Source organism: Sphingomonas sp. (assembly GCF_965200105.1).
In the GTDB taxonomy this organism is placed as follows: Bacteria; Pseudomonadota; Alphaproteobacteria; order Sphingomonadales; family Sphingomonadaceae; genus Solisphingomonas.
The window spans coordinates 718243-827331 of record NZ_CBDATN010000003.1 but is presented as its reverse complement, the minus strand read 5'-3'; the positions used below and the strand labels follow the sequence as shown (position 1 = coordinate 827331).

111 protein-coding genes, 3 tRNA genes and 2 pseudogenes (2 of these 116 cut by a window edge) are annotated in these 109089 nt (G+C 69.8%); 62 read left to right on the top strand and 54 right to left on the bottom strand.

Going from position 1 to position 109089, the window contains the following annotated elements:
- The 3 genes in view from ACOFKX_RS16985 to xth are tightly spaced (each overlapping or abutting the next) and all read left to right on the top strand, a layout consistent with a single transcriptional unit that may run on beyond the window.
- Window positions 1-416 carry the end of an MFS transporter gene (locus tag ACOFKX_RS16985; RefSeq protein WP_419828226.1) on the top strand. The gene continues 940 nt to the left of window position 1, outside the view, so the window shows 416 of its 1356 coding nt (coding positions 941-1356); its start codon lies beyond the left edge, outside the window; the stop codon is at window positions 414-416.
- A complete protein-coding gene (locus tag ACOFKX_RS16980; protein WP_419828225.1) occupies window positions 413-1606 on the top strand; it encodes an MFS transporter in 1194 nt (397 codons plus the stop codon). Before ACOFKX_RS16985 ends, ACOFKX_RS16980 begins: the two co-directional genes overlap by 4 nt.
- Window positions 1603-2379: an exodeoxyribonuclease III gene (xth, locus tag ACOFKX_RS16975; protein WP_419828224.1), complete on the top strand. Its 777-nt coding sequence runs from the start codon at window positions 1603-1605 to the stop codon at window positions 2377-2379. Before ACOFKX_RS16980 ends, xth begins: the two co-directional genes overlap by 4 nt.
- Window positions 2380-2401: 22 nt before the next feature.
- Here xth and ACOFKX_RS16970 read toward each other — a convergent pair whose 3' ends face one another.
- From ACOFKX_RS16970 to hrcA, 5 genes are all read right to left on the bottom strand, one after another.
- Window positions 2402-3379, bottom strand: a complete 978-nt coding sequence (locus ACOFKX_RS16970) for a TIM44-like domain-containing protein (RefSeq protein WP_419828223.1) — start codon at window positions 3377-3379, stop codon at window positions 2402-2404.
- Window positions 3380-3528: 149 nt separating this feature from the next.
- On the bottom strand, window positions 3529-3777 hold the full coding sequence (locus tag ACOFKX_RS16965) for a hypothetical protein (protein WP_419828222.1): 249 nt from the start codon (window positions 3775-3777) through the stop codon (window positions 3529-3531).
- A gap of 175 nt (window positions 3778-3952) precedes the next feature.
- Window positions 3953-4966, bottom strand: coding sequence for an ATP-dependent DNA ligase (locus ACOFKX_RS16960; protein ID WP_419828221.1), 1014 nt, complete (start codon window positions 4964-4966; stop codon window positions 3953-3955).
- A gap of 59 nt (window positions 4967-5025) precedes the next feature.
- Window positions 5026-5598 carry a nucleotide exchange factor GrpE gene (grpE, locus tag ACOFKX_RS16955; RefSeq protein WP_419828220.1) on the bottom strand — a complete coding sequence of 191 codons (573 nt, stop codon included), beginning with the start codon at window positions 5596-5598 and terminating at the stop codon, window positions 5026-5028.
- Window positions 5595-6635 (bottom strand): heat-inducible transcriptional repressor HrcA, encoded by a 1041-nt coding sequence (hrcA, locus tag ACOFKX_RS16950; protein ID WP_419828219.1) that lies wholly within the window; start codon window positions 6633-6635, stop codon window positions 5595-5597. The genes grpE and hrcA overlap by 4 nt, the downstream gene beginning before the upstream one ends.
- Before the next feature lie 75 nt (window positions 6636-6710).
- Here hrcA and rph point away from each other — a divergent pair, with 75 nt between their 5' ends.
- Together rph and rdgB are read left to right on the top strand one after the other, a co-directional pair.
- Complete coding sequence (gene rph / locus ACOFKX_RS16945; protein ID WP_419828218.1) at window positions 6711-7427, top strand: ribonuclease PH; 717 nt, start codon at window positions 6711-6713, stop codon at window positions 7425-7427.
- Window positions 7424-8032 (top strand): RdgB/HAM1 family non-canonical purine NTP pyrophosphatase, encoded by a 609-nt coding sequence (gene rdgB, locus ACOFKX_RS16940; protein WP_419828217.1) that lies wholly within the window; start codon window positions 7424-7426, stop codon window positions 8030-8032. The genes rph and rdgB overlap by 4 nt, the downstream gene beginning before the upstream one ends.
- Window positions 8033-8183: 151 nt before the next feature.
- Here rdgB and ACOFKX_RS16935 read toward each other — a convergent pair whose 3' ends face one another.
- The 3 genes from ACOFKX_RS16935 to ACOFKX_RS16925 form a co-directional block, all read right to left on the bottom strand.
- Window positions 8184-8438, bottom strand: a complete 255-nt coding sequence (locus ACOFKX_RS16935; RefSeq protein ID WP_419828216.1) for a DUF6894 family protein — start codon at window positions 8436-8438, stop codon at window positions 8184-8186.
- Between the two features lie 365 nt (window positions 8439-8803).
- Complete coding sequence (locus tag ACOFKX_RS16930; RefSeq protein ID WP_419828215.1) at window positions 8804-9115, bottom strand: hypothetical protein; 312 nt, start codon at window positions 9113-9115, stop codon at window positions 8804-8806.
- A 41-nt stretch (window positions 9116-9156) separates the two neighbouring features.
- Window positions 9157-9714 carry a CAP domain-containing protein gene (locus tag ACOFKX_RS16925; protein ID WP_419828214.1) on the bottom strand — a complete coding sequence of 186 codons (558 nt, stop codon included), beginning with the start codon at window positions 9712-9714 and terminating at the stop codon, window positions 9157-9159.
- A gap of 36 nt (window positions 9715-9750) precedes the next feature.
- Between ACOFKX_RS16925 and hemW the strand changes: the two genes are divergently transcribed.
- The gene (gene hemW, locus ACOFKX_RS16920; RefSeq protein ID WP_419828213.1) at window positions 9751-10911 is read left to right on the top strand and encodes a radical SAM family heme chaperone HemW; all 1161 of its coding nucleotides are present in this window, start codon (window positions 9751-9753) and stop codon (window positions 10909-10911) included.
- Between the two features lie 48 nt (window positions 10912-10959).
- Here the strand turns inward: hemW and ACOFKX_RS16915 are convergent, their stop codons facing one another.
- Window positions 10960-11211, bottom strand: coding sequence for a hypothetical protein (locus tag ACOFKX_RS16915; protein ID WP_419828212.1), 252 nt, complete (start codon window positions 11209-11211; stop codon window positions 10960-10962).
- Window positions 11212-11671: 460 nt separating this feature from the next.
- Here ACOFKX_RS16915 and ettA point away from each other — a divergent pair, with 460 nt between their 5' ends.
- Window positions 11672-13354, top strand: coding sequence for an energy-dependent translational throttle protein EttA (ettA, locus tag ACOFKX_RS16910; protein WP_419828211.1), 1683 nt, complete (start codon window positions 11672-11674; stop codon window positions 13352-13354).
- A gap of 7 nt (window positions 13355-13361) precedes the next feature.
- On the opposite strand, the gene ACOFKX_RS16905 is transcribed toward ettA, so the two are convergent.
- Genes ACOFKX_RS16905 through ACOFKX_RS16895 form a run of 3 tightly spaced genes read right to left on the bottom strand, consistent with a single transcriptional unit; the run spans window position 13362 to window position 15123 of the window.
- Window positions 13362-13964, bottom strand: a complete 603-nt coding sequence (locus tag ACOFKX_RS16905) for a Uma2 family endonuclease (protein ID WP_419828210.1) — start codon at window positions 13962-13964, stop codon at window positions 13362-13364.
- Between the two features lie 36 nt (window positions 13965-14000).
- Window positions 14001-14432: a hypothetical protein gene (locus tag ACOFKX_RS16900; RefSeq protein WP_419828209.1), complete on the bottom strand. Its 432-nt coding sequence runs from the start codon at window positions 14430-14432 to the stop codon at window positions 14001-14003.
- Between the two features lie 58 nt (window positions 14433-14490).
- The gene (locus tag ACOFKX_RS16895; RefSeq protein WP_419828208.1) at window positions 14491-15123 is read right to left on the bottom strand and encodes a carbonic anhydrase; all 633 of its coding nucleotides are present in this window, start codon (window positions 15121-15123) and stop codon (window positions 14491-14493) included.
- 61 nt (window positions 15124-15184) lie between these two features.
- Here ACOFKX_RS16895 and lipA point away from each other — a divergent pair, with 61 nt between their 5' ends.
- On the top strand, window positions 15185-16114 hold the full coding sequence (gene lipA / locus ACOFKX_RS16890; protein ID WP_419828207.1) for a lipoyl synthase: 930 nt from the start codon (window positions 15185-15187) through the stop codon (window positions 16112-16114).
- 47 nt (window positions 16115-16161) lie between these two features.
- Window positions 16162-16659 (top strand): type II toxin-antitoxin system RatA family toxin, encoded by a 498-nt coding sequence (locus ACOFKX_RS16885; RefSeq protein ID WP_419828206.1) that lies wholly within the window; start codon window positions 16162-16164, stop codon window positions 16657-16659.
- Here the strand turns inward: ACOFKX_RS16885 and ACOFKX_RS16880 are convergent.
- From ACOFKX_RS16880 to ACOFKX_RS16870, 3 genes are read right to left on the bottom strand one after another with little or no spacing between them, the layout of a single operon-like run.
- Complete coding sequence (locus tag ACOFKX_RS16880; RefSeq protein WP_419828205.1) at window positions 16584-17123, bottom strand: CinA family protein; 540 nt, start codon at window positions 17121-17123, stop codon at window positions 16584-16586. The two genes, ACOFKX_RS16885 and ACOFKX_RS16880, sit on opposite strands and share 76 nt — an antisense overlap.
- Complete coding sequence (locus tag ACOFKX_RS16875; protein WP_419828204.1) at window positions 17120-17635, bottom strand: hypothetical protein; 516 nt, start codon at window positions 17633-17635, stop codon at window positions 17120-17122. The genes ACOFKX_RS16880 and ACOFKX_RS16875 overlap by 4 nt, the downstream gene beginning before the upstream one ends.
- Complete coding sequence (locus ACOFKX_RS16870) at window positions 17626-18774, bottom strand: bifunctional 2-C-methyl-D-erythritol 4-phosphate cytidylyltransferase/2-C-methyl-D-erythritol 2,4-cyclodiphosphate synthase (protein ID WP_419828203.1); 1149 nt, start codon at window positions 18772-18774, stop codon at window positions 17626-17628. Before ACOFKX_RS16870 ends, ACOFKX_RS16875 begins: the two co-directional genes overlap by 10 nt.
- A 106-nt stretch (window positions 18775-18880) precedes the next feature.
- On the opposite strand from ACOFKX_RS16870, the gene dusB reads away from it, so the two are divergent.
- The 7 genes from dusB to hflX all read left to right on the top strand — a co-directional run bounded on the left by dusB (window position 18881) and on the right by hflX (window position 28152).
- Entirely contained in the window at window positions 18881-19888 is a 1008-nt protein-coding gene (gene dusB, locus ACOFKX_RS16865) for a tRNA dihydrouridine synthase DusB (protein WP_419828202.1), read from the top strand.
- Entirely contained in the window at window positions 19864-20961 is a 1098-nt protein-coding gene (locus ACOFKX_RS16860) for a two-component system sensor histidine kinase NtrB (RefSeq protein ID WP_419828201.1), read from the top strand. The genes dusB and ACOFKX_RS16860 overlap by 25 nt, the downstream gene beginning before the upstream one ends.
- Window positions 20958-22391, top strand: coding sequence for a nitrogen regulation protein NR(I) (gene ntrC, locus ACOFKX_RS16855; RefSeq protein ID WP_419828200.1), 1434 nt, complete (start codon window positions 20958-20960; stop codon window positions 22389-22391). The genes ACOFKX_RS16860 and ntrC overlap by 4 nt, the downstream gene beginning before the upstream one ends.
- 200 nt (window positions 22392-22591) lie before the next feature.
- On the top strand, window positions 22592-24862 hold the full coding sequence (locus tag ACOFKX_RS16850; RefSeq protein ID WP_419828199.1) for an ATP-binding protein: 2271 nt from the start codon (window positions 22592-22594) through the stop codon (window positions 24860-24862).
- A 1-nt stretch (window position 24863) separates the two neighbouring features.
- Window positions 24864-26249: a sigma-54-dependent transcriptional regulator gene (locus ACOFKX_RS16845; protein ID WP_419828198.1), complete on the top strand. Its 1386-nt coding sequence runs from the start codon at window positions 24864-24866 to the stop codon at window positions 26247-26249.
- 86 nt (window positions 26250-26335) lie between these two features.
- Window positions 26336-26866 (top strand): RNA chaperone Hfq, encoded by a 531-nt coding sequence (gene hfq, locus ACOFKX_RS16840; protein WP_419828197.1) that lies wholly within the window; start codon window positions 26336-26338, stop codon window positions 26864-26866.
- Window positions 26863-28152 (top strand): GTPase HflX, encoded by a 1290-nt coding sequence (gene hflX, locus ACOFKX_RS16835; protein ID WP_419828196.1) that lies wholly within the window; start codon window positions 26863-26865, stop codon window positions 28150-28152. The genes hfq and hflX overlap by 4 nt, the downstream gene beginning before the upstream one ends.
- On the opposite strand, the gene ACOFKX_RS16830 is transcribed toward hflX, so the two are convergent.
- The 5 genes from ACOFKX_RS16830 to ACOFKX_RS16810 all read right to left on the bottom strand — a co-directional run bounded on the left by ACOFKX_RS16830 (window position 28149) and on the right by ACOFKX_RS16810 (window position 32811).
- Complete coding sequence (locus tag ACOFKX_RS16830; protein WP_419828195.1) at window positions 28149-29042, bottom strand: DMT family transporter; 894 nt, start codon at window positions 29040-29042, stop codon at window positions 28149-28151. The genes hflX and ACOFKX_RS16830 overlap by 4 nt on opposite strands.
- 96 nt (window positions 29043-29138) lie before the next feature.
- Window positions 29139-30443, bottom strand: coding sequence for an ATP-dependent protease ATPase subunit HslU (gene hslU / locus ACOFKX_RS16825; protein WP_419828194.1), 1305 nt, complete (start codon window positions 30441-30443; stop codon window positions 29139-29141).
- Window positions 30444-30458: 15 nt separating this feature from the next.
- Window positions 30459-31025: an ATP-dependent protease subunit HslV gene (gene hslV / locus ACOFKX_RS16820; protein WP_419828193.1), complete on the bottom strand. Its 567-nt coding sequence runs from the start codon at window positions 31023-31025 to the stop codon at window positions 30459-30461.
- An 80-nt stretch (window positions 31026-31105) separates the two neighbouring features.
- Window positions 31106-31777, bottom strand: coding sequence for an RlmE family RNA methyltransferase (locus ACOFKX_RS16815; RefSeq protein ID WP_419828192.1), 672 nt, complete (start codon window positions 31775-31777; stop codon window positions 31106-31108).
- On the bottom strand, window positions 31774-32811 hold the full coding sequence (locus tag ACOFKX_RS16810) for a Ppx/GppA phosphatase family protein (RefSeq protein WP_419828191.1): 1038 nt from the start codon (window positions 32809-32811) through the stop codon (window positions 31774-31776). The genes ACOFKX_RS16815 and ACOFKX_RS16810 overlap by 4 nt, the downstream gene beginning before the upstream one ends.
- Before the next feature lie 135 nt (window positions 32812-32946).
- On the opposite strand from ACOFKX_RS16810, the gene ACOFKX_RS16805 reads away from it, so the two are divergent.
- A tRNA-Gln gene (locus tag ACOFKX_RS16805) sits at window positions 32947-33020 on the top strand.
- 12 nt (window positions 33021-33032) lie between these two features.
- Here ACOFKX_RS16805 and ACOFKX_RS16800 read toward each other — a convergent pair.
- Entirely contained in the window at window positions 33033-33860 is an 828-nt protein-coding gene (locus ACOFKX_RS16800) for a tyrosine-type recombinase/integrase (protein ID WP_419828190.1), read from the bottom strand.
- A 66-nt stretch (window positions 33861-33926) separates the two neighbouring features.
- Here ACOFKX_RS16800 and ACOFKX_RS16795 point away from each other — a divergent pair, with 66 nt between their 5' ends.
- Window positions 33927-34208, top strand: a complete 282-nt coding sequence (locus ACOFKX_RS16795; protein ID WP_419828189.1) for a hypothetical protein — start codon at window positions 33927-33929, stop codon at window positions 34206-34208.
- 100 nt (window positions 34209-34308) lie between these two features.
- Here ACOFKX_RS16795 and ACOFKX_RS16790 read toward each other — a convergent pair whose 3' ends face one another.
- From ACOFKX_RS16790 to ACOFKX_RS16780, 3 genes are all read right to left on the bottom strand, one after another.
- On the bottom strand, window positions 34309-34899 hold the full coding sequence (locus ACOFKX_RS16790; RefSeq protein WP_419828188.1) for a hypothetical protein: 591 nt from the start codon (window positions 34897-34899) through the stop codon (window positions 34309-34311).
- A gap of 77 nt (window positions 34900-34976) precedes the next feature.
- A complete protein-coding gene (locus ACOFKX_RS16785) occupies window positions 34977-35288 on the bottom strand; it encodes a hypothetical protein (protein ID WP_419828187.1) in 312 nt (103 codons plus the stop codon).
- A complete protein-coding gene (locus tag ACOFKX_RS16780; protein ID WP_419828186.1) occupies window positions 35288-35536 on the bottom strand; it encodes a hypothetical protein in 249 nt (82 codons plus the stop codon). Before ACOFKX_RS16780 ends, ACOFKX_RS16785 begins: the two co-directional genes overlap by 1 nt.
- A gap of 279 nt (window positions 35537-35815) precedes the next feature.
- Here ACOFKX_RS16780 and ACOFKX_RS16775 point away from each other — a divergent pair, with 279 nt between their 5' ends.
- On the top strand, window positions 35816-36568 hold the full coding sequence (locus ACOFKX_RS16775; RefSeq protein ID WP_419828185.1) for a hypothetical protein: 753 nt from the start codon (window positions 35816-35818) through the stop codon (window positions 36566-36568).
- Here the strand turns inward: ACOFKX_RS16775 and ACOFKX_RS16770 are convergent.
- The 8 genes and pseudogenes from ACOFKX_RS16770 to ACOFKX_RS16735 all read right to left on the bottom strand — a co-directional run.
- Entirely contained in the window at window positions 36565-37383 is an 819-nt protein-coding gene (locus ACOFKX_RS16770) for a terminase TerL endonuclease subunit (RefSeq protein WP_419828300.1), read from the bottom strand. The two genes, ACOFKX_RS16775 and ACOFKX_RS16770, sit on opposite strands and share 4 nt — an antisense overlap.
- Before the next feature lie 167 nt (window positions 37384-37550).
- Window positions 37551-37982: pseudogene (locus ACOFKX_RS16765) on the bottom strand (terminase large subunit domain-containing protein); the annotation flags it as partial.
- Window positions 37983-38142: 160 nt separating this feature from the next.
- A complete protein-coding gene (locus ACOFKX_RS16760; protein ID WP_419828299.1) occupies window positions 38143-38493 on the bottom strand; it encodes an HNH endonuclease in 351 nt (116 codons plus the stop codon).
- A 61-nt stretch (window positions 38494-38554) separates the two neighbouring features.
- Complete coding sequence (locus ACOFKX_RS16755; RefSeq protein ID WP_419828184.1) at window positions 38555-38707, bottom strand: hypothetical protein; 153 nt, start codon at window positions 38705-38707, stop codon at window positions 38555-38557.
- Complete coding sequence (locus ACOFKX_RS16750; protein WP_419828183.1) at window positions 38704-39069, bottom strand: hypothetical protein; 366 nt, start codon at window positions 39067-39069, stop codon at window positions 38704-38706. The genes ACOFKX_RS16755 and ACOFKX_RS16750 overlap by 4 nt, the downstream gene beginning before the upstream one ends.
- Window positions 39029-39829 (bottom strand): helix-turn-helix domain-containing protein, encoded by an 801-nt coding sequence (locus tag ACOFKX_RS16745; protein ID WP_419828182.1) that lies wholly within the window; start codon window positions 39827-39829, stop codon window positions 39029-39031. The genes ACOFKX_RS16750 and ACOFKX_RS16745 overlap by 41 nt, the downstream gene beginning before the upstream one ends.
- Window positions 39826-39996 (bottom strand): hypothetical protein, encoded by a 171-nt coding sequence (locus ACOFKX_RS16740; RefSeq protein ID WP_419828181.1) that lies wholly within the window; start codon window positions 39994-39996, stop codon window positions 39826-39828. The genes ACOFKX_RS16745 and ACOFKX_RS16740 overlap by 4 nt, the downstream gene beginning before the upstream one ends.
- Window positions 39997-40337: 341 nt before the next feature.
- Window positions 40338-40640, bottom strand: a pseudogene (locus ACOFKX_RS16735) (transposase); the annotation flags it as partial.
- Between the two features lie 235 nt (window positions 40641-40875).
- On the opposite strand from ACOFKX_RS16735, the gene ACOFKX_RS16730 reads away from it, so the two are divergent.
- Window positions 40876-42183, top strand: coding sequence for an IS701 family transposase (locus ACOFKX_RS16730; RefSeq protein WP_419827379.1), 1308 nt, complete (start codon window positions 40876-40878; stop codon window positions 42181-42183).
- Between the two features lie 118 nt (window positions 42184-42301).
- Complete coding sequence (locus ACOFKX_RS16725) at window positions 42302-42580, top strand: transposase (RefSeq protein ID WP_419828180.1); 279 nt, start codon at window positions 42302-42304, stop codon at window positions 42578-42580.
- Window positions 42581-42909: 329 nt separating this feature from the next.
- Here the strand turns inward: ACOFKX_RS16725 and ACOFKX_RS16720 are convergent, their stop codons facing one another.
- The gene (locus ACOFKX_RS16720) at window positions 42910-43056 is read right to left on the bottom strand and encodes a hypothetical protein (protein ID WP_419828179.1); all 147 of its coding nucleotides are present in this window, start codon (window positions 43054-43056) and stop codon (window positions 42910-42912) included.
- Between the two features lie 506 nt (window positions 43057-43562).
- On the opposite strand from ACOFKX_RS16720, the gene ACOFKX_RS16715 reads away from it, so the two are divergent.
- The 7 genes from ACOFKX_RS16715 to ACOFKX_RS16685 all read left to right on the top strand — a co-directional run bounded on the left by ACOFKX_RS16715 (window position 43563) and on the right by ACOFKX_RS16685 (window position 49439).
- A complete protein-coding gene (locus tag ACOFKX_RS16715) occupies window positions 43563-43943 on the top strand; it encodes a nuclear transport factor 2 family protein (RefSeq protein WP_419828178.1) in 381 nt (126 codons plus the stop codon).
- A 911-nt stretch (window positions 43944-44854) separates the two neighbouring features.
- Entirely contained in the window at window positions 44855-45247 is a 393-nt protein-coding gene (locus ACOFKX_RS16710; RefSeq protein WP_419828177.1) for a DUF2382 domain-containing protein, read from the top strand.
- Window positions 45247-45888 carry an OmpA family protein gene (locus ACOFKX_RS16705; protein WP_419828176.1) on the top strand — a complete coding sequence of 214 codons (642 nt, stop codon included), beginning with the start codon at window positions 45247-45249 and terminating at the stop codon, window positions 45886-45888. The genes ACOFKX_RS16710 and ACOFKX_RS16705 overlap by 1 nt, the downstream gene beginning before the upstream one ends.
- A 26-nt stretch (window positions 45889-45914) precedes the next feature.
- A complete protein-coding gene (locus ACOFKX_RS16700; protein ID WP_419828175.1) occupies window positions 45915-46751 on the top strand; it encodes a YsnF/AvaK domain-containing protein in 837 nt (278 codons plus the stop codon).
- A gap of 735 nt (window positions 46752-47486) precedes the next feature.
- Window positions 47487-48026 (top strand): hypothetical protein, encoded by a 540-nt coding sequence (locus tag ACOFKX_RS16695; RefSeq protein WP_419828174.1) that lies wholly within the window; start codon window positions 47487-47489, stop codon window positions 48024-48026.
- The gene (locus tag ACOFKX_RS16690; protein WP_419828173.1) at window positions 48013-48408 is read left to right on the top strand and encodes a phage holin family protein; all 396 of its coding nucleotides are present in this window, start codon (window positions 48013-48015) and stop codon (window positions 48406-48408) included. The genes ACOFKX_RS16695 and ACOFKX_RS16690 overlap by 14 nt, the downstream gene beginning before the upstream one ends.
- A complete protein-coding gene (locus ACOFKX_RS16685; protein ID WP_419828172.1) occupies window positions 48408-49439 on the top strand; it encodes a DUF3618 domain-containing protein in 1032 nt (343 codons plus the stop codon). The genes ACOFKX_RS16690 and ACOFKX_RS16685 overlap by 1 nt, the downstream gene beginning before the upstream one ends.
- A 134-nt stretch (window positions 49440-49573) precedes the next feature.
- On the opposite strand, the gene ACOFKX_RS16680 is transcribed toward ACOFKX_RS16685, so the two are convergent.
- From ACOFKX_RS16680 to ACOFKX_RS16665, 4 genes are all read right to left on the bottom strand, one after another.
- A tRNA-Thr gene (locus tag ACOFKX_RS16680) sits at window positions 49574-49649 on the bottom strand.
- A gap of 18 nt (window positions 49650-49667) precedes the next feature.
- Complete coding sequence (locus ACOFKX_RS16675) at window positions 49668-50537, bottom strand: hypothetical protein (protein ID WP_419828171.1); 870 nt, start codon at window positions 50535-50537, stop codon at window positions 49668-49670.
- A gap of 111 nt (window positions 50538-50648) precedes the next feature.
- Window positions 50649-50867: a hypothetical protein gene (locus ACOFKX_RS16670; protein WP_419828170.1), complete on the bottom strand. Its 219-nt coding sequence runs from the start codon at window positions 50865-50867 to the stop codon at window positions 50649-50651.
- Window positions 50864-52180, bottom strand: coding sequence for a replication-associated recombination protein A (locus ACOFKX_RS16665; RefSeq protein WP_419828169.1), 1317 nt, complete (start codon window positions 52178-52180; stop codon window positions 50864-50866). Before ACOFKX_RS16665 ends, ACOFKX_RS16670 begins: the two co-directional genes overlap by 4 nt.
- 113 nt (window positions 52181-52293) lie before the next feature.
- Between ACOFKX_RS16665 and ACOFKX_RS16660 the strand changes: the two genes are divergently transcribed.
- The 3 genes from ACOFKX_RS16660 (at window position 52294) to ACOFKX_RS16650 (ending at window position 54300) form a co-directional block, all read left to right on the top strand.
- On the top strand, window positions 52294-52890 hold the full coding sequence (locus ACOFKX_RS16660) for a PadR family transcriptional regulator (protein WP_419828168.1): 597 nt from the start codon (window positions 52294-52296) through the stop codon (window positions 52888-52890).
- Window positions 52887-53231 carry a DUF2218 domain-containing protein gene (locus ACOFKX_RS16655; RefSeq protein WP_419828167.1) on the top strand — a complete coding sequence of 115 codons (345 nt, stop codon included), beginning with the start codon at window positions 52887-52889 and terminating at the stop codon, window positions 53229-53231. Before ACOFKX_RS16660 ends, ACOFKX_RS16655 begins: the two co-directional genes overlap by 4 nt.
- A 64-nt stretch (window positions 53232-53295) precedes the next feature.
- Window positions 53296-54300, top strand: coding sequence for an SDR family oxidoreductase (locus ACOFKX_RS16650; protein WP_419828166.1), 1005 nt, complete (start codon window positions 53296-53298; stop codon window positions 54298-54300).
- 31 nt (window positions 54301-54331) lie between these two features.
- On the opposite strand, the gene ACOFKX_RS16645 is transcribed toward ACOFKX_RS16650, so the two are convergent.
- Genes ACOFKX_RS16645 through ACOFKX_RS16635 form a run of 3 tightly spaced genes read right to left on the bottom strand, consistent with a single transcriptional unit; the run spans window position 54332 to window position 56537 of the window.
- Window positions 54332-55546 (bottom strand): glycosyltransferase family 4 protein, encoded by a 1215-nt coding sequence (locus ACOFKX_RS16645; protein ID WP_419828165.1) that lies wholly within the window; start codon window positions 55544-55546, stop codon window positions 54332-54334.
- A 55-nt stretch (window positions 55547-55601) separates the two neighbouring features.
- On the bottom strand, window positions 55602-56078 hold the full coding sequence (locus ACOFKX_RS16640; protein WP_419828164.1) for a DUF2721 domain-containing protein: 477 nt from the start codon (window positions 56076-56078) through the stop codon (window positions 55602-55604).
- Window positions 56079-56093: 15 nt separating this feature from the next.
- Window positions 56094-56537: an OsmC family protein gene (locus ACOFKX_RS16635; RefSeq protein ID WP_419828163.1), complete on the bottom strand. Its 444-nt coding sequence runs from the start codon at window positions 56535-56537 to the stop codon at window positions 56094-56096.
- 110 nt (window positions 56538-56647) lie between these two features.
- On the opposite strand from ACOFKX_RS16635, the gene ACOFKX_RS16630 reads away from it, so the two are divergent.
- Window positions 56648-57025 (top strand): hypothetical protein, encoded by a 378-nt coding sequence (locus ACOFKX_RS16630; protein WP_419828162.1) that lies wholly within the window; start codon window positions 56648-56650, stop codon window positions 57023-57025.
- Here the strand turns inward: ACOFKX_RS16630 and ACOFKX_RS16625 are convergent.
- A complete protein-coding gene (locus ACOFKX_RS16625) occupies window positions 57022-57636 on the bottom strand; it encodes a TetR/AcrR family transcriptional regulator (RefSeq protein ID WP_419828161.1) in 615 nt (204 codons plus the stop codon). The two genes, ACOFKX_RS16630 and ACOFKX_RS16625, sit on opposite strands and share 4 nt — an antisense overlap.
- Before the next feature lie 86 nt (window positions 57637-57722).
- Here ACOFKX_RS16625 and ACOFKX_RS16620 point away from each other — a divergent pair, with 86 nt between their 5' ends.
- Window positions 57723-58112: a hypothetical protein gene (locus ACOFKX_RS16620; RefSeq protein WP_419828160.1), complete on the top strand. Its 390-nt coding sequence runs from the start codon at window positions 57723-57725 to the stop codon at window positions 58110-58112.
- A gap of 3 nt (window positions 58113-58115) precedes the next feature.
- Here ACOFKX_RS16620 and ACOFKX_RS16615 read toward each other — a convergent pair whose 3' ends face one another.
- The gene (locus ACOFKX_RS16615) at window positions 58116-59501 is read right to left on the bottom strand and encodes a helix-turn-helix domain-containing protein (protein ID WP_419828298.1); all 1386 of its coding nucleotides are present in this window, start codon (window positions 59499-59501) and stop codon (window positions 58116-58118) included.
- Window positions 59502-59629: 128 nt separating this feature from the next.
- Here ACOFKX_RS16615 and ACOFKX_RS16610 point away from each other — a divergent pair, with 128 nt between their 5' ends.
- The 11 genes from ACOFKX_RS16610 to ACOFKX_RS16560 all read left to right on the top strand — a co-directional run bounded on the left by ACOFKX_RS16610 (window position 59630) and on the right by ACOFKX_RS16560 (window position 73952).
- Complete coding sequence (locus tag ACOFKX_RS16610) at window positions 59630-61162, top strand: acyl-CoA carboxylase subunit beta (protein WP_419828159.1); 1533 nt, start codon at window positions 59630-59632, stop codon at window positions 61160-61162.
- A gap of 39 nt (window positions 61163-61201) precedes the next feature.
- Window positions 61202-62395, top strand: coding sequence for an acetyl-CoA C-acyltransferase (locus tag ACOFKX_RS16605; protein ID WP_419828158.1), 1194 nt, complete (start codon window positions 61202-61204; stop codon window positions 62393-62395).
- Window positions 62392-62820 carry a methylmalonyl-CoA epimerase gene (mce, locus tag ACOFKX_RS16600; RefSeq protein ID WP_419828157.1) on the top strand — a complete coding sequence of 143 codons (429 nt, stop codon included), beginning with the start codon at window positions 62392-62394 and terminating at the stop codon, window positions 62818-62820. Before ACOFKX_RS16605 ends, mce begins: the two co-directional genes overlap by 4 nt.
- An 85-nt stretch (window positions 62821-62905) precedes the next feature.
- Window positions 62906-65026: a methylmalonyl-CoA mutase gene (scpA, locus tag ACOFKX_RS16595; protein WP_419828297.1), complete on the top strand. Its 2121-nt coding sequence runs from the start codon at window positions 62906-62908 to the stop codon at window positions 65024-65026.
- Entirely contained in the window at window positions 65026-66021 is a 996-nt protein-coding gene (gene bioB, locus ACOFKX_RS16590) for a biotin synthase BioB (RefSeq protein ID WP_419828156.1), read from the top strand. Before scpA ends, bioB begins: the two co-directional genes overlap by 1 nt.
- Complete coding sequence (locus ACOFKX_RS16585) at window positions 66012-66401, top strand: lysozyme inhibitor LprI family protein (protein ID WP_419828155.1); 390 nt, start codon at window positions 66012-66014, stop codon at window positions 66399-66401. Before bioB ends, ACOFKX_RS16585 begins: the two co-directional genes overlap by 10 nt.
- Complete coding sequence (locus tag ACOFKX_RS16580; protein ID WP_419828154.1) at window positions 66401-68395, top strand: biotin carboxylase N-terminal domain-containing protein; 1995 nt, start codon at window positions 66401-66403, stop codon at window positions 68393-68395. Before ACOFKX_RS16585 ends, ACOFKX_RS16580 begins: the two co-directional genes overlap by 1 nt.
- 42 nt (window positions 68396-68437) lie before the next feature.
- The gene (wecB, locus tag ACOFKX_RS16575; protein ID WP_419828153.1) at window positions 68438-69526 is read left to right on the top strand and encodes a non-hydrolyzing UDP-N-acetylglucosamine 2-epimerase; all 1089 of its coding nucleotides are present in this window, start codon (window positions 68438-68440) and stop codon (window positions 69524-69526) included.
- Window positions 69523-70560 (top strand): enoyl-CoA hydratase/isomerase family protein, encoded by a 1038-nt coding sequence (locus tag ACOFKX_RS16570; RefSeq protein WP_419828152.1) that lies wholly within the window; start codon window positions 69523-69525, stop codon window positions 70558-70560. Before wecB ends, ACOFKX_RS16570 begins: the two co-directional genes overlap by 4 nt.
- A gap of 41 nt (window positions 70561-70601) precedes the next feature.
- A complete protein-coding gene (locus tag ACOFKX_RS16565; protein ID WP_419828151.1) occupies window positions 70602-72815 on the top strand; it encodes a ribonuclease R family protein in 2214 nt (737 codons plus the stop codon).
- A 39-nt stretch (window positions 72816-72854) separates the two neighbouring features.
- Window positions 72855-73952 (top strand): AI-2E family transporter, encoded by a 1098-nt coding sequence (locus tag ACOFKX_RS16560; protein ID WP_419828150.1) that lies wholly within the window; start codon window positions 72855-72857, stop codon window positions 73950-73952.
- Here the strand turns inward: ACOFKX_RS16560 and ACOFKX_RS16555 are convergent.
- Together ACOFKX_RS16555 and ACOFKX_RS16550 are read right to left on the bottom strand one after the other, a co-directional pair.
- Window positions 73908-75734 (bottom strand): DUF885 domain-containing protein, encoded by a 1827-nt coding sequence (locus tag ACOFKX_RS16555; RefSeq protein ID WP_419828149.1) that lies wholly within the window; start codon window positions 75732-75734, stop codon window positions 73908-73910. The genes ACOFKX_RS16560 and ACOFKX_RS16555 overlap by 45 nt on opposite strands.
- 46 nt (window positions 75735-75780) lie before the next feature.
- On the bottom strand, window positions 75781-77010 hold the full coding sequence (locus ACOFKX_RS16550; protein ID WP_419828148.1) for an NAD(P)/FAD-dependent oxidoreductase: 1230 nt from the start codon (window positions 77008-77010) through the stop codon (window positions 75781-75783).
- A gap of 123 nt (window positions 77011-77133) precedes the next feature.
- Here ACOFKX_RS16550 and ACOFKX_RS16545 point away from each other — a divergent pair, with 123 nt between their 5' ends.
- Window positions 77134-79014 carry a gamma-glutamyltransferase family protein gene (locus ACOFKX_RS16545; protein WP_419828147.1) on the top strand — a complete coding sequence of 627 codons (1881 nt, stop codon included), beginning with the start codon at window positions 77134-77136 and terminating at the stop codon, window positions 79012-79014.
- Window positions 79015-79018: 4 nt separating this feature from the next.
- On the opposite strand, the gene ACOFKX_RS16540 is transcribed toward ACOFKX_RS16545, so the two are convergent.
- Entirely contained in the window at window positions 79019-79483 is a 465-nt protein-coding gene (locus ACOFKX_RS16540) for a hypothetical protein (RefSeq protein WP_419828146.1), read from the bottom strand.
- Window positions 79484-79646: 163 nt separating this feature from the next.
- On the opposite strand from ACOFKX_RS16540, the gene ACOFKX_RS16535 reads away from it, so the two are divergent.
- The 3 genes from ACOFKX_RS16535 (at window position 79647) to ACOFKX_RS16525 (ending at window position 82653) form a co-directional block, all read left to right on the top strand.
- Window positions 79647-80924: an extracellular solute-binding protein gene (locus ACOFKX_RS16535; RefSeq protein ID WP_419828145.1), complete on the top strand. Its 1278-nt coding sequence runs from the start codon at window positions 79647-79649 to the stop codon at window positions 80922-80924.
- On the top strand, window positions 80921-81796 hold the full coding sequence (locus ACOFKX_RS16530) for a carbohydrate ABC transporter permease (protein WP_419828144.1): 876 nt from the start codon (window positions 80921-80923) through the stop codon (window positions 81794-81796). Before ACOFKX_RS16535 ends, ACOFKX_RS16530 begins: the two co-directional genes overlap by 4 nt.
- Before the next feature lie 89 nt (window positions 81797-81885).
- Window positions 81886-82653 carry a carbohydrate ABC transporter permease gene (locus tag ACOFKX_RS16525; protein ID WP_419828296.1) on the top strand — a complete coding sequence of 256 codons (768 nt, stop codon included), beginning with the start codon at window positions 81886-81888 and terminating at the stop codon, window positions 82651-82653.
- Here ACOFKX_RS16525 and ACOFKX_RS16520 read toward each other — a convergent pair.
- Together ACOFKX_RS16520 and ACOFKX_RS16515 are read right to left on the bottom strand one after the other, a co-directional pair.
- Window positions 82643-83722 (bottom strand): ABC transporter ATP-binding protein, encoded by a 1080-nt coding sequence (locus ACOFKX_RS16520; protein WP_419828143.1) that lies wholly within the window; start codon window positions 83720-83722, stop codon window positions 82643-82645. The genes ACOFKX_RS16525 and ACOFKX_RS16520 overlap by 11 nt on opposite strands.
- 10 nt (window positions 83723-83732) lie before the next feature.
- Window positions 83733-86699 (bottom strand): TonB-dependent receptor plug domain-containing protein, encoded by a 2967-nt coding sequence (locus ACOFKX_RS16515; RefSeq protein ID WP_419828142.1) that lies wholly within the window; start codon window positions 86697-86699, stop codon window positions 83733-83735.
- A gap of 167 nt (window positions 86700-86866) precedes the next feature.
- Here ACOFKX_RS16515 and ACOFKX_RS16510 point away from each other — a divergent pair, with 167 nt between their 5' ends.
- Entirely contained in the window at window positions 86867-87067 is a 201-nt protein-coding gene (locus tag ACOFKX_RS16510; protein ID WP_419828141.1) for a hypothetical protein, read from the top strand.
- Between the two features lie 70 nt (window positions 87068-87137).
- Here the strand turns inward: ACOFKX_RS16510 and ACOFKX_RS16505 are convergent.
- A tRNA-Cys gene (locus ACOFKX_RS16505) sits at window positions 87138-87211 on the bottom strand.
- Window positions 87212-87338: 127 nt separating this feature from the next.
- Here ACOFKX_RS16505 and ACOFKX_RS16500 point away from each other — a divergent pair.
- From ACOFKX_RS16500 to ACOFKX_RS16480, 5 genes are all read left to right on the top strand, one after another.
- Window positions 87339-87779 carry a PilZ domain-containing protein gene (locus ACOFKX_RS16500; protein ID WP_419828140.1) on the top strand — a complete coding sequence of 147 codons (441 nt, stop codon included), beginning with the start codon at window positions 87339-87341 and terminating at the stop codon, window positions 87777-87779.
- A 95-nt stretch (window positions 87780-87874) separates the two neighbouring features.
- Window positions 87875-88528, top strand: a complete 654-nt coding sequence (locus tag ACOFKX_RS16495) for a protein-L-isoaspartate O-methyltransferase family protein (RefSeq protein WP_419828139.1) — start codon at window positions 87875-87877, stop codon at window positions 88526-88528.
- Window positions 88529-88569: 41 nt separating this feature from the next.
- Entirely contained in the window at window positions 88570-90003 is a 1434-nt protein-coding gene (locus ACOFKX_RS16490) for a TolC family outer membrane protein (RefSeq protein ID WP_419828138.1), read from the top strand.
- A 42-nt stretch (window positions 90004-90045) separates the two neighbouring features.
- Window positions 90046-90546 (top strand): DUF2497 domain-containing protein, encoded by a 501-nt coding sequence (locus ACOFKX_RS16485; RefSeq protein WP_419828137.1) that lies wholly within the window; start codon window positions 90046-90048, stop codon window positions 90544-90546.
- A gap of 43 nt (window positions 90547-90589) precedes the next feature.
- Window positions 90590-93214 carry a valine--tRNA ligase gene (locus ACOFKX_RS16480; protein ID WP_419828136.1) on the top strand — a complete coding sequence of 875 codons (2625 nt, stop codon included), beginning with the start codon at window positions 90590-90592 and terminating at the stop codon, window positions 93212-93214.
- Window positions 93215-93221: 7 nt separating this feature from the next.
- Here the strand turns inward: ACOFKX_RS16480 and ACOFKX_RS16475 are convergent, their stop codons facing one another.
- From ACOFKX_RS16475 to ACOFKX_RS16460, 4 genes are read right to left on the bottom strand one after another with little or no spacing between them, the layout of a single operon-like run.
- Entirely contained in the window at window positions 93222-93581 is a 360-nt protein-coding gene (locus ACOFKX_RS16475) for a hypothetical protein (RefSeq protein WP_419828135.1), read from the bottom strand.
- 60 nt (window positions 93582-93641) lie between these two features.
- The gene (locus ACOFKX_RS16470; RefSeq protein ID WP_419828134.1) at window positions 93642-95042 is read right to left on the bottom strand and encodes an efflux transporter outer membrane subunit; all 1401 of its coding nucleotides are present in this window, start codon (window positions 95040-95042) and stop codon (window positions 93642-93644) included.
- Window positions 95029-96288 (bottom strand): efflux RND transporter periplasmic adaptor subunit, encoded by a 1260-nt coding sequence (locus ACOFKX_RS16465; protein ID WP_419828133.1) that lies wholly within the window; start codon window positions 96286-96288, stop codon window positions 95029-95031. The genes ACOFKX_RS16470 and ACOFKX_RS16465 overlap by 14 nt, the downstream gene beginning before the upstream one ends.
- A complete protein-coding gene (locus ACOFKX_RS16460) occupies window positions 96281-99460 on the bottom strand; it encodes an efflux RND transporter permease subunit (RefSeq protein ID WP_419828132.1) in 3180 nt (1059 codons plus the stop codon). The genes ACOFKX_RS16465 and ACOFKX_RS16460 overlap by 8 nt, the downstream gene beginning before the upstream one ends.
- A 269-nt stretch (window positions 99461-99729) precedes the next feature.
- On the opposite strand from ACOFKX_RS16460, the gene ACOFKX_RS16455 reads away from it, so the two are divergent.
- Window positions 99730-100614 (top strand): HpcH/HpaI aldolase/citrate lyase family protein, encoded by an 885-nt coding sequence (locus ACOFKX_RS16455; protein WP_419828131.1) that lies wholly within the window; start codon window positions 99730-99732, stop codon window positions 100612-100614.
- Window positions 100615-101039: 425 nt separating this feature from the next.
- Here the strand turns inward: ACOFKX_RS16455 and ACOFKX_RS16450 are convergent, their stop codons facing one another.
- Together ACOFKX_RS16450 and ACOFKX_RS16445 are read right to left on the bottom strand one after the other, a co-directional pair.
- Window positions 101040-102116, bottom strand: a complete 1077-nt coding sequence (locus tag ACOFKX_RS16450; protein WP_419828130.1) for a PA0069 family radical SAM protein — start codon at window positions 102114-102116, stop codon at window positions 101040-101042.
- Window positions 102117-102651: 535 nt separating this feature from the next.
- Complete coding sequence (locus ACOFKX_RS16445; protein ID WP_419828129.1) at window positions 102652-103161, bottom strand: methylated-DNA--[protein]-cysteine S-methyltransferase; 510 nt, start codon at window positions 103159-103161, stop codon at window positions 102652-102654.
- Between the two features lie 45 nt (window positions 103162-103206).
- On the opposite strand from ACOFKX_RS16445, the gene ACOFKX_RS16440 reads away from it, so the two are divergent.
- The 7 genes from ACOFKX_RS16440 to ACOFKX_RS16410 all read left to right on the top strand — a co-directional run.
- Entirely contained in the window at window positions 103207-103554 is a 348-nt protein-coding gene (locus tag ACOFKX_RS16440) for an ArsC family reductase (protein ID WP_419828128.1), read from the top strand.
- A 146-nt stretch (window positions 103555-103700) separates the two neighbouring features.
- Entirely contained in the window at window positions 103701-104300 is a 600-nt protein-coding gene (locus ACOFKX_RS16435) for a hypothetical protein (protein WP_419828127.1), read from the top strand.
- Window positions 104301-104403: 103 nt separating this feature from the next.
- Window positions 104404-105282 carry a 3-methyl-2-oxobutanoate hydroxymethyltransferase gene (panB, locus tag ACOFKX_RS16430; RefSeq protein ID WP_419828126.1) on the top strand — a complete coding sequence of 293 codons (879 nt, stop codon included), beginning with the start codon at window positions 104404-104406 and terminating at the stop codon, window positions 105280-105282.
- 79 nt (window positions 105283-105361) lie between these two features.
- Complete coding sequence (locus ACOFKX_RS16425) at window positions 105362-106060, top strand: tetratricopeptide repeat protein (protein ID WP_419828125.1); 699 nt, start codon at window positions 105362-105364, stop codon at window positions 106058-106060.
- 46 nt (window positions 106061-106106) lie between these two features.
- Complete coding sequence (locus tag ACOFKX_RS16420; protein WP_419828295.1) at window positions 106107-107498, top strand: PQQ-binding-like beta-propeller repeat protein; 1392 nt, start codon at window positions 106107-106109, stop codon at window positions 107496-107498.
- 39 nt (window positions 107499-107537) lie between these two features.
- Window positions 107538-108908 carry a ribosome biogenesis GTPase Der gene (gene der / locus ACOFKX_RS16415; RefSeq protein ID WP_419828124.1) on the top strand — a complete coding sequence of 457 codons (1371 nt, stop codon included), beginning with the start codon at window positions 107538-107540 and terminating at the stop codon, window positions 108906-108908.
- Window positions 108905-109089: the 5' portion of a sulfurtransferase TusA family protein gene (locus ACOFKX_RS16410; RefSeq protein ID WP_419828123.1), read on the top strand. The gene runs 34 nt beyond the window's last position; only the first 185 of its 219 coding nucleotides appear in the window; its start codon is at window positions 108905-108907; its stop codon lies off the right edge, out of view. Before der ends, ACOFKX_RS16410 begins: the two co-directional genes overlap by 4 nt.

The window sequence follows — 109089 nt, the reverse complement described above, 5'->3', positions numbered from 1 at the left end:
TCGGCGTGGCGGTGGCGGCGCCGATCGCGGGGCGGCTGGTCGAGCGCGTGGCGGCGGGGCTGCTCGGCGCCGTCGGCCTCGCGCTGCTCGCCTGCGGCTACGGCGTCGTCGCGGTGCTGACGCCGGGCGCGGGCACGGCGGCGCTGGTGGCGGCGATCGCGTCGTGTGGCATGGGCTTCGGCCTGTTCCAGACGCCCAACAACCGCACGATGATGGGGGCGGCACCCGCCCGGCGCAGCGGGGCGGCGGCGGGGATGCTGGCGACCTCGCGGCTGGTCGGCCAGACGCTGGGCGCGGTGGGCGTGGCGGCCGTCTTCCGGATGGGCGACACGAGGAGCGTCATCCCCTTCCTCATCGCCGCCGTCCTCGCCGTCGTCGCGGCCGTGCTCAGCGCGCGTCGGCTGGGCGCGGCATGACCGCGGGAGACGCGGCCCCCGGCATCGGCCCCGGCCTCACCGCGATCTTCGCGATCGCGTGCGGTGCGATGGTGGCGAACCTCTACTACGCGCAGGCGCTGATCGGCGCCGTGGCGCCGGCGCTCGGTCTGCACGGAGGTGCTGCCGGACTGATCGTGACGCTGACGCAACTCGGCTACGGCGTGGGCCTGTTCCTCGTCGTCTCGCTCGCCGACCTCGTCGAGAACCGCCGGCTCATCCTCTGGCTGACGGCGGGCGCGTGCGTGGGACAGCTCGGCATCTGGCTTTCGGCCGGGGCGGCGACGTTCCTGCTCTTCTCCTTCGTAAGCGGGTTCTGCTCGGTGGGCGCGCAGATCATGGTGCCGCTCGCCGCGCACCTGGCGCCCGATGAGCGGCGCGGACGCGTCGTCGGCAACATCATGGGCGGGCTGATCGCCGGCATCATGCTCGCGCGTCCGCTCGCCAACGGGCTCGCCGCCGTCGCGGGGTGGCGCGCCATCTTCGGCGCCTCGGCGCTGGCCATGGCCGCCCTGGGCCTCGTCCTCGCCCGAGCCGTCCCCGAGCGGCGACCCACGCCCGGGCTGCGCTACGGCCCACTGCTCGCCTCCAGCCTCTCCCTGCTGGCACGGACACCCGTCATCCGCCGACGCGCCGCCTACCAAGCGACGATCTTCGCGGCGTTCAACCTGTTCTGGACGGCGGTGCCGCTGTTGCTCGCACAGCGCTTCGGGCTCGGCCAGCCGGGCATCGCGCTGTTCGCGCTGGCCGGTGCCGGCGGCGCGCTGGCGGCGCCGATCGCGGGACGCCTGGGCGATCGCGGGCATGTGCGGGTGGGGACGGCGGCGGCGCTGGCCTCCGCGGTGGCCGCCTTCGCGATCGCCGGGTGGGCGGCGACGGCGCACGCGCTCGCCATCCTCGCGGGCGCGGCGGTGGTGCTCGACGCGGCGACCCAGACGAACCAGGTGCTCGGGCAGCGCCTGCTCTACTCGATCGCGGCCGACGCGCGCGGACGGATCAACGCCGTCTACATGACGCTGGTGTTCCTGGGTGGAGCGATCGGCTCGACGCTCGCGTCGGTGAGCTACGCCGCCCATGGGTGGACCGCGACCTGCCTGATCGGCGCGGGGCTGGGCCTCGCGGCCTTCCTGCTGTTCCTCACCGAGCGGTCACCTGCCAGGGTGGGCGGATGAGGATCGCGACCTTCAACGTCAACGGCGTCAACGGCCGCTTGCCGGTGCTGCTGCGCTGGCTGGCGGAATCCTCGCCCGACATCGTCTGCCTGCAAGAGCTGAAGGCGCCCGACGAGCGCTTCCCTGCGGCCGCCATAGAGGCCGCCGGCTATGAGGCGATCTGGCACGGGCAGAAGAGCTGGAACGGCGTCGCCATCCTCAGCCGCGTCGGCACGCCGATCGAGACGCGGCGTGGGCTGCCGGGCGGCGACGACGACGCGCAGAGCCGCTACATCGAGGCGGCGGTGAACGGCGTGCTGGTCGCCGGCCTCTATTTGCCCAACGGGAATCCCCGGCCGGGCCCCAAGTTCGACTACAAGCTCGCCTGGTTCGAGCGGCTGATCGCCCACGCCGCGTCGCTGATCGAGAGCGGACTGCCCGTGGCGCTCGCCGGCGACTTCAACGTCATGCCGACGCCGCGCGACGTCTACAAGCCCGAGCGCTGGACGGAGGACGCGCTGTTCGCGCCCGAGGTCCGCGCCGCCTTCGCGCGCCTGCTCGAACAGGGCTGGGCCGACGCGCTGCGCACGCTCCACCCGCAAGAGACGATCTACACCTTCTGGGACTATTTCCGGAACGCCTATGCGCGGAACGCCGGGCTGCGCATCGATCACCTGCTGCTCAGCCCCGCCCTCGCCGGCCGTCTCGCCGACGCCGGCGTCGACGCGCACGTGCGCGGCTGGGAGAAGGCGAGCGACCACGCGCCGACGTGGATCGCGCTGACGGACGGCTGACGGTGGCGCGGCTAACCGGCGGTCACGCCTCCTGGATGGCGGATACCTTCCAATCGCGGGCGCCCGCCTGGCGGACGAAGGTCCACAACTCGGTCGTCTCGCTCGGCCGACGCTCGTCGCCCGACAGCACGGCGTTGCTCGTCCGGTCGCGCATCACGTCGATGCCCTCGTAGCGCATCGCGATCGTCGCATAGTCGGCATCGCCCTCGCGCCAGGCCTCGGACACCTCGCCGTCGAGCAGCCGCGTCGCGGAGACCTCGTTGCGGCGGCCGTGGGTGGCGTTGTCGCTAAGCTCCTCGGCCAGGAACGACATGATCTCGGGCGTCGTGATCGCACGCAGCCGGCCATAATCCTCGCGCCCGAAAGCGTCCTGCAACTCGATCAGCAGCCGCTCGAACATGGCCTGGTCGCCGGCGTCGAGCGCGATGTTCTCGCCCACCGGGCCGGCGGCATAGCCGGACGGCGGCGCATAGGCCGGTGGCGCCTCGCGATACGCAGGCTGCGCCCGGTCATCCGGCGCCGTCGCGGCGCGGCTGCCGCGAAACAGGCGAAGCGCCAGCCAGGCGACGCCGCCGATCAGCGCGAGCTGGATCAGGAACGCGAGCAGCCCGCCGCCTCCGCCGCCGTAGCCGCCATAGCCGCCGCCGAAGCCGTGCCCGAGCAGGCCGCCGATCAGCCCGCCCGCCAGCACGCCGGTGAGCAGGCCGCCGCCGAAGCCGCCGAACCGGCCACCTCGCGCACCCTGATACGGCGCCGGCGCATAGGACGGCCGCGGCGCGTAGGCCGAGCCGCCGTCGTAGGACGAGCGCGGCGTCATCGATCGCTCCAGCCCCGGCGTGTACCCCGGCGCGAGCCGCGTCGAGCGCGGCGCGGAGTAGGTCCGCGAGCCTCGGCTCCCGAAACTGCCGCCACGCCGGGCATCGGCAGGCGCCGCCGCGAACGCCGCGGCTAGGCCGAGCGCCAACGCAACCCTGGCTATGCCGCCCCTCGATCTCACCATCTCGTCGTCCTCGAAAGCCGGCCCAGCCGGCATATGGGGTCGTCGGATGCTCCTGCTCAAGATGCGACGCCACAGGACCGTCGGCGCCCGGCGAGATATCCGTCCAACAGGGCGGACACCGGCCAGCCGACCGACGCCCGCCCTGTCGCCTACTGCGGTGTCGTCGTGGACGTCGTGGTGGACGTCTGCGTCGCGGTGCCGTTCGGCGTGGCGACGGTGGACCGATGAACGACCTTGTGGACCCTGGGGTGGCGCTTGCCGTCGCGATGGGTGACGGTGCGCGTGTGGACGGCCGTCGTGTGCGCCGTCGCCATCGGAGCCGCCGGCGCGGGGTCGGTCTGGGCCATGGCGGCGGACGATGCGATCGCGGCGAGCGCGGTCAGGGCGAGCATCCTCATCATTCTTCTCCTCCCGGACTGTTCCGGAGCGCGGATCATAGGCCGTCGCGCGGTTGACCGGCAATGAACCGCGCCGATGGCAGCGTCAGGCGCAGGGCCGCGCGTGGAACTGGAACGGGACACGGGGAAGGACCGGCTCGATGTCGGGCACGCCTTGGGCGTGCCGGCGGGCAGATCACCGCGCGAGCGTCGCCAGCTCGGCGGGGCGCAGTTCGTGAACGAGCTGGTCCATCGTGCACTGCGCGGGCGCCTTGTCGGGGCGCCAGCGCAGGAGGCGGGTGCCGTGGCGAAAACGGCTGGCCGTCACCTGATCGTAGAGCACCTCGACGACGAGTTCGCCGCGCAGCGGCTCCCACGCGCTCTCCTCGCCCCTGTTCCAGCGGCGCGGTCCGCCGGGCGCCTTGCCGGTGAAACCCGGCGCCTCGATCAGCGGCCCGAGCTTCGCGGCGAGCGCACCACGATCCGCCGCCGCGATCCCGGAGGTGAAGCCGACATGGTGCAGCCGACCCGCCTCGTCGAAAAGCCCGAGCAGCAACGACGCGACGCCGTCGCCATCCCTGGCGCGCCGGAACCCGCCGACGACGCAATCCGCGGTCCGGTGCTGCTTGACCTTGCGCATCGCGCGCTCGCCGGGGCGGTACGGCTCGTCGAGCCGCTTGGCGACGACGCCGTCGAGAGCGCCGCCGCTCCGCGCCAGCCACGCCCGCGCGGCCGCCAAGTCGCCGCGGGGCGACAGCAGCAGCGACGGCCCGGCATGGCGGGCATGGAACGCCTCCAGCGCGTCGCGCCGCTCCGCGAGCGGTCGGCCGAGCAGTTCGGTCTCGCCGTCGCGCAGACAGTCGAACAGCATGAGCTGCGCGGGCGTCTGGCGCGACAGCTTCGCGATCCGGCTCTCCGCCGGATGGAGCCGCGCCTGCAGCGCGCCGAACGACACTATGTCGCCGACGGGCAGGATCAGCTCGCCGTCGAGCACGAACCGCGCTTGCGAGATCGCGCCGACGAGCGCCACGATCTCGGGGAAGTAACGGGCGAGCGACTTGCCCGACTTCGACAGGATCTCGACCTCGTCCGCGTCGCGGAACACCAGCGCACGGAAGCCGTCCCATTTGGGCTCGAACTGCCAGCCGGGCTCGTCCGGCAGCTCCGGGACGAGCTTCGCCTCCATCGGCGCCAGCGTCGGGGTGATCATGACGTCGTGGTGGCTCGCCGCATCCGGTTCCGGCCGAGCCCCATCGCCACGATCCGGGTTCAGGCCTGAACGTCCACCTTCGCGCCTTCGCCCGCCTTGGCCACGCCGACCATCGCGGGGCGGAGCAGGCGATCCTTGATCATCCAACCGGTCTGCATCTCGGAGACGACGGTGCCGGGCTGCTGGCCCTCGCCCGCGTCCAGCTCCATGATCGCCTGATGCCGGTTGGGATCGAGCGGCTGGCCCATCGCCTCGATCCGCGTCACGCCGTTCCGCTGGAAGACGCTGTCGAGCTCCTTGGCGGTCATCTCGATGCCGGTGACGAGCGGCTTCAGCTTCTCGTCGGAGCGCAGCTCGGCGGGGATCGCGGTCAGCGCACGCGCGAGGTTGTCGGCGATCGACAGCATGTCGCGCGCGAAGCCGGTGGTGGCGTAGGAACGCGCGTCGGCCAGCTCCTTCTCGGTGCGGCGGCGCAGATTCTGCATCTCGGCCTGCACGTAGAGCTTCTCGTTGCGCGCCGTCTCCAGCTCCTCGCGGAGCTTCGCGGTGGCGTCATGATCCGCGACCTCGGGAGCGGCGGCGGTGTCGGCGCGCAGGTCGTCGGCGGCGGGAGGAGTGGTCTCGTCGATCATGCCATGAGTCTCGAAAGCGTTTGGGCGGTGAAGTCAACTATCGGCACGACGCGCGCGTAGTTCAACCGCGTCGGCCCGATCACGCCGACGACGCCGACCACGCGCCCCTGCGCGCCGCGATAGGGCGCGGCCACGATCGACGAACCCGACAGCGCGAACAGCTTGTTCTCCGCGCCGATGAAGATCTTGGTGGCGGAGCCGTCGCGCGCGGAGCCGAGCAGGCGCGCGATCTCCTCCTTGCCCTCTAGCTCGTCGAGGAGCTGGCGCACGCGCTCCAGGTCCTCCGCCGCCACGCGATCGATGAGGTTGGCCTGGCCGCGCACGATCAGCACCGGCCTGTCCGCGCCGTCTGTGGACCATAAAGCGAGCCCGCGCCCGACCAGGTCGCGGCTGGCGCGATCGATCGCCGCGCGCCCGCGCCCGATCTCGGCGGCGATCCGCGCCTGCGCCTCGCCCAGCGTCAGCCCGGACAGCTCCGCGGAGATATAGTTGCCCGCCTCCGCCAGCATCGCGGGCGTGGTGCCCGGCGGCAGCGCCACCACCCGGTTCTCCACCTGCCCGTCGTCGCCCACCAGTACCGCCAGCGCCTGATCGCGGGACAGCGCCACGAAGCCGAACTGGCGCAGCACCGGCTCCTGCTTGGGCACCATCACCAGCCCGGCGCAGGCGGAGAGGCCGGACAGCACCGATCCGGCGGCAGCCAGCGCGTCCTCGATCGGGCCGCCGCGCCCGATCCCGCGCTCGATCAGGTCGCGCTCCTCGGTGCTGGGCTCGGCGGCCTGCATCATGCCGTCGACGAACAGGCGCAGCCCCGTCTCGGTCGGCATCCGCCCCGCCGAGGTGTGCGGGGCGGCGAGCAGCCCCGCGCCCTCCAGATCCTGCATCACGCCCCGGATTGAGGCGGGCGAGAGGTTGAGCCCCGCTGCCTGCGCGATCGTCCGGCTGCCCACCGGCACGCCGGATTGCAGGTAGCTCTCCACGACGACGCGGAAGATCGCGCGCGCGCGGTCCGAAAGCTCGGGGATGGCGGGCGACATGCCGCGAATACTAGTGGTTCCGCCCGCTCCGCTCAATCGCTACAGCCGCCCGACCCACGATCATAGGAGCAGCCCATGCGTCCCTCCGGCCGCGCGCCAGACCAGATGCGCGCCATCACCATCGAGCCGAACGCGACGCGCCACGCGGAGGGGAGCTGCCTGATCGGCTTCGGCGACACCCGCGTGCTCGTCACCGCGTCGGTCGAGGAGCGCGTGCCGCCGTTCCTGCGCGGCAAGGGCCAGGGCTGGGTGACGGCCGAGTACGGGATGCTGCCGCGCGCCACGCACACGCGCGGCTCGCGCGAGGCGGCGAAGGGCAAGCAATCCGGCCGTACGCAGGAAATCCAGCGGCTGATCGGGCGCAGCTTGCGCGCGGTGTGCGACATGGCCGTGCTCGGCGAGCGCCAGATCACGATCGACTGCGACGTCATCCAGGCCGACGGCGGCACGCGCACCGCCGCGATCTCGGGCGGCTGGGTGGCGCTCCGGCTCGCGATCGACGGCCTGCTCGCCTCGGGCAAGCTGACGGCCGATCCGCTGGTGAAGCAGGTCGCCGCCGTGTCCTGCGGCATCCACGAGGGCACGCCGGTGCTCGACCTCGATTACCCAGAGGACAGCACCGCCCACGCCGACGGCAATTTCGTGCTGCTGTCCGACGGCTCGATCGCCGAGGTGCAGGCGACGGCCGAGGGCGCGACCTATGACGAGGAGGCGCTGCTCCGCCTGCTCCGCCTCGCGCGCATGGGTTGCACCGAGATCTTCGCCGCACAGCTCCGCGCGGTCGGCAAATGAGGAAGCTGGCGCGCGGCCGCCTCGTCATCGCCAGCCACAACAAGGGCAAGATCCCGGAGATTGCGGCGCTGCTCGCCCCCTACGGCGTCGATCCGGTGTCGGCCGCCGACATGGACGTGCCCGAGCCCGAGGAGACCGGCACCAGCTTCGCCGCCAACGCCGAGCTGAAGGCGCGCTTCTCCGCCGACCTGACCGGCCTGCCCGCGCTCGCCGACGACAGCGGGCTGTGCGTCGACGCGCTGCGCGGCGATCCCGGCATCTTCTCGGCGCGCTGGGCGGTGCAGCCGGACGGCAGCCGCGATTTCGCGCGCGCGATGGAGCGCGTCGAGCAGGCGCTCGGCCGCGCCGCGCCCGAGGCGGGGCGGGACGCGCACTTCGTCTGCGCGCTGTCGCTGTGCTGGCCCGACGGCCATGTCGTGACGGTGGAGGGCCGCGTCGACGGCCATCTCGTCTGGCCGCCTCGCGGCGATCGGGGCTTCGGCTACGACGCGATGTTCCTGCCGCATGGCCGCCACGAGACCTTCGGCGAGATCGACCCGGACGAGAAGCACCGCGTCAGCCACCGCGCCGACGCTTTCGCCAAGCTCGTCGCCGCCATCTTCTGATGGGCGCGGGGCACTAGCGGACGGGCCGAATGGAGCGCGAGCCCCGTCGGCCACGATCTCACCATTCACCGCGACGGTCCCGAGGCCGCCGCGCACGCCGCGGATGCGCGGGACGGGCCGAATCGCGGGCGGGTCGGGCGGCTGAGCCGCGCTAGGTGCTCGAACGGCGGGGCCGCGCCGGGGCGTCCACCGCCAGGGTGATGACGGTGAACAGCAGTTGGTGCTCCTGATCGGTCACTTCCACGCGCCACTGGCCGTGGTCCCACAGCTCGCTGCCGCCGTAGCGCAGCACCTCGCCGGCATAGCCGACCGCCGCGTTCCGGGCGGCCTCGTCGTCGGCGAGTTCGACGCCCTCCTCGTCGTAGCTGCGTTCGCCGTCTGCGGAGTGGAAGAAGTAGCGCGGCATGGCCTATCCCTTGGGAGAGCTGGTTCATAGCGACAGCCCATCCGCCTCGTCGTTTACGCAGGTTAACTCGGGTCGCGGCGTCGGCCCTTGCCTCGGGCGAGCCCGGGTCGCTGGTTCGCCCGCCGATCGCCGGGTCGCCACCCGGCGCGGCGCAGGTGTAGGTAGCCGGACTCGAAGCGGGCGGCGCGCTTGAGCGCGGCGGCGGCGAGTACGGCGACGTCGTATGACGATGCTGGATGAGGCCGTCGGCGCGCGGCGATTGCATGATGCGGTTGACCTGAACGGAGGTGAGCCTCGTCAGCTCCTCCTGCGTCAGCGTCAGCAGATAGCTGTCGTCGTCCGCCATCCCACCATGCGGTGGAGGATCAGCAGCTCGTAGAGAGGTGCGCCAGCCGCTCGCGTGCGTCGCGGCGGTCGTGATCGACGGTGCGCTCGCGCGGCACCGCCGTGCCGGTCATCATGCTCCACCACAGCGCCTGGGTGAGGCCCTGCATCTCGATCAGCAACGCGCGCATCGTGTCGGCCGCAATGAACGCGACCTCGGTCTGGGTGATCGCGTCGGTGCCATGATCCATCCTGTCGAGCACGAACACCTCGACGTCGCAGAGGTCGCCGGAAATGAAGAAGGCCATGATCTGCCGCCCGCCGTCCGCCATGCCCTTGTGGCGGGTCGCCATGCCCGAGAGCACGACGAGGACATCGCTGGCGTCGCGCGCAACTAGTAGGCCGGCTCCCCCTCGACATTGCCGGCCGGCCAGTAGCGGCACACCAGCACGTCGTCGCGCGCGTTGCTGGCGACGGCGCAGCCCAGCCGCCGCGTGTCCCGCCAGACGATCTGCGTGTAGTGGCCGACATCGTGCCAGCCGACGGCCCCGCGGCGCGGCGCGGCGAGCCGTCGGCGCTCGCCCACCCAGTAACCCGCCATATCGGCGTAGCTGAACGCGCCGCGCGTCCCCATCCACAGGTTCTCGCCCTCCGCCTCCTGCGCGGCGTGGCGGAAGGCGTGCGCGCGGGCGAGCGCGTCCGCCCAGCGTTGCGCGTCGCTGGCGAGCGCCTCGTCCCACGCGAGCGCGGGCAGCCCCACCTGCGCGCGCGCGCCGGCATGGACGGACATCATCGCCTGGCGCAGCGTGGCGCGAGCCGGTGTGGGAGGCGCCGGAGCGGGCGCGATCGGCCGCGCGGGCGGTATGGCGGCGCGCGGCACGCAGCCGGCGAGCGGCAGGCACAGCGCGAGGACGGTGCGCGCACGCTGGCGCCGGCGGACGGGCATGGCCATAGGAAGCGAATGTTCGCTGCCGATCATGACCGGAGGATGTACGCCGCGCCCTCCCCGGCCTCGGCCGATCTCGCGCTTTACGTCCACTGGCCGTTCTGCGTCGCCAAATGCCCTTATTGCGACTTCAACAGCCATGTCCGCGCGCACGTGGACGAGCAGGCGTGGGCGCGCGCGCTCGACGCCGATCTCGCCCACGAGGCGGCGCTGACGCCCGACCGGCGGCTCGGCTCGGTCTTCTTCGGCGGTGGCACGCCCTCGCTGATGGCGCCCGAGACGGTGGCCGGCGTGCTGGCCGCGGCCGAGCGGCACTGGGGCTTCGCGCCCGGCATCGAGATCACGCTGGAGGCCAACCCCTCGTCGGTGGAGGCGGCGAACTTCCACGCGCTGGCGGCGGCCGGCGTCAACCGCGTATCGCTGGGCCTCCAGGCGCTCGACGACGCGGCGCTCGCCTTCCTCGGCCGCGTCCACACGCTGGGCGAGAGCCTCGCCGCGCTCGACGTCGCGCAGGCCGCGTTTCGCCGCGTCTCGATCGACCTCATCTACGCGCGCCCCGGACAGGACGAGGCGGCGTGGGAGGCGGAACTCGCCCGCGCGCTCGCCTTCGGCACCGAGCATCTCTCGCTCTACCAGCTCACCATCGAGCCCGGCACGCGCTTCGCCGCGATGGCGGCGCGCGGCGCGCTCGCGCATCCCGATCCCGATCTCGGCGCCGCATTGTTCGAGGCGACGCGCGCGGCCACGGCGGCGGCGGGGCGCCCGGCCTACGAGGTCTCCAACCACGCCGCACCCGGCGCGGAGAGCCGGCACAACCTCGCCTACTGGCGCTATCGCGACTATCTCGGCGTCGGCCCCGGCGCGCACGGCCGGCGCGGGCGCGCCGCCACCACGCGCCACAGGAAACCCGAGAACTGGCTCGCGGCGGTGGCGCGCAACGGCCACGGCCTCGCCGGCGAGGAGCCGCTCGACGCTGCGACCCGCACGCGCGAGGCGCTGCTGATGGGGCTCAGGCTCACGGACGGCGTCGATCTCGCCGCCATCGCGGACGAGGCCGACGCGCGCGTCGTCGACATCGTCGACGAGGCCGCCGTCGCGCGGCTGGCGGGGCACGGCCTCGTCGCGCGCACGGGCGACCGGCTGGTCGTTAGCGAGGGCGGCATCCTCCTCCTCGACGCGATCCTGGCCGCACTGGTTCGTTAGGAGACGGCCTTCCGCATCGCGACGTTTCGGCCTTGCATCGAAGCCCGGCTAGGGGACGGAGCGGCCGCCATGCCGCAGAGCCTCACTCAATTGCTTGATCCTCGACAGCGCCACCGGTTCCGCAGTCGTCGCCACCCACCTCGCCGGTCGGCGACGCGGTGAAGCGCGGGCGCCGAGCTGATCCCCGGCTGAAGCGAGGCCCAGCGTGACGCCTTCCAGCCGCTGCGCGGCGTCGGGCAGCGCCCGGTTGGCCTTGGACTTGGCGAAATCCGGATGGAACAGAAGGATCGTGGCGCGCACGGTCGGTCTCTCCTCCGCGGGAGACGACAACGGACCGGCCTCCTTCCGACGCATGACCCAGATCAGCTTCATTCGCCCATGAATGCGCGACGTGAACCCTGCCCTCTCGACGAGTGGACCGTACTGCCGAGGATGGGGGGCAAGCCGCCTCACGTGTCGGATACGAGCCTATAGCTGATCCGTCCCCGCTGCCGCCGGAGACCGCTCAGGGCCCCGATCTTGCCGAACACGTCGCGATCCGCCGCGCTTCCGCGTGCACGGATCGCGTCGGAGCACAGAGCCCGTCGGATGCCCGCGAAGGGCAGGGAGGAGCGGACCGGGGGGTGACGTTGTGTCGACTTCGTCGATTTCGGCGCCGCGAACGAAGCCTGTCCGACCGGCGGCGCTCGTTTGCCAACCGCTCCCCCACCGCCTACATCGCGCGGCGAACCCGACACCCGTAACCCGCGAGCGACCCATCATGGCCGTCCAGTACAGCTTCGTCATGAAGAACCTGACGAAGACCTTCCCCGGCGCCCCCAAGCCCGTGCTCAAGGACATCAGCCTCCAGTTTCTGCCCGGCACCAAGATCGCGATCATTGGCGTCAACGGCACCGGCAAGTCGACGCTGATGAAGATCATGGCGGGCATGGACACCGAGTATTCGGGCGAGGCGTGGGCGGCCGAGGGCACGACCGTCGGCTACCTGTCAGCCAGGAGCCGCCGCTCGATGCCGACCAAGACGGTGATGGGCAACGTCCGCGACGGCGTGCGCGCCACCGCCGACCTCGTCGATCGCTTCAACGCCATCTCCGCCGAGATGGGCGACCCGAAGGACGATACCGACTTCGACGCGCTGATGGAGGAGATGGGCGTCCTCCAGGAGAAGATCGACGCGGTCGACGGCTGGACGCTCGACAACCAGCTCGAGATCGCGATGGAGGCGCTGCGCTGCCCTCCCGGCGACAGCAGCGTCGAGAGCCTGTCGGGCGGCGAGCGGCGGCGCGTGGCGCTGACCCAGTTGCTGCTCGCCAAGCCCGACATCCTGCTGCTCGACGAGCCGACCAACCATCTCGACGCCGAGAGCGTCGCGTGGCTGGAGCGGCACCTGATCGACTATCCGGGCAACGTCATCCTCGTCACCCACGATCGCTACTTCCTCGACAATGTCGTGACCTGGGTGCTCGAGCTCGATCGCGGCCGCTACTACACCTACAACACCAACTATTCGGGCTTCCTGGAAGCCAAGGCCAAGCGCATGGGCCAGGAAGAGCGCGAGGAGGAGGGCCGCCAGAAGGCGATCTCGCAGGAACTGGAGTGGATCCGGCAGAGCCCCAAGGCGCGCCAGACCAAGAGCAAGGCTCGCATCCGCGCCTTCGACGAGCTGGTCCAGCGGCAGGCCGAGCGCGGGCCGGGCAAGGCGCAGATCCTCATCCAGGTGCCCGAGCGGCTGGGCGGCAACGTCATCGAGGTGAAGGGGCTGAAGAAGGGCTTCGACGGCAAGACGCTGTTCGACGGGCTCGATTTCACGCTGCCGCCGGGCGGCATCGTCGGCGTGATCGGGCCCAACGGCGCGGGCAAGTCGACGCTGTTCAAGCTCATCACCGGGCAGGAGCAGCCCGACGACGGATCGGTCAAGATCGGCGAGACGGTGCGGCTGGGCTATGTCGATCAGTCACGCGACACGCTCGACGCCAACAAGAATGTCTGGGAGGAGGTGTCAGGCGGCAACGAACGCTTCGTCTTCGGCAAGCACGAGGTCGCCTCGCGGGCTTACGTGGGCGCGTTCAACTTCAAGGGCGTCGACCAGCAGAAGAAGGTCGGCCAGCTTTCGGGCGGCGAGCGCAACCGCGTCCACATGGCCAAGATGCTAGCCAAGGGCGGCAACGTGCTGCTGCTCGACGAGCCGACCAACGACCTCGACGTCGAGACGCTGCGCGCGCTGGAGGAGGCGCTGGAGAATTTCGCCGGCTGCGCCGTGGTCATCAGCCACGATCGCTTCTTCCTCGACAGGCTGGCGACGCACATCCTCGCCTTCGAGGGCGACGGCCAGGTCGAGTGGTTCGAGGGCAATTTCGAAGCTTACGAGGAGGATAAGCGCCGCAGGCTCGGCGATGCCGCCGATCGGCCGGGGGCGGGGGCGTACAAGAAGCTGACGCGCTGAGCGCGCGTCAGCCGAGGCGCGTCGTCGGAATCGAGAGGCGGGCGATCGTGGCCGCCTCGACAGGCTCGCCGAACGGAACGAGGCGCCGCTCGGAGTAGGTCTCGCCCGTGGGCACCCAGAACTGATGAACGACACGGGCGTTGATGTCTGCCACCCAGTATTCGGGCACGCCGGCGAGAGCGTAGCGGGCGCGCTTGCGACCGAGATCGAAGGTGAGGCTCGCGTCCGAGACCTCGACGACCAACACGACGGAGGCGACCGGAACATAACCATCGCCGTCCGGCTCGCTCGTAACCGCGACATCGGGCTCCGGCATATCCGCCGGCGGGATCGCGACGCTGCCTTCGGTGAACGGCGTCAGCGTCAGCCCCGCCGCCCTGATCGCGTCGCGTAGCGCATCGTACACCGCCATCTTGGTGCGCCAATGCGGGCGATGCTGCGCATTCATGTAGACGATCTCTCCGCCGAGCAGCTCGGTGCGCGCATAGCCTTGGAACGCGCCGGCATTGTCGAGCAGGATATAGTCCTCCACCCTCAGCCTGAGCGGGAGCGGAACTTCATTCGCGACTTCTGCCCATTCCGGCAGGCCGACGGGGCGGGGATCGTTCATGGCGTCACGATACCACGCCCCAAAGTAGCCCGGAAATCAGTAGAAGTTGGCCGGATCGGGTGCCGGTGCCCTGCACGCCGCCTGATGCCCGTGCCGGCAGGCATCGACCTGGATGCGCCACGCCGCCATCGCGTCCGCATAGGCGCGGCGCTGGCGCGCATAGCGCGACGCCTGCTGGCCATGCGCGGCGAGCTGCGCGTCGTAGCTGGCGAGGTCCGCCTGATACTGCGCCTGGTTGGCGCCGTTGACCGCGTTCTGCGCCGCGATGTTGCCGCGCACGTCGAGGTTCGCCGACGCGGTGCCGGGATCGGCGCCCGGCGCCACCTGTCCGGGTGCCACCGAAGCCGACGCCTCCGCCGAGCCGTCGTTGTAAGGCTGGTTGGGGTCGGTCTGGTGCGGCTCCGCGGTTTGCGCGGCGAGCGGGCCAGACGCGAGGAGCAGCGCGGCGGCGAACGCGAGAGTCTTCATCAGCTATCCTCCGAGATTCCGCGCGAACGTTCCGGCGGCGTTCCCGGTTCCTGCTCGCTCAGGCCGGCTCGAACCGTCCGCTCGCCTCGTCGAGCAGGCGCAGGACTCCATCCCGGATCGCGAACCACGCGCCCTGCAGCCGCAGCCGTCCCGCCGCTTCCGCTTCGACGACGAACGGAAAGGTTCGGAGGTTCGCGAGGCTGACCGCCACCGCCTCCTGCTCCATCGCGCGCTCCGCCGCCTCGCCCGACGCGTGCGCCGCCGTCACCCGATCACGGCCCTCGTCGAGCAACGCCACCCAGTTGGCGACGAAGCCGCCGGCGCCGGGCTCGGCATCGGCGAAGGCGCGGGTGAGCGAGGCCTTGCAGCCGCCGCAGAACTCGTGCCCCATTACCACGATCTCGGCGACCTTGAGCTGCGTCACCGCGAACTCGATCGCCGCCGAGGTGCCGTGATGCGATCCGTCGCTCTCGAACGGAGGCACCAGCGCGGCCACGTTGCGGACGACGAAGATCTCGCCCGGCGAGGTGTCGAAGACGGTCGCCGGATCGACGCGGCTGTCCGAGCAGGCGATCACCAGCACGCGGGGGCTCTGACCCTCGGCGAGCGCGGTCCAGCGCCGGCGCTGGACCTCCCACCCATCGCGGCGGAAGCGGTCATAACCTTCGAGAAGCTGAGCGAGCGGAGACATGACGCGCGGCGTAGCGCCCGCGGCGCGGGGCTGGCAAGTGGGGGCAGGGAACGCTATCTCCATGATCATGAACGACATGGCCGCCGCTTCGCTCCCCGCACGCGCTCGCAAGCCCGACTGGATCCGCGTCAAGGCGCCCGCCGGCGCCGCTTTCGCCGAGACCAAGGGGCTGATGCGACGGCTCGGCCTCGCCACCGTCTGCGAGGAGGCCGCCTGCCCCAACATCGGCGAGTGCTGGACCAAGAAGCACGCGACGGTGATGATCCTCGGCGACACCTGCACCCGCGCCTGCGCGTTCTGCAACGTGAAGACGGGGATGCCGCGCGCGGTCGATCCGCTGGAGCCGCAGCACACCGCCGACGCCGCCGCCGAGCTCGGGCTGGAGCATATCGTCGTCACCTCCGTCGATCGCGACGACCTGCCCGACGGCGGGGCGTCGCAGTTCGTGCGCGTGATCGAGGCGCTGCGCCGCACCACCCCCGCGACCACCATCGAGATCCTGACGCCCGACTTCCGCAATAAGGCGCAGGCCGCCGTCGAGGCGATCGTCGCGGCACGGCCCGACGTATACAACCACAATCTCGAGACCGTGCCGAGGCTGTACCCCACGATCCGGCCGGGCGCGCGTTACTACGCGTCGCTGCGGCTGCTGGAGAGCGTGAAGCGGCACGATCCGTCGATCTTCACCAAGTCCGGGCTGATGACGGGCCTCGGCGAGGAGCGGCTGGAGGTTCATCAGGTGATGGACGACATGCGCTCCGCCGACATCGATTTCCTGACGATGGGCCAGTATCTCCAGCCCACCCCGCGTCATGCCAAGGTGATCGAGTTCACCGCCCCCAAGACGTTCGAGGCCTATGCGGCGATCGCCCGCGCGAAGGGCTTCCTGCTCGTCGCCGCCTCGCCGCTCACGCGCTCCAGCTATCACGCCGGTGACGATTTCTCGAAGCTGCGCGCCGCGCGCGAGGCGAAGCTGTCGAGCGCGCGGTGATGTTTGCCGTGCCTTTGCGGCGATATTCCGCAAGCTGCTGATCCGACATGCCCCGTCACGCCGAGACGCGGCGGCTGCCCTATACGCCCGAGCAGATGTTCGACCTGGTCGCGGACGTCGGCCGCTATGGCGAGTTCCTGCCCTGGGTGTCGGCGGTGCGCGTGCGGTCGCAAGGCGAGACCGAACTCGTGGCCGAGGTGGTGGTCGGCTTCAAGGGACTCTCTGAGCGTTTCACCTCGCGCGTGGCGAAGGAGCGGCCGCAGCGCATCCACGTCGAATATGTCGATGGTCCGCTCGAGCATCTGCGTAACATCTGGCGCTTTCGCGCCGACGGGGCCGGCGGCACCTGCATCGATTTCTCGGTCGACTTCGCGTTCCGCTCGCGCATCTTCCAGGCGTTGGCAGGGCAGGTGTTCGATCGCGCGCTGAGGAAGATGATCGGCGCATTCGAGGCGCGCGCGGCGGCGCTCTACGGCTCGCCGTCCTCGTCGGAGGCCATCGTCGCGCCGGGCAACAGCAGTTCCAGCGCGCAGAGCGCCGCCTGACGGCGGATCGCGGCACGGCCGATATCGCCGAACTCGCGCAGATCGGCGGTCACGTCCTCGGGATCGCCGTCGCGGGACGCGCGGGCGAAGACGACGGTGCCGACCGGCTTCCTCTCGCTACCGCCGCCCGGCCCGGCGATACCCGTCACCGCGACCGCGACGTCGGCACGGGTGCGGTGGAGCACGCCCTGCGCCATCGCCCAGGCGGTGGCGACCGATACCGCGCCGAACGTCTCCAGAACATCCTCCGAGACGCCGAGATGCTGCGTTTTGAAGGCATTGGAATAGCTGGTGAAGCCGCCTTCGACCACGTCCGAGCAGCCGGCGATCTCGGTCAACGCGGCGGTGACGAGACCGCCGGTGCAGCTCTCGGCCGTCGCCACGCGAAGCCCGGCGGCGCGGTTCTCCTCGATGACGCGGCGGGCGAGCGCCAGCAGCGGTTCGGGCAGATTGTCGTCGGTCATCGTGTCGGGGCCTCGTCGGGGCGGCAGATGCTGAAGCCGGGAACCGCTTCCGATCCGGCGAACTGGAGCGCGAGCAGGATCGCCTCGGCCATGGCATCGGCACGCAGCGGCGCGGCGAGCGCCACCAGCCCGTCCACGGTCGCGCAGTCGTCGGGGTGGACGCGCGCGCGGATCGCCTTCGCGACGATGTCGTGCGCGAGCTTCAGGACCGTGTCGTCGTCGGCGAGGAAGGAGAGATCCTGGCCGCTCGCCACCTCGATCGCGTGGCGGGCGCGGATCGGGTCCGCCGGAGCCTCGCGGCGGTAGCGGGCGGCGAGCGCCGCGCCTTCGCTCGGTAGGAAGGCCTGCGGCGGAAGCACCGTGCCGCATCGGGTCGCCAGCCCCTCGATCGCGTCGGGCAGCGCGACGGAGAGCAGCGTCCTCGCCTCGTCACGGGTAAGGCAGGCCGCGTCGGCCTGCGTCGTGATCGCCGCCGTCGCCGCGAGCATCGTCGTGAACCGCCTCAGGCGCACGGTATCCGCACCGTCGCCACCGCCTGCGCCGCCATGCCCTCTCCCCGCCCGGTGAAGCCGAGCCGCTCCGTCGTCGTGGCCTTGATGCTGATCCGGGCCACCGGCACCCGCAACAGGCGCGCCACCTCGGCGCGCATCGTCTCGCGATGCGGGCCGACCTTGGGCGCCTCGCAGATGATCGTGCAGTCGACATGATCGATCTCGCCGCCACGCGTGCGGATCAGGTCGGCGGCATGTTCGAGGAACTGGCCGGACGCCGCGCCCTTCCACCGTGGATCGGACGGGGGGAAATGATGGCCGATGTCGCCGTCCCCGACTGCGCCGAGCAGCGCGTCGGTGATCGCGTGCAGCCCGACATCGGCGTCGCTGTGCCCCGCGAGCGCGGCCGTGTGGGGCACGCGGACGCCGCAGAGCATGACGTGGTCACCCTCCGCGAAGGCGTGGACGTCGAAGCCCATGCCGGTGCGCGAGACGAGCGTGGCCGCCACGCGCGCCTCGGCGGCGGCGAAATCGGCCTCGTGGGTAATCTTCTCCAACGCCGCGTCTCCCTCGACCGCCACGACGACCAGCCCGGCGGCGCGCGCGACCTGCGCATCGTCGGTGGGTTCCTCCTCCTCCGCCCAGCGACGATGCGCGTCGAGGATGGCGGCGAAGCGGAACGCCTGCGGCGTCTGGACGCGCGCCAGGCCGTCGCGCGGCACCGTCGCGCCGACATGGCCACCGTGCAGGCGGACGAGCGTGTCGACCGCCGGCAGGACCGGCACCGCGCCGTCCGCCTCCGCCAGCGCCGCCGTCAGCCGCCCGATCACGGCGGGAGGAAGGCCGGGCCGCGCGGCGTCGTGGATCAGCACGAGATCCGCGCCGCCCGCCGCCGCGATCGCCTCCAGCCCGGCGCGCACCGAGGCGCGGCGCGTCGCGCCACCGGTGGTGGTGGAGGCGGGCTGGCGACAGGCGAGCGCCGCCGCCAGCATGGCGCCATGTCCCTCGCCATGGACGATGTGGATCGGTACTCCTTCGCATGCGTCGAAGGCCCGTGCGATCACCGTCGCGCCGCCGAGATCGCGATACTGTTTGGGAACGTCGCCACCCGCGCGGCTTCCCGAGCCGCCGGCGACGATCAACGCGACGACCGTGCTCATCACGCGAGCGCCTAGCGCGCCGCGGCGACACCCGCAATGCGACACGCACTTGCCGTCGGGGGGCGGACGGGTTAGCGCGTGCCTCTTTTCTGGGCAGATGCGTGACATGACTTTCCAGCCGCTCCTGCGTCCGATCGCAGTCGGGCCGGTGACGATCGAGACGCCGGTGATCCTGGCCCCGATGACGGGCGTCAGCGATCGGCCGTTCCGCACGCTGGTGCGGCGCTACGGGTCGGGCCTCAACGTGACGGAGATGGTCGCCAGCCAGGCCGCGATCCGCGAGACGCGCCAGTCGCTCCAGAAGTTCGCCTGGGATCCGATCGAGGACCCGGTGTCGATGCAGCTCGTCGGCTGCACCCCCTATGAGATGGGAGAGGCGGCGCGGCTGTCGCAGGATCGCGGCGCCGCGATCGTCGACATCAACATGGGCTGCCCCGTGCGCAAGGTCGTCAACGGCGAAGCGGGCTCGGCGCTGATGCGCGACCTGACGCTCGCCGCCGCGATCATCCGGGGCGTGGTGGAGGCGGTGTCCGTTCCCGTCACGCTCAAGATGCGGATGGGCTGGGATCATGCCAGCCTCAACGCGCCCGAACTCGCGCGGATCGCGGAGGATCTCGGCGTCCGCATGGTGACGGTGCACGGCCGCACCCGCTGCCAGATGTACCGCGACGCCGCCGACTGGCGCTTCGTACGGCGTGTGAAGGACGCGGTGTCGGTGCCGGTGATCGTCAACGGCGACATCTGCTCGCCGGGCGATGCGACGGAGGCGCTGGCGCAATCCGGCGCCGACGGCGTGATGATCGGGCGCGGTGCGTATGGGCGGCCTTGGCTGCTCGCCCAGACGATGCGCCGTCTGACCCGCGGCGAGACCCTCGCCGAGCCGTCGCTCGACGAACAATATGCGGTGATCGTTGAGCATTATCAGGCGATGCTCTCGCACTACGGCAAGGTAACGGGCGTCGCCATGGCAAGGAAGCACATCGGCTGGTACACCAAGGGCCTGACGGGATCGGCGGAGTTCAGGAACGCCGTGAACCAGGAGCCCGACGCGGACCGCGTGCTCGCCATGCTCGACGAATTCTATCGACCGTGGCGCACGCGGGCCGCCGCCTGACTCCGCCCGGCCGACGTGGCGACGCGGACGGCCCCGCCGCCGCGGAGCTCCTGGCCGCGCTGCCCACCGCGATCCTCGTCATCGACGAGGAGGGCCTGGTGCGGGATTGCAATCCTGCGGCGGAGACGCTGCTCAACCTGGCGCGCGCCGGAATCGTGGACGCGCCGATCACCGCGATGATCGGACATTCCCTGACGGCGCTCGCCCCGGACCAGCCGATCGCCGCCTACGATCTCGCCATGACGCTGCCCGGAGCGCGCCCGTACAGCGGCGACATGGCGGTCTCGCCGCTCCCCGATCGCGCGGGGTGGCGGATCGTCGCGATCCACGGCCACGCCAGCCACGATCTCGGCGCGCGCCTCGCCGATCGGCGGGGACGCGCGTTGCCGGCGGCGGCGGCGGCGGCGATGCTGGCGCACGAGGTCAAGAACCCGCTCTCCGGCATCCGGGGTGCGGCGCAGCTGCTCGAGTCAGGGGCCGACGCCGGGCAGGCCGCGCTCACCCGCCTGATCCGCGACGAAGTCGACCGCATCGCCAGGCTGATCGATCGCATGGAAGGGCTGACCGACACGCGGACGCGCGCGCTGGAGCCGCTCAACATCCATACCGTGCTCGGCCAGGTCCGTGAGCTGGCGGCGGCGGGCTTCGCCGCAGGCATGACGATCCGCGAACTCTACGATCCCTCGTTGCCCGACGTGATGGGCAACCGCGACGCGCTGGTGCAGATCCTCGTCAACCTGCTCAAGAACGCCGCCGAAGCGGCCGGTCGGCACGGCGCGATCACGCTTCGCACCGCCTATCGACAAGGACTGTCGGTGGCGCGGCTGGGTGGCGGCGACAGGCTGGCGCTGCCGATCGAGCTGGCGGTCATCGACGACGGGCCGGGCGTGCCCGAGGGCATCGCCGCGCACATGTTCGATCCCTTCGTCACCTCCAAGCGCGACGGGACCGGCCTCGGCCTCGCGCTCGTCGAGAAGCTGGTCGAGGAGATGGGCGGCATCGTCCAGTATCGCCGCGACGCCGGGTGCACCGTGCTCCGCCTGCTGCTGCCCCGTGCCAGGGACGTGCGATGACGACGCGCGTGCTCGTCGTGGACGACGACGCCGCGATCCGCACCGTGGTGCGCGAGGCGCTCCGCCGCGAGGGCCATGTCGTCGAGACCGCCGCCTCGATCGCAGAGCTCAGGCGCGTGATCGGCCCCTTCGGCCCCGACGTGCTGGTGACCGACGTGGTGCTGCCCGACGGCGACGGCCTCGATCTCGTGCCGGAGATCGCGGCGCTCCACCCCGGCCTGCCGGTCATCGTCCTGTCGGCGCGGAACACGCTCGCCACCGCCGTGCGCGCGACCGAGCGCGGTGCGTTCGACTATCTCCCGAAGCCTTTCGACCTGGACGAACTGCGGCGCGCGGTGGCCGGCGCGATCGCCAAGGCACGGGATCCGGCCAGCGAAGCCGCGGCGGATGTTCACGAGCTGCCGCTGATCGGGCGCTCGCCCGCGATGCAGGCCGTGTACCGCACGATCGCCCGCGTCGTCGCCCACGACCTTACCGTCCTGGTGCTCGGCGAGTCGGGCACGGGCAAGGAGCTGGTCGCGCGCGCGATCCACGATCTCGGGCCGCGGCGGGCCAAGCCGTTCGTGGCGGTCAACATGGCGGCGATCCCGCGCGAGCTGATCGAGAGCGAACTGTTCGGACACGAGCGCGGCGCCTTCACCGGTGCGGCGCAGCGCAACGCCGGCCGCTTCGAGCAGGCGGCGGGCGGCACGCTGTTCCTCGACGAGATTGGGGACATGCCGGTGGATGCGCAGACCCGTCTGCTGCGCGTGCTGCAGGAGGGCGAGTACACCACCGTGGGCGGCGCACGCGCGATCCGCGCCGACGTGCGCGTGATCGCGGCGACCAACACCGACATCGCCCGCGACGTCAGCGAGGGGCGCTTCCGCGAGGATCTCTATTATCGGCTCGCGGTGGTGCCGATCGAGTTGCCGGCGCTGCGCCAGCGGATTGAGGACGTGCCCGAACTCGCGCGCCACTTCCTTGATCGCGCCGCCGCCGACGGGCTGCCGCGCAAGACGCTCGACGAGCATGCCACCGATCGGCTTCTGCGCCATGGCTGGCCGGGCAATGTCCGCGAACTCGAGAACCTCATGCGGCGGCTGGCGGCGCTGGTGCGCGAGGAGCGGGTGGGGCTCGACGCGATCGAGACCCAGCTCGGGTCGGCTGGGGGGGCGGGCGGTGCGGCGGAGGGCGCGGACGGCCTCGCCGCGACGGTGGAGGCGCACCTGATCGCGCTGTTCGCCGCGTTCGGGCGCGAGCTGCCGCCCGACGGGCTCTACGATCGCGTGCTGGCGGAAGTCGAGGCGCCGCTGCTCCGCCTCTCGCTCGCGGCGGCACGGGGCAACCAGATCCGCGCCGCGCGGCTGCTCGGCATCAACCGCAACACGTTGCGCAAGAAGCTGTCGGAGCGCGGTATCGATCCCGCCGCCGCCCGGCGCGGACGTTGAGGATCGGGAGCACGGCAGGAGCGATGCCGCGATAGCGCCGAGCCATGAAGCGATCTGCGCGTCGGGCCTCGGCGGGGTCGAACCTGATCTCGCTTATCGTCCTGGCCGGTGATCCCCATGCCGATCCCGCTAGCGTCAGCGCTGGGCTGCAGGGCGGCTTGCGTGTTGCGCGCGCAACCCTGTGTGGTAAGGCGGCCACGATGATCGCTCGGACAGGTGGTGCGACGGGCTCTGCCCCGCCCGCCCGGCAGCCGCGATGGCGCCGCCGGCTCGCGCTCCTGCGCCGGCCTGAGCGGCTCGTTCCGCTCGTCGAGGCGGCGACGATCGCTGTCTTCGTCGCGATGGTCGCGGCCGCCTACGCAGTGGTCGGCCAGGGCGGTACCGCGCAGCGGCCGGTGACGCCCGCGCTGGTGGCGCTGCTGCTCGTCGCCATCCTCGTGCCCGCGATCGCGGTCATGGTGCTGTTCGCGCGGCGGCTGGCGCGCGCGCGCGCGCTGCGCAGCGGATCGGGGGCGGGTGGGCGGCTCCATATCCGGCTGGTGGCGCTGTTCTCGGCGATCGCGGCGATCCCCACCCTGCTCGTCGTGATCTTCGCCTCGCTGCTCTTCCAATATGGCGTCGCCTTCTGGTTCTCCGATTCCGCGCGCACCGTGCTGGAGAGCGCGGACCGCGTGGCCGAGGCCTACGTCGCCGAGAACAAGCAGCGCATCGACGGCGAGATGGTCGCTATGGCGCAGGATTTCCGCAACGTGCTGCGGCAGGCCGCGATCGACGATCCGCGGGTGCCGCCCTTCCTCGCCCAGCAGCTCACCTATCGCAGCCTGTCGGAGATCGCGCTGATCGCGGAAGGGCCGGACCACGTCCCCCGCCTGCTCGCCTTCATCAACCTGACGACGGCGCGGCCCGCGGCCGAGCTGATGCCCACGCCGCTGCTGAAGAAGCTCGACGGGGGCGACGTCATCGCCGATACCGCCAGCGACCGGATCGTCGCGCGCATCGCGGTCGATCCGCGCGCGCGCCTCTACCTCTACGCTTCGCGCCGCGTCGATCCGTTGGTGCTCGCGCAGGTGTCGCGGGCGCGGAGCGCGCTGGGCGACTATCGCGGCTTCGTCGAGCGGTCGCGACTGCTCCAGGTCCGCTTCAACGCCGCGCTGCTGCTCGTCTCGCTGCTGATCGTCGGCATCGCGATCTGGATCGCCTTCGCCGTGGCGGACCGGTTGACGCGACCCGTGTCCAACCTCGTCGACGCGGCGCGCAAGGTGACGCTGGGCGATCTCTCCACGCGCGTGCCCGCCGCCACGCGACGCGACGAGATCGGCGTGCTCGCCACCGCGTTCAATCGCATGACGCGGCGGCTGGAGGAGCAGACCGGCGCGCTCGTCTCCGCCAACCGCCAGGTCGAGGCGCGCCGCGCGCTCACCGAGGCGGTGCTGCGCGGGGTGTCGGCGGGGGTGATCTCGGTGGCGCGCGATCGCAGCGTGCGGATGACGAACCAGTCCGCAGAGGCGCTGCTCTCCACCCGCGACGCGTCGCCCGTCGGCCGTCCGCTCGCCGAGGTCGCGCCCGAGCTGGTGCAGCTCCTCGACGAGGGGCGGCGCGAGGCCGTGATCCAGCTCGCCTCGGCGGGCGGGGTGCGCACGCTCGCGGTGCGCGTCGTCGCCGCCGAGGACGGCGAGGTCATGACCTTCGACGACATCACCGAGCAGCTCCTGGATCAGCGCCGCGCCGCCTGGTCGGATGTCGCTCGGCGTATCGCCCACGAGATCAAGAACCCGCTCACCCCCATCCAGCTCGCCGCGGAACGGCTGCAGCGCCGCTACGGCCGCGAGGTGCAGTCAGATCCGGCGGTGTTCGAGCGGCTGACGCAGACGATCGTCCGTCAGGTCGGCGATCTGCGCCGCATGGTCGACGAGTTCTCCTCCTTCGCGCGAATGCCCAAGCCCGTGTTCCGGCCCGAGCCGATCGTCGACATCGCGCGTCAGGCGCTGTTCCTCCACGAGGTCGCGCATCCGCACGTCGCCTTCTCCCTCGACGCGCCCGATCCCTCGCCCGTGCTGGTATGCGATCGGCGGCTGCTCGGCCAGGCGCTCACCAACATCGTCAAGAACGCGGTGGAGGCGATCGCCGGCAAGGGCGAGCCGGCGGGACGCGAGGCGGTGGCGATGACCATCGCGCAGGATACCGGCCGCATCGTCGTCGCGGTCGCGGATACCGGTGCTGGCCTGCCCGCCGATCGCGAGCGGCTGACCGAACCCTACATGACCACCCGCGCCGGCGGCACGGGGCTGGGCTTGGCGATCGTTCGCAAGATCGTCGAGGAGCATTACGGCACGATAGCGTTCGCCGATCGGGAGGGAGGCGGCTCGGTCGTCGCGGTCACGCTCGATCCCGTGAAGCTGGCGCCGCTCGGTCGGGAGGATGACGGGGAATTGGCGGAGGATGGCGATCCGCTCAGGATGAAGGTCGGCTGACATGGCATTGGACGTACTGGTCGTCGACGATGAGCGCGACATCCGCGAACTGGTCGCGGGCGTGCTCGAGGATGAGGGCTACGCGGCGCGGGGAGCGGCGAACAGCGACGAGGCGCTGGCCGCGATCCGCGATCGCCGGCCGAGCCTGGTGCTGCTCGACGTGTGGCTCACCGGATCGAAGCTCGACGGGCTCGACCTGCTCGACGAGATCAAGCGCCGCGACCCGACCTTGCCGGTGCTGGTGATCTCGGGACACGGCAATCTCGACACCGCCGTCGCCGCCATCCGGCGCGGTGCCGCCGACTTCATCGAGAAGCCGTTCGAGGCCGAGCGCCTGCTGCTGCTGGTGGCGCGCGCGACCGAGACCGACCGGCTCCAGCGCGAGAACGCCACGCTGCGCGCGCAGGTCGGCCAGGAGGAGGAGCTGACCGGGCAATCCGCCGCCCTGAACGCGGTGCGCGCCACCTTGAAGCGCGTGGCGGGCACCGGCAGCCGCGTGCTCGTCACCGGTCCGGCGGGCGGCGGCAAGGAGGTGGCGGCGCGCCTGCTCCACGCCTGGTCGACGCGCGCGCGCGCGCCGTTCGTGATCGTCTCGGCGGCGATGATGACGCCCGAGCGCGTGGAGGAGGAGCTGTTCGGCGTGGAGGAGGGGGGCGACGTCGTTCGCCCGGGCCTGCTGGAACGGGCCCATGGGGGCACGCTGTTCCTCGACGAGATCGCCGACATGCCGCTTACCACGCAGGCGCGCATCCTGCGCGTGCTCACCGATCAGAGCTTCGTGCGCGTCGGCGGCGGCGCGCAGGTGAAGGTCGACGTGCGCGTCGTCTCCGCTACCGCGCGTACGCTGCCTGAAGAGATTGCCGCGGGGCGCTTCCGCGAGGATCTCTACTACCGCCTCAACGTCGTGCCCGTGCACCTGCCCGCGCTCGCCGACCGTCGCGAGGACATTCCCGTGCTCGCCCGCCACTTCGTCGCGCGCTACGCCGCCGAGCGGCGGGTACCGGCGCCCGAGCTGTCGCTGGAGGCGGTGGGCGCGCTCCAGGCCTATGAGTGGCCGGGCAATGTCCGCCAGCTCAGGAACGTCATCGAGCGGACGATCATCATGGCACCGGGCGATCGCCTGGGCTCGATCGACGCCGACATGCTGCCGCCCGAGGTCTTGTCGGACCAGGAGCGCCTGGCGCCCGGCAACGCCGCACGGTCGATCATGGGCACGCCGCTCCGCGAGGCGCGCGAGACGTTCGAGCGCGAGTATCTGCGCGTCCAGATCCGCCGCTTCTCGGGCAACATCTCGCGCACCGCCAACTTCATCGGGATGGAGCGGTCGGCGCTGCACCGCAAGCTCAAGTCGCTGGGGCTGGGTGATCCGAAGGACGGCGACGAGTAGCGGCGTCATTGCCGGCCTGCCGGTGCCGACTTACATGGGTTCGTTCCCGCGCGCGGCGGGGGCGCGAGCGCCATCGAACGGCGTCGATGCGGGCCACGTCCCGCCAAGTGCCGGAGACCGGTAGCATGGCCGAAAAGCCCAACAACCTTCAGGACATGTTCCTAAACACGCTCAGGAAATCCAAGACCCCCGTCACGATGTTCCTCGTCAAGGGCGTCAAGCTCCAGGGCATCATCACCTGGTTCGACAACTTCTCCGTGCTGCTCCGTCGCGACGGGCAGGCGCAGCTCATCTACAAGCACGCCATCTCCACGATCATGCCCGCGCAGGCGATGGACCTCGCGCCCATCGAGGCGGCGTTCGCGCAGAACAAGCGCGGCACGCAGTTGCAGGACATCTTCCTGACGGCGGTCAGGAACGCCGCCGAGCCGGTGACGATGTTCCTCGTGAACGGCGTGATGCTTCAGGGCGAGATCGCCGCCTATGACCTGTTCTGCCTGCTGCTCCGCCGCGACGGGCAGAGCCAGCTCATCTACAAGCACGCGATCTCCACCGTTCAGCCGCTGCACCCCGTCAACCTCATCGAAGCCGACGACGAGGAGGGCGAGGCGGCTTGAGCGGTTTCGCCCGCGAGGACGGGCTGGCGCGTGGCGCGCGCGCGATCGTCGTCCTGCCCGAGCTCGGCGCGCACAATCGTTCGAGCGCCGCCCGGCTCGACGAGGCGGCGGGCCTCGCGGCGGCGATCGGCCTCGACGTCGTCGAGAGGCTGGCGTTCCGCGTCCGCTCGGCGCGGGCGGGAACCCTGCTCGGCGTCGGCCAGGTGGAGCAGATCGCCGAGGCCGTGCGCGTCGCCCAGGCCGAACTCGTGGTCGTCGATGCCGCCGTCAGCCCGATCCAGCAGCGCAACCTGGAGAAGGCGCTCGCCGCCAAGGTGATCGACCGCACCGGCCTGATCCTCGAAATCTTCGGCGAGCGCGCCGCCACCGCGGAAGGCCGCCTCCAGGTGGAGCTTGCGCATCTCGACTATCAGGCGGGCCGGCTGGTCCGGAGCTGGACGCACCTCGAACGCCAACGCGGTGGCTTCGGCTTTCTGGGCGGTCCGGGCGAGACGCAGATCGAGGCGGACCGCCGCATGATCCGCGATCGCATGGCGAAGCTGCGCCGGGAGCTGGCGGAGGTGAGCCGGACGCGCGGGCTGCATCGGGAGCGCCGCCGCAAGGCACCCTGGCCGGTCGTGGCGCTGGTCGGTTACACCAATGCCGGCAAGTCGACGCTGTTCAACCGCATGACCGGCGCGGGCGTGATGGCCCAGGACCTGCTGTTCGCGACGCTCGATCCGACGATGCGCCAAATCCAGCTTCCCGGCATCGACAAGGCGATCCTCTCCGACACCGTGGGTTTCGTCTCCGATCTGCCGACCGAGCTCGTCGCCGCCTTCCGCGCCACGCTGGAGGAGGTGATCACCGCCGACATCATCGTCCACGTCCGCGACGTCTCGCATCCCGACAGCGAGGCGCAGGCGGAGGACGTCGCGGACGTGCTGGCCGGGATCGGCGCCAGCGGCGCGGAAGCGGCACCCATATTGGAGGCGTGGAACAAGCTCGATCTGCTCGGCCCGGAGCGGCGCGAGGCGCTGCTCGCGGAGGCGGCGCGGCGCGACGACGTGGTGCCGATCTCGGCGCTGGGCGGAGAGGGCGTCGACGCGCTCCGCGACGCCTTGTCGGCGCGGCTGACGCGCGGTGCGCGCGTCCATCATGTCGAACTCGCGAGCGCGGACGGCGCGGCCATCGCCTGGCTGCACCGCCACGGCGAGGTGCTGGCCCGCGAGGATGCCGGCGAGACGGTGCGGATCGACGTCCGTATCCAGGAGAGCGACTGGGCGCGTTTCGCCGCGCGGGTCTAGGCAGGCTCGGCGGCGGGCTCCGGCGTCCGGTCGGCGGCGCGGCGCGCCAGCAGCACGCCGCCGAGCGCGAGCACGAAACCGACGATCTGGAACGGCGCCAGCGTCTCCCCGAACAGCGCCCATGCCTCGACGGCGGCGAGTGCGGGCACCAGCAACAGCAGCGTCGACACGCGCGTCGCGCCCTGTCGGCCGATCAGCCAGGCGAACAGCACCAGTCCGCCTATCGACAAGCCGAGCACCGACCAGGCGAAGCTCGCCCACAACCAGGCGCCCCCGTCCCAGCGCGTGCTGCCGACGACGAGGCAGCCGAGCACGCCGGTGACCGCGCCGCCGACATTCTGGAGGGCGACCGTCCCGAGTAGCGGGTCGCCCGCGAGCAGGCGATGCTGGACGAGCGTGGCCGCCGCCATCGCCAGCACCGCCGCCAGGCCGAAGACCGCCGGCAGCACCGCGAGCGTCGCGCCGCCGCGCTCCAGCGTGGGCGCCAGGACCATCGTGACACCCGCCACGCCCACCGCCATGCCCGCGACGGAGCGCGTCGACAGCCGCTCGCCGAAACCCAGGAAGGCGATGAGCGCGATCGGCAGCGGCTGGAGCGCGCCGAGCAGCGACATGACGCCCGCCGGCATCCCGGTACCCACCGACCACCAGCTCGCGCAGAGATAGAAGCCGGGCATCGCCGCGCCGAGCCCGACGTGCATCGCCGCGCGCGTCGCCGGCAGCCGCCGCTCGCGTAGCGCCGCCGCGCCGAGCCCGAGCAACAGCGCGGTCGCCGCCATGCGGGCCAGCAGGAACGCCTGCGGATCCGCGTGAGCGATCGCCGCGCGCGCCACGACGAAGCCCGTCGACCAGACGAGCACGAACAGGACGGAGGCCACGGCACCGGACATGGCCGGGCTCGTGGCCGCCGGCACGACGCTTGTCGAGCGGTCGAGCCGGTGAAGACGCTTGGACCTGCTACTCCGCCCCCGCGGCGTGCGCCGGCGTCAGAGGATGTAGCGGCTAAGGTCCGTGTTGCGCGCGACTTCGGAGAGATGGGCCTCGACATAGCCGGCGTCGATCGTCACCTGAGTGCCGGCGCGATCCTCGGCGTCGAAGCTCACCTCCTCGAGCAGCTTCTCCATCACCGTCTGGAGCCGGCGCGCGCCGATATTCTCGACGGAGCCGTTCACCTCCGCCGCGACCCGCGCGATGGCGGCGATGCCGTCCTCGGTGAAGTCGATCGTCACGCCCTCGGTGCCGATCAGCGCGACATATTGCTGCGTGAGCGACGCGCGCGTGTCGGACAGGATCGCGACGAAATCGGCTTCGGTCAGCGCCTTCAGCTCGACGCGTATCGGCAGGCGCCCCTGAAGCTCGGGCAGCAGATCGGACGGCTTGGCGACGTGGAACGCGCCGGACGCGATGAAGAGGACGTGATCGGTTTTCATCGGGCCGTATTTGGTGGCGACCGTCGTGCCCTCGATCAGCGGCAGCAGGTCGCGCTGCACGCCCTCGCGGCTGACCGAGCCGCCGCGCACGTCGGAGACGGCGATCTTGTCGATCTCGTCCAGGAAGACGATGCCGTTGGCCTCCGCGTCGGCGAGCGCCGCGCGATTGAGGTCGTCTGTGTCGAGCCGCTTGTCCTGCTCCTCCTCGACGAGCTTCGCCCAGGCGGCGGGCACGGCGAGCTTGCGGCGTTTGGTCGGCTTCTGGTTGCCGAACGCCTTGCCCATCATCTCGCCCAGGTTGATCATGCCGACCTGACCGCCCATGCCGGGGATCTCGAACGGCGTCTGGCCCGCGTCCTCGACCTCGATCTCGATCTCCTTGTCGTCGAGATGACCGTCGCGGAACCGTTGCGTGAAGGCGGTGCGCGTCGCCTCCGACGCGTCCTTGCCGACGAGCGCGTCGATGAGGCGGGCGAGCGCGGCCTCCTCGGCCTTCTCGCGCACGGCGGCGCGGCGGCGCTCGCGCTCCAGCCGGATCGCCTCCTCGACGAGGTCGCGCGCGATCTGCTCGACGTCGCGGCCGACATAGCCCACCTCGGTGAACTTGGTCGCCTCCACCTTCACGAACGGCGAGTCGGCGAGCTTCGCGAGCCGCCGGCTGATCTCGGTCTTGCCGCAGCCGGTCGGTCCGATCATCAGGATGTTCTTCGGCGAGACCTCGTCGCGCAGGTCGACCGCGAGGCGCTGTCGCCGCCAGCGGTTGCGCAGCGCGACGGCGACCGCGCGCTTGGCGTCGGCCTGGCCGATGATGTGCGCGTCGAGCGCGCGGACGATGGCCTTGGGGGTGAGGGCGTCGTTCATTCGTCTCTCGAATCGTCAGGCGGCGGCGTCGAGCGTTTCGACGGTCAGCCGATCGTTGGTAAAGACACAGACCTCGGCGGCGATCGCCATGGCCTTGCGCGCGATCGTCTCGGCGTCCGCCTCATAGTCCGCGATCGCGCGCGCGGCGGCGAGCGCGTAGTTGCCGCCGGACCCGATCGCCGCGACGACGCTGTCGTTCTTCGCCTCCGGCTCCAGCACGTCGCCGTTGCCGGTGAGGATCAGCGTCACGTCCTTGTCGGCGACGATCATCAGCGCCTCCAAGTTGCGCAGATACTTGTCGGTGCGCCAGTCCTTGGCGAGCTCGACGGCGGCGCGCATGAGCTGGCCGGAGTGGCGCTCCAGCTTCGCCTCCAGCCGTTCGAACAGGGTGAAGGCGTCGGCGGTGGCGCCCGCGAAGCCGGCGATCACGTCGCCGGTCGAGAGCCGGCGCACCTTGCGCGCGTTGGGCTTCATCACCGTGTTGCCCATGCTGACCTGCCCGTCGCCGGCGATCACCACCCGGCTATTGCGGCGTACGGAGAGGATCGTCGTCCCGTGCCAGCCGATCCTGTCCTCGCTCATCCGTGCTCCTCTTGCCTCCCCCGCGCATATGGGATCGGGGCGGCGTGAGGGAAGGGGCGCGCGCTGCCAAGGTCGCGGGATCAGGCGGGCGGTCGGGCGCCCTTGAAGCCTTGCGCCACCACGTACCACTCGCTTGATTCCTTGCGGCTGGCGGGCGGCTTGGCGTGCTTCACCGTCGTGAAGTTGCGCTTGAGCTCGGCCACCAGCGCGTTGTCGGCGCCGCCCGCCAGCACCTTGGCGACGAACGCGCCGCCGGGCTCCAGCACCTCCACCGCAAAGGCGGCGGCGGCCTCGACGAGCGCCATCGTGCGCAGGTGATCGGTCTGCTGGTGGCCGACGGTGTTGGCGGCCATGTCCGAGAGGACGAGGTCAGCCGCGCCGCCTAGCGCCTGCGAGAGCAGGGCAGGAGCTTCGTCCGCCATGAAATCGAGCTGGAGGATGGCGACGCCGTCGATCGGATCGACGGGCAGCAGGTCGATGCCCGCGATCCGTGCTTTGGGGCGCAGCCGCCGGACCACCTGCGACCAGCCGCCGGGCGCGATGCCGAGATCGATCACCGCCCCGACGCCCTTTAGAAATCCGAAGCGCTCGTCGAGTTCGATCAGCTTGTAGGCGGCGCGGCTGCGGTATCCCTCGCTCCGCGCGCGGCGGACATAGGGATCGTTGAGCTGGCGTTCGAGCCAGCGCTGCGAGGCGACGGTGCGCCCCCGCGCGGTCCGCACCCGCTGCCGTCCTCCGCCCCCGCCCGTCATGTCGTCGGCCGCTGACCGATGAGCGAGCGCAGGATGCCCTCGCGGATGCCGCGATCCGCAACGGCGAGCTGCTCGGCCGGCCAGATGTCGAGGATCTCGTCCAGGATCGCGCAACCCGCCACGACGAGGTCCGCGCGTTCCTGCCCGATGCACGGCAGCGTCGCGCGCTCCGCCAACGTCATGCCCGACAATTGAGTGCTGATCGCGCGCATCGAGGCGGCCGGCACGGTAAGCCCGTCGACGGCGCGGCGATCATAGGCGGGCAGGCCGAGATGGACGCTGGCGAGCGTCGTCACCGTGCCCGACGTGCCGAGCAGGCGCGGCGCCTCGGCCCCGCGCGGCAGCGTTTCCGCAAATCGCGCGAACGCCTCGCGCACGCGGGCGCGCATCTCTCCGTAGGCGGCGAGGCCCGCCGAGGCGTCGGCGTCGCGCGGAGCCCCGGCCGCCTCGGCGAGCGAGACGACGCCCCACGGCGCCGAGTGCCAGTCGACGATGCGGACGCGATCGCCCGTCGCCTCCACCAGCACGAGTTCGGTCGAGCCGCCGCCTATGTCGAAGACGAGCGACAAGCCGTCGCCCGGCGGCAGCAGCGCCTGGCATCCCAGCACCGCGAGACGCGCTTCCTCGCCCGCGTCGATCACGTCGAGGTGTATGCCCGTGGCGGAGCGGACCCGCGCCACGAACTCGCGGCCATTCTCGGCCCGGCGGCAGGCTTCGGTCGCCACCGAGCGGACCAGCGCGACGTTGCGGCGCCGGAGCTTGTCGGCGCACACTGCGAGCGCCGCCACCGCGCGCTCGATCGCCGCGTCGGAGAGGCGGCCGGTGGCGGCGAGGCCCTCCCCCAGCCGTACGATGCGCGAGAAGGCGTCGATGATGACGAACCCGTCCGGCGACGGGCGGGCGATCAGCAGCCGGCAGTTGTTGGTGCCGAGATCGAGCGCGGCGTAGGCGCGCGACGCCGTCACGCCCGCTCCACGGCCGCTCGCCGGGCGCGTCGCGCCCCCCTGCGGCCATCGTTCGGCGGTCTCCGCCATCGCCGCCTCACCCGATCAGTCCCGGCGGAAAATCCCGCCGCTGCTTGCGGTGGATGCTAGGGCCGGCGGCGCCCGGCGGCAAGCCGCGCACGTTGACAGCGCCCGGAGCCGAACCTAGGAGGCGCGACGCCTTGGTGCCCCGTCGTCTAAAGGTAAGACTACGGACTCTGACTCCGTCAATTGAGGTTCGAATCCTCACGGGGCATCCACTCGGCCGCAGTTTATGCGGCATCGTCAATGGTTTCCTTCGCCTCGCGGGCTAACTTAGAAGCCCGGTTAGCCATTACTTTACCCATCGCGGTGTCGGCGCGAGCGCCACGCGCGTCTTCGCCAGCGTACCGGCGATACTCTCGCACGCTCTTGTGGCCCGTGATCGCCATGCCCTCGTCATCGCTGCAACCGGCCTCGCGGCAACGTCGAGCAGCGGACTTGCGAAGGCCATGCGGCGAGCAGTGAGGGATGCCGGCGGCGATGCACGCCTTCTTCATCATCCCGTAGAAGCCCTTCGGCGTGAAGGCGGCCCCATCTTTGGTTTCCAGAAGGAGGGATGCGCCAAGCGGTCCAGCCGCTAGGGCGTCGCTCAAAGGCTCGACCACGGGCACGTCGACGGCGTTGTTCGTCTTGCTCTGATCGAGCCGGATCCGGCCGCCCGCGATCGTCTCGTGCGACATGAAGCGGACGTCGCTGACGATCTTCGCCATCTGCGTCTGCACGGCCGGCATCGGCATCGTCATCGCGCCAGCCTGGAAGGCGACGTTCCTGATGCGGGCGGCGTCGAGCACCTGCGCTGCGAGCGCAGCAGGAACCATCGCGCCGCCAGCGGACACGCTGCCCTCGGCGAGCACGCGACGCTCCAGGTCGTTGCGCGGGCCGTTGACCAGCGCCTTCATGAAGCCGCCCAGCCCGATCTCATCGGCGGCGGTGCGTTCCGTCGGAAGGAAGTCGGCGATGCGCTGCTCGCGGCTCAGCACCGGAACGTGTTCGCCGTTCGGCAGGCGCCACGTCGTGAAGTCGGTTGCGGTCGTGCGGGAGGTCGCGCCGGGGAACACCCGATACTCCATCCCGTCGTCGGTCTCGCGATCGTTCAGCGGCCGGCCGCGCGCCTCGCCGTCCTCGTGGGCCTGCCGCTCCAGGATCGTCTCGTTGGCCTGGAGGCGATCCAGCTCGGCGAAGCCCTCGTTGACGGTCGTGCGCTGCTCGTCCGTCAGCAGGCCATCCGTGCCGCCGGGCGCAGCGATGATCGCCGACGTGGACGAGCGGAGCTCGGCCTTGCGCTGGCGCAACTGGTGCAGGTTCATGCTCGTCCGTCCTCATGCTGGCCGAGGGCCGAAGCCCTCGGCGCGGTGAAAGCCGTCTGCCTCTCGGCGATGGCGAAGGTTGCGGCGGTGCCGGATTGAGCCTCCATCTGCGCGCTTGCGGTCGCGCCCGCCCAAGGCATCCGGCTTGTCGTTATCGGCCGCGCCGCAGCAGCCTCAAGGAAAGGGGCGGGATGTTCGGTCATTCGTCGGCGAGCGGCTGGATCGCGGCGTCGTCCCACACGGGAGCCTTCGGCTGGCCCGGGTAGGCCAGCTCCAGCACGTCGCGATGGTCGTAGCCGAGCCGGTGAGTGACGCTCCAGAAGATCGGGTCGATCTCCAGCATGACGAACCCGCCGGCATTGCCAAGGCGGTGGCGGATGATCGCCAAGGGATCGACGCCGGGCGTCCAGTGGATCGCCGCGCGCCGCTCGCCGGCAACGCAAAGGAGGGTGTACCCCGCCCTCGGCCGCGTATCGAACGGCAGACCGGGGTGGCGGTCGGGCTCGTTGCCGATGCCGCTGCCGCCCACGTGGGCAAAGCTCGTCGCCGCCATGAAGGCGTTGGTGACGCTGCCCAAGCCAATATCGAGCAGCCCCTTCGCGATCGCGATCTCCATCACGTTGTAGAACGAGAAGCGACGGTGCGCGCCGGGCGAGCCTCCGCCGACGATCGGGTTATCCTTGTGGCCGACGATCAGGTCGCGCTTGAGCCAGCTTTGCAGCGTCGGGTTCGGAACGCCGGTTGCGGTGACGACCTGCCCGGTCGCGAAGCGGTCGTGAAAGAGGTTCATGGGCCGTCCTTGGTTGGCGCTTGCCGACTAGCTACAGGATTGCCGCCGTAGTGGCAAGCGCCAACTTGGACGGCATCTTACGGCCATCGCCATCCGGTCGCGGTCCGCACCAGCCCAAGCTGCGCGGCTTTGTGCGCGCGATACGCGGCCGCCTCGTTGGTCGGGCCGTGCGACTGATCGACACCGTAGATCGGGCGCGTCGCCATGACGGCGGTGCCCACGTCGGAGGGCGCCTCCCCTTCTATGTCGAGCGGATCACCGGCCGGGTCGTCGTCCTCCAGGTCGCAGTCGCCGTCCGCCATGTCGAGCAGCGCGATCAGCCGCTCGACTTCCGCCTCGATCTCCGCGCGGTTCGCGAGCACGTAGGTGGGGTGGAGGTGCAAGCCCATCAGGCGTCCCCCTCCGCGATGTAGCGGCGGATGCGGGCGAGCGTGGCCCGGCGCATGTCGCGCCCCTGGCGCAGCTCGCGGACGAGGTTCGGGTCGCCCAGCGCCTCGACGCCGAAGCGGCTCGCGGTGCAGCCGGTCGCCGCCAGGAAGCGGGCGATCTCTCCCAGGACGGGATGAGGCTCGGTTGAAGCGAGGGTTGAACAGGGTGCGCGCGCCGGCGCGCCCGTGATAACGGGTGCAGTAGCCATGACGATCTCCTAAGGATCGGTTGTGGTCAGAGCCGGGTTGGAGGTTGCACCCTCCGCTCGGCTCGCTACTGTGCTGGCATGGTTAAGACTGGCGGTCAAGAAACTTTGCCGGCACGGAAGCGGCGGGGGCCGGCCCCAACCGGCAAGGGTGTGCAGATCGGCGTCCGACTACAACCAGACGAGCTTCTAGCACTCGACGAGTGGAAAAACAGTAATGGCGATGTGACACGCGCTGAAGCAATTCGGCGGCTTATGAAAGCAGGCTTGCAGAGGTAGGTCGTGAGAGAGACTGTCCTTCAGGTACTGGCATTTTTGCAGAGTACCTTTCGCGATCTTGAGAGGCTCGTTCCTGCGCCCGTAATTGCTAACAATGGTCGCTGTCTTCACACATCCTACGTCGAGAAGAGCGTTCAGCAAGCCGGAGTTATTAAATTAGCGCGCTATATAAGTGGCCTTAATGCAATTGATTACCTTCTATTGAAAGGCTTCATCCAGGAGCAGGGTGTGCTCGCTAGGACGCTCGATGAGATATTCGAGGATACTATTTTCCTATCGACTGCTGTTAGAACGCGGAAATGGACGAACAATCATGACCGGATGTTGAAGTACTTTTGGGACCCGGAAGCCAACCAAGATTGTATGGTGAAAAGACGACAGGTTCGCGCCTACATAACTCGATCTTGGGAGAACCCGAACCCGTCGCAGGCGGACGAAGCTGGACGCGCCCTTCATCAACGATACTCAATGTATGTCCACGCAGCGGCAGAGACCGCTATGGACTTGTGCATCGGCGTCCCCCCAACGTTTGATCTAAACGGCACAACAAGCACGTTGATGGTGCAGGACTATGCCAAGGAAGGATTTAACTTATACTATAGGGGTCTTCTTGCCGCAAACGCAGTTGCAATCCTGATTGACAGCGAAACTCTGAGAGCATCGACATACGACTACATCAAGATGTTCGAGCGTCAATTCGCGACGGCGTTGTTTGTGCCCGGGGGCGAACCAGGCCACTTACGGGAAGGCGCTTAAACCCACTCCAGCCCCGCCCCCCGGTAAACCTTCGGCCCCTCATCCGTCGCCGCCACCCCGCACGCCATGATGGCGGCGACGATGCCGTCGATCCGGTCGATCGACTTGGCCTTGCTCGGCTTGCGATTGCCCGCCGCGTCCGCCTCGATGATGACGTTGCCCGCCTGCCATTTCAGGATCGGCGAGCCGTTGTGCAGCATCCGCCGCTCCAGCACCGCACGCTCGAACGCGTCCACCGCCGCCGCGTAGGTCCGGAAGCCGGGCACGAACTCTATCAGCGGCAGCTCGATGCCCTCGTCCGCGAGCAGCTTCGCTAGATCCTCGAAGCGCCAGCGATCGAACGCGATCGTCTGCACGTCGTAGAGCTGCCGAATGTCCGCCAGACGCCGCACGATCGACACGCGATCAGTCGCCCGGCCGTTCGTCTTCTCGATCCACCCGGCCTCCGCCCAGCGATCATAGGGCACCCGGTCCCGCTCCACGCGCTCGCCGATCGTGTCCGCCGGTACGAAGTGCCAGACGAGCAGCCGGCCCGAGTCGGGGAACCACAGCGCCAACGCGGTGAGGTCGCGGGTGCTCGATAGGTCCAGCCCGCCGTAGCACCTCGCCCCTCCAGCTCGGCCACGTCGAAGGGCTCGGCGTTCGCCTCCCAATCCGCCGGGTTGAGAAACCGCCCCTCCGCCGCGACGCGCTGGTTGAGGTTGAGCAGCCGGAACGCGGGTTCGAATGACGGCGAGCGCATCGCCATCGCCGCCGCGTCCACGAAGTCCGTCTCGTTCAGGAACGCGCCCAGCGCCGGGTTGGCGGCCGCCCATGCGTCGCGATCGTCGAGGGCGCACCCCTCCGGGGCGGTGTGGAGCTGCGCGTAGACGGTCGGCGACGGCTCGGCGTCCAGCATCTCGCTCCAGAAGTGGAAGTCGTCGGCGGCCTGCGTGCTGATCGTCACGCCGAGCGCGTGCGCCCGCTTCGCCATGCCGGTGCGGAGGTTGTCCCACAGCTCGCGCGAGCGCCATTGCGCCACCTCGTCCGCGATCCAGAACGACGGCGCCAGGCCGTGCGCCTTCCGGGCGTCGGAGGTGAGCGCCGTCCAGGTCGAGCGGTCCGCCTCCACCTCGATCGACTTGTGCCAGTCACGCACGTTCACCGCCGCCGCCATCCACGGCGTCGCCTCGACGTAGTTTCGGACCATCCGGTACAGGACGCCCGCCTGCTCGCGATCGAGCGCGGCGGCATAGCACTCCCCGTGGGGCTCCTTCATCGGCCCGAGCAGGTGCGCCAGCGACAGGCCCGCGAGCAACGCCGACTTGCCATTGCCGCGCGCCACGGACAGCGCAGCGAGGCGCACCAGGCGCCCTCCTTCCGTCTCCGCGTACACGCCGCGCACGAACCGCTCCTGGAACTCCAGCAGCTCCATCTTCTCGCCGGCGCGCAGGCCCGAGACGATCGGCAGCGTGCCGAGGAAGGCGAGCACCTGGTCAGCCGCCGGCATCCCGCGCTTCGCCCACGGATGGTGGACCTTGTTCGCGCCCGGCCGCCGCCCGGCCGCCCGCATCCGGCCCGCGCCGGGTCCGCGCTTACCCATGCCCTAAGCAATCCTTAGGGCGTCGACCGGGCCGATCCGACCGAACTAATTGAGTTCGAGGGTTCGGGGTCGGTCCTACAGCGTCAGCCCTGAGCGATTTTCCATGCCACGGATGCTCCGGATCGAGCGGGTTGCCGTCCGCGTCGCAGCCCCGCCGGGGCTTGCTGGAGCGCACCGCGCCCGCCTCCACGCCCCGCGCCGTCTTCGCCCCGTGGCACGACGCGCACATGCTCGTCAGCTCGTGCAGCCCAGGGAACGGCGCCCCGCCGGCGCTCACCGGCACGGCATGGTCGACGGTGTTGGCGAGCGTCAGTAGCCCGGCCGCGTCGCACGGCTCGCACATCGGGTTCGCCGCCAGCTTCGCCTTGCGGAGGCGCTGCCATGTCGCGGTGTTGTACGGCCAATCAGCCATGCTCGCGCTCCAGCCGCTTGACGAGCTGGCGCAGGTCGCGCTCGATCTCGCTGCGCTCCTCGAAGTACCGTTCCGGATTGCGCCAGTCGGGTGACAGGCGGCCAAGGCGCTGTGCCGCCTCCCGCACTTGCAGCGCGGGCGTCACGGCTGCCTCCGCTGGATCACAGGCGAGCCGTTGACGACGACCCACTCCACGTCCTGCCGAGCATGGGGATCGGCGGCCATCTCCGCGTTGCGCTTGGTGGCGACGTGATCGGCCCAGTGGAAGCCGGCTGGCGCGGCGGTACGCGGGCCACCGTCGCGCGCCTCCAGCGCCTCGCGCATCAGCCGGATGAGGTCGGCCGCCGTGGGAAGGAACGGCGAGGTGCGGACCCACTCGACGACGGCGCGGCGAAGGATCAGCGGGGGCGCGTCGGCCAAGTCTTCCGCCAGTAGCCCCACCCGCGCCTTGAAGCCCTCGGGATCGTCACCGCAGGTATGCTGGAAGCGGACCTTCAGCTCCGCCACAATCTCGTGGATCGCCCTCGGAACCGTCTTCCGGGCGCGCGAGGGCGGCGGCGAGCATGTCGGCGGCGTACCCGCGCCGAGGTCTTGCCATGCGGTCAGCTCGCGGCTGGCCCCCGGCCGAAGCGTGGTGGTCTCGTGGTGATAGTCCATTGCGGTGATCCTTGATCGGAAAGAGGCCGGTCCAGCCCTTGAGGGTCGATTGATCGAGCACCTCCCCAGGCGGGTGGCCGTCATCCGCGAGCTTCTTCAGCCCTTCGATCGCGAGTTGCAGGGCGCGAGCAGTCGGCTTCGCGCCTTTGGTGAGGCGCATCTCTAGCCAGCCTTTCCAGGCGTCAGCAGGAACCCAGTCGGGCACCTCGATCGACGCGGCCGCTCGCACACGCTTCTTCGGAGAAGACGAAGTCTTCGTAGAAGTGGTGGTTCTTGGTAGTTTGCTTGACACTGTGTCAGGGGTCGACCGACACTGTGTCAGGCCTGACACCTTGTCAGGGGTGACACTATGGCAAGGGTGAATGGTGTAGACGGTGCCGACGCCAGGCTTGATCTTGCGCGTGATATGGCCGGCGCTTTCCAATGCGACCAGCGCACGATCGACGTGGCGCTCGCTCAGTCCGGTGTCGCCCGCGATGCGAGGGATGCCGGGGTTGCACTCGGCTGTCGTGCTGTCGGCTCGTAGCGCCAGCACGAGCAGCACATGCTTCTCGGCCGGGGTCGCAAGCTGGAGCGCCATCGCTGCGTGCTGGAGGTCGAAGGTCGTCATGCGCGGAACCGCAGCGACAGGATCGGGCGGCGGTTGCCCGCCGTGCCGTTCGTGCTATCCTCGATCTGCCCGCCTGCCCGGTGAGCAATGTTGGCGCTCGATCCGGTTCCCGCCGGGTCGAGCGCTTCGTGTTTAAGCCCCGGCGGCGCGCCCGAAAGGTTAGCCATTCGCGATCGGACGCCCACGGCTTTACGAACACTCGTGGGATGGTTAGACTTCGCAAGTGTTTGATATTGGCCTGTGGTTCCTGCCCTCACGGGGCATCCACTTGCAAGTGTCCAAGTCACTCATAACAAAGCCATGTGGCTTGCGATCGAGTGATCGTTCCCTCACCGGTACTACCAGTGCCGTGTTGAAAGTCGGCGAACGAGAGTGACCGTCTGCGGGAGCGGAACCGTCTCAGAGCCCGTCTCGAATCTCATGCGTAGCGAGCTATGCGTCGAGAGAGCAGCATGGCTGATGCGGCATAGAGGAAGACGGTAGCGGACCTGACGGTGGGCTCGAAGTCCTTGGCGAGGCGGTGGTTGCGGTGGAGCCCCTCGAACCCGCCAGCGTTGCGCAGCTCCCCGAACCAGCGGTAGACGGTGCGCCAGGGCGGGAAGCTGTCGGATGGCAGCAGCCAGGGGCAGCCCGCCCGCAGGACGTAGAAGATCGCGTCCAGCACTTCGCGCCATCGCCATCGACGATGCCGTCCCCGGTCGCGGGGCTTGGGCAGGAGCGGCGCCACGACCGCCCACTCCGCGTCGGTCAGATCGCTTCCATAGCGTAACCCCGCCCGGCTATGCCGGGCGCCGGCGGCCGGGTCCCACATGATGTCTTCCCGGTCTGGTCTCGCAACCGCCCGGAACCACATCGGAACCCGATCGCCCACCGTTACGCCAGCGTTCTGATACGGCCTTTTAGACGGACCGGCCACGGCCACGCTGAACCGTGCCGTTCAGATCCTGTTCGGGTACTGAGCCTAGCACTACTTTGGCAGGTTAGAGGAGCCGGCTGGGATCGTCGTTGATTCTCGTGTGTCAGTGTAGGCTGACGGATCGATGGCGATGGTGGTGGACGAGGGCTGGCGAAGCGATCTGGAGCGATGGCTTGAGCCGTTCCTGGCGGGGCTGTCGCATCCAGCGCGACGCAGGATGTGTCCGCAGTATGTCGCTGGTCTGATCGGTCCCGGCGATCGCAAGAGCGTGCAACCGATGGCCGCTCGTGGCGGTGAGGCCGGCTATGACCAGCTCCACCACTTCGTCGCCGCGGGTGTCTGGGACAGTGCACCGCTCGAGGCGGCGCTGCTGAGCGAGGCCGACCGGTTGGTGGGTGGCGCCGGAGCCTTCCTCGTCATCGACGATACCGCCATGCCGAAGAAAGGGCGGCACTCGGTCGGCGTGGCGCCGCAATATGCCTCGTCGCTCGGCAAGAACGCGAACTGCCAGACGATGGTGTCGGTGACGTTGGCATCGCGCGAGGTGCCGGTGATGGTGGGCTTGCGCCTGTTCCTGCCGGAGAGCTGGACCGGCGACCCGGGACGCATGGCGAAGGCGAAAGTGCCCGCCGACCGGCAGGCTGCCCTGACCAAGCCGGAGATCGCCATCGAGGAGATCGACAAGGTAAGGGCCGCGGGCGTGCGCTTCGGCTGCGTGCTCGCGGACGCCGGCTACGGGATGAGCGCGCCGTTCCGCCAGGCGCTGAGCGAGCGTAGCCTGTCCTGGGCGGTCGGCATACCGGGGCGACAGAAGGTATATGCGGCCGATGTCGCGATGATCTTCCCGGTGGCAGGCCACGGGCGGCCTCGCCAGCACCATATCCCCGACAGCAAGTCCGTCGCTGCCGAGACGCTGCTGGCCGGACAGCCGTGGAAACAGGTCAGCTGGCGGCGCGGCACGAAAGGTCGGCTGGCCGCGCGCTTCGCGGCCTTGCGCGTGCGCGTAGCCGACGGTCCGACCCAGCGTATCCGTGACATGGGCAACCAGCATCTGCCGGGCGAGGAAGTATGGCTGGTCGGCGAGCATCGCTCGACCGGCGAGCGCAAATACTATCTCTCGAACCTGCCTGCCGACACGTCGATCAAGACGCTCGCCGGCGCCATCAAGGCACGATGGATCTGCGAACAGGCGCATCAGCAGCTCAAAGAGGAACTCGGCCTCGACCACTTCGAGGGCCGGTCGTGGACAGGGCTACACCGACATGCGCTGATGTCGATGATCGCCTACGCCTTCCTCCAGTCCCGCCGCCTCACGGCAGCGGGACGGAAAAAAAAGAGTCGGGGGACCACCACCGCAACCGAGCATGCCGGCCGTCAGGCAGGCCATCCTCGACATCTTCGCACGACCGCCACCGACACACTGCCCCCATTGCAATAAGCCGCTTGCGACAACCTCAACTACAAAAATGCCAAAGTAGTGCTAGGTTGAGGCCTCACACAAGTTGTTGTGGTGCTGTGGTGATATTTGCTTCTGATGGGTTCGGGCAGGAGCGGCTATGGCATGGCATCTGTTCTGGGTGTCTGATGGGGCGTGGGCGGCGATCGAGCCGCATCTTCCGCATGGGTGCCTGCGCAAGCCGCGGGTGGACGATCGCACGGTGATCTCCGGCATCCTGCACGTGCCGAAGACTGGATGCCGGTGGCGCGAAGGTCCGGCTGCCCATGGGCCGCCGACGACAACCGCTATAACGGTGGGCGTCGCGCGGAATCTGGCAGCGCGGCGTGAGCTGGATCGGGCCCGGATGGAGCGTAACATCCTAAGAAACGCGTTATAAACCTTGAAGACGCGAAGTATAACAACGCCGTAAAAGAAGGCGTCGACATTTTTGCGGAGACGTCGCGGTGAAGTTCACTTTCATCGAGCAGCATGCGTCCACCTGACCGGTGAGCGTCATGTGCCGCATGCTCGGGGTGTCGCGCAGCGCTATCACGACTGACGCGTCCGCGCGTCGAGCGTGCGGGTGACGGCGAACCTAGCACTGCTTGCCGACGAACGCGCTGGCGCTCAATCGCGCTACGATCTGGCTGACGAAGCCAGGAAAGCTCACGCCGCTCTCACGACATAGGCATTGCCATGAAGAGAAAGGAGCACTGTGCCGCGATCTTAGGCAGGGTGACACCACCAGCCGGCGACGCCCCTGACGTTTCTCGGCTCCGACGACACGTCTTTCGCCATCTCGGGCTTGAAGAGCATGTCGTCATAGGCCGTCCGCTCCTCGGGGCCGCCCGCCAATGACGGACCGAGCTTCATCAGCGCTCGTCTTCAGTCATCGTCGCACGGCCGGCGAGACCCGCATCTCGATCGGTACAGGCATCAGCTTGATTGCAGAAACGTCGGCGTCCGCCTGTATCCGCTACTTGCTCGGCTTGGCCTCGTTTCCCGCGCGCCCCGCTCGTCTACGTCAGAGGTCCTTCTCAAAACGTCTGCTTCGTTCGTGATCCGGGCTAAGCGGTTCCACCCCTACCCATGGCCGTCGGATTGAGGCTGCTGCCGGACCCTTGCCCGCGAGATGGGCAGATAGCCTACCGAAAATGCCCCGGTTCTCCTCCGCGATCCCGATGGTGACGACGAACAGGAAAGCCGGTACGGTCGCGATTAGGGTTTCGCGACCGCCCTGCTTCGACGAGCGAGACTTGAGCAGTTCGGTGACAGCAGGCAGAAGAGTGTCAATTCGCTTTGCCGGTGGCTTTATTCGGAAGGCGATTTGGACGGTCGCGGCAAGTGCGAGTATCTACGAACGAAAGGGAATATACTCGATGTCCACGGCCGAACAGATCGCAAAGGATTTCCACGCCGCGCTTGTTGGCGGGAACTGGCGAGCGATGCGCCAGTTGTTCAAGGATGACGCTACTTGGACGCTGCCGGGCGACAATGCCATTTCCGGAATTGCGGTCGGTGGCGACGCCGTGGTCGAGCGGGCACGCCTGATCGCCAGTTACGGCCTGTCCTTTCAACTCGAGAACATCTTGCTCAGTCGGGATAATATGGCGCTCGCCTTGCATAACACGGGAGAACGCGATGGCGTGCAGCTCGACGAGCATCTTGCCACCGTTTGTCGCCTGCGCGACGGCTGCATCGCTGAAATCGAGACCTTCCTGTCCGATGTCCCCGGCATGAATCGCTTCTTCGCACGCTGAGTGCCGTCCTAGCTGGCGCATCGGCGCCAGCCGCGATGCACGCTCGACGCAATCGCGACCCGTTGTTCGGAAGGCGCTTTGGCGCTGCCTACCAGCATTAATCATCCGATTTAGACCGGCGGACTCGATACCGGCTGAAAGGGCCTGATGATTGTGGGGTATCGCGGGAGCGAGCTACCTCGATCAGCGATGACATGGAAGAAGGTGGCTGTTCCCCGATAGACGAAGGTGCGGGCTCGTAGCCGGGCCCGTACGTCGAACGAAGAAAAGCCCCGGACGAATATACCGGGCTCGACGTCTCGCTGGAAGGAATGGCAGTATCTATTCGACGGGAGGGCAAGCGTGTCTGGGCGTGGGAAGTGCGCTTCGGATCCGCAGCTGCTCGCGGCGCTGGTCCGCAAGCGTCCGCCCGCACCCAAGCAGGAGGCGCTCACCGCCTGCATCGGAGCGACCCGCACTGTGCGGTCGCGCATCGAGAACGACCGCGCGGCCCGCTCCGAGACGCTGGTGCTGCTCGTACGTGAGCCGGCGAGATCAAGGACGTCGGCCCCGAACGGCGCATGGAGCGTCGAACGCTCGGCTGATGGGTAGCCAAGCTCGGAAGGGCTTCGGTTCGATCTGCCTCACAGTTCTGACGAGCCGTGACGATCAGGGCGCGCGCCACCGCCTGCGTAGGATTGCCGCAGGCCAGCGGCGAGCGCGGCCTCCGTGTCGAATGACGCCGCACTTGGGCGCCGCGACCCACACCGTTTTACCATCCGTGCCGGAACAAACAGGTCCAGTCCTGCTTTCATACGCCGCTCGACACGATGATCCGTGGAGCGCCGCACGGGCGGCGTCAGGCCTTGAGCCGGCATGGCGAGGAAACCACGCCCGGTGGTCTCGCCGAGTTGTTAGGCGGAGCTTTATCGATGCCCGGAGAGCATGAAGAACGGGCGATACCTCTTCTGGAGGAAGAGCTCCATATCTCCAAGTTCGAGGCGGTCACTGACAAGGCGCGCGTCCGTACGATAGTGGAGGAGCGCCCCGAGCGCATAGAGGCGATGCTCAGCCGCGGCGTGCTCGAGGTCGAGCGCGTGCCTGCCTTCCGCGAAGTCAACGAGACGCCGTCCCCCCGCCAGGAGGGCGACACCGTCGTCATCTCGATCGTAGAGGAGCGGCTCGTGAAACGTCGCTTCGTCGTCGAGGAGGTGTTCATCCGCACCGTGTCCGTGATCGAGCATGCCGAGTTCGAGGCCAATGTGCGCGTGATGCGGGCAGAGGTCGAGCGCCCTATCCACGGGAACGATACAGGGAGAGAATGATGGCCGACCCGAACGACACGCGTGGCGCACCGCCACGTGAGGTGCATATCGAGAAGAAGAAGACCAACTGGCTCGCTTGGATCCTGCTCGCGCTCGGCATCCTCGCGGCGCTGCTCGCGCTGAGCCGCTGCCATCGTCAGGAAACCGCGGCCGTTGCACCGGCTCCGACAGGCACGCCCGCGACGCCGCCGGTCGGCGTTGAGCATGTGACGCTGCCGGGAGGCAAGACGGTCGACCTGCAGCCGCACACGCTCAACTATGATCTTCAGGGCTTCCTGGCCTCGTCCGCCCCGGCGCCGCGCACCTTCACCTTCGACAATCTCAACTTCGACACGGCTGCGTCCACGATCCGCGCGGACGATCGCCCGACGCTGGCTGCGCTGACCCAGATCCTTGCCGCGTATCCGACAGCGGCCGTGCGTCTTGTCGGCTATGCCGACGCACGCGGCTCGGATCCTGCGAACATGAAGCTGGGTGCCGACCGCGCGGCAGCAGTCGCCAAGGCGCTGATCGATGGTGGCGTTAACGCCAAGCGCATCGCAACGGCGAGCGGCGGCGACAGCAATCCGGTTGCAAGCAACGCGACCGCCGGTGGGCAGTTCGAGAACCGTCGCACCGAACTCGTCGTGACGAGCAAATAGCTTCATTTCCCCCGAGGAGAAGACCGATGACACGTACCATCACAGCCTTGTTCGATGATCGTGCCGATGCCGAGGCTGCGAAGAGCCGTTTGAGCGCCGCGCACGTCGACGCCGGCCACGTCAGTATCCACGACAAGACCAGCCCTGGCTTTCACGCCACCGGCCGATCGACGACGCAGGACGTCGGCATGTGGTCTTCGATCAAGAACGCGTTCCTCCCCGACGAGGATCGCCACACTTACGAAGAGGGTGTGCGGCGCGGCGGTTTCCTGCTGACCGCCGACGTCAGCGAGGAGCATGTCGACGAAGCCGTCCGTGTGCTCGAGGAGGCGGACACCGTCGACATCGACGATCGCGCGCAACAGTGGCGCTCGTCGGGTTGGGACTATGCCGCCGAGACCGGCGCGGGCGCGGGCGTGTCCACGGGCGTGTCGGGCTGTACGGCGGGCGCGGATGACCGTCGCACGGACGTCCAGGGCGAGCAGAGTATCCCGATCGTCGAGGAGCAGCTCGTCGTCGGTAAGCGCGAGGTCGATCGCGGAGGCGCGCGCGTACGCTCTTACGTGACCGAGGTCCCCGTTCACGAGCAGGTTCGCTTGCGTGACGAGCGGATCGACGTTCAGCGGCGCGCCGTCGACCGGCCGATCACCGATGCGGACGATGCCTTCCGCGAGCGTACCATCGACGTGACCGCCACCGGCGAGGAGGCGGTCGTCGGCAAGACCGCGCGTGTCGTGGAGGAGGTCGTCGTCTCCAAGACCGCCAGCGAGCGTGTCGAGGAGATCGACGACACCGTGCGCCGGACCGACGTCGAGATCGACGGAGAGCGTGGAACGACCAGCGATCCGAACTACCGTCGCTGATTGCAGGCCGGCGTGCGGGCGGATCCGCACGCCGGTCGTCCTGACTTTCGGTTGCCGGCGGCAGGCTAGGCTGGATGACCCGCAAGATGTTGCTCGATGTCACCGGCGAGTTGAGCGGAGCCATCGGCGCCAGCCTGGTGTCGCTAGCACCTGCGAGCCAGATCGAGACCTTCGATGGGTCCGTGCAGGTGCTGTTCGAGCTGTGTCACGTTCGGCCGGTCTCTATCGCGGGCGAATGTGAACGGTCGCGAATGTCGACCTCCGCGCACTCCGCCGACCGCACGCCGGCGGAGTGTTTGGACAGCTTGACGCTACGAACGCCGTTAATCGCCAGCATCCTAGAAGCCTCGTGCACGCACTACCGGGTGGACCGGTCGGAGTCGCCGACTATGGGCTTCGGCGATCACATCCTGGTGCTAGAGCACCGCGGGCGCTTGGCTGGGGATCGTCGGCGTCGGCGATGTCGCGGCGGACGTACGCGCGCAGGATCCGCTCGGCGTCTGGTCCACCGGCACCGATGCTTCGCAACACGCTGCCGAGACCTACCGCCCCGCCCGGTCCCATGCCGATCTCCTCGCGCGCTCGCGACGCCGCTTCATCCGCACCGTCTCGACCTCCTTTTCGGGCGCTCTCGCGTCGGTAGCGACATCGACCGGCAGCGAGCGGAGGCGGAGATCGCGCCGCCGCCCGGCACCCTGCTGCATTCTCACCTTACCACGACCACAGGAGATAATGATGGACGACACCAAGACAGGCCAGGATCGGCCCGCGGCGGGCGGCGCGTACGCGCAGGCATCAAGCACTGCCCAGGCGGCGATGGGCCAGACCGCGGGTGCCGCCACGTCCGCGAAGCAGACCGCCGCGGGTGCCGTCGATCAGGCGAAGGAACAGGCCTCCTCGCTCGTCGGTCAGGTGAAGGACAAGGCGGTCGCCGCCGCGACCGATCAGAAGGAGGGGCTGGCGGATCGCATCGACGAGGTCGCGCAATCGCTGCACAAGTCCGGCGAGCAGTTCGCCGGCCAGCAGGACTGGATCGCCAGCGCGATTGAGCGCGGTGCCGCCGAACTCGGCTCGCTCGCGACGTCGCTGCGCGAGAACGATGTCGCCAATCTCGTCGCGCAGGTGAAGTCGCTCGCGCGGCGTCAGCCGGCGCTGTTCGTCGGCGCGTCCCTCGCCGCCGGCTTCGCGGTCGCGCGCTTCGGCAAGATCGTCGCGGCCGACGTCTCGCACGACGATCTCCCCACGATGCCGGAGGTCGGTCATGGCGGGCGTTGATCCGGGCGGCACCCACTCGATCGGCGAGATCGCCAGCGGCCTCGCCGGGGACATCCAGGATCTCGTCAAGGGCGAACTCGCGCTCGCGCGCGCGGAGATCGACCAGAAGCTCCACGGCGTCATCATAGCGGCGATCTCGATCGTGGGCGGCGCGCTGGTCGCCTTCGCGGGCCTCGTCGTCGTGCTGGAGGGTGGTGCCGCGGTTCTCGCTTTCTGGCTTCCGGCGTGGGCCTCGCTGCTGATCGTCGGTCTGGTGATCGTCCTGATCGGCGGTCTCATCGCCCGCGGCGGTCTCGCCAAACTGTCGCTCAAGGCGGTCACGCCCGAGCGCACGATCGCCACCGCCCAGAAGGACGCGCGCATGCTCAAGGAGCACACATGATGGTTGAGATTTCCGAGACCGACCGCATCGAGCGCGATCTGGCGCGCACCCGTGCCCGCATGGACGACCGCCTCGACGAATTGCAGGATCATCTGACGCCGAAGCAGATGATCAACGACGCCTTCGGCTATTTCCGCGGCGGGGAGGGGGCGGACTTCACGAAGGATCTCGTGACGCGCGCCCGCGCCAATCCGATCCCCGTCGCGCTGACCGGCATCGGCATCGCGTGGTTGATGGCGTCCAGCCAGTCCACCCATGCGGTGCCGCACGGGTCGGGTCCTCGGCGCCGGCCGACGACGACCGGTTCAGATGACCTCGAGACGCGGCTGCGCGTCGCGGAGGGCAGCGTCCAGCGTCTCGACCATGACGATGACGACAGCTACGCGAGCCGCCTCGACGACGCGCGGGGGAAGGTGGTCGGCGTGACGCGACACGCGTCGGACACCGCCGCTTCCTATGGCCAGAGGATCAAGGACGCGATCGCCGCCGCCGCGCAGAGCGTGCGTGAGAAATCCCATGATCTCACGGCCGGCGCTCATAACGCGTTCGATAAACTCGGCGACGGTGCAGCTCAGCATGGCGCCGCACTCCAGGGAGATAGTCAAGCTATGGCTCGTTCAGCTCGTGATGCATTCTCGTCGGTCACCGGCAACCCGTTCGCGCTGGGTGCCGTCGCTGCACTCGTCGGCCTCGTGGCGGGTTCGCTGATCCCCACCACCGAGGAGGAGGAGAGCGCGCTCGGATCGGCGGCGACCAGGCTCAGGACGGCAGGACGTGATCTTGCGCAGGACGTCGTCGATCGCGGCGGTCGTGCCGCCACCGAGACGTTGGGCGCCATCAAGGATAGCGCGCAGAGCCATGGCCTGAACGCCGATCGGCCGGTCGGTGAGCTCCTCGGAGAGGCGAAGAGCGGCGATCTCGTCGGCAACATCAAGCAGGTCGCCCAGGAGACGCTGCAAGCCGGCAAGGACAGCGCGCAGACGCAATTCGCCAAGGAGCCGAAGCAGGGCGGCGACCTCCGGAAAGGCTGATCGGCGAGGTATGACATCGGGTCGCCGCGTACCGATGGCGGCGACCCGATCGATTTGGTCCGCGCAAGAGCGAGGCTAGGCCTCGTCAGACGCGTGACCAGCAGCGGGACGATCGCGTGACGCGCCGGCGATCGTGGTGCCGGGTGTCGGACTCGAACCGACGACCTACCGCTTACAAGGCGGTTGCTCTACCAGCTGAGCTAACCCGGCGGCGGCGCGCGTTGTGCGTCAGGGCACACCGAAGGTCCAGCCTTCGAGTGCGGCGCGCGGGTCCGTTTTGCGCCGCCACAGCCGTTCGTCGGACGCCGCGCGGCGCAGCCACGCCGCGCCGACCATCGCGTCGGTGCTGTGATCATCGTAGCGTGGAAGGACTGCGTGCGGGCGGCTGCCGAGCGCGACGAGCGCGCGATCGAGCGTGGCGGCGTCGCGGATCTTGCCGGCGCGGCCGGGCCCTGCCGCCTTGGCCGCGATGGCTGTGTAGATCTCGACGAACAACGGTCCGCGCGTCGGCACCGCGTCGAATGGCCACACGGCAACGCGACCGGACAGAAGATGGAGCATCCGCATCGCGGTCAGGCTCGACTTGCCGACCTGTGCCGGGCCGACGAGATTGAAGGCGCTCTGCGCGGCGCCGAGGCCGGCGTCGCGGCAGGCGCGCTCGGTCACGCGTAGCCGGCCGAGGCCGGCGCCGAACAGGTCGCCGGCACGGCCGCCGTGGCGGCGGAAATGACGATGCGCCTCCACGTGATCGACGACGCCGGATGCGCCGAGATGGGCGTCGCCGGCACAGCACCGATCGACCAGTCCCCAGAGCGAACGCGCGTCGGCGGGAGTTTCGTCCCAGCCGGGAAAGTACGCGCCGAGATCGGCAAAGGGCAGGGCGAGCGAGGCGTCGATGCCGATGAGGATGTCGCGCTGCGTGCCCGCATGATCGAGCAGCCAGGCGAGCACCGCCTTGCGCGACCAGCCGCCGTCCGGGCGGACCAGCACCGGCGCCTCGTCGCCCTCCCCACAGCAGGCGAGCGCGATGCCGCGCGGCCTCGCCACCGCCTCGCCCGACCAGTCGATGCAGGCGAAATGCCGGAAGCGCCGCCTCACTCCGGCTCACCGCCGCCGACGACGGGCCATCAGCGCCTGCGCGTGGGCGCGATTGATCATGGCGCGTACGCGCCCGCCGTCGATCGCCTCCTCCCGCACCAGCACGGCGGCCTAGCCCGCATAATGGAGCGTCTCCCGATAGGTGGCGGGTTCGGTCTCGATCAGCATCGCCTTGGTGCCGGGGTCGACGTGGAGAACGAAGCTGCCGGGCTCGTGGCCGATGCCGATCACCATCCGCCCGTTTGCCTTGACGGCGGGTCTGCCATAGCTGATCGAGCGCTCCGCGCCGTCGAGCGTCAGCGCGTATGCCTCCGCCTCGTCCCACGTCATCGCGCGCGCTCCTCGCGCAGCTTCGCCCAGTGCGCGAGCCGCTCGGCGATCCGCGCCTCGTGTCCGCGCGGCGCGGGTTCGTAGTAGGTCTGCGGCGTCATGCCTTTGGGCCAGTAGTCGTCGCCCGAGAAGGCATCCGGCGCGTCATGGTCATAGGCGTAGCCCGAGCCGTAGCCGACCTCCTTCATCAGCCTGGTCGGCGCGTTGAGGATGGCCTTGGGCGGCATCAGCGAGCCCGTCTCCTTCGCGCTCCGCGTCGCCGCCTTGTAGGCCCTGTAGGCGGCGTTCGATTTGGGCGCGGTGGCGACGTAGAGGCAGGCTTGCGCCAGCGCGAGATCGCCCTCGGGAGAGCCGAGGAAGTCGAACGCGTCCTTGGCGGCGAGGCACTGCACCAGCGCCTGCGGATCGGCGAGCCCGATATCCTCAATCGCCATGCGGATGAGGCGGCGCGCGAGGTAAAGCGGCTCCTCGCCCGCCACCAGCATCCGTGCGAGATAGTAGAGCGCCGCCTGCGGATCGGAGCCGCGCACCGCCTTGTGAAGCGCGGAAATGAGGTTGTAGTGCCCCTCGCGATCCTTGTCGTACACCGCGACGCGACGGTGGAGCAGCGCGGCGAGCGCCTGCGGATCCAGCGGATCGTCGATCGCGATCGCGAACAGCGTCTCGGCCTGGTTGAGGAGGAAACGGCCGTCGCCGTCGGCGCTTGCGATCAGCGCGCCGCGCGCCTCCTCCGTCACCGGCAGCGTGCGGCCCTCGACCGCCTCGGCGCGCGCCAGGAGCGTCGCGAGCGCCTGCCCGCCCAGCCGCTCCAGGATCAGCACCTGGCAGCGCGACAGCAGCGCCGCGTTGAGCTCGAACGAAGGATTTTCGGTGGTGGCACCGACGAGGATGACGGTGCCGTCCTCGACATAGGGCAGGAAACCGTCCTGCTGCGCGCGGTTGAAGCGATGGATCTCGTCCACGAACAGCAGCGTGCGCGTGCCGGTCCGCGCATGGACGCGGGCATCGGCGAACAGCTTCTTGAGGTCGGCCACGCCGGAGAACACCGCCGAGATCATCTCGAAGCGCAGGCCCACCGCCTGCGCCAGCAGCCGCGCGATCGTCGTCTTGCCGGTGCCGGGCGGACCCCACAGGATCATCGACGACAAGCGGCTTGCCGCGACCATCCGGCCGATCGCGCCTTCCCGGCCGGTGAGGTGATCCTGCCCGACCACCTCGCCAAGCGCGTGCGGGCGCAAACGTTCCGCGAGGGGCGCGGCATCCCCGGGCATGGCAGCGGGTGCGGGTTCGGCGTCGGAGAAGAGGTCGGCCATGCACGCGCTATAGATCGCCCGCCCGCCGAAGGGGATTGGTGGCTTGCGGCTGCGAAAGGGCGGCCCGTGCTCATCGTCGGCAACCGACATACGTTCGTCAGACAGGAGAGACTATGTTCGGATTTCATCATGGACGGTCGCGTGACGACCAGCATTCCCGCGCCGAGGCATGGCGTGCGGTGCGCAGTGGCTGGGGGCGGCATGGCGGTTCCGGCTTCGCGGGCGAAGACGGCATTCATGGCGGCGGGCGGCGGCGCGTGTTCGATGGCGGCGAGCTGCGCCTCGTCCTCCTGCGCCTCATCGCAGACCGGCCGAGCCACGGTTACGATCTTATCCGCGCCATCGAGGAGCGCACCGGCGGCGCCTACGCGCCGAGCCCTGGTGTCGTTTACCCGACGCTCACCATGCTCGGCGACATGGAGCAGATCGCCGAGCAGCCGGGCGAGGGTACGCGTCGCGTGTTCGCCGTCGCCGAGGAAGGCCGGCGTGTGCTCGCCGACAAGGCAAAGGAGGTGGAGGCGTTGATGCACCGCCTCGATGCGATCGGCGCGATGCGCGCGCGTACCGAGGGCGGCTCGATCCGCCGCGCGATGCACAACCTGAAAGCGGTGCTCCAGCACAAGCTCGCTGGCGAGGCGGCGGACCGCGCGACGATCGAGCAGGCCGTTGCCCTGATCGACGACGCCGCGCAACGGATCGAGCGGCTTTGAGCGGCGTCGACCCGCAGGCGCCGGCCAGCGCCACCGCCGCCGTGCCGACCGCGCAGGCCAGCCGTTACCTTCAGCGGCTCTGCAAGCATTGGAGCCACAATCTCGCGGTCGACTTCGACGAGCGTGCCGGACGCGTCACCTTCCCGCGAGATGCGCGCGGCGCGAGCTGGGCCTCGGATGGCGAGGTGCGGTTCGCCGCCCACGACGACCGCCTCGACGTCACCGTAAATGGCAGCAGCGCGGCGCAGGTCGAGGCGCTGGAAGAGGTGGTCGCCCGCCATCTCGATCGGTTCGCTTTTCGCGAGGCGCCGCTGACGTTCGCGTGGACCGTTGTCGGCTGACGACGGGCTTGGCTGAACCCGCTCGCGCCAGCGACGTTTTGCGCCGCACGGCGAGGAGCGATCGATGGCGAAGGCGAAGCGACCTCAGGTGGTCGTCATCACGGGCGCGAGCGCGGGGGTCGGTCGCGCCGTCACTCGCCGCTTCGCGCGCGACCGGGCGCATATCGGGCTAATCGCACGCGGCGCGGACGGCCTCGCCGCCGCCGCGCGCGAGGTGGAGGAGGCGGGCGGCCGCGCGCTCCAGCTGCCCTGCGACGTCGCCGATCACGCGGCGGTGGAGTCGGCAGCGGCGTGCGTCGAGGACGAGTTCGGGCCCATCGACATCTGGATCAACGTCGCCTTCGCGGGTGTGATGTCGCGCTTCGTCGACATGGACCTCGACGATTATGCCCGCGTCACGCAGGTGACGTATCTCGGCCAGGTTCACGGCGCGATGGCGGCGCTGAAGCGGATGATCCCGCGCGATCGCGGCCATATCGTGCTCACCGGCTCGGCGCTCGCCTATCGCGGGATTCCGCTGCAATCCGCCTATTGTGGCGCCAAGCACGCTATCCAGGGCTTTCAGGACTCGATCCGCGCCGAACTCTACGCGCGGAAGAGTCGCGTCCACGTCGCGATGGTGCAGCTACCCGGCGTCAACACGCCGCAGTTCGACTGGATGCGGACGAGCTTCGCGCGCAAGGCGAGGCCGGCAAGCCCGCCCTATCAACCCGAGATCGCCGCGGAGGCGATCCACTTCGCCGCCCATCACCGCCGCAAGCAGATCCTGCTGGGCCTGCCGACGATCCAGGCGGTGTGGGGCGATCACTTCGCCTCGCCGCTGCTCGATCGCTATCTGGGCGCGACCGGAGTGACGGGTCAGCTCTCGGACGAGCCGCTGCCCGCCGGCTACCGCGATAATCTCTACGAACCCGTCGCCGGCGATCGCGGCGCCCACGGCCGCTTCGACGCCGAGGCGAGGCGACGCAGTCCCGGGCTGTGGCTGTCCAAGCACCGCGATCACCTGATCGGCCTCGGCGCGGTGGCCGGAGGGGTCGGCGCGGCATGGGCGGCGCGGCGGCGCGGCTGAGGCCGCCCGATCGTTTGCCTCAGCTCGGCGATCAGCCTCGCGGCGGCACCTGCGCGCCCGGCCAGATGCGGCCGAGGCCGGGCGTGCCGCCGCGCTGGCCGCGCTCACGCTGGCGCTCGATGCGGAGGTAACCGTCGAGCAGCGCCTTGTTGACGGTGTCCCACTCATAGGCGCGGCTCGCCTTGCGACCGGCGGCGCCCGCCGCCTCGCGCGCGGCGAGATCCTTGGCATAGTGACCGACCGCGTCGGCGAAGGCGCCGATCGCGCCGGGCCGAACGAGCGCGCCGGTGCCGTCCTCGACGAGGCTGCGGCTGCCTGTGGCATCGGCGGCGACCACCGCCACGCCGCACGCCATCGCCTCCAGCGTCACGTTGCCGAACGTCTCGGTGACGGACGGGTTGAGCAGCACGTCCATCGAGGCGGCGGCGCGGCCCAGCGCCTCGCCGCGCTGGAAGCCCGCGAAGACCGCGTCCTCGGGCAGCCGTTTCTCGAACCACTCCTTCGCCGGCCCGTCGCCGACGATCAGCGGGCGGACGCGATAGCCGCGCCGGCCGAGTTCGTCGATCGTGTCGGCGAACACGTCGAGACCCTTCTCCATCACGAGCCGGCCGACGAAGCCTATCACCGCTTCGTCGTCGTCGATGCCGAGCGCGCGGCGCCACCCCATCTCGCGCCGCTCGGGCGTGAAGATGTCGCGATCGATGCCGCGCGACCAGATGCCGACGTCGAAGTTCATCCGCTGGTCGCGCAGCAGTTGCGCCATCGATTCGGACGGTGCGAAGATCGCGTCGCAGCGACGATAGAAGCGGCGAAGCCCGGCCTCGACCATCGGCTCCAGGAAAGCGAAGCCATAATAACGGGGATAGGTCTCGAACCGGGTGTGGACCGAGGCGACGCAGGGCAGCCGGTTCTTGTGCGCGTGGCGGACGGCGGCGTGGCCGAGCAGTTCGGGGCTGGCGACATGGATCATGTTGGCGCCGAAGCGGTGCAGGTCCTTCTTCACGCCGGGCGTGAGCACCAACGGCGCGCGATACTCGGCGCGGCCGGGCAGAGGTATCGCGGGCACGCCGACGAGATCGCCGACGGGATCGAACGCGGGCGTCTTCACCTTGGGGCTATAGACGCGCACCTTCGCGCCCTCGCGCAGGAGATAGTCGACCAGCCGGTTGAGCGCCTGATTGGCGCCGTCGCGGACATAGTTATAGTTGCCGCTGAACAGCGCCACCCGAAGCTCGGTTACGTCCATGCCTGCCCGGATAGCGTGGGTGCCGCGCGACGCCAATCCGCGCGTGCGACGCCGGTCAGCGGGCGCGCCGATCCCGTTCGAGCAATTCGTTCCTGATCCTGATCGAGCGGTTCGCGAGCCGGATCTCGACCAGGAACAGCGCGAGCGCGAGCACCAGCAGCGCCATCGCCGCGATGAACAGGAAAGCGGTGGTACGCCCGAAGCCACCGCCAATCAGCCGCGCGACGAACAGCCCGGCGACGACGAGGCCGATCGCGACGGCGGAGAGCGCGCACAGCGTGATCGAGCTCGAGATCAGCGTCATCCGGCGATCGAGCAGCCGCAGCTCCCAGACGGCGCGATCATGCGCCTGGCCGGTCAGCTCCTCGAAACGGCGCTCCAAGTCGCGCGAACGGTCGACCACGCGCGATAGCCGCCCAGCGAACAGGTTGAGCAGCGAGGCGAGGCCGGTGAGCAGGAACACCGGCGCCATGACGAGCTGGATGGTATGCGCGATGGTGAGCGCGGCCGGGCTCGGCAGATCCTCCCACATCGCTGGCGTCGCTACCTATGCGCGGGGGGCGGGAGCGAGCACGGCGACCAGCGTGATCTCGGCGTCGATCGCCTTGGAGAGCGGGCAGGTCTCCTTGGCCTTCGATGCGATCGCCTGGAACTCGTCCTCGCCGATGTCGGGGATCGCGGCGGTGACGCGCAACGCCGAGCGCGTGACGGTGAAGCCGTCGCCGTCCTTCTCGATCGACACCGCGGCGTCGCTGTCGAGCGTGCCGTCGGTGTAGCCCTCGCCGGCGAGCGCGAAGGACAGCGCCATCGTGAAGCAGGAGGCGTGCGCGGCGGCGAGCAGCTCCTCCGGGTTGGTGCCGGCATCGTTCTCGAAGCGCGAGCCGAAGCCGTAGCTCCTGTCGGCGAGCGCGCCGGACTGGGTGGAGATTGTGCCCCTGCCGGTTTTGCCGAGGCCCTCGTAGCGGGCGGTGGCGGTGCGGGTGATGGCCATGGCGGGCTGTTCCTCAAGCGGGATGAGCGGGACGAACGTGCGATCGGGACGATGGTTCTGCGGCACGCGGCTCACGGCGAGGCGTTGAAGCCGCGCAAGGAGAAGAAAGCATGGCCGAGGACAAGCTGAACGCGATGGGTATGGCGATGCCGGGGCGCGAGCAGCCGGTCAGGCCGCACGATCCGACGAAGGAGAAGGGCGAGCGGCAGGACGGGGCGGGCGTCGCCCCGCCGCGTGCCGACCGCACCGACGCCGTCGCGCCCGGGACGCTCGCCGACGAGCGCGGCGGGCCGGGGCAGGGAACGGGCAGCGGCGATCCCTTCGCGGCGCATCGCGGCGAGCCGGCACGGATCGGGACTGGCGCGGCTCAAGGTGCGGGCGCGGGCGCGGGCGGCAGCGATGCCGAACTGGGCGAGGATCCGGATGCCGACGAGGGCGGCGGCGGCCGCCCGCGCAAGGCGGCGCGACGGCCGGACGTTCCGCGCTAGTCGCCCCGCCTCGCGAAGCCCGCGAGCACGGCGTCCGCCGCCGCTGTGAGAGAGGCTGCCGGGCTGCGTGCCATGCCCGCGATGTGACTGATCGCCCGCGCGCCTTCCAGGAGCAGGATCAGCGCGTCGACGAGTTCGTCGGGCCGATCGGTCGCCACCCGCTCGGCGATGGCGAGAAGGCGCGTGCGCTTGCGGCACTTCAGGTCGAGCGCGAGCTTCCGGGTGGGGTGATCGGGCTCGGGAAATTCGATCGCCGCGTTGGTGAGCGCGCAGCCGCGATAGCCCTCCTTCTGTATTTCGTCCCCGACATGCGCGACGAGCGCGCGCAATGTCGCGGCGGGATCGTCGGGCGTCAGCGCGGCGATGGCGTCGATGTTGGCCATGGCCTGCTCGAAGCGTGCTTCCAGACACGCGGCGACGAGCGCGTCCTTGGACGGGTAGCGGCGATAGAGGCTGGGTTTGGTGACGCCGGCGGTAGCGACGATCTCCTCGACGCCGACGGCGCGGATGCCGCGCTCGTAGAACAGCCGGTCCGCCGCCGCAGAGACCCGTTCCGCCGCCCGCCGCTTCGGCGCGACATCGGGTTCCGCAATCTCCAGTTCACCGGGCATGGCTATCGTCCTCCAAGCTCTTGACCAGAATGTTACCGATCGGTACGGCGTCTTTCAACACCCGCCGCGGCTCCGAGGAGGCAGATATGGCGCTTCGCGACACGCCCTGCGATATCATCGACGTGGAAGATAGCGACGACGGGAGGGATGCCGGCGTGCTGCGGCGGTTCGACTCGGTTGGCGCCGACGTCTCGGTCTTCTCCGCCGTCGAGGAACAGGTAATAACGCTCGCGCGGCACGACACGTTGGCGAGCCTGGAGCCGCCCGGTACGATGGAGCGGGCGGTGCGGCTGATGTTCGGGCTTAGGGCCCGTAGTCGGGCGCTAGCCGATACGCGGCTGGAGGCGCTTCGTCGCGCTGTCGTCGTCGCCCGGCACCGTCGCCACATGCCCGATCCGGTCGCGCGGGATTTGCGCGAGCGTGGTTTCCGCGATGCGCAACTACGCTCGATCGAGGCGAGGGCGCTGGCGGCCTGATCGTCAAGCGAAACGATAAGGCACGATCTCGCGTCGCTCGGGATCGACGCGGATCGGGCGGCCGACGGGCGGAAAGGCGCGCTGCTCGCAGCGTTCGCGGGGGCAGATGCGGCACGAAACGCCGATCGGCGTCGCCGCCTCGGCGCGCCCGAGATCGAGGTGGTCGGCGTAGACGAAGTCGCGCGCATCGCCGAGTTCGCAGCCGAGCGTGACCGCGTAGCGGCGTGGAGACCGTTCGAAGCGGCCGCTCTCCTTCACCAGCCCCTTGGCGACCACCACGTAGCGGACGCCGTCGGGCACCTCGGCCAATTGCGTCAGGATGCGGTCCGGGATCGCCACCGCCTCGTGCATGACCCACAGCGGGCAGGCGCCGCCAAAGCGCGCGAACTGGAAGCTGGTGGCGGAGTGGCGCTTGGTGATGTTGCCGGCCATGTCGACGCGCGCGAAGAAGAAGGGCACGCCGCGCGCCTGCGGCCTCTGCAATGTCGACAGGCGGTGGCACGCCTGCTCGAAGCTGACCCCGAACCGCCGCCGCAGCCGGTCGATATCGTGCCGGACGCGAAGCGCCTCGGCGCGGAAGGCCTCGTAGGGCATCAGCATCGCGCCCGCCGCGTAGTTGGCGAGCCCCACCTCGATCAGTCGCGCGGTCTCCGCCGAACCAAGGCCTGATCCCGCCGCGATCGAGCCGATCGCGTCGCCGAGCTCCAGCCGCGCGAGCTGGTGGGCAAGCTGGAAGCGCCGGCTCTCCCGCGGCAGCGCGGCGTCGATAGTCAGCACGCCCCGCGCCGCGTCGAACGCGCGCACGGGGGCCGCCTCGTCGGAGCGCAGCCGGACGGTGACGCCGTGGCGCCGCCGCAAGGCCTCCTCGATGCTGCCGGATTGATCGCCGAGCGTGGTGCCGACGCGCTCGGCGGCGGTGTCGAGCGCGTCGAAATAGTTCCCGCCGGCATGAAACCAGTCGCGCACCTCGTCCCACGGCAGGCGTGCTCCACCCGCCATGCCACTGCCATAGGCGTCGTCCAGCCGCTGGAGCTGGTCCTCGGCACGGCGCCAGGCGGCGTGGAGCGTCACGAAGCGTCTCGCGAGTTCGGGCTGCTGCTCGATCGCGCGTGCGAGGAGGTCGGCCGATGGCGCGGGGTCGGGCAGCAGCGGGTCGGCGGCGGCTTCGGCCAGCCCGGCGAGGAGCTGCGTGGCGGCATCGCCGTCGGGCAGCGCCCACTCGCCCGGAAAGGCGGCGGCGAGCGCGAGCGCAACTTGCGGCGTGAGCGGTCTGCCATCCGTCTCGATCTGCGACAGGTAGCTGATCGAGATGCCAAGCCGTCGCGCCATCGTGCCTTGCGACAGGGCGAGCCGCGTCCGCAGACTGCGCACGCGTCGTCCGGCGAACATGGGGCGAGAAGGGCCAGGCACCGCTTCACCTACTTCACATCCGACGACTTCGCAATTTCACAAACCCACATTTGCGTGATCCCGCGCCTGCGTGCAGAACGCCGCCGCCCCTGCCCGAAAGGAGAGACATGCCCACCACGCTTGAGACGCTGGAGAGACGCCGCGCCGAGGCGAAGCTGGGCGGGGGCGGCAAGCGTATCGACGCGCAGCACGCCAAAGGGCGGCTGACCGCGCGCGAGCGGCTGGAGATCCTGCTTGACGAAGGCAGCTTCGAGGAACTCGACATGTTCGTCGAGCACAACTGCACCGAGTTCGGAATGGAGGAGCAGCACTTCGCCGGCGACGGCGTGGTGACGGGATCGGGCACGGTCAACGGCCGTCTCGTGTTCGTGTTCAGCCAGGATTTCACCGTGTTCGGCGGCTCGCTTTCCGAGCGGCACGCGCAGAAGATCTGCAAGATCATGGACATGGCGATGAAGGTCGGCGCGCCCGTGATCGGCCTCAACGATTCGGGCGGCGCCCGCATCCAGGAGGGCGTCGCCTCTCTCGGTGGCTATGCCGAGGTGTTTCAGCGCAACGTCAATGCCAGCGGTGTGGTGCCGCAGCTCAGCCTCGTCATGGGGCCGTGCGCGGGAGGCGCAGTCTACTCGCCGGCGATGACCGACTTCATCTTCATGGTGAAGGACTCGTCCTACATGTTCGTCACCGGCCCCGACGTGGTGAAGACCGTCACCAACGAGGTTGTGACCCAGGAGGATCTCGGCGGCGCCTCGGCGCACACCGCCAAGTCCGGCGTCGCGGACGTGGCCTTCGACAACGACGTCGACGCGCTGCTCGCGGCGCGCGACTTCATCGACTTCCTGCCCGCCGACAACCGCTCGGGCGTGCCGTGCCGGCCCACCGACGATCCCTGGGATCGCCTCGAGGAGAGCCTCGACACGCTGATCCCGGCATCCACCAACATCCCCTACGACATGCACGAGCTGATCCGCAAAGTATTGGACGAGGGCGATTTCTTCGAGCTTCAGCCGGCCTATGCGGGCAACATCCTCACCGGCTTCGGCCGTATCGAGGGCCGCACGGTGGGCATCGTCGCCAACCAGCCGACCGTGCTTGCCGGCGTGCTCGACATCTCCTCGTCGCGAAAAGCCGCGCGCTTCGTGCGCTTCTGCGACGCCTTCGAGATCCCCATCGTCACCTTCGTCGACGTGCCCGGCTTCCTGCCCGGCACGGCGCAGGAGCATGGCGGCATCATCAAGCACGGCGCCAAGCTGCTGTTCGCCTATGCCGAGGCGACGGTGCCCAAGATCACGGTCATCACGCGCAAGGCCTATGGCGGCGCCTACGACGTCATGGCGTCCAAGCACCTGCGCGGCGATCTGAACTACGCCTGGCCCACCGCCGAGATCGCGGTGATGGGGGCCAAAGGCGCGGTGGAGATCATCTTCCGCAAGGACATCGGCGATCCGGAGAAGATCGCGTCGCGAACCGCCGAGTATGAGGCGCGGTTCGCCAACCCGTTCGTGGCGGCGTCGATGGGCTTCATCGACGAGATCATCATGCCGCATTCGACACGAAAGAGGATCGCCCTGGGCCTGCGGAAGCTCCGCAACAAGACCCTCGAAAACCCGTGGAAGAAGCACGATAACATCCCGCTGTAACGCGGTCCGCTTCCTCGCGGCGCACAAGGATATCCTCGCATGGCCAGCAATCCCGATCCCACCGTCATCCTCTCTTACGCGCGGACGCCGATGGGCAGCTTCATGGGCGCGCTCGCCGACGCCTCCGCCGTCGATCTCGGCGCCACCGCCATCCGCGCCGCCGTAGAGCGTGCCGGCGTCTCGCCCGACAGCGTCGATCGCGTCTACATGGGCTGCGTGCTGCCGGGCGGCCTCGGCCAGGCGCCGGCGCGTCAGGCGGCAATCTACGGAGGCCTGCCGCAATCGACCGAGGCCGTCACCGTCAACAAGATGTGCGGATCGGGCATGATGACGGCGATGATGGCGTCGGACGCGATCGCCGCCGGCTCCGCCGACATCGTAGTGGCGGGCGGCATGGAGAGCATGACCAACGCGCCCTTCCTGATGAAGAAGCACCGCGCCGGCGCCCGCATCGGCCACGACACCGTTTACGATCACATGATGCTGGACGGGCTGGAGGATGCCTACGAGCCCGGACGTGCGATGGGCACTTTCGCCGAGGATACCGCGCGCGAATACCAGTTCACGCGCCAGGCACAGGACGACTACGCGATCAACTCGCTCAATCGTGCGCAGGAGGCGCAGAAGTCCGGCGCGTTCGACGACGAGATCGTGGCCGTGACCGTCAAGACGCGCAAGGGCGAGGTGCAGATCGACAAGGACGAGCAACCCGCCAAGGGCGACATCGCCAAGATCCCGACGCTCAAGGCCGCGTTCGCCAAGGAAGGCACGATCACCGCCGCCAACGCTTCGTCCATCTCGGACGGCGCCGCCGCGATCGTGATGACGCGCAAGTCCACAGCCGACGAGCGGGGGTTGAGCCCCGTCGCGACGGTCGTCGCCCACGCCGCGCACGCCCGCGCGCCAGCACAGTTCACCACCGCCCCCGTCGGCGCGATCCAGGAGGTGCTGAGAAAGGCGGGCTGGAGCATCGACGACGTCGAGCTGTTCGAGGTGAACGAGGCGTTCGCCTGCGTGGCGATGGTGGCGATGCACGATCTCGGCATTCCGCACGACAGGATCAACGTCCACGGCGGCGCCACCGCGCTCGGCCATCCGATCGGCGCCAGCGGAGCGCGGCTGATCGCCACGCTGATCGGCGCGCTCAAGGCCAAGGGCAAGACGCGCGGCGTGGCCTCGCTGTGCATCGGCGGCGGCGAGGCGACCGCGATGGCGATCGAGCTCGCCGCATGAGCGCTCAGGCGATCGGGCGCTTGAACCACGTCGGCATCGCGGTGCCGTCGATCGAGGCCGGGCTCAAGGTCTATCGCGACCTGCTCGGCGGGCGCGTGACCAGGGAGCCTTTCGATCTGCCGGCGCAGGGCGTGCGTGCTTGCTTCGTCGACACGCCCAATTGTCAGGTCGAGCTGATAGAGCCGCTCGGCGCGGAGTCGCCGATCGCGAAATTCATCGAGAAGAATGCGGCGGGCGGGCAGCACCATGTCTGCTTCGAGGTGGCGGACATCCACGCCGCCAAGGCCGATTTCGAGGGCAGAGGCGTGCGCGTGCTCGGCGAGCCGCGTATCGGAGCCCACGGCACGCTGGTGTTCTTCCTGCATCCAAAGGACATGGGCGGCACCCTGATCGAGATCATGGAAACGCCGGAGGGCGCGCACTGACATGACCATCGAATTCAACACTGGCGAAGATACCGGCGCGGCGCCCAAGCCGCGCGACTTGCCCGAGCCCTCAGCGCGCCCGACGATGGAGAAGTGGGAAGCCGCCTCGGTCAAAGAGGTCAAGGCCAAGGATCTCACCTGGCATACGCCCGAAGGCATTGCCGTCAAGCCGTTGTATACCGAGGCCGATCTCGCCGGCTGGGATCCCGGACTGCCCGGCTTTGCGCCGTTCACGCGCGGAGTGCGCGCGTCGATGTACGCAGGTCGCCCGTGGACGATCCGGCAATATGCCGGCTTCTCCACCGCCGAGGAATCCAACGCCTTCTACCGCCGCAATCTTGCCGCTGGGCAGAAGGGCCTGTCGGTGGCCTTCGATCTCGCGACGCACCGCGGCTACGACAGCGACCATCCGCGCGTGACCGGCGACGTCGGCAAGGCGGGCGTGGCGATCGACACCGTCGAGGACATGAAGATCCTGTTCGACGGCATCCCGCTCGACAAGATGTCGGTGTCGATGACGATGAACGGCGCGGTGATCCCGATCCTCGCCTTCTTCATCGTCGCGGGCGAGGAACAGGGCGTTCCTCAGGCGCTGCTCGACGGGACCATCCAGAACGACATCCTCAAGGAGTTCATGGTCCGCAACACCTACATCTACCCGCCCGAGCCGAGCATGCGGATCATCTCGGACATCTTCGGCTTCACCTCCGCCAACATGCCGAAGTTCAACAGCATCTCCATCTCCGGCTACCATATGCAGGAAGCCGGCGCGACGCAGCTCCAAGAGCTCGCCTTCACGATCGCCGACGGGGCCGAGTATGTGAAGTACGGCGTCGCTTCCGGCCTCGACATCGACAAGTTCGCGGGTCGCCTGAGCTTCTTCTTCGCGATCGGCATGAACTTCTTCATGGAGGTCGCCAAGCTCCGCGCCGCGCGCGTGCTGTGGCACCGCGTGATGACCAAGCTCGGCGCCAAGGACGAGCGCTCCAAGATGCTGCGCACCCACTGCCAGACGTCGGGCGTGTCGCTGACCGAGCAGGATCCGTACAACAACGTCATGCGCACCACGATCGAGGCGATGGCGGCGATGCTGGGCGGCACCCAGAGCCTCCACACCAACGCGCTGGACGAAGCCATTGCGCTGCCCACCGATTTCTCCGCTCGCATCGCGCGCAACACGCAGATCGTGATCCAGGAGGAGACCGGCATGTGCAATGTCGTCGATCCGCTGGGCGGCAGCTACTACGTCGAGAGCCTGACAAAGCAGCTCGTCGACGGCGCGTGGGAGATCATCGAGAAGGTCGAGGCGGAAGGCGGCATGGCCAAGGCGGTGGCCGCCGGCTGGCCCAAGGCGATGATCGAGGAGGCGTCGGCCGCGCGCGCGGCGCGTGTCGACAAGGGCGAGGACGTGATCGTCGGCGTCAACAAGTACCGGCTGGCGAGCGAGGACGCGATCGATATCCTTGACGTCGACAACCACAAGGTCCGCGCCGGCCAGATCGCGCGCATCGAGCGGGTGAAGGCGGCGCGAGACGAGGGGGCATGCCGGGCGGCGCTCGACGCGCTACGCGAGGGCGCGCGGGGCAAGGAGAACCTGCTCGGCCTCGCCGTCGAAGCGGCGCGCAAGCGCGCGACATTGGGTGAGATTTCATCCGCGATGGAGGATGTGTTCGGCCGCTACGGCACTACGCCGACTCCGGTGAAGGGCATCTACGGCGGCGCCTATGGCGAGGACGCGCGCTGGGCGGCGCTGAAGCGTGGCGTGGAGGCGGTGGCCGCGCGCAAGGGCCGGCGCCCGCGCATGTTCGTCGCCAAGATGGGCCAGGACGGCCATGATCGCGGTGCCAATCTCGTCTCGTCCGCCTTCGGGGACCTCGGCTTCGAGGTGGTGGCGGGGCCGCTGTTCCAAACGCCGGGCGAGGCGGTGGACATGGCGCTTGCCGAGGACGTCGACGTGGTCGGCGCCTCCTCGCTCGCGGCCGGGCACAAGACGCTGATCCCCGAGATGATCGACCTGCTGCGCGAGGCGGGCCGCGCCGACATCAAGGTGGTGGCGGGCGGCGTCATCCCCGCGCAGGATTATCAAGCGCTCTACGATGCCGGCGTGCAGGCGATCTTCGGGCCGGGCACCAACCTGGTAAAGGCCGCGGAGGAGGTGCTGCGCCTGCTCGGCCACAATATGCCGCCGGCAGAGGAGGCCGCCTGATGCACGCACCGCTCAAGCGCTGGTCCAAGGCGGAGATCGCCGCGCTGTTCGATCTGCCCTTCCTCGATCTCGTTGCCCGCGCGCACGAGGTGCATCGCGCGAACTTCCCCACCAATGCGGTGCAGCTCTCCACCCTGCTGTCGATCAAGACCGGCGGGTGCGCGGAGGATTGCGGCTACTGCTCGCAGTCCGCGCACCACGAGACGGGGCTCAAGGCGTCCAAGCTGATGGATGCCGACACCGTGCTCGCCGCCGCGCGCGAGGCGAAGGCGGGCGGATCGGGTCGCTTTTGCATGGGGGCGGCGTGGCGTAGCCCCAAGGAGCGCGACATGCCCGCGCTTACCGCCATGGTGCGCGAGGTCAAGGCGCTCGGCCTCGAGACCTGCATGACGCTGGGCATGCTGAGCGACGATCAGGCGGGACAGCTCGCCGACGCGGGGCTCGATTACTACAACCACAATATCGATACGTCGCCCGAGAAATATGGCGAGCTCATCACCACCCGCACGTTCGAGGATCGGCTCGATACGCTCGATCGGGTGCGGAATGCCGGCATCTCCGTGTGTTGCGGTGGCATCCTCGGCATGGGTGAGAGCCGCGAGGATCGCGTGTCCTTCCTCCACGCGCTCGCCGCGATGCCGACGCCGCCGGAGAGCGTGCCGCTGAACGCGTTGGTGCCGATCGCCGGCACGCCGCTCGCCGAAATCCTGAAAGACGTGCCCACCGCGCGCATCGACGACGTCGAGTTCGTGCGCACGGTCGCGGTCGCGCGGATCACCATGCCCGCCAGCATGGTGCGACTGTCGGCGGGGCGCGAGAGCATGGGCGACACGACGCAGGCGCTGTGCTTCATGGCGGGCGCCAACTCGATCTTCACGGGCGATCGCCTGCTCACCACCGGCAACGCGGGCGAGGATCGCGACGCTGCGCTCTTCGCGAAGCTCGGTCTCACCCCGATGCGGGTGCAGGCGGAGGCGGCGCCCTCGTGCTGCTGATCGCGATGCTGCTGGCGGCGAGCGGCGATGCCCGTTGCTCGTCGATCGAGACGGCCGATCTGATCGCCTGCGCGGATGCCGACTATCGGCGCGCCGACGCCTCGCTCAACGCGGCGTATCGCGCGGCGATGGCGAAGGCGCGGGCGGCGGACGGCAGCGTGCCCGCGTCCGCGCGCGCCGAGAATGACGGCACGAGCTACCCGCAGGCGCTCCTTTCGTCGCAGCGTACGTGGCTCGCCTATCGCGACGCCGAGTGTGCGCAGCAGGTGTGGGCGAATGCGGGCGGGCGTGAGCGCCCGATCTACAAGTTCGGCTGCCTGGCCACGCTTAGCCAGGCGCGCACCAAGCAACTTCGCGACGACTTTTCCCAGGGGCACTGATGTTCGACAAGATCCTGATCGCCAATCGCGGCGAGATCGCCTGCCGCGTGATCCGCACCGCGCAGCGCATGGGCATCAAGACGGTGGCGGTCTACTCCGACGCCGATGCGCTCGCGCCGCACGTGAAGATGGCGGACGAGGCGGTGCGCATCGGCCCGCCGCCGGCATCCGAGAGCTACCTGCTCGCAGACGTGATCGTGGAGGCCTGCAAGGCCACGGGGGCGCAGGCGGTGCATCCCGGCTACGGCTTCCTGTCCGAGCGTGAATCCTTCGCAAAGCTGCTGGCGGAGAACGATATCGCCTTCATCGGCCCGCCGGCGAACGCGATCGCCGCGATGGGCGACAAGATCGAGTCGAAGAAGCTCGCCAAGCAGGCCGGCGTCAACGTCGTGCCCGGCTTCCTGGGTGAGATCGCCACCACTGACGACGCCGTCCGCATCGCGGGCGAGATCGGCTACCCGGTGATGATGAAGGCCAGCGCCGGCGGCGGCGGCAAGGGGATGCGGCTCGCCTGGTCCGAGCAGGACGTGCGCGACGGCTTCGAGGCGACGAAGCGCGAGGGGCTGGCGAGCTTCGGCGACGACCGCGTGTTCATCGAGAAGTTCATCGAGAGCCCGCGCCATATCGAAATCCAGGTGCTAGGCGATCAGCACGGCACGATCCTGTATCTCGGCGAGCGCGAATGCTCGATCCAGCGCCGCCACCAGAAGGTGATCGAGGAGGCGCCGTCGCCCTTCGTCACGCCCGAGATGCGCCGTGCGATGGGCGAGCAGGCGGTCGCGCTGGCGCGCGCCGTCGGCTACTACAGCGCCGGCACCGTCGAGCTGATCGTCTCGGGCGCGGACAAGACGGGGCAGGGCTTCTACTTCCTGGAGATGAACACGCGGCTTCAGGTCGAGCATCCCGTCACGGAGGAGACTACCGGGCTCGACCTCGTCGAGCAGATGATCCGCGTGGCGGCGGGCGAGAAGCTGGCCTTCGGGCAGGGCGACGTGAAGCTCGATGGCTGGTCGATCGAGAGCCGCGTCTACGCCGAGGATCCCTATCGCAACTTCCTGCCCTCTACCGGGCGGCTCACGCGCTACAAGCCGCCGGTCGCCAGTCGGACGGCCACTGAGGTGGTGCGGATCGACACCGGCGTCGCGGATGGCGGCGAGGTGTCGATCTTCTACGATCCGATGATCGCCAAGCTGGTGACGCACGCCGCCACGCGCGAGGAGGCGATCGACCTCCAAGCCGCAGCGATCGACCGCTACGCGATCGAGGGTGTGGGCACGAACCTCGATTTCCTCTCGGCGCTGATGCAGCACCCGCGTTTCCGTGGCGGCGAGATCACCACCGGGTTCATCGCCGAGGAATATCCGGAGGGCTTCACCGGCGCCGCCGAGAAGCCCGAGACGGTGCGTGCGGTGGCCGCCGTTGCCGCCGCGATCGCGCAGGCCGACCAACGCCGCGCGACGCACATCGACGGCCAGCTCGGCGAGCCACAGGAGCCCGCCGATCGCTGGACCGTTCGTATCGACGGCGCCGAGCACGAGGTGCTGCTGGAGACGGACAGCGCCACGGTGGACGGCGAGAGCCTGACGCTGGCGCTCGGCTACCGTCCCGGCGCGGTGGAGGTGGAGGCCGAGATCGGCGGCGAGCCGATCGCGCTACGCATAGCCCGCAAGCGTGGCACCATGCGCATCACCACCGCCGGCCGCACGCGCACGGTGCAGGCGATGCACCCCAACATCGCGGCGCTGCGCCGCCACATGATCGAGAAGCCGGCACCCGACATGTCTCGCTTCCTCGTCTCGCCGATGCCGGGGCTGCTTACCCGCCTCATGGTGAAGCAGGGCGACAAGGTGGAGGCCGGCCAGCCGCTCGCTACCGTCGAGGCGATGAAGATGGAGAACATGCTCCGTGCCGAGAAGGCGGCGACCGTCGCCAAGGTGGCGGCGGACGTGGGCGGCAGCCTGGCGATCGACCAAGTGATCCTGGAATTCGAGTGAGACGTGGTGGCGCCGTCATAAACCCGCGTTAAGGTCGCGCCGATGCCCCGCACCATTCACCTGATCGCCGCCGCGCGCCCTAATTTCATGAAGGTGGCGCCGCTGTGGCACGCGCTCGCCGCCGATCCCGGCTTCACGCCGGTGCTGATCCACACCGGTCAGCATTACGATCCCAACATGTCCGACGCGATCTTCGCCGACCTGTCGCTGCCCGCGCCCGATCATCATCTCGGCGTCGGATCGGGCAGCCACGCCGAGCAGACCGGCCGCGTGATGATCGCCTACGAGGCGCTGGCGCAGGCTGAGCGGCCGGACGCACTGGTGGTGGTGGGCGACGTCAACTCCACGCTGGCCTGCGCGCTGGTCGGCGCCAAGCTGCGCGTCCCCGTCTTTCACCTCGAGGCGGGCCTGCGCTCACGCGACCGCGACATGCCCGAGGAGATCAACCGGCTCGCCACCGACGCGATCGCCGACGTGCTGTGGACGCCGTCCCCCGACGCCGACGAGAACCTGCTGGCGGAGGGTGTCGCGCCCGAGCGAGTCACCAACGTCGGCAACATCATGCTTGATTCTTACGAACTCGTCCGTCCGGCCATCGAGGGCGCCGCCGAGCCCGCCGCGTTGGGCTTGCCCCAACGCTACGGCGTCATCACGCTGCACCGCCCGTCAAACGTCGACGATCCGATGGCGCTGGGGGCGCTGGTGGCGACGCTCAGCGTCGTCAACGCGCGGCTGCCACTGGTCTTCCCGGTGCATCCGCGCACGCGCCAGCGGCTGGCGGCGGCGCGGCTGGAGGCGCGACTGGAACAGCATGGTGTCCGCCTTACCGATCCGCTGCCCTACATCCGTTTTATGAGCCTCGTCGCAGGTGCCGCCGCCGTTATCACCGATTCAGGCGGGATCCAGGAGGAGACCACCTATCTTGGCATTCCGTGCCTCACGCTACGTGAGAATACCGAGCGGCCGATCACCGTCAGCGACGGCACCAACCGGCTGGTGAACGCGCGGAGCCTCGTGGGCGCGCTGGACGAGGCGCTGGCGACGCCACCCTCGCGTCGGCCGCGCCCCCCATTATGGGACGGGCGCGCCGCGTCGCGCTGCGTCGACGATCTTAGGGAGCGGCTCGGATGAGCGACGAGGTGCGGACGCTTGTGGAGGGGCGCGCCGGTCGGTTGCGGCTGGATAGGCCGCGCGCGATCCACGCGCTGACCGAAGGCATGTGCACCGCGATGATCGCGGCGTTGCAGGATTGGCGCGGCCGCGACGAAGTCGAGATCGTGCTGGTCGATCATGCCGAAGGGCGCGGCTTCTGCGCGGGCGGCGACGTCGTCGAAGCGTCGCGCGACGCCCAAGTCGCGCGCAGCTTCTTCCACGAGGAGTATCGCCTCAACCACCTGATGTTCACCTACGCCAAGCCGATCGTCGCGTTCATGGACGGTGTGACGATGGGCGGCGGCGTCGGCATCGCGCTGCCCGCAAGGTGGCGCGTCGCGACCGAGAACACCCTGTTTGCGATGCCAGAGACCGGCATCGGCCTGTTCCCCGACGTCGGCGGCGGATGGTATCTCTCGCGTCTGCCCGGCGCGATGGGCGAGTATCTGGCGCTCACCGGCGCGCGGTTGGACGGGGCGGAGTGCCTCGCGCTCGGCCTCGCCACTCATTACGTTCCCGCGACCCGGCTCGACGGGCTGAAGGCCGCGCTGGCGGCGGAGCCGCGCGGGGCCGAGCGCCTGCTCGACGAGGCCGCGGTGCCGCCGCCGCCCGCTGCCGTGCTCGATCATGCCGCGGACATCGATCGGCTGTTCGCTCACGCCACGCTGGAGCAGGTGATCGAGGCGCTTGAGGCCGACGGTGCGGGGTGGGCCGAGGCGACGCTGAAGACGTTGCGCCGCAAATCGCCGCAATCATGCAAGGTGTCGCTGAGGCTGGTGCTCGACGCGCGCGACCGGATCGACTTCGCCGACGAGATGCGCGCCGAGTACGGCATCGCCGTCCACGTCTGCCAGCGACCCGACTTCGAGGAGGGCGTGCGGGCGTTGCTGGTCGATCGCGACAACCGGCCGAGATGGGACCCGGCCACGCCCGATGGCGTGACCGAACACGTGATCGACAGGATCTTCGCGCCGCTCGGCGACGACGAGGATTGGACTCCGCTCTCGCGCTGAGCGGGTGACGCGGCGGGAGCGCGGGCCTAGGGTGGGCCGTAATGCCCAAGCCCAGCCCCGCCGGCCTGCCCGGCCGCGACCAGATCCTTCGCTTCATCGTGGAGAGCGGCCAGCCCGCGGGCAAACGCGAGATCGCGCGCGCCTTCGGCCTGCACGGGCACGAGAAAATCCTCTTGAAGGCGCTGCTCAAGGACATGGCCGACGAGGGGCTGATCGACGCAGGCCCCGGGCGCGCCTTCCACAAGATGGGCGGCGTGCCCAAGGTAACGGTGCTGCGGATCGTCGATGTCGACGGCGACCAGCCCATCGCGGTGCCCGAGCGTTGGGAGGCGGAAGGCGTGCCGCCGCCGCGCCTGCGCGTCGTCGAGCGCGGGCGAAGGCAGTCCGCGCTCGGCGTCGGCGATCGCATCCTGGCGCGGACCGAGGAGGCGGGGCGCGGCTGGCTCGCGCATCCCTTGAAGACGCTGGCGCGCGGCGAGGAGCTGGTGCTCGGCGTGCTCCACGAGGAAGGCGGCGCGATGTGGCTGAAGCCGGTCGACAAGCGCGAGCGGCGCGACCTGCCGGTCTCCGACGCGGGCGGGGCGGGGCCGGGCGATCTCGTGCTCGCCGAGAAGACCGGCCGCCCGCCACGCATCACCGCGCGCGTGAGCGAGCGGCTGGGCGATCCCTTCGCGCCGCGCAGCTTTAGCCTCATCGCCATCCACAAGTTCGGCATCCCCGACATCTTTTCCGATGCGGTGCTGGAGGAGGCGGAGGAGAGCGCGCGCCGGCATCTGGGCGAGGGGCGGGAGGATCTGCGCCAGCTGCCGATCGTCGCCATCGATCCGGCGGACGCGCGCGATCACGACGATGCGATCTGGGCGGCGCCCGACGACGATCCCGCCAACGCCGGCGGCTGGCGCGCCATCGTCGCGATCGCCGATGTCGCCTTCTACGTGCGGCCGGGCGGCGATCTCGATCGGGAGGCGCGGCGGCGCGGCAATTCCGTCTACTTCCCCGATCGCGTCGTGCCGATGCTGCCCGAGATCCTCTCCGCCGACGTCTGCTCGCTGGGCGAGGGAGCGGATCGCGCGGCGCTCGCCTGCCATCTCACCATCGCGGCGGACGGTGCGATGCGCGGCTTCCGCTTCTCGCGCGCGGTTGTCCGCATCGCCGAGGTGATCACCTACGAGGACGCGCAGGCTCGCCATGACGCCGGCGGCGATGCGGTGCTGGAGCCGCTGTGGGGGTGTTGGCAGGCGCTCGCCGCCGCGCGGGCGCGGCGCGAGCCGCTGGAGCTCGACCTGCCCGAGCGCCGCGTCGTGCTCGACGAGAAGGGCCGCATCGCTACCGTCGCGCCCAGGGAGCGGCTCGACGCGCATCGCGTCGTCGAGGATTTCATGATCGCGGCCAACGTCGCCGCCGCGCGCGCGCTGGAGAAGCGGCAGGCCCCCGTCATGTACCGCATCCACGAGGCGCCAAGCCGCGAGAAGATGGTCGCGCTCAAGGATTATCTCGCCACCTTCGACCTGCCGCTGGCGCTGGGACAAGTGGTGCGGCCCAAGCTGTTCAACCGTATTCTCGACCAAGTCGGCGATCGGTCCGAGAAGCAGGAGATCATGGAGCAGGTGCTCCGCTCGCAGATGCAGGCGGTCTACGCACCGGCCAACATCGGCCATTTCGGCCTCGCGCTCGGAAGCTACGCGCATTTCACCTCGCCGATCCGGCGCTACGCCGACCTCCTCGTCCACCGCGCACTGGTCGGCGCCTACGCGCTCGCGCCGGACGTCGAAGCGACGCGGCTGCCGGCGGCGGACGCCGAGCGCTTCGAGGAGCTGGCCACCCGGATCAGCGCCGCTGAGCGTCGTGCGATGGAGGCGGAGCGCGAGACCGTAGACCGCTATGTCGCCGCCTATCTCTCCACCCGTGTCGGCGAGCTCGTAGAGGCGCGGATCACCGGCGTGCAGCGCTTCGGCTTCTTCGCCACGGTGGATGGGCTGGGCGGCGACGGGCTGGTGCCCGTCTCGACCCTGGGCGCCGAACGCTTCCGGCACGACGAGGCCTCGCGTGCGCTGGTGGGGGAGGAGAGCGGCGACCGCTACGCCGTCGGCCAGCGGCTGACGCTGCGTCTCGTCGAGGCCAATGTCGCGAGCGGCGCGCTCCGCTTCGAGCTGCCGGAGGGCGTCAACCACATGCCCGTCCAGGGCCGCCGCGACCGTCGGCCCGCCGGACGGCGAGGGCGGCCCGCCAACATCCGGCACCAGGGACGGCGTTAGCTCTCCCTTCCCGATCGGCGATCGGGTAACGCGTTCGCCATGTCCCTCGACGCCTCTCGCCAGCGCACCGCGCGCCTCGTGCTCACGCTGGCGCTCGCCGCGCTCGGCGTGTGGATCATCCAGGGTTTCCTGCCGTCGCTCGTCTGGGCGGGCGTCATCGCCATCGCCATCGCGCCGGCCTATGCGCGGATCGAGCGGCGCTGGCCGCACCTGAAGCGCGGCGCGCTGCTGCCGATGCTCGCTACCACGATCGTCGCTCTCGTGGTCTTGGGCCCGGTCGCGCTCGGCGCCTATCGCGCGGCGGCGGAGGCGCAGGACGTGGTGCGCTTCATCGCCGGCGCGCGCGACAACGGCGTGCCGGTGCCGGCGTGGATGTTCCAGCTTCCGCTCGGATCGAAGCCGGCGGTGGCGTGGTGGCAGGCGCATCTCGCCACGCCCGAGGCTACGCGCGCCGAACTCGCGCGCTTCGACAACGCCTATCTGCTGCGCCACAGCCAGATCGTGGGGAAAGGACTGCTCCACCGCTCGATCGTGTTCGCCTTCACGCTCGTCAGCCTGTTCTTCGTGCTGCGTGACGGCGATACGCTGGTCAGCCAGATGCGCCGCGCCGGCACCGCCTTGTTCGGGCCACGCGCCGATCGCATCGGCCATCAGGTCGTCCACTCGGTGCGCGGCACGATCGACGGCCTAGTGCTCGTCGGCATCGGCGAGGGGGCGGTGATGGTCGTCGCCTACGTGGCGCTGGGCGTGCCGCACCCAATCCTGCTCGGCGCGGTGACGGCGATCGCGGCGATGATCCCCTTCGGCGCCGCCGTCGCCTTCGCCATCGCCGCCTTCCTGCTGCTTACCGCCAACGCGGTGACGGGCGCGATCCTGATTCTGGTGATCGGCTTCGCGGTGGTGGGCGTCGCCGACCATCTCGTGCGTCCGGTGCTGATCGGGGGCGCGACCCGGCTGCCCTTCCTGTGGGTGCTGGTCGGCATCCTCGGCGGGGTCGAGACGCTGGGGCTGCTCGGGCTATTCGTCGGACCCGCCACGATGGCGGTGCTGGTGATGCTGTGGCGCGAGCTGGTGGAGCGCGAGGCGCCGGAGCTAGGCGCTCCGGCTCGCGACCCAACGATCGACCACGCCCGGTAGCAGCGACAGCGGCACGCCGCCGGTCTCGACGAGCGCGTCGTCGAAGCCGGCAAGATCGAACTTCGGTCCGAGCGCCGCCTGCGCCCGCGCGCGGAGACGCAGGATCTCGTTGTGCCCGGTCTTGTACCCGCACGCCTGACCCGGCGCTACGCAGTAACGATCGGTCTCGCTGGTCATCGCCGCCTCGCCCTTGCCGGTCTGCTCGACGAGGAAACGTACGGACTGTTCGCGCGACCAGCCCATCGCGTGCAGCCCGGTGTCGGCGACCAACCGGCACGCGCGGAACTGCTGCGCCTGGAAATAGCCGAGCCGGCCGAACGGATCGTCCGCGTAGAGGCCGAGCTCGTCGACGAGCTGCTCGGCGTAGAGCGCCCATCCTTCGACGAAGGCGTTGAAGCCGAGCAGCGAGACGATCACCGGCACGCCCGGAGTCTCGGCGATGTACGCGCCCTGCCAGGTATGGCCGGGCACGCCCTCGTGCGCGGTCAGCGTCGAGAGCTGGTATCTGGGCCACAGCTCGGTCGACTTCAGGTTGACGTAGTAGATCGCCGGCCGCTTCCCGTCGCGCGAGGCGAAGTTCATGTAGCCGAGAGCCGCGCCGTCCTGGATGTCGGGCGGCACGCGCTTGGCGGAGACGGGCGCCTTCAGCGGCAGGTGCGAGATCCTGGGCAGCAGCGGCCGGATCGCGGCGATGCGGCCGTTGATGTAGGCGAGGAGATCGGCGCGGCCCTGATCGGTATCGGGGAAGACGAAGCGCGGATCCTTGTTGAGCGCGACGGTGCGCTGGCCGACGCTACCTTGCGTCATGCCCTGCGCCTTTAGGATCGCGTCCATCTTGGCCAGCAGTTCGGCATTCTGCGCGAGCCCGATGCTGTGCACCTCTTGCGGGCTCTGCTCCGTGGTGGTGCCGAGGCGCAGCGCCCAGCGATAATAGGCTTCCCCCTCGGGCAGGCGCTGGACGCCGGCCGCGGAGCTGGCCCGAGCGGTGGCGGCGAGGGCCGCGATCTGGCGATCGAGAGCGGGATAGATGTCGCGCTCGACGATCGCGGTGCAGCGCGACGCCCAGTCGCCCGCCACGCCGGCCTGACCGGCCTTCCGGACCAGCGCCTCGACGATTCCCTGCTGGGACGCCTGCTTCGCGCGGAACTCGCGCAGGATGCCGAGCGCGTTCGTGGCGACGAAGGCGGGCGGCGCCACGCCCTTGGCCGCGTCCGCCGAGATCCGCACACTCTCCTGGTCGAGCACGCGGCCGATCGCCGAGACGCGCGAGAGGTAGGCGTCCGCGTCGGCCTTGCTCGCGATCGGGTGCTGCGAGTTGAGAAACTCGGGATAGTAGGTGATCGCGCCGTTCTGCTGCGTCACGACATAGGGGGTGGCGCCGCCGCGGAAGCCGTCGGGCGCGCCGCCGCCATAGCCGAACGCTGCGCCCTCGATCGATCGGTCGCAGGCGTAAGCGAGTGCCTCGCGATGGATGGAGGCGTCGCCGCCCGGTCGGGCCAGCTCGGCCTTCAGCGAGCGGGCGAGGGTGGCCGATTGCGCAAGGCCCGACTCCGAGACGTCGGGCAGCCGGGCGCGCAGGCCGGCCTCAGCGCCGACGTCGAGGCCATTGCCGGTGGCGTCGTCGGGGCGAAGCCGGAGCAGCGCATCGGCGGCCCGGCCGAGCAGCGGATCGCGCGCGGGCGGCGGCGCGGCACGCAGCACGGACGGAAGCGCGGAGACGAGTGCGGAGCCGGCGACGCCCGCGAGGAGCGCGCGCCTGTCGATGTCGGGAAAGCTGTTCATCTCGCCACGCTACGCCCGCCGTCCGCGCCGGGCAACAGGCGCGGCGTCAGGCGAGCATCTCCTTCAGCGGCACCGACGCATCGGCCAGCCGCTCCGGCGGTAGCGTGGCGCCGCCCTCGACGAGCTTCTTGCCCTGGACATAGTCCTTGGTGGCGTTGACGCAGTCGAGCGCCACGACGCGACCCTCCTTCAGGTACACGACCGAGAAGGAGCGCGTGCCCGTATCCCCGCGCAGCACCGCCTGATCGTGGCCGACCGAAAGGCCGATCGTCTGCAGGCGGAGGTCGTACTGGTTCGACCAGAACCACGGTACCGCGTGATAGCGTTCGGCGTCCCCGGTGATCGCCTTGGCCACGCACGTCGCCATGTCGTTGGCGTTCTGCACGCTCTCCAGCCGGATCGGCATGCCTTCGGCGAAATCATTGGCGTGCATCGCGCAGTCGCCGATCGCCCAGACATGGGGCAGCGACGTCTTGCCATGCTCGTCCACCGATACGCCGTTGCCGCCGCGCGCGCCCGCCGCCAGCAGCGGCTCCACCGCGGGCACGATGCCGATGCCGACGATCACCATCTCGCTGGGGATGACCTCGCCGCCCGCGAGCCGCACGCCGACCGCACGACCGTTCGCCTCGTCGATGCAATCGACCTGCGTCGACAGGCGCAGGTCGACGCCGTGGGCGCGATGCTCGGCCTCGTAGAAGCGCGACAGCGGCTCGCCCGCCACGCGCGCGAGCACGCGATCCAGCGCCTCCAGCACCGTCACCTGCTTGCCGAGCTTGGCGAGCACGGCGGCCGCCTCCAGCCCGATATAGCCGCCGCCGATGACGCAGACGCGCCGCGTCGTGGCAAGTTCGCCCATCATCCGATCGACGTCGGCGCGGCTGCGCACCGAGTGGACGCCGATCAGGCTATGGCCCGAGCAGCTGAGCCGGCGCGCGTGGCCGCCTGCCGCCCAGATGAGCTCGCCGTAGCCGATGGTGGCGCCGTCCTCGGTCGCGAGCGTCCGCGCCCCGACATCGATTGCCGTCGCGCGCCGGCCGGTGAGCATGGCCACCTCGCGCTCCGCCCAGAAGGCGGCGGGGCGGATCAGGATGCGCTCGAAGCCCTTGTCGCCCGACAGATAATCCTTGGAGAGCGGCGGGCGCTCGTAGGGGATCTCGGGCTCCTCGCCGATGACGGCGATCGTGCCTTCGAACTTGCGCTGGCGAAGCGCGATCGCGGCCTGCGCGCCGCCATGCCCCGCACCGACGATGACGATGTCGTACCGCTCGCTCATGCCTCTCCCCGCGTCTGCGGCCGGACCCTAGCCGCGCACCTTCGCCAGTCAATCGCGCGGGCGTTGCGCCAAGTCCGCCTCTGGGGCAGGCTGTCCTGCTCCGGGGGACACGGGAGCATCATCATGCGTCGGCGCACCTTCCTGGCATCCATCCCGGCGGCGGCGATCGCACCCCGGCTCGACGCGCAGGCGGGCGCGCCGGGTGCCCCCGCGCCGAAGGGGCCAGGGCAGGGCGGCGCGCCGCAGCCCGCGACGGCGGGCCAGGCGCCGTTGCCCGGCCGATGGGAGGCGGGGCAGGAGCGTTTCCTCCGTCCCGACGTCCACGCGGGCGACCGCCCGGTGGGCGCGAGCTTCGCCTCCCGCACCGCCGTTTACGGCCTGCACGGCGCGTGCGGCACCGCGCACCCGCTGGCGACGCAGGCGGGGATCGCGATCCTGCGGGCGGGCGGATCGGCCGTCGACGCCGCCATCGCGATCAACGCCTGCCTGGGCTTCCTCGAGCCGACATCGAGCGGCATCGGCGGCGACTGCTACGCGATGCTGTGGGATCCCGGTAAGGCGAAGGTGGTCGGCCTCGCCGGCTCGGGCGCGAGCCCGCGCGCGCTGACGCTGCAGACGGCGCGATCCCGCGCCAAGAACGGCGCGCTGCCGCCGCTCGGCGCGGTGTCGGTATCGGTGCCGGGCGCGGTCGACGGCTGGTGGACGCTGCACGAGCGCTATGGCCGGCTGCCATGGAAGGCGCTGTTCGAGCCGGCGATCGCGCTGGCGGAGGAGGGCGCGCCGGTGCCCGACATCATCGCCTACTATATCCGCCGCAACCTCGCCGCCTTCCTGCGCCCGCAAGCGGGTGTCGAGGAGACCGCCAACGCGATCCGCACCTATGGCCTCGCGGATGGCAAGGGGCCGGCGCGGGGCACGGTGTTCCGCAACCCGGATCTCGCGCGCACCTACCGCATGATTGCCGACGGCGGTCGCGACGCCTTCTACGAGGGCGCCGTCGCGCGAGCGATCGACGCCTACTTCAAGCGGATCGGCGGCTGGCTGAGCGCGGGCGACCTGGCGGCGCACCGCAGCGAGTGGGTGGAGCCGCATGCGACAGACTATCGCGGCACCACGGTCCACGCGCTCGGCGCCAACACGCAGGGCATCGCCACGCTGCAGATGCTCAACATGCTCGAGCGATTCGATCTGGGCGGCGCGGGCTTCCAGTCGCCGCTATCCGTCCACCTTCAGGTCGAGGCCAAGCGCCTCGCCTACGAGGATCGCGCCCGCTACTATGCCGACCCTCACTTCTCCAAGGTGCCCGTGGAGTGGTTGATCTCCAAGAACTATGCCGCCGAACGCGCGAAGCTGATCCGGCCCGATCGCATTCTGACGCCGGTCCATCCCGGCCAGGCGCCGAGCCACGGCGACACCACCTACTTCACCGCCGCGGACGCGTCAGGCATGATGGTGTCCTTCATCCAATCGAACTTTCGCGGCATGGGTTCGGGGCTTGTCGCGGACGGCCTCGGCTTCATGTTCCAGGATCGCGGCCAGCTCTTCAGCCTGAAGGATGGCCACCCCAACATCTACGCGCCCGGCAAGCGGCCTTTCCAGACGATCATCCCCGGCTTCGCGACTCGCGGCGGGCAGCCGTGGATGAGCTTCGGCGTGATGGGGGGCGACATGCAGCCGCAGGGGCAGACGCAGATCGTCGTCAACACGGTCGATTACGGGTTGGAGATCCAGTCCGCCGGCGATGCCCCACGCTGGCACCACGAGGGCTCGTCGCAGTCGATGGGCGAGGACGCGCCCGGCTTGCCCGCCAACGGGTTGCTGCGGCTGGAGAGCGGCGTGCCGGCCGCGACGCGCGAAGCGCTGCGCCGCATCGGCTGGACGATCGGCGATCCCGACGGCGGCTTCGGCCGCTACGAGTGCATCGAGCGCCGTACGGATGGCGCGGCTCGGGTCTATGCGGCGGCGAGCGAGATGCGCGCAGACGGCTGCGCGCTGGCCTACTGATGCCTTAGCCGCCGATGGTGGCGATCAGGCCGTCGAGCTTGCCGCGTGCGGCGTCGGTGTAGCTCGGCCGAGCGGATGGTGCGGTCGCGGCGAGACGAGGCTTCTCCCGCCCGGCGGCGAGCGCGCGGCGGCGCGCCGCGGCGGTCTCCAGCAGTTCGCTGTCGTCGGTGGCGAACTGGTCGGCCGACGCGGCGGTGAGGGCGAGCGGTGCTCGCCAACGGTCGAGCTCGGGAAGGCGGCTGCGGATCGCGTAATCCTGGCCGAGTCTGCGCATGTCGGCCTGCCGCGCGCGCGTCTGCTCGTCCAGCCGCGACATCTCCGCTCGCGCCGCCGCGACGCGGAGAGACATGAGATAGCCGCCGACGCCCAGAATCGCGAACAGCGCGGCCGCGACCAGCACCGCGATCACCGCCAGCCCCTGACCCATCGGCGGCACTGTCGCACCCCGGCGCGGACCCATCGACTTCATGCGCCTTATTCCTTCGGAAATCCGACGCGAGGCCTGGAGCCTCGGCCAAGCCGAGGCGCGCCGGAGATAACCTCCATGTCTTTCTACCGTCTTTCATCGGTCCGAGAAAGCGTCCGCAAGCCGGAGCGCTTGCGGATCGCGCTCGCCGTGCCAGACATCGGCGATGAGGAAGGAAGGCTCTCGCTTCGCGCTTGGCGACATCGATCGCCGCGCGATGCTGGCGCTGCCGCTCGCTGCCGCGATCCCCGCCTGCGCGCGGCGTCGCGGCGCACTCACCATCTGGGCGATGAGCACGGAGGGCGAGAACCTGCCCGTGCTGACCCACGGCTTCAAGCACGAGACGGGCATTGCGGTGGACGTCGAGCCGGTGCCGTGGACGGCGGGGCACGAGAAGCTGCTCACGGCGTTTGCGGGCGGATCGCTGCCCGACGTGATGATGCTGTCGGCGCCGTGGGTGGCCGAGTTCGCGATGATCGGCGCGATCGCGCCGGTGCCGGCGAAAGCGCGGCACCTGCTCGACGATCAGTTTCCCGGCGTGCTGGCGCAGGTGCGGATCGGCGGACGCGACCGGGTTGTGCCGTGGACGATTGGCCCGCAGGTGCAGTTCTACCGGCGCGACCTGCTCGCCGAGGTCGGCCACGCCGCGCCGCCGGCGGACTGGGCGGGATGGAAGCGGATGGGCCACGCCATCAAGGCCCGCCACCCCGATCGCTACGCCGCGCTGATGATGCTCAACTGGCCCGAGCACCTGTTCAGCTTCGCGAGCCAGATGCCCGACCGGCCGCTGCGCGATCGAGATACGCGCGGAAACTTCTCCAGCGCCGGCTTTCGGGAAGCGCTGGGCTTCTACAAGTCGATCTTCGACGAGAAGCTGGCGCCGGCGGTGCTCTCCACCGAAATCGGCGATCAGTATGTCCTGTTCGCCCAAGGCTGGTTCGCGATCCTGCCCGGCGCGCCCTATACAGTCGGCGATCTGCGGCGGCGCGCGGCGATGATCCCCGAGGCGCGGTGGGCGACGGCGCCGATACCCGGACCCGGCGGGCTCGCGCCGGGCGTGATCGGCGTGAACAGCCTCGCGGTCTCGTCCACGTCGCGCGATCCCGTGCGCGCCTGGGCGCTGATCGCCTATCTATGCCGGCCGGACGTGCAGGAGCGCTTTCACGCGCTGATCGGCGACCTGCCGTCGCGGCCGAGCGCGTGGACGCGGCCCGGCCTCGCGAACGACACCACCGTCGCCGCCTTCCGGACCCAGGTCGAACGGCTGTCGCCGCAGCCCGCCATCCCCGAGTGGCAGCATGTGATGGACGAGGTGCAGCTCGTCGCCGAGCGCATGGTGCGCGGCCAGCTTACCGTCGCCGCCGCCGCCGCCGAGATGGACCGTCGCGCCGACCTGATCCTCGCCAAGCGGCGCTGGCTGATCGACAAAGGGCGGATCGCGTGACGCGGCAGGAACGCGCCGGATGGTCTTTCGCCGGGCCGGTGCTCGCCGTCGTGATCGCGGTGCTGCTGGTGCCGGCTGCGTGCGCCTTCGCGCTCAGCCTCAGCGACTTCGACGTCTACGCGCTCGCCAGCGTCGCCAACCTGCGCTTCATCGGCCTGACCAACTACGCCGCGCTGTTCGCCGATCCGGCGTTCGGGCGCGCCGTGCTCAACACGACGCTGTTCGCGCTGATCGGTGTGCCCGCTGCGATCGGCGCGTCGCTTGGCGCGGCGCTGCTGCTGTCTTCGGCGACGCTCAGGTGGAAGCCGCTATGGCGGGTGCTGCTCTTCGCGCCCTACGTGACGACGCTCGTCGCCGCCGCGACCGTGTGGCGCGCGGTGTTGGACAGTCGCCACGGGCTGCTCAACGCCGTGCTCCACGCGATCGGGCTGCCGGCTGTGGACTGGCTCGGCGATCCGCGCGCCAGCCTGCCCGCGATCCTGATCTTCGTGGTGTGGAAGCTGTTCGGCTACAACATGGTGGTATTCACCGCGGCACTCGCCGCCGTGCCCGACGAGCTGCGCGACGCCGCCCGGCTGGATGGCGCGGGCCGCTGGCGCCGCCTGCGCCACGTCACGCTGCCGGCGATCGGCCCGGTGCTGCTGCTCGCCACGGTGCTCAGCGTCGCGGGCTTCGTGCAGATTTTCGATGAGCCCTACATCATGACGCACGGCGGCCCGGCAGGCAGCACCGTCACGCTCATGTACTTCCTGTTCGAGCAGGGCTTCGCGTGGTGGAATCTGGGGCTCGCCTCGTCGGTGGCGGTGCTGCTGTTCGGCGCCACGCTCGCGTTCACCACCGTGCAGGTGCGGCTGGGGCGAGACTGGACGTGAGGACAGTGTCGGCAATTGGCGCGCGCACCCTGCTGCTCCACCTCTTCGTCGCGGCGCTGGCGATCGCCACGATCGCCCCGCTCGCCTGGATGGTGGCGGCCTCGTTCATGCCCAAGGGCAGCGCGGATCAGGCACCGCCGCCGCTGTGGCCCGCGCATCCCACGCTCGCCAACTATCGCGAGCTGCTACTCGGCCACCCGGTTGGCCCCGTGCTGCTCGACTACCGGATCGCACCGGCGTTCCTGAACAGCCTTGCGCTGGCGCTGCTCGCCACGGCGGTCGGCACGGCGCTGACGGTGCCGGCGGGCTATGCCTTCGCCAAACTGCGCTTTCGGGGACGCGAGCGACTGTTCCGGCTGCTGCTCGCCGCCGCCGTCGTGCCGGGGCAGGTGGCGATGCTGCCGCTGTTCCTGATGCTGCGACAGGCGGGGCTGGTGAACAGCTATGCGGGCGTATTGGCGCCCGGGCTGGCGGGTATCGCCGCGACCTTGCTCGTGCGCCAGGCGGCGCTGGCCATCCCCGACGAGATGCTCGATGCGGCGCGGCTCGACGGGGCGGGAGAGTTCGCGATCTTCGCGCGCATCGCGCTGCCGCTGCTGTCGCCGGTGGCGGCGACCGTGGCGCTGCTGGCCTTCCTGGCGAGCTGGAGCGACTTCCTGTGGCCGCTCATCATGCTGACCGATCGCGAGAGCTATACGCTGCCGGTGGCGCTCGCCGCGATCACGCGCGAGCATGGCGGCGATACCGAGCTGATGATGGCGGGCGCGGTGGTGACGACGCTGCCGGTGCTGATCCTGTTCCTCGCGCTCCAGCGCGCCTATCTGCGCGGCATCCTCGGTGGCGGCATCAAGGGATGAGGCGCGGATAGGCGCGGCCGGCGGCGTCGAACAGGTGCAGGTCGCAAGGCCGCGCCGAGAAGCGCAGCGTCTCGCCCAACGTCACCGTGCTGTCGCCAGGAAGCTGCGCGACCAAAGTCGCGTCGCGCCCGCCGACATGCGCGAAGGACAGCGGCCCCAGCCGCTCGAACAGCTCGACGGGGCCGGCGAAGGGGCCGCGCGCGTCGATCGCGAGATGCTCGGGCCGGACGCCGAGCGTCGCGGGTGCGCCGGCATCCGCCGCCGGTACGCACGCCTCCGTCGCGATCTCCTCATCGCCGAAGCGCACGCGGCTGCCAGGGCCGGTGCTCGCGATCGTGACCGGCAGCAGGTTGATCGCGGGCGAGCCGATCGCGCGCGCCACGTCGACGGTCGCGGGCGCGGCGTAGAGCGCCATCGGCGCGCCGACCTGCTCGATCCGCCCCGCCGCCATCACGGCGATGCGGTTGGCCAGCGTCATCGCCTCCAGCTGATCGTGCGTAACGTAGATCATCGTCGCGCCGAGCCGCTGGTGCAGCCGCGCGATGACGTGCCGCATCCGCACGCGTAAGCCGGCGTCGAGGTTGGAGAGCGGCTCGTCGAGCAGCAGCACGGCCGGCTCGCGCGCGATCGCGCGGCCGATCGACACGCGTTGGCGCTGCCCGCCCGACAACGCCTTCGGGCGTCGCGCGAGGAGTTCCCGAAGCTCCAGCAGCGCCGCCACCTCCGCCACCCGCTCGGCGATGCGCACGCGCGGCCAACGCGCGGCGCGGAGCGGAAAGGCGATGTTCTCGGCGACCGACAGATGCGGGTAGAGCGCATAGGACTGGAACACCATCGCGAGCCCGCGCTCCGCCGGCGCGCGTTCAGTCACGTCGCGGCCACTGATGGTGACGCGGCCCGCATCGGGCACTTCCAGCCCGGCGATCAGCCGCAGCAGCGTCGACTTGCCGCAGCCCGACGCGCCGACGATCACCAGCAGCTCGCCCGCCGCCACATCGAGGTCGGTCGGGTGGAGAACGGGGTTCGCGCCGTAGCGCTTGGCAAGCCCCGTGACCGTGACGCCGCTCATCCGGACCGGCTCAGGACTTCCCGCCGAGGCTCACCTTCGCGCCGACGTACAGGAAGCGCCCGAGCGGCGAGATCGGATTGTTGGTCGAGTTGCCCGGATCGGGCTTCTGATCGGTGAGGTTGGTGACGCCCGTGTAGAAGGCGAACCCGTTCGCCGTCTCCACCTGCACCTGGAGATCGTGCTGGAGGAGCGGGCTGTAGCGCAGCAGGTTGTCGGGCGCGTAGCCCGCCGGCGCCGGAGCGCCCGATGGCAAGGTCAGGCGGACGCCGTCGGTGAAGCGGAAATTATAGTTCACCGTCACCCGGCCCATCGTCCAAGTCGGCGAGAAATTGCCGTTCCAGCGCGGTTGCAGGAAGGTGTCCAGCCGCGTCATCACGTCCGCGCCCGGGATGCCGACGAAGTCGAGCTTGTGGAGGTAGCCGCCGACCAGCCGGATGTCGAAGGTGCCGACGCGCGCGGTGCGGATGGCGTAGTCGAGATTGAGGTCCGCGCCCGACGTGCGGAACGCGGCCACGTTCTCGGGCCGCAGCCGGAAGCCGTTGATGATGCCCGTGCCCCGCGCGCGCGTGATCGATCCGCAGAAGGCGTTGTCGAGCGTCGGCTGATCGACGCACAAGGAGGCGAGCTGCGCCGCCGCGACGGTGTTGATCGCGTTCCTGAGCTTGATGTCGTACCAGTCGACCGAGACCGTGAAGCCGCGGATGAAGCGCGGGCGCAGTACGACGCCGCCGGTCCATGTCCGCGCCGTCTCGGCCTTCAGGCCGGTGTTGCCGGAGAGCGAACCGATGATGTTGTTGCCGGTCTGCAGGCTGGGAGACACGCTCGCCCCCACCGCCGCGAGCGACGTGGCGCAGTTGCCGGCGCGGTACTGGGTGCCGTTGCCGATCTCGTCGGGCGTGCAGGGATCGATGAAGAACTCGGACGATCCGGTGGTCGGCTGGAACAGCTCGCCGATGTTGGGCGCGCGCACCGCCTTGCCGTAGCTGCCGCGGAAGGTGATGTCGCGGATCGGCGCATATACACCGTTCACCTGCCACGTCTTGGTGTCGCCCACCGTCGAGTAGTGCGAGTAGCGGCCGGCGGCGCCCACCGCGAGCGTCTGCGCGAACGGCACGTCCTTCAGGATCGGCGCGTTCAGTTCGCCGAACGCTTCCTTGACGTCGAAGTGGCCGCCCGATGGCGTGACGAGCGATGGCTCGTCGCCGGGGAAGAACAGCGCGTTCAGCAAAGCGGTGCTCGGCTGGAAGCTGCTGCTCTCGCGGCGATACTCGCCGCCGAACGAGAATTGCACCGGTCCGCCGGGCAGCGAGAAGAACTGGCCGAAATCGCCGCTGACCGACGCGTCCGCCACCTGCTGGGTCACGCGGGCGTGGCTGGTGTCGTTGGTGCGGAAGAAGGCCAGCGCCGCGGCGCTCGCGGGGCCCGCGCCGAACAGGCTGACGGGCACGCAGCCGCTGTTCGCGCCCGGCGTGAAGGTGACGGCGGGGGTGAGCAGCGCGGTCGGATCGAGGTTCGAACGGCAGGTCGGCCGGCCCGTCGCGGGATCGGTGACGGCGTCCAGCGCCGCGACGTAGCGATCGTTCAGCCGATCGTTGAGCTTGGTGATGCGCGCGGTGGTGCGGCCATATTCGTAATAGACGTCGTAGGTCGCGTGATCCGAGATGCGGCCGGCGGCGTCGATCACCGCGCGGTAGGTGCGCCTGAGGTCGCGCTCGCCATGGCGGCCATAATCGAGATTGTCGCGGTTGACATGGACGCTGTCCGATCCGTCGAGCGCCGCCGCATCGCGGACCGCAGCCGGGATGAACGGATTATCGAGCGCGATCGGATAATAATAGGTGCCGGTGAAGTAGTCGAAGGTCTTGGCGCGCGTCTGCGCGTACTTGCCTTCGAACGACAGTTTGAACGCATCCGAAAAATCGTAGTGCGCGAGCAGGTTGACGTCGTGCCGCTCGATTTGCGGGAAAAGGTCGCCCGAGTAGAAGCCCGCGACGCCGGTGTTGACCCCGCCCGTGCCGTAATAGGCGGCGGGCGTGCCGTTGTCGTACGCGCGGCCGAGCCCGTCGAAGCGAGGATTGGCCTCGGCTCCGATGAACACCGAGCCCAGCGGCGACTCGGCTGGATAGCGCAGGTCGCCGACCAGCACGTTGTCGGGGATGTTCGGATCGCCGTTCACGTCCGCGTCGTTGGGGATCAGGTAGCGGCGCCGGTTCTGCCGCAGGTAGGAGCGATCGTCATTCTCGACGCGCTCGTCGCGGTTGTACTCGTAGCCCAGCGTCACGTTGCCGCGATCGCCGGCGAAGTTGCGGCCCGCGATGATCGAGACGAACTTGTTGGCGCCGTCGCCCCGGCTGGAGACGCCCATCTGCGTGCGCGCCGAGATGCCGTCATAGTTGCGCTTCAGGATGAAGTTGACGACGCCCGAGACGCCGTCCGCGCCGTAGACCGCGGACGCGCCGCCGGTGAGCACGTCCACGCTCTGGATGAGGTCGGTGGGGATGCTGTTGATGTCGACGGCGGCGGTGTTGGGCGATCCCGCGACGTGGCGGCGGCCGTTCACCAGCACCAGCGTCCGATCGGTGCCGAGATTGCGCAGGTTGAGGTTGTTGAGGCCGGCTTGCCCGAATGGCGGGTTACGCGACACCGCGTTGCCGCCGGCCGACTGCGTGCTGTCGCGCGAGCCGGTGAGCGCGGGCACGCGCTGGAGGAAGTTGGTGATGTTGGTGTTGCCGGATTGCTCGATCGCGGCGGCGTTGAACGAGACGATCGGGTTGGGCGCCGCGAACTCGGTACGCGCGATACGCGAGCCGGTGACGACGATCTCGTCGCCCTTCGTCTGCTTGGAAGCCGCATCCGCGGCGGTGGGTGCGCCCGTGATCGCCGGCGACGCCGCCTGATTGCTCGTCTGTGCGGCGACGAGGGCAGGCGCCAGCGCCGCCCCGAGCGCGAGCGTGCGAACGGCGAACCTATCAAGCATCACGACCCCCCGATGTCCGGACTTTTCCGCGACATGGCGTGGATCAGCACGCTCGCCCATCGATGGTCAAGTCCGCGGTCGCGATCAGGTAACGTTGTTTACCTGCGGCGAGAGGCCGACGCGGGCCGTTCAACATGAATTAGGAAGTTTGCTGTACTGAACACGCCATGTCGCATCTCACCACCATCGCCGCGCGCGCCGCCGATCTTGCCGATCAGTTCGGCGTTGACATCGAGGAGCCGCTCGCCCGCTGGCAGCGCGCCGGCGGCTTCGAGGGCGGCCTCAACGCGGCGGCCTGGCTGTCGGTAGCGTTTCTGTTCGCGCGCGCGATACGCGACCCCCGGCCAGTCACGCTCAAGGACAGCTGAGCTTCCGCGTACTGGTCGCCACCATGTAGGGTGCCGTGGCCAGTCAGCGCGGTTCGGGGCGGGAGAGGGGTGGAGGCCCGAGCCGGAATCGAACCGGCGTAAACGGATTTGCAGTCCGGTGCGTAACCACTCCGCCATCGGGCCGGAGCTGAGCGCCATGCGGGGGAACGAGCGCGAGGTCAAGCCTGGCACTCGCGCCCCGATCGACGTTTGCCATTGGTCAACTCCTCGCTGTCATGCTGCGCGCCCAGGAACAGCAGGAGGGCGGCAGATGCGGCTGGCGGCGACGCTGACACCCGGGCGGGGAGCTCTGCGGCGTGCCATCCGGCTCGCCGCGACGATGCGCGGGCAAGACGACGGCGCGGTGGACGTGACGATCCTCGACATCTCGACCACCGGCTTCCTCGCCGAACTTCCCGCGGATCTCGGCCTCGCCGTCGGCGTGCGAGTGCGCGTCGCGGTCGCACGCTTGGGACCTCACGCCGCGGTCGTCGTTCGCCAAGCGGGCCGCCGCCACGGCTTCGCCTTCCTGCAGCCGCTTCCTCACGCGATGGTAGCCGCGCTCGATCCCGATGCCTCAAACGTCGAGCCGCTGTTCCCGACGCCGTCGATGGCCGTCGGGCCGTCGCCCCGTACCTCGCTGTTGCTGGCCGGATCGGCGGGGGCGGGGGCCTGGACGATACTGGCGTTGCTCCTCTACCTCACCGCCTGAACGATCCGCCGGGCGTTGCCGCCGGCCGTTCGCCGCCGTAATGACCATGTCTGGCGTGTATTGCCATACTAATACAGTTGTGCGAGGATCGCGACATGGACGGTCTCGAGTTCAAGGATGTGCGACGGCGCATGGTGGACAGCCAGCTCCGCACCAACTCCGTCACCGACGCCCGCGTGCTGTGGGCGATGGCGGAAGTGCCGCGCGAACGCTTCGTGGAGCCGCGACAGGCCGCGTCCTGCTACCGCGACACGGTGGTGCCGCTGGGTGGCGGCCGCGCGCTCAACCCGGCGATTGCTACCGGTCGGCTGCTCGACGCGGCGCGGGTGGCTACGGGCGAGCGCGTGCTGCTGGTCGGTGCCGCGACCGGCTATGTCGCGGCGCTGCTCGCGACGATGGGCGCGCTGGTCACGGCGCTTGAGAGCGACGACGCTCTGGCCGCGCGCAGCCGCGCGGCGCTCGACGGCGTGGCCGGCGTCGACCTCGTCGAAGGGCCGCTCGCCGGGGGCTGGGCCGGGGGTGCGCCCTACGACCTCATCTATCTCGACGGCGCGGCGGAGCGCGTGCCGCAGCCATTCGCAGGCCTGCTCAAGCAGGACGGGCGGCTGGTCGGCGCGGTCATCGATCGCGGCGTCAGTCGGCTGGTGGTGGGGCGGCGCGCTGCCGGGGCGCTCGGCCTCGTGCCGTTCGCCGAGTTCGAAATGGCGACTCTGCCGGGCTTCGCGCCCGAGCCGGCCTTCAGCTTCTAGCCGCGGACCGGGGGGTGCGTGGCGGGAGCAGGGGGTGGGCGATGCTCGCGGCCGCGGGGTTCGCCGGCGCGGCACCCGCGGGCGCGACCACGCTCGCCGAGGCGCTGGCGGCGACCTACGTCAACAATCCCACGCTCGCGGCGCAGCGCGCGGGCCTGCGCGCGACCGACGAGCAATATGGCATCGTCCGTGCGCAGGGCTTGCCCAATGCCGGGGTCAACGGTCAGCTCACGCAGGGCGTGCGCAACTATCAGCAGTTCAACGGCTTCGGCCGCATCACGCAGGTCGGCGGATCGCTGAGCGTGCCGGTGTGGCAGGGCGGTCGGGTGAAGAACGCGCTGCGCGCGGCCGACGCGCGCGTGAAGAGCGGCCAGCAGTCGCTCCGCGCGACCGAGGGCGACGTCTTCGTGCAGGCGGTATCGGCCTATATGGACGTGCTGCGCGACCGCGCGATCGTCGACCTCAACCTCAACAATGTGCGGGTTCTGGAAACCAACCTCCAGGCAACGAACGACCGTTTCCAGGCGGGAGACCTGACGCGCACCGACGTCGCGCAATCGAAGGCGCGGCTGGAAGGCGCGCGGAGCCAGCTCGCCGCCGCACGCGCGACACTCACCGCCAGCGAAGAGAATTACCGCGCGACGATCGGCCAGGCCGCCGGCGTGCTGGAGCAGCCTCCCGTCATGCCGCTTCTTCCCGCCGACGCGGACCGGGCGGAGGCTACCGCGCTCGACGAGAATCCGGATATCGCGGCGGCCGCCGAGCAGGTGATGGCCTATCGCGCCGACGTTTCCGCCGCGCGGGCCAACCGCAACCCGACGGTGTCGGCCTCCGCGAGCGAGAGCTACTATCGCTACGACGATCCGGCGGGCGGGGGCCTCTCTGGCATTCGCGGCGGCGCGGTGAAGGGCGACTATGCGACGGTCGGCGCGACGCTGACGCTGCCGCTCTACCAGGGGGGGCTCGTGGGCGCGCAGGTCCGCCAGGCCCAGGCGTTCGAGAGCCAGGCCCTGGAGCAGCAGGTCGCCACGGAGCGGCAGGTCGTGGCGACGGTGCGCGCCACCTTCTCGAATTACCGCGCGCTGATCGACACCGAGCGATCGAGCGGCGAGCAGGTGCGCGCGAACACGCTGGCGCTGGAGGGATTGCGCGCCGAGCAGAGCGTGGGCCTGCGCCAGGTGCTCGATGTGCTCAACGGCGAGCAGGAGCTGCTGTCCAGCAAGGTGACGCTCGTCTCTGCGCAGCACGATGCCTATATTTCGGGCTTCCAGCTCCTGAACGCGATGGGGCTCGTCAATTATCGCCGGCTTGGGCTCGCGGGCGGGCCGCTCTACGATCCGCAGGTGCACTACGCGCGCACGCGTCGCAGTATCTCGGACTTCGCCACTGATCCTACGCCGGTTGCGACCACGCGGCCCACCTACGGGCCGGCGGTGCCGCCCGAAATTCCACCGGTGACACCGCTCGCGAAATAGGGAATCATCGGGCGCATGGGGCAGCCGATCCAGGAACCGTCGATGGAGGACATACTGGCCTCCATCAAGCGCATCATCGCCGAGGATGGCGAGGCCGCGCCGCCGCCGCCACGGGTCCGCCGGGGCCCCGTCGCGGTGCCGGACCCGGAGCCCGCGCCTGAGTCGGTGCTGCCGCCCGAGCCGGCGATCGAGGACGAGCCGGAGGCGGAGCCTGCCGTGGAGGCCATGCCCGAGGAGGAGCCCGCGCCCGAAGCCGAGATCGAGGACGAGCCCGACGTGCTGGAGCTGACCAGCCCGATGGTGGCGCCGATCGGCTGGCAGGCCGCTTCCATCCTCTCCGCCAACGCCGAACAGGCGAGCCGGCACGCCTTTGCAGCACTCGCCCAGGCGCCCCGCGAGGAGGCGCCGCGCGAGCGTACCATCGAGGCGTTCATGGGCGAGATGCTCCGCCCGATGCTCAGCGATTGGCTCGATCGCGAGCTGCCCGCGATCGTCGAGCGCATCGTCACCACCGAGGTGCGGCGGATCTCCGGGCGCGGCTGACGCCTTGGCTTGTGCCGCGCGCGCCTGCTAGGCGCGCCGCATCATGAGCGATCTTCCCAAGACCTTCGACCCGCCCAGCATCGAGGCGCGCTGGTACGCGCACTGGGAGGAGCGCGGGCTGTTCCGCCCCGATCGGCCGGGCGCCGAGCCGTTCACGCTCGTCATGCCGCCGCCCAACGTCACGGGCTCGCTGCACATCGGCCACGCGCTCGACAACACGCTGCAGGACATCCTCGTCCGTCACGCGCGGCTGAAGGGCCGCGACGGGTTGTGGGTGGTGGGCACCGACCACGCCGGCATCGCCACGCAGATGGTGGTGGAGCGGCAGATGGACGCGCGGGGCGAGAAGCGCGCCGACTTCTCGCGCGAGGCCTTCATCGACAAGGTGTGGGAGTGGAAGCGCGAGAGCGGCGGCACCATCACCGGCCAGCTCCGCCGGCTGGGCGCCTCGTGCGACTGGTCGAACGAGCAGTTCACGATGGACCCGCATTTTTCGAAGGCGGTGACGCACGTCTTCGTGAAGCTCTACGAGGAGGGGCTGATCTACCGCGACAAGCGGCTGGTGAACTGGGATCCCGGCCTGCGCACCGCGATCTCCGATCTTGAGGTCGAGACGCGCGAGGTGGCGGGCAAGTTCTGGCACCTTGCTTATCCGCTGGAGGATGGTTCGGGCGCGATCTCGGTCGCCACCACGCGGCCCGAGACGATGCTCGCCGACATGGCGGTGGCGGTGCATCCCTCCGACGAACGCTACGCGGCGCTGGTCGGCAAGCGCGTGCGGCTGCCGATCACCGGACGGCTGATCCCGATCGTCGCCGACGAGCATGCCGATCCCGAGCTCGGCTCGGGCGCGGTGAAGATCACGCCGGGGCACGACTTCAACGATTTCGAGGTGGGCAGGCGCGCCGGGATCGCGGCCGCCGATATGCTCAACATGCTTGATGCCGATGCGCGCGTCGTCCAGACCGCCGACGGGCTGGTGCCCGTCGATCTGGTCGGGCTCGACCGCTTCGAGGCGCGGCGCGCGGTGGTCGAGCGGCTGGAGGCGGAAGGCGCGCTCAGCCACGTCGAGGATCGAACCATCGCCACGCCGTTCGGCGACCGCTCCGGCGCGGTGATCGAGCCGTGGCTCACCGACCAATGGTATGTCGATGCCGCGACGCTCGCCAGGCCCGCGATCGAGGCGGTGCGCGACGGTCGCATCAAGGTGGTGCCCGAGAGCTGGGCCAAGACTTGGTACAACTGGCTGGAGAACATCCAGCCCTGGTGCGTCTCGCGCCAGCTCTGGTGGGGGCACCGGATACCGGCTTGGTACGACGAGGACGGCAACGTCTTCGTGGCGGCGGACGAGGTGGCGGCCAAGGCGAAGGCCGGCACGCAGCGCGCGCTTACCCGCGACGAAGACGTACTCGACACCTGGTTCTCCTCCGCGCTGTGGCCGTTCGCGACGCTGGGCTGGCCGGACGCCGATCCCCGCGCCGCAGCGCGCTACCCCAACGACGTGCTGGTCTCGGGCTTCGACATCCTGTTCTTCTGGGACGCGCGGATGGCGATGCAGGGGATACGGCTGATGGGCGACGTGCCGTTCCGCACGCTCTACCTGCATGGCCTCGTCCGCGATGCGACGGGCGCCAAGATGTCTAAGTCCAAGGGCAACACGATCGATCCGCTCGGCCTGATCGATCGCTACGGCGCCGACGCGCTGCGCTTCACGCTGGCGGCGATGGAAAGCCAGGGACGCGACATCAAGTTGGACGAGAAGCGCGTCGAGGGATACCGCAACTTCGCGACGAAGCTGTGGAACGCGGCGCGCTTCCTCCAGGCCAACGGCGTCGGTGCGTCCGCGACGCTGGAGCCGCCGGCGGCGGCGCTGCCCGTCAACCGGTGGATCGTCGCGGAGACGGTGGCCTGCGTGCAGGCGCTCGACCTGGCGCTAGCCGACCTGCGCTTCGACGAGGCGGCCAATACGCTCTACCAGTTTGTGTGGTCGCGCTTCTGCGACTGGTATGTCGAGCTGGTGAAAGGCGCGGTCGATGCCGAGACCAGGGCGGTCGCGGCGTGGGCGTTCGACCAGATCCTCGTCATGCTCCACCCGTTCATGCCCTTCGTTACCGAGGAGCTGTGGCACGCAATGGGCGAGCGGCCCGTCGAGCTGATCGCCGCACGATGGCCGATGGCCGACGCCCGCGCGCTTGATCCCGAGGCGGCGCGCGAAATCGACTGGCTGATCCGGCTGGTGAGCGAAGTACGCGCAGCCCGCGCGGAACTCAACGTGCCGCCGGGTGCGAGGCTCGCCATGCACCTGCGCGAAGCCGGCGATATGACGCAGGCGCGCGTGGCGAAACAGGCGGCGGCGCTGGCGCGGCTGGCGCGGATCGACCCCTCCGACGTTGTCGCGCCTGCTGGCGCGGCGGCCCAGATCGTAGTCGACGAGGCGACATTCGTGCTGCCGCTCGAGGGCGTGATCGACCTCGCCGCCGAGCGCGCACGGCTGGAGAAGGGGCGCACCGCCGCCGCCAAGGAGCGTGACGCGCTCGCCACGCGGCTCGGCAATCCGAGCTTCGTCGAGCGCGCCAAGCCCGAGGCGGTCGAGAAGGCGCGCGCAGACCATGCCGACAAGGCGGCCGAGGCGGAGCGGCTGAACGCCGCGCTCGCGCGGCTGGGCTGACGCCGACTTAGGGCTTGGTCGCGGCGGCTTGCTTGGCGCGGGTGTCGAGCGCGTCGGCCTGATCGTCGGCGGCGCGGCGGATCGCCTTCGCCTGCTGCTCCAGCCGCTCGGCGTTTACCTTGGCGCGATCACGGACGGCGTCGCCTTCGCGGCGGAGCGCGCGCGCATTGGCCTCGCCCGCATCATGCGCGGCGTCGGCGGCCTGATCCTGACGCCGGCCGATCGCCTCGTTGGGTCCCGAGCCGTCATAGGCGACGCCCGCGGTCGCCGCCGCCTGCTTGTCCTTCTCCTCGCCCGCCTTCTGCGCCGGCCCCTTGCAGGCGGCCAGCACCACCAGCGCTGCCAGCGCCCACGTCCCTCGTGTCATGTCGTGATCCCCTGTCGAAGACGTCTGCCGCCGAACGAAGGCGAGGGCGCTTCGTTGCGGTCAGGCGACGGGACCGCCGAGCGCGCGCACGGTGTCGACCGCAGTGGCCAGGCGTTGCGTCCTCAGTTCGATCAGCGATCGCCGGGTGTCGAGCGCGGCGGTCTGCGCGGTCACCACCTCCAGGAAGTCCGACGCGCCGTCGCGGTAGCGGATCAGCGCCAGCGCGTTGGTGCGGTCGGCAGCCTGCGCCGCGTCGGCGAGGTCGCGCTCCTGCCGCGCCTGATCGCGCGACTGGGCGAGATCGTCCTCCACCTCGCGCAGCGCGGTGAGCACCGTCTGCTTGTAGTTCGCCGCCGCCTCGTCGAAGCGCGCGCGCGCGATCCTCACGCGGGACCGTCGCGCCCCGCCGTCGAGGATGGTGAGCGCGGCGGACGCCGGGCCGAGCGCCCAGAAACTGCTCGCCGCCGAGATCAGCCGCGCGCCCGTGCTCTGGAAGCCGCCGTCCGCGCCCAGCGTCAACGCCGGGAACAACGCGGCGCGTGCGACGCCGATGTCGCGGTTGGCGGCGTAGGCGCGGCGCTCGGCGGCATCGACGTCGGGGCGGCGTTCGAGCAGCGTGGAAGGCAGGCCGGCGGGCACCACAGGCGGAGTTGGGACATCGCCCGCGATCGGCGGCAGGGCGAAGCCCGCGGGGGCGGTGCCTGCCAACGCGGCGATAGCGTGTTCATAGGTCGCGCGCTGCGCCTGCGTAGCAGCGATCTCGGCGCGCGCGGCGGAGAGTTGGGTCCGCGCGCGGTTGGTGTCGAGGCCGGAGGCGATGCCGCCCTCGTGGCGCGTGACGGTGAGCTGGTAGGCGCGATCGAACGCCTGCACCGTCTCGCCGAGCAGCTTCAGCCGCGCGTCGGCGCCACGTAGCTGGAAGTAGGTGGAGGCGAGCTGCGCCTGGAGGCCCAGCCTGACACCGCGCACGTCGGCCGCGCTCGCTTCGACCTCGCCTCGGCTGGAGCGGATCTGGTTGCGGACGCGCCCGAACAGGTCGATTTCATAGGCGAGCGAGCCCTGCACCGCGTACAGGTCGTAGGCCCGTCCGCCCGCGACCGAGAGGGTGTTGCCCGACGTGCGTGTCCGCTCGGCGTTGCCGCCGATGGTCACGGTCGGGAACAGGTCCGCGCGAGAGACGCCGAGCTCGCCCAGCGCCGCGTCATAGCGGGCGAGGGAGGCGGCGAGCGAGGGGTTGGCCGCCTCCACCCGCGCTTCGAGATCGTTCAGCACCGGATCGCCGAACGCGCCCCACCAGGACGGCGGCAGCGTGGCGGCGGAGGGCTCGGCGGCCTGCCAGCCGGCGGGCACCTCCTTCCAACTCGACGGCACCGCTATCGGCGGGGCGGCGTAGCGGGGCGCGAGGTCGCAGCCGGCGAGCGCCAGCAGGCCTGAGAGGAGCGCCGCCTCAGCCTTCCGCATCGCCACCCTTCTTGCCGCCGGCATCGGCGTCGCCGCCTTGGCTTCCCGGCCCCGGCTTGCCGGGCGGCTGACGCTGCACGCGCACATGGTCTCCAGTGGCGAGCGAATCGGGCGGGCTGTCGATCGCGGTGTCGCGGGTGGTGAGGCCGGCGGTGATCTCCAGCGTAGAGCCGCGATCGACGCCGATCGTCACGGGCTTCAGCGTCACGCGGCCCCGCCCGTCGACCACCGCGACGCCGGTCCCGTCGCCTCGGAAGACGAGCGCGCTGGCGGGGATGGTGACGCTGTTGGAGGCACCGGCGATCGGGAAATGCGCCTGCGCATAGGCGCCGGGCTTTAGCGCGCCGTCCGGATTGGGTGCCTGAAGCTCGACGAGCTCGGTGCCCGACGCCTGGTCGACGGCTTCTGCCGTGCGCGTCAGTGTCGCCTTGAAGGTGCGGCCCGCGTACTCGGGCAGCGAGAGGTCCACCGTCATGCCCGGCCGCACCTGCGCCGAGTAGAGCTGCGGCACGCGCACGTAGATGCGGACGCGCCGGATGTCGGACACGGTGAACAACGGCTGCGCGGACGCATTGCCGGAGGTGACGAGCTGGCCGATCTGCGTGGCGCGGCTGGTGACGATGCCAGTGAACGGCGCCGTGATCCGCGTGAAGCCGATCAGCGCCTGCAGCCTCCGCACGTTGGCGGCCGACGCGTTAGTCGCCGCCTTGCGCGCGGCGAGATCGCCGACGCGCTCGTCGGTCTCCTGCTGGGAGACGGCATCCTGCTTCTGAAGCGCGATCCAGCGCGTCGCCGTCACCTGCGCGAGATCCTGGTTGGCCTTGACGGTCTGGAGATCGGCCTTGGCCTGCGCGAGCTGCTGCTCCACCTCGGGCGCGTCGATCACCGCGAGGAGCTGCCCCGCCGCCACCCGCGAGCCAATGTCGGCATACCATTGCCGGACATAGCCGTTGGTGCGCGCGTTCACCGCCGCGCTGCTATAGGCCTGGACGTTGCCGGGCAGGATGAGCTGGCTGGTGCCCGTCGTCGGCTTGGGGTGGAAGACAGAGACGATGGGCACGGCGGCGGTGTCGGTCGTCTCTCGCAGCGACTGCTCGTGATGGCGGCGCGACAGGATGCCGAAGATCGCCAACGCGAGCAGCAGCACGACGCCGAGGATCGCGGCGATCCTCAACGTGCGGCTCGCCGGGGGCGGCGCGGTGTCGAAGTGCGGGGCGTCCTGTTCCTGCGTGTCGGCGTCAGGCATGGGCTTTCTCCAGCCGGGCGCCGGCGGGCTCGGGCTTTCCCTTGCGGTGCGCCCAGGAGAAGACGACGGGCACGAACATCAGCGTCGCGAAGGTGGCGACGAGCAGCCCGCCGATCACGGCGCGGCCGAGCGGCGCATTCTGCTCGCCGCCTTCGCCGAGGCCCAGCGCCATGGGGACCATGCCGATGATCATCGCCCCCGCCGTCATCAGCACCGGGCGGAAGCGCGTCATGCCCGCCTCCAACGCCGCCTTCCTGGCGTCGTCGAGCTCGTCGAGCCGTTCGCGTGCGAAGCTGACGACCAGGATCGAGTTGGCGGTGGCCACGCCCATGCACATGATCGCGCCGATCAGCGCCGGCACCGACAGCGTGGTGCCCGTCAGGAACAGCATCCAGATGATCCCCGCGATGGCGCCGGGTAGCGCCATGATGATGACCAGCGGGTCGCGCCAGCTCTGGAAGTTGACGACGATCAGCAGGTAGATGAGCACGATCGCGCCGGCGAGGCCGATGAACAGCCCCCGGAACGCGGTCGTCATCGTCTTGTATTGGCCGCCGATGGTGACGGTGACGCCCTTCGGAACCTGCTTGTCCTTCTTCATCTGCTTGACGATGTCGTCGATCTCGCCCGCCACCGCGCCGAGGTCGCGGTCGGCGGGCGACAGGTAGAGGTCGATCTGCGGCTGGATGTCGTAGTGGTTGACGACCGCGCTCATCGTGTCCCGCTTGATCGTCGCCACACCGCCCAGCACCTGCGGCGGCTGGTTGGCGGCGGTGACGGGGATGTTGGCGAGATCGTTGAGCGAGCCGATCCGGTATTCCGGCGTCTGCGCGACCACCGGGTAGGAGACGCCGTTCTCCGGGTTGACGAAGTAGACGGGAGCGGTGGTCGACGTGCCGGCGAGCGCGGTGGCGACCGAATTGGTGACATCGCGTTCGGTGAGGCCCAATTGGCCGATGCGCGATCGATCGGCAGTGACGCGCAGCTCGGGATAGTGGCCGGATTGCTGGATGCGCACGTCGGCCGCGCCGGGTACGCGCCGGATACGTGCGAGCAGCGTCTCGGCGAGCTGCATGTTCCCCTTCTTGTTCTTGCCCGTGATCCGCACGTCGATCGGCGCGGGCGAGCCGAAGTTCAGGATCTGGCTAGTGATGTCGGCCGGAAGGAAGGCGAAGCTCACGCCCGGAAAGAGCTGCGGCAGCTTCGTCCGCATCACGCGCTGATAGTCGGTCACCGGGCGGTGCTTCTCGGCGAGCGTGATGAGGATGTCGCCATCCTCCGGGCCGACCGTGCCCGAGTTGTTGTAGGTCGTGTTGATCGACGAGACGGGCAGGCCGACATTGTCCGCGATCGTCGCGAGTTCGGCGGCGGGGATCATGCGGCGGATCTCGCGCTCTATCCGGTCGAAGCGTGCCGAGGTGTCCTCGATGCGCGATCCGATCGGCACGCGGACGTGGAGCGTGATCTGCCCCGCGTCCACAGACGGGAAGAAGTTACGCCCCAGGAACGGCACCAGCAGGAACGACAGCAGCACGACGCCCAGGAAGATGCCCCCGAACAGCAGCCGCGCGTCGAGCGCCTTTTCCAGCAGCCCGCCATAGCCGGCGCGCGCACGCTCGAAGCGATGCTCGAAGCCGCGCTGGAAGCGGGAGAAGATGTTCTTCGGGCGCTCCCGATGATCGCGATCCTCGTGCTTCTTGAGCAGGTACATCGCCATCGTGGGCACCAGCGTGCGCGACAGGATGAACGATCCGATCATCGCGAACACCACCGCCAGCGCCAGCGGTTGGAACAGGTAGCCGGCGACGCCGGGCAGGAAGAACATGGGGATGAACACCACGCAGATGCACAGCAGCGACACGAAGGCGGGCACCACGATCTGCTTCGATCCGTCCAGGATCGCCTGCACCACCTCCTTGCCCTGCTCCAGATGGTAGGTGATGCTCTCGATCGTGACGGTAGCCTCGTCGACGAGGATGCCAACCGCGAGGCTCAGGCCCCCCAACGTCATGATGTTGAGCGTGTTGCCCGTCGCCGCCAGGAAGATGATCGAGAACAGCACCGCGAGCGGGATCGACGTCGCGACGATCAGCGTCGATCGCGCAGAGCCCAGGAACAGCAGGATCATCAGAGCGGTGAGCGCGGCGGCGATCAGCCCCTCGCGCGCCACGCCCTCGATCGCGGCGCGCACGAACAGCGACTGGTCGCCCACCGGCTTGACCTTGAGCTGCTTGGGCAGCGTGGCGGTGATGCCGGGCAGCTTGTCCTTGACGCCCTGCACGATCGAAAGCGTCGAGTTCTTGCCGTTCTTCAGCACGGTGAGCAGCACCGAACGCTTGCCGTCGACATGGACGATGTTCTGCTGCGGCGCCGAACCGTCGCGGACATGGGCGACGTCACGCAGGAAGATGGTGGCGCCGCCCACGGTGCGCACGGGCAGGTTGTTGAAATCCTCGATCGCGCTCGGCGTGTTGTTGAGTTCGACATTGTACTGGAAGCTGCCGATCTTGGCGAAGCCCACGGGGTTGATCTGGTTCTGGCTGGCGATCGCGTTGCCGATGTCCTGCGCCGACAGCCCCTTGGACTGGAGCGCCTGCGGATCGATATCGACCTGCACCTGCCGCTGCCGGCCGCCGGAAGGATAGGGCATGGCGGCGCCCGGCACCGTCACGATCTGCGGCCGCATCTGGTTCTGGGCGATGTCGAACAGCTTCTGCTCGTCGAGCCCCGCGCCCGAGACGGCGAGCTGGATGATCGGCACCGTCGACGCGTTGTAGTTGAGGATGAGCGGCGGCGTTTGTCCGGGGGGCAACTGGCGCAGGATGGTCTGCGAGATCGACGTCACCTGCGCGGTGGCGACGGGGATCTGCACGCCCGGCTGGAAATACACCTTGACGATGCCGATGCCCTGCATCGACGTCGACTCGACATGCTCGATATCGTTGACGGTGGTGGTGAGCGTCCGCTCAAACGGCGAGATGATCCGGCCGGACATGTCGTCGGGCGAGAGGCCGGCATATTGCCAAGCCGTCGCGATCACCGGCACGCCGATGTTCGGGAAAATGTCGACGGGGGTGCGCACCGCCGCGCCGACGCCGACCAGCGCGATCAGCATGGCCATGACGATGAAGGTGAGCGGCCGCGCGAGCGCGATGCGGACAATGCCGTTCATCGCGCCGGCCAGCAATCCGAGAGTGGCGGCGCCGCCATCGCACGGCGGGGCTGGGGAAAATGACGCACCGCGGGCCCTTTACCGGTCGTGCCCGGCGCTGGAAAGCCGCCGGCATCGCACCCGTTGGCGGAGGCGAGGGAGGCGGACGCGCCGGTTAGGCGGGACTCGTGTCGGCCTTGTCTCACCGTTGACAAGCCCGCGAAATACGCGGTCTCTCGGCCAAGCTTCGGGCGCCGGAGGTGTACACAGGCCGTAGGGAGATGCCTTGGATGACCGTAGAAGCGCTCACTGCCCGATCTTGGCTGTTCGTCCCAGGCGATCAGGAGAGCAAGATGGCGAAGGCGGTGGCGGGGCCCGCCGACATCGTGCTGATCGACCTCGAAGACGCGGTGGCCGAGCGTGAGAAGCCGCGCGCGCGAGAGTCGGTGCGCGTCTTCCTCGACGCGCAGGACGGCGATCGTTCGCGGTTGTGGGTGCGCGTGAACCCGCTCGACGGGCCGCACACGCTTGCCGACCTGTCCGCCGTGATGCCGGGCCGGCCGGGCGGGATCATGCTGCCCAAGGCTTGCGGACGGCCGGACGTCGAGCGGCTCGATCACTATCTCTCCGCGTTCGAGGCGGCGTACGGCGTCGAGGCGGGCGCGACCAAGGTCATCGTGCTCGTTACCGAGACGGCGGCGGCGATGTTCACCACCGGCGACTATCAGGGCGCACGGCGCGTCGTCGCGCTGACCTGGGGGGCGGAAGACCTCGCCGCCTCGATCGGCGCGACCAGCAACCGCGATCCGAACGGCGGCTACGGCTTCACCTACGAGTTGGCGCGCAGCCTCTGCCTGCTTGGCGCGGCGGCGGCGGGCGTGGCCGCGATCGAGACGATCCAGAGCGACTTCCGCGATCTCGAGGGACTTCGCGCGCGCGCAGAGAAGGTGCGACGCGACGGCTACCGCGGCATGCTGGCGATCCACCCCGCACAAGTCGGCGTCATCAATGAAGCCTTCACGCCTTCCGAGAGCGAGATCGCCGAGGCGCGCGAGATTGTCGACCTGTTTGCCGCCGATCCGAGCGCCGGTGCGATCGGCTGGAAGGGCACTATGCTTGACCGGCCGTACCTCGCGCGCGCCCAGACGCTGCTTCGGCAGGCGGGGCATGTCTGACCCACGAGAGAGAGATGCGTGCGACCCGATCGCGCGGGACGGGCGATCGGTGGCTGATGCACGGACCCCTACGCATAACACACCCGATCCCGCAAGACAGCGGACCGCGTCCGCTGGGCAGCACCGGCGGAGCCGCGCTCGTTCGGTGCCGCGCGCCCGAATGACTGCAAGGCGATGGCAGCGCCTCTGATTTGCGTCGACGATCGGCGTGCGGGGAGGCGGGCGACGATCGCGGGCGATACGCGCCTAGCCGGGTGGAAGGCGGGATGCTCGTTCCCGATGAGCTTCGAATCAGCATGGGAGGGAGGGCGCGCGGCCAGGCCGAGCACGCTTGGCCCACTCCCTCATGTGACCAGCTCCGGGCTCTCCCCGCCGATGGACGTGTCGCGTCCCAACTGGCGCGCCACCGCTTCTTCGACAGCCTGCTAGAGCAGTCGCATCTGCGTGCCGGGGAGCGCCGGCGGCACGAACAGATCCGTTCTCAGCGACCAGCGTTCGCACGCGAAGCCTGCACGTCGGCAAGCAATGTCGAAGCGGCGGCGGATGAGGTCCGCCCAAGGGCCGCCGCCGCGCATCCGCGAGAAGAAGTTCGGATCATTGTCGCGGCCCCCCCGGATCGAGCGGATCGTGGCCATCACCTTGGCGGCGCGATCCGGATAGTGCGCGTCCAGCCACTCGCGGAACAGCGGCGCGACCTCGTGCGGCAGGCGAATGGGCAGGAAGAACACGCCGCGCGCACCTGCCTCGGCCGCGCGCGCGACCAAGACCTCGATTTCGTGATCGGTGATCTGCGGCACGACGGGCGCGATCGAAACGTGGACGGGAATGCCCGCGTCGGCGAGCCTCCTTACCGCCGCCAGTCGGCGCTCTGGGTGGGGTGCGCGCGGTTCGAGCGTACGCGCGATCCGCGCGTCGAGCGACGTTAGCGAGATCGCCACCGCGACTAGCCCGTCCGCGCCCATGCGTTCCAGCAGGTCGACGTCGGCGAGGATGCGATCCGACTTGGTGGTGATCGTGACGGGATGCCGGCAGGCGGCAAGCAGCTCAAGGCAAGCCCGCGCAATCCGAAAGCGCCGCTCGAGGGGCTGATAAGGATCGGTATTGGTGCCGAGCGCGATCGGGCGGCACTCGTAGCCGGGTGCCGCCAGTTCCCATGCGAGCAGCGCTGCGGCGTCAGGCTTGGCGAACAGCCGCGTCTCGAAGTCGAGACCCGGCGACAGATCGTGAAAGGCGTGGGTCGGTCGCGCGAAGCAGTAGACGCAGCCATGCTCGCAGCCTTGCATGGTATTGATGCTTCGATCGAAGGGTATGTCGGGGCTGGAATTGTAAGAGATGATCGTCTTCGGACGGACCATCTGAACGGTGGTCCTTGGGCGAGGGTGCTTGCCGTCGATCGCTTGTCGCTCATCCAGCCAATCGCCGTCATCCTCCCGCTGAGGCAGATTGAAGCGTGTGCTCCTCGCGTTGCTGATCGCACCTCTCCCCGGGGTCGGCGGCATCATCTCGTGTCTCCGGCGGGAAGGGGCTGAGGGTTCGGAGGAGCGGCAGAGGTGCCGGAGGGAAGTGTCCGGCGCTGCCCACGTGCGCTGCATCGCTTGCAGCGAAGTGCGCGCTCAGCGGGGGCCCGGGAAACCGGGTAAAGAAACAGCCCGCGCGACGTACGCACCTGACGGGTGACGACCTCGTGTCGACAGCGGCGATCCCGGATCATGGCAACCGCTTGTTACGTCCGGACCTCCATCGGCCGGGGGAAGCGCGCGCAACCCACGTCAGAGACCCAGCAGCTCCGGCCGTGCCTGCGCCATCGCACCGGGCTCGCTCAGCCGCCGGACGATCGACCGCGCCGTCGTCTCGACCGCTCGCTTGCGAAGATGGTCCGCCTGCCGTTACCGCCGGCCGGCACCAGACCGGTCCGTCCTTCGGAACGGTTGCGGTCGGGAGCAAGAGAACTGACTTCAGCATGAGGCATGCTAGAACAAAAACAGAACGACAACAAGCCCGAACGTCGGAGAGCTTGCCAACTCCAGCGGCTCGTCATCATATCGCGCCGTCGCTCGTGAACAGCGGCATATCCGCCGCCTCGTGCGCAAGCAGCCAGCGCTTCGCCGCGAGCCCGCCTGCGAAGCCGGTGAGCGCGCCGGCCGAGCCCACGACGCGGTGGCAGGGCAGCACGATCGATAGCGGGTTGCGGCCGTTGGCCGCGCCCACCGCACGCACCGCGTCCGGCTTGCCGATCTCGCGCGCGATCGCGGCATAGCTCCGCGTGTTCCCGAACGGGATGGCGGCGAGCGCGTCCCATACCGCGAGTTGGAACGGCGTTCCGCGCGGTGCGAGCGGCAGGTCGAAGTCGCGCCTTCGGCCCGCGAACCAGTCGCCGAGCTGGCGCGTCGCCTTTTCCAGCACAGGATGCGCCCGCGCCTCTGTCGGCGAAAGCGGCACTCGGCGCGCGTCTTCGTTCGGCCACAGCACGGCGACGAGGCCGGCATCCTCCGCGACCAGCGTCAGCATGCCGAGCGGCGACGCGATCCGGCTTGCGGCGAGCATCATGCGGCCACCATAGCCGCCGCGACGAGAACCGGGAAGGACAAGGCGATGGCGACGCTCTACGGCATCCGCAACTGCGACACGATGAAAAGCGCGCGCGCCTGGCTCGACGCCAAGGGCGTCCGCTACGACTTCCACGATTATAAGGCGGCGGGGATCGAGCGCGTCTTGCTGGAGGGCTGGGTGCGCGAGATGGGCTGGGAGGCGCTGCTCAACCGTTCGGGGACGACCTTCCGCAAGCTGCCCGATGCCGACAAGCAGGGAATCGACGCGAGGAAAGCGATCGAGTTGATGTTGGCGCAGCCGTCGATGATCCGCCGCCCGGTGCTCGATACCGGCGCGGCGCGGATCGTCGGCTTTCAGCCCGACCAGTATGCCGAGACGCTGGAGGCGTAGCGACAGCTCACGTAATTAATTAATAAATATGAACCGGATATTAGCCGCCTTGTCAGACCGTGTTCAAGTCAACTCATGCAGTTCCGCCTCGGGAACTGTTACGTCGGCGGATCATTCTGCGGCGATTAATAAAAAGGAGGAACTCGATGAACCGCTTCAATCGCTTCGCGCTCGGTATCGCCGTCGGCACGCTCGCGCTCTCGCCGGCGGTGGCCGGAAAGCATGATCGCGCGAAGGACGCGATCGCCACCGCGCAGGGCAAGGTCGACGCGTCCGCGAAGGTGAGCGGCGGGGACACGCCGCGCATCCAGGCGAGCGCCGAGGCGTCGCTGCGCGCTGCGCGCGAGTCGCTCTCCAGCGGCCATAAGGAGCGCGCGATCGCCGAGGCCAATCGCGCGCAGCAGCTCGCCGACCAGGCGTTGGGCGAGGCGCAGAAGAGCCGCGCCGACGCCGCCCAGGCGCAGGCCGATGCGGGCGTTGCCGCCGCGCAGGCGCAGGCCGCCGATGCCAATGCGCGCGCCGACGCGGCAGGACAGGCGGCGATGCAGGCGCAGGCCGACGCCGCCGCCGCGCGTGCCCAGCCGCCGGTGATGGTGGCGCCCGCGCCCACCGCCACCGTAACCAGCACCGAGACGACTAAGACCGTGACGCCGGCGCGTCCGGCGGTCCGCAAGGTCGTGCGTCGCGCCGCGCGCCCGGCGAGCGTGACCGAGAAGACGACAACCACCGTCTCGACCGGGCAGTAAAGCGAGGGAGGGTCGCGGGCACCGCTCGCGACCCCGACCGCGCAGGCGGCACGAAGGGCACCGCCCGATTTCCGAAGCAGCCGCTGGCGGCTATACTGCGGCCATGTCCACCACCTTCACGCTCGATACTGCGACTAGCCGCGCCAATCCGACCCCGGCACCCGTCCGCCGGCTGACCGTGCCCACGATCCGCGCGCGCAAGGCCGGCGCGGGCGAGGCGGTGGCCGAGCCGATCGTCATGCTCACCGCCTACACGGCGCGGATGGCGCAACTCCTCGATCCGCACTGCGACATGCTGCTGGTGGGCGACAGCCTGGGGCAGGTGATCTACGGCTTGCCGACCACCATCCCTGTCAGCCTCGATATGATGTGCGCGCACGGAGCCGCCGTGGTGCGCGGCTCCTATCGATCGGTCGTTGTGATCGACATGCCGTTCGGCAGCTACGAGGCCTCACCCGAACAGGCGTTCGCGTCGGCCGCGCGCATCCTCAAGGAGACGGGTGCTGCGGCGGTGAAGTTGGAGGGCGGCGAGGCTATGGCGCCGACGATCGCCTTTCTCGCGGCGCGCGGCATTCCGGTGGTCGGGCATATCGGGCTGACCCCGCAGGCGGTGAACGCGCTCGGCGGCTACGCGGCGAGGGGGCGCAGCGAGGCGGAGGAGGGCAAGATCCTGTGCGACGCGCGCGCGGTGGCGGACGCCGGCGCCTTCGCGCTGGTGGCGGAGGGGGTGGTCGAGCCGATCGCGGCCGCCGTCACCCACGCCGTCGCCTGTCCGGTGATCGGCATCGGCGCCTCGGCGGCATGCGACGGCCAGGTGCTGGTGATCGACGACATGCTGGGGATGTTCGAGCGCACCGCGCGCTTCGTGAAGCGCTATGATGAGTTGGCGGAGCGCGTCACCGTCGCCGCCGCCACCTATGCCGGAGAGGTGCGGAACCGCGCCTTTCCCACATCCGACCAGACCTACGCGGCCAAGCGATAGCATCGCGGGCGGTAGCATTTGCGGCCCGCATCGGGCGCGGCTAAGGCGGTGCCCGCGCGAGCGCGCCCGGAGACTGTGATTGGCACGCACGCCTGCCAGCAACGACGCCTTCTTCCGCGAGGTGGACGACGAGGTCCGCCGCGATCGCGTCGAGCAGGCGGTGCGCCGCTACGGCCGCGCGGCGGCGATCGTCGTCGTCGTCGCGCTCCTGGCGCTCGGCGCCTACCTGATCTGGCAACACCGGCGCGAGGCGGCGGCGGGGGAGAATGGCGAGCGGCTGGCGGGCGCGATGGCGGCGCTGGCCGCCGGCGACCGGCCGGGCGCGCAGAAGCCGCTCGACGCGCTGGCGAGCGACGACGCCAAGGGCTACGGCCCGATCGCGCGCGTGCTGCTCGCCGATGTCGCGGTGCAGGCCGGCAAGCCGGCCGACGCCGCCTCGAAGTTCACGGCCGTCGCCAACGACGGCGGCGCGCCGCAGCCGATCCGCGACCTGGCGCTGGTGCGCGCCACCGCGCTCTCCTTCGACACGCTGGCGCCCGCCGAGGTGATTCGGCGGATGAAGCCGCTGGCGGTGGCGGGCAAGCCGTGGTTCGGCAGCGCCGGCGAGATGACCGCGCTCGCCGAGATACGATCGGGGCAGACGAAGGCGGCGGGCGCGCTGCTCGGCGCGATCGCTAACGACCCGACGGTGCCGCAGTCGATCCGCGACCGCGTGGGACAGCTCGCCGGCGATCTCGGCGTCGAGGTCGTTCAGGCTGGCGACAGCGGCCGGTCCTGAGGGCGCGATCTTGAGCGGCGGCGGGACGGTGACGACGGGGACGATGATGGGTCGGGGACAGTTTGCGCGCGCGGTCATGCTATCGGGTGCGCTCGCGCTCGCCGGCTGCGGCATCTTCAAGGGTGGCGGCGACGGCAAGCCCAAGACGGCGGTGCTCGGCGAGCGCATTCCGGTGCTCGGCGTCGAGGCCGACGCCGCCTCCGACGCCAGCATCGCGAACCTGCCCGTCGCGGTGCCGTCGGCGGAGACCAACAGCGCCTGGACGCAGCCCGCCGGCAACGCGCAGAAGGCGATGGGCAACGTGGCGCTCGCCCTTTCGCCGCAGCGCGTCTGGCAGAAGCGCATCCCCGGCGCGGGCGGCGGCCGCCGGCTCGCCGCCGCTCCGGTCGTGCAGGACGGCCGGCTCTACGTGATCGACGCCAGCGCCACGGTGCGCGCCTTCGACGCGGCGACCGGCGGGCAGCTCTGGGCGACGCAGCTCCTCGGCAAGGAAGGCCCGGCGCTTCGGCGCGGGGGGCTGACCGGCGCGGTGTTGCCCAAGCATCGCAAGACCTACAAGAACTCGCTGTTCGGCGGCGGTGTCAGCGTCGAGGGCGGCAAGCTCTACGTCACCAACGGGCTGGGCGAGGCGGCGCAGATGGATGCCGCCACCGGCAAGATCGGCTGGCGGGTGACGCCCGCGGGGCCGCTCAGGGGCGCCCCTACGATCGCCAACGGTGCCGTCTACGTGATGACGCAGGACAACCAGCTCTACGCGCTGAACGAGGCCGACGGCGCCACGCTGTGGACGGCGAGCGGCCCGTTGCAGACCGCCGGCGTGTTCGGCGCGGGCGCGCCGGCGGTGGCACGCGGTACGGTGATCGCGGGCTACTCCTCGGGCGATCTCTCCGCCTACCGCTACGAGAACGGGCGCGTGGTTTGGCAGGATACGCTGACCCGTACGTCCGTCTCGACGACGGTGGGCGACGTCTCCGACATCGACGCGAGCCCGGTGGTGGACGACACCCGCGTCTATGCGGTCGGCGCGGGCGGCCGCGCGATCGCGCTCGATCTCGTCACCGGCCAGCGGCTCTGGGAGTTGAACGTCGGCGGCATCGCGACGCCCGCGCTGGGCGGCGACTGGCTGTTCCTCGTCTCCGATCAGGCGCAGCTCTACTGCGTGCAGCGTACCAGCGGGAAGATCCGCTGGGCGACGCAGCTCGATCGCTGGCGCAACAAGAAGAAGACCAAGGGCATCTACTGGACGGGCCCGGTGCTGGCCGGCGGGCGGCTGCTGTTGGTCGATTCGGTCGGCGACATGGTTTCGGTCGATCCCGCGACGGGCAAGGTCGCGCAGACGACGCGCGTCGCCAAGAAGCCGGTGACGCTGCCGCCGGTGGTGGCGGGCAACATGCTGTTCACGCTGGCGAGCGACGGCACGCTGGCGGCGTGGCGCTGATCCGCTCGCGCGCGCCCGCATGATCGGGTAGCGGGCGCTATGCCCGCGCTTCCCATCGTCGCGATCATTGGCCGGCCCAATGTCGGCAAGTCGACGCTGTTCAACCGGCTGGTCGGCAAGCGGCTGGCGCTCGTCGACGATCGACCCGGCGTCACGCGTGACAGGCGCGAGGGGGAGGGGGTGCTGCTGGGGCTTCCCTTCCGCCTGTTCGACACCGCCGGCTTCGAGGACGAGGACGCGCAGACGCTGCCCGGCCGGATGCGCGCGCAGACCGAGGCGGCGGTGGCGCAGGCCGATGTCGCCTTGTTCATGATCGACGGGCGCGCCGGCGTCACCTCGCTCGACGAGACGGTGGCGCAGTGGCTGCGCGGCAGCGACACGCCGATCGTGCTGATCGTCAACAAGGCGGAGGGCCGCGCCGCCGACGCCGGCGTCTACGAGGGTTTCGCACTGGGGTTCGGCGAGCCGGTGCCGCTGTCGGCCGAGCATGGCGAGGGTATGGCCGACCTGTTCGACGCGCTGCTGCCCCATATCGACCGCGTTGACGTGGAGGAGGAGCCGGACGACGGTGACCGGCCCGACGCGCCGCTCAAGCTCGCCATCGTCGGACGGCCCAATGCCGGCAAGTCCACGCTGGTCAACCGGATGCTCGGCGAGGAGCGGATGATCACCGGCCCGGAAGCCGGCATCACGCGCGATTCGATCTCGATCGATTGGGAGTGGCCCGATCCCCAAGGCGGCACGCGCAAGGTGCGCCTGATCGACACCGCCGGCCTGCGCAAGAAGGCCAAGGTGGAGGATAAGCTGGAGAAGCTCAGCGCCGCCGATACCTTCCACGCGGTCGATTTCGCCGAGGTGGTCGTGCTGCTGCTCGACGCCACGCGCGGGCTGGAGGCGCAGGACCTGCGCATCGCCGACCGCGTGCTGGAGGAGGGGCGCGCGCTCGTCATCGCGCTCAACAAATGGGACGTGGCGGAGGGGCAATCGGCGCTTTTCAACGGCGTCAAGGCGGCGCTGGGGGACGGCCTCTCGCAGGTGAAGGACGTGCCGCTGCTCGCCGTGTCGGCGGCGACCGGCAAGGGGCTCGACCAGCTTCTCGCCGCCGCGTTCGAGACGCGCGAGGCGTGGTCGAAGCGCGTCACCACCGGCCAGCTTAACCGTTGGTTCGAGACGGCGGTCGAGAAGAACCCGCCGCCCGCGCCGGGAGGCAAGCGCATCAAGCTGCGCTTCATCACCCAGGCCAAGACGCGGCCCCCGGGCTTCGTGCTGTTCGGCACGCGGGTGGACCAGCTCCCCGCCAGCTACCAGCGATATCTCGTCAACGGCATCCGCCGCGAGCTGGGCTTCGCGGGCGTGCCGCTGCGCCTGACGCTGCGCGCGTCGCGCAACCCATTCGGGAAGAACGAATGAGCGAACGGCTGCTAGACCTGCGGGGGCTGCGCTGCCCGTGGCCGGCGTTGCGCGTCGGCCGCGCGCTGCGCGACGGACGCGAGCCCGTGCTGGCGGTGGCCGACGATCCGCTGGCGGCGCGCGAGATCGGCGCGGTCGCCGCTGCGCGGGGCTGGACCGCCGAGGCCGTCGAGACGGCGAT

Excerpts from the sequence above, each read along its gene's own strand:
- ACOFKX_RS16850 (WP_419828199.1), top strand. The coding sequence starts at position 22,592 with ATGATCGCTCGGACAGGTGGTGCGACGGGCTCTGCCCCGCCCGCCCGG.
- ACOFKX_RS16570 (WP_419828152.1), top strand. The coding sequence starts at position 69,523 with ATGAGCGACGAGGTGCGGACGCTTGTGGAGGGGCGCGCCGGTCGGTTG.
- ACOFKX_RS16500 (WP_419828140.1), top strand. The coding sequence starts at position 87,339 with ATGCGGCTGGCGGCGACGCTGACACCCGGGCGGGGAGCTCTGCGGCGT.
- ACOFKX_RS16745 (WP_419828182.1), bottom strand. The coding sequence starts at position 39,829 with ATGACGACCTTCGACCTCCAGCACGCAGCGATGGCGCTCCAGCTTGCG.
- ACOFKX_RS16705 (WP_419828176.1), top strand. The coding sequence starts at position 45,247 with ATGGCCGACCCGAACGACACGCGTGGCGCACCGCCACGTGAGGTGCAT.
- ACOFKX_RS16740 (WP_419828181.1), bottom strand. The coding sequence starts at position 39,996 with ATGGCTAACCTTTCGGGCGCGCCGCCGGGGCTTAAACACGAAGCGCTC.
- ACOFKX_RS16815 (WP_419828192.1), bottom strand. The coding sequence starts at position 31,777 with ATGACGGGCGGGGGCGGAGGACGGCAGCGGGTGCGGACCGCGCGGGGG.
- ACOFKX_RS16780 (WP_419828186.1), bottom strand. The coding sequence starts at position 35,536 with ATGGCTACTGCACCCGTTATCACGGGCGCGCCGGCGCGCGCACCCTGT.
- mce (WP_419828157.1), top strand. The coding sequence starts at position 62,392 with ATGAGCGCTCAGGCGATCGGGCGCTTGAACCACGTCGGCATCGCGGTG.
- lipA (WP_419828207.1), top strand. The coding sequence starts at position 15,185 with ATGATCATGAACGACATGGCCGCCGCTTCGCTCCCCGCACGCGCTCGC.
- ACOFKX_RS16440 (WP_419828128.1), top strand. The coding sequence starts at position 103,207 with ATGGCGACGCTCTACGGCATCCGCAACTGCGACACGATGAAAAGCGCG.
- dusB (WP_419828202.1), top strand. The coding sequence starts at position 18,881 with ATGACTTTCCAGCCGCTCCTGCGTCCGATCGCAGTCGGGCCGGTGACG.
- ACOFKX_RS16665 (WP_419828169.1), bottom strand. The coding sequence starts at position 52,180 with ATGGCCGACCTCTTCTCCGACGCCGAACCCGCACCCGCTGCCATGCCC.
- hrcA (WP_419828219.1), bottom strand. The coding sequence starts at position 6,635 with ATGTCGCCCGCCATCCCCGAGCTTTCGGACCGCGCGCGCGCGATCTTC.
- ACOFKX_RS16760 (WP_419828299.1), bottom strand. The coding sequence starts at position 38,493 with ATGTGCGAGCCGTGCGACGCGGCCGGGCTACTGACGCTCGCCAACACC.
- ACOFKX_RS16470 (WP_419828134.1), bottom strand. The coding sequence starts at position 95,042 with ATGCGGAAGGCTGAGGCGGCGCTCCTCTCAGGCCTGCTGGCGCTCGCC.
- grpE (WP_419828220.1), bottom strand. The coding sequence starts at position 5,598 with ATGATCGACGAGACCACTCCTCCCGCCGCCGACGACCTGCGCGCCGAC.
- ACOFKX_RS16620 (WP_419828160.1), top strand. The coding sequence starts at position 57,723 with ATGGCGCTTCGCGACACGCCCTGCGATATCATCGACGTGGAAGATAGC.
- ACOFKX_RS16445 (WP_419828129.1), bottom strand. The coding sequence starts at position 103,161 with ATGATGCTCGCCGCAAGCCGGATCGCGTCGCCGCTCGGCATGCTGACG.
- xth (WP_419828224.1), top strand. The coding sequence starts at position 1,603 with ATGAGGATCGCGACCTTCAACGTCAACGGCGTCAACGGCCGCTTGCCG.
- ACOFKX_RS16925 (WP_419828214.1), bottom strand. The coding sequence starts at position 9,714 with ATGGCCATGCCCGTCCGCCGGCGCCAGCGTGCGCGCACCGTCCTCGCG.
- rph (WP_419828218.1), top strand. The coding sequence starts at position 6,711 with ATGCGTCCCTCCGGCCGCGCGCCAGACCAGATGCGCGCCATCACCATC.
- ACOFKX_RS16900 (WP_419828209.1), bottom strand. The coding sequence starts at position 14,432 with ATGAAGACTCTCGCGTTCGCCGCCGCGCTGCTCCTCGCGTCTGGCCCG.
- ACOFKX_RS16885 (WP_419828206.1), top strand. The coding sequence starts at position 16,162 with ATGCCCCGTCACGCCGAGACGCGGCGGCTGCCCTATACGCCCGAGCAG.
- ACOFKX_RS16645 (WP_419828165.1), bottom strand. The coding sequence starts at position 55,546 with ATGGACGTAACCGAGCTTCGGGTGGCGCTGTTCAGCGGCAACTATAAC.
- ACOFKX_RS16650 (WP_419828166.1), top strand. The coding sequence starts at position 53,296 with ATGGCGAAGGCGAAGCGACCTCAGGTGGTCGTCATCACGGGCGCGAGC.
- ACOFKX_RS16810 (WP_419828191.1), bottom strand. The coding sequence starts at position 32,811 with ATGGCGGAGACCGCCGAACGATGGCCGCAGGGGGGCGCGACGCGCCCG.
- ACOFKX_RS16435 (WP_419828127.1), top strand. The coding sequence starts at position 103,701 with ATGAACCGCTTCAATCGCTTCGCGCTCGGTATCGCCGTCGGCACGCTC.
- panB (WP_419828126.1), top strand. The coding sequence starts at position 104,404 with ATGTCCACCACCTTCACGCTCGATACTGCGACTAGCCGCGCCAATCCG.
- ACOFKX_RS16715 (WP_419828178.1), top strand. The coding sequence starts at position 43,563 with ATGTCCACGGCCGAACAGATCGCAAAGGATTTCCACGCCGCGCTTGTT.
- ACOFKX_RS16610 (WP_419828159.1), top strand. The coding sequence starts at position 59,630 with ATGCCCACCACGCTTGAGACGCTGGAGAGACGCCGCGCCGAGGCGAAG.
- ACOFKX_RS16480 (WP_419828136.1), top strand. The coding sequence starts at position 90,590 with ATGAGCGATCTTCCCAAGACCTTCGACCCGCCCAGCATCGAGGCGCGC.
- ACOFKX_RS16465 (WP_419828133.1), bottom strand. The coding sequence starts at position 96,288 with ATGCCTGACGCCGACACGCAGGAACAGGACGCCCCGCACTTCGACACC.
- ACOFKX_RS16580 (WP_419828154.1), top strand. The coding sequence starts at position 66,401 with ATGTTCGACAAGATCCTGATCGCCAATCGCGGCGAGATCGCCTGCCGC.
- ACOFKX_RS16605 (WP_419828158.1), top strand. The coding sequence starts at position 61,202 with ATGGCCAGCAATCCCGATCCCACCGTCATCCTCTCTTACGCGCGGACG.
- ACOFKX_RS16615 (WP_419828298.1), bottom strand. The coding sequence starts at position 59,501 with ATGTTCGCCGGACGACGCGTGCGCAGTCTGCGGACGCGGCTCGCCCTG.
- ACOFKX_RS16565 (WP_419828151.1), top strand. The coding sequence starts at position 70,602 with ATGCCCAAGCCCAGCCCCGCCGGCCTGCCCGGCCGCGACCAGATCCTT.
- ACOFKX_RS16560 (WP_419828150.1), top strand. The coding sequence starts at position 72,855 with ATGTCCCTCGACGCCTCTCGCCAGCGCACCGCGCGCCTCGTGCTCACG.
- ACOFKX_RS16660 (WP_419828168.1), top strand. The coding sequence starts at position 52,294 with ATGTTCGGATTTCATCATGGACGGTCGCGTGACGACCAGCATTCCCGC.
- ACOFKX_RS16790 (WP_419828188.1), bottom strand. The coding sequence starts at position 34,899 with ATGAACCTCTTTCACGACCGCTTCGCGACCGGGCAGGTCGTCACCGCA.
- ACOFKX_RS16640 (WP_419828164.1), bottom strand. The coding sequence starts at position 56,078 with ATGTGGGAGGATCTGCCGAGCCCGGCCGCGCTCACCATCGCGCATACC.
- ACOFKX_RS16475 (WP_419828135.1), bottom strand. The coding sequence starts at position 93,581 with ATGACACGAGGGACGTGGGCGCTGGCAGCGCTGGTGGTGCTGGCCGCC.
- ACOFKX_RS16710 (WP_419828177.1), top strand. The coding sequence starts at position 44,855 with ATGCCCGGAGAGCATGAAGAACGGGCGATACCTCTTCTGGAGGAAGAG.
- scpA (WP_419828297.1), top strand. The coding sequence starts at position 62,906 with ATGGAGAAGTGGGAAGCCGCCTCGGTCAAAGAGGTCAAGGCCAAGGAT.
- ACOFKX_RS16520 (WP_419828143.1), bottom strand. The coding sequence starts at position 83,722 with ATGAGCGGCGTCACGGTCACGGGGCTTGCCAAGCGCTACGGCGCGAAC.
- ACOFKX_RS16695 (WP_419828174.1), top strand. The coding sequence starts at position 47,487 with ATGGACGACACCAAGACAGGCCAGGATCGGCCCGCGGCGGGCGGCGCG.
- ACOFKX_RS16845 (WP_419828198.1), top strand. The coding sequence starts at position 24,864 with ATGGCATTGGACGTACTGGTCGTCGACGATGAGCGCGACATCCGCGAA.
- ACOFKX_RS16460 (WP_419828132.1), bottom strand. The coding sequence starts at position 99,460 with ATGAACGGCATTGTCCGCATCGCGCTCGCGCGGCCGCTCACCTTCATC.
- wecB (WP_419828153.1), top strand. The coding sequence starts at position 68,438 with ATGCCCCGCACCATTCACCTGATCGCCGCCGCGCGCCCTAATTTCATG.
- ACOFKX_RS16540 (WP_419828146.1), bottom strand. The coding sequence starts at position 79,483 with ATGAAGTCGATGGGTCCGCGCCGGGGTGCGACAGTGCCGCCGATGGGT.
- ACOFKX_RS16685 (WP_419828172.1), top strand. The coding sequence starts at position 48,408 with ATGGTTGAGATTTCCGAGACCGACCGCATCGAGCGCGATCTGGCGCGC.
- ACOFKX_RS16525 (WP_419828296.1), top strand. The coding sequence starts at position 81,886 with ATGGTGGCGGCCTCGTTCATGCCCAAGGGCAGCGCGGATCAGGCACCG.
- ACOFKX_RS16730 (WP_419827379.1), top strand. The coding sequence starts at position 40,876 with ATGGTGGTGGACGAGGGCTGGCGAAGCGATCTGGAGCGATGGCTTGAG.
- ACOFKX_RS16905 (WP_419828210.1), bottom strand. The coding sequence starts at position 13,964 with ATGAACGATCCCCGCCCCGTCGGCCTGCCGGAATGGGCAGAAGTCGCG.
- bioB (WP_419828156.1), top strand. The coding sequence starts at position 65,026 with ATGCACGCACCGCTCAAGCGCTGGTCCAAGGCGGAGATCGCCGCGCTG.
- ACOFKX_RS16630 (WP_419828162.1), top strand. The coding sequence starts at position 56,648 with ATGGCCGAGGACAAGCTGAACGCGATGGGTATGGCGATGCCGGGGCGC.
- ACOFKX_RS16870 (WP_419828203.1), bottom strand. The coding sequence starts at position 18,774 with ATGAGCACGGTCGTCGCGTTGATCGTCGCCGGCGGCTCGGGAAGCCGC.
- ACOFKX_RS16635 (WP_419828163.1), bottom strand. The coding sequence starts at position 56,537 with ATGGCCATCACCCGCACCGCCACCGCCCGCTACGAGGGCCTCGGCAAA.
- ACOFKX_RS16555 (WP_419828149.1), bottom strand. The coding sequence starts at position 75,734 with ATGAACAGCTTTCCCGACATCGACAGGCGCGCGCTCCTCGCGGGCGTC.
- ACOFKX_RS16785 (WP_419828187.1), bottom strand. The coding sequence starts at position 35,288 with ATGGGCTTGCACCTCCACCCCACCTACGTGCTCGCGAACCGCGCGGAG.
- ACOFKX_RS16880 (WP_419828205.1), bottom strand. The coding sequence starts at position 17,123 with ATGACCGACGACAATCTGCCCGAACCGCTGCTGGCGCTCGCCCGCCGC.
- ACOFKX_RS16935 (WP_419828216.1), bottom strand. The coding sequence starts at position 8,438 with ATGCCGCGCTACTTCTTCCACTCCGCAGACGGCGAACGCAGCTACGAC.
- ettA (WP_419828211.1), top strand. The coding sequence starts at position 11,672 with ATGGCCGTCCAGTACAGCTTCGTCATGAAGAACCTGACGAAGACCTTC.
- ACOFKX_RS16830 (WP_419828195.1), bottom strand. The coding sequence starts at position 29,042 with ATGTCCGGTGCCGTGGCCTCCGTCCTGTTCGTGCTCGTCTGGTCGACG.
- hemW (WP_419828213.1), top strand. The coding sequence starts at position 9,751 with ATGTACGCCGCGCCCTCCCCGGCCTCGGCCGATCTCGCGCTTTACGTC.
- ACOFKX_RS16930 (WP_419828215.1), bottom strand. The coding sequence starts at position 9,115 with ATGGCGACCCGCCACAAGGGCATGGCGGACGGCGGGCGGCAGATCATG.
- ACOFKX_RS16725 (WP_419828180.1), top strand. The coding sequence starts at position 42,302 with ATGGCATGGCATCTGTTCTGGGTGTCTGATGGGGCGTGGGCGGCGATC.
- ACOFKX_RS16535 (WP_419828145.1), top strand. The coding sequence starts at position 79,647 with ATGAGGAAGGAAGGCTCTCGCTTCGCGCTTGGCGACATCGATCGCCGC.
- der (WP_419828124.1), top strand. The coding sequence starts at position 107,538 with ATGCCCGCGCTTCCCATCGTCGCGATCATTGGCCGGCCCAATGTCGGC.
- ACOFKX_RS16455 (WP_419828131.1), top strand. The coding sequence starts at position 99,730 with ATGACCGTAGAAGCGCTCACTGCCCGATCTTGGCTGTTCGTCCCAGGC.
- ACOFKX_RS16625 (WP_419828161.1), bottom strand. The coding sequence starts at position 57,636 with ATGCCCGGTGAACTGGAGATTGCGGAACCCGATGTCGCGCCGAAGCGG.
- ACOFKX_RS16515 (WP_419828142.1), bottom strand. The coding sequence starts at position 86,699 with ATGCTTGATAGGTTCGCCGTTCGCACGCTCGCGCTCGGGGCGGCGCTG.
- ACOFKX_RS16490 (WP_419828138.1), top strand. The coding sequence starts at position 88,570 with ATGCTCGCGGCCGCGGGGTTCGCCGGCGCGGCACCCGCGGGCGCGACC.
- ACOFKX_RS16545 (WP_419828147.1), top strand. The coding sequence starts at position 77,134 with ATGCGTCGGCGCACCTTCCTGGCATCCATCCCGGCGGCGGCGATCGCA.
- ntrC (WP_419828200.1), top strand. The coding sequence starts at position 20,958 with ATGACGACGCGCGTGCTCGTCGTGGACGACGACGCCGCGATCCGCACC.
- hfq (WP_419828197.1), top strand. The coding sequence starts at position 26,336 with ATGCGGGCCACGTCCCGCCAAGTGCCGGAGACCGGTAGCATGGCCGAA.
- ACOFKX_RS16895 (WP_419828208.1), bottom strand. The coding sequence starts at position 15,123 with ATGTCTCCGCTCGCTCAGCTTCTCGAAGGTTATGACCGCTTCCGCCGC.
- hslV (WP_419828193.1), bottom strand. The coding sequence starts at position 31,025 with ATGAGCGAGGACAGGATCGGCTGGCACGGGACGACGATCCTCTCCGTA.
- ACOFKX_RS16670 (WP_419828170.1), bottom strand. The coding sequence starts at position 50,867 with ATGACGTGGGACGAGGCGGAGGCATACGCGCTGACGCTCGACGGCGCG.
- ACOFKX_RS16965 (WP_419828222.1), bottom strand. The coding sequence starts at position 3,777 with ATGAGGATGCTCGCCCTGACCGCGCTCGCCGCGATCGCATCGTCCGCC.
- ACOFKX_RS16690 (WP_419828173.1), top strand. The coding sequence starts at position 48,013 with ATGGCGGGCGTTGATCCGGGCGGCACCCACTCGATCGGCGAGATCGCC.
- ACOFKX_RS16700 (WP_419828175.1), top strand. The coding sequence starts at position 45,915 with ATGACACGTACCATCACAGCCTTGTTCGATGATCGTGCCGATGCCGAG.
- rdgB (WP_419828217.1), top strand. The coding sequence starts at position 7,424 with ATGAGGAAGCTGGCGCGCGGCCGCCTCGTCATCGCCAGCCACAACAAG.
- ACOFKX_RS16450 (WP_419828130.1), bottom strand. The coding sequence starts at position 102,116 with ATGATGCCGCCGACCCCGGGGAGAGGTGCGATCAGCAACGCGAGGAGC.
- ACOFKX_RS16420 (WP_419828295.1), top strand. The coding sequence starts at position 106,107 with ATGGGTCGGGGACAGTTTGCGCGCGCGGTCATGCTATCGGGTGCGCTC.
- ACOFKX_RS16770 (WP_419828300.1), bottom strand. The coding sequence starts at position 37,383 with ATGGGCGGCCGCCAACCCGGCGCTGGGCGCGTTCCTGAACGAGACGGA.
- ACOFKX_RS16495 (WP_419828139.1), top strand. The coding sequence starts at position 87,875 with ATGGACGGTCTCGAGTTCAAGGATGTGCGACGGCGCATGGTGGACAGC.
- ACOFKX_RS16970 (WP_419828223.1), bottom strand. The coding sequence starts at position 3,379 with ATGGTGAGATCGAGGGGCGGCATAGCCAGGGTTGCGTTGGCGCTCGGC.
- ACOFKX_RS16510 (WP_419828141.1), top strand. The coding sequence starts at position 86,867 with ATGTCGCATCTCACCACCATCGCCGCGCGCGCCGCCGATCTTGCCGAT.
- ACOFKX_RS16550 (WP_419828148.1), bottom strand. The coding sequence starts at position 77,010 with ATGAGCGAGCGGTACGACATCGTCATCGTCGGTGCGGGGCATGGCGGC.
- hslU (WP_419828194.1), bottom strand. The coding sequence starts at position 30,443 with ATGAACGACGCCCTCACCCCCAAGGCCATCGTCCGCGCGCTCGACGCG.
- ACOFKX_RS16980 (WP_419828225.1), top strand. The coding sequence starts at position 413 with ATGACCGCGGGAGACGCGGCCCCCGGCATCGGCCCCGGCCTCACCGCG.
- ACOFKX_RS16720 (WP_419828179.1), bottom strand. The coding sequence starts at position 43,056 with ATGAAGCTCGGTCCGTCATTGGCGGGCGGCCCCGAGGAGCGGACGGCC.
- ACOFKX_RS16960 (WP_419828221.1), bottom strand. The coding sequence starts at position 4,966 with ATGATCACCCCGACGCTGGCGCCGATGGAGGCGAAGCTCGTCCCGGAG.
- ACOFKX_RS16485 (WP_419828137.1), top strand. The coding sequence starts at position 90,046 with ATGGAGGACATACTGGCCTCCATCAAGCGCATCATCGCCGAGGATGGC.